The sequence below is a fragment of the Paracoccus sp. Ld10 genome, from assembly GCF_045064235.1.
Lineage (GTDB): Bacteria > Pseudomonadota > Alphaproteobacteria > Rhodobacterales > Rhodobacteraceae > Paracoccus.
Genome location: NZ_JBISHD010000031.1, coordinates 169,647 through 278,798 on the forward strand (window position 1 = coordinate 169,647; position 109,152 = coordinate 278,798).

General features: G+C 65.6%; 113 protein-coding genes, 1 tRNA gene and 1 other RNA gene (2 of these 115 running past the window's edge). 85 read left to right on the forward strand and 30 right to left on the reverse strand.

Annotated features, from left to right (window positions below):
- The 10 genes from ACJJVR_RS12910 to ACJJVR_RS12955 all read left to right on the forward strand — a co-directional run.
- Positions 1–452, forward strand: the 3' portion of a protein-coding gene (locus ACJJVR_RS12910) for an NnrU family protein (protein ID WP_405405127.1). It extends 100 nt beyond the left edge of the window; only the last 452 of its 552 coding nucleotides appear in the window; its start codon lies off the left edge, out of view; its stop codon occupies positions 450–452.
- Between the two features lies 1 nt (position 453).
- Positions 454–660, forward strand: a complete 207-nt coding sequence (locus tag ACJJVR_RS12915; RefSeq protein WP_405405129.1) for a DUF1737 domain-containing protein — start codon at positions 454–456, stop codon at positions 658–660.
- Positions 657–1,691, forward strand: a complete 1,035-nt coding sequence (locus ACJJVR_RS12920; RefSeq protein WP_405405131.1) for a MaoC family dehydratase — start codon at positions 657–659, stop codon at positions 1,689–1,691. Before ACJJVR_RS12915 ends, ACJJVR_RS12920 begins: the two co-directional genes overlap by 4 nt.
- A 246-nt stretch (positions 1,692–1,937) precedes the next feature.
- A complete protein-coding gene (gene sdhC / locus ACJJVR_RS12925) occupies positions 1,938–2,330 on the forward strand; it encodes a succinate dehydrogenase, cytochrome b556 subunit (RefSeq protein ID WP_405405133.1) in 393 nt (130 codons plus the stop codon).
- Between the two features lie 7 nt (positions 2,331–2,337).
- Positions 2,338–2,727, forward strand: a complete 390-nt coding sequence (locus tag ACJJVR_RS12930; RefSeq protein WP_405405134.1) for a succinate dehydrogenase, hydrophobic membrane anchor protein — start codon at positions 2,338–2,340, stop codon at positions 2,725–2,727.
- 7 nt (positions 2,728–2,734) lie between these two features.
- Complete coding sequence (sdhA, locus tag ACJJVR_RS12935; protein WP_405405137.1) at positions 2,735–4,537, forward strand: succinate dehydrogenase flavoprotein subunit; 1,803 nt, start codon at positions 2,735–2,737, stop codon at positions 4,535–4,537.
- Positions 4,537–4,905: a hypothetical protein gene (locus ACJJVR_RS12940; RefSeq protein ID WP_405405138.1), complete on the forward strand. Its 369-nt coding sequence runs from the start codon at positions 4,537–4,539 to the stop codon at positions 4,903–4,905. Before sdhA ends, ACJJVR_RS12940 begins: the two co-directional genes overlap by 1 nt.
- A 4-nt stretch (positions 4,906–4,909) precedes the next feature.
- Entirely contained in the window at positions 4,910–5,224 is a 315-nt protein-coding gene (locus tag ACJJVR_RS12945; RefSeq protein ID WP_405405139.1) for a hypothetical protein, read from the forward strand.
- Entirely contained in the window at positions 5,221–6,045 is an 825-nt protein-coding gene (locus tag ACJJVR_RS12950) for a hypothetical protein (RefSeq protein WP_405405141.1), read from the forward strand. The genes ACJJVR_RS12945 and ACJJVR_RS12950 overlap by 4 nt, the downstream gene beginning before the upstream one ends.
- 12 nt (positions 6,046–6,057) lie before the next feature.
- On the forward strand, positions 6,058–6,837 hold the full coding sequence (locus ACJJVR_RS12955; RefSeq protein WP_405405143.1) for a succinate dehydrogenase iron-sulfur subunit: 780 nt from the start codon (positions 6,058–6,060) through the stop codon (positions 6,835–6,837).
- 151 nt (positions 6,838–6,988) lie between these two features.
- On the opposite strand, the gene glyS is transcribed toward ACJJVR_RS12955, so the two are convergent.
- Genes glyS through ACJJVR_RS12970 form a run of 3 tightly spaced genes read right to left on the reverse strand, consistent with a single transcriptional unit; the run spans position 6,989 to position 10,616 of the window.
- Positions 6,989–9,220 carry a glycine--tRNA ligase subunit beta gene (glyS, locus tag ACJJVR_RS12960; protein WP_405405145.1) on the reverse strand — a complete coding sequence of 744 codons (2,232 nt, stop codon included), beginning with the start codon at positions 9,218–9,220 and terminating at the stop codon, positions 6,989–6,991.
- The gene (locus tag ACJJVR_RS12965; protein WP_405405147.1) at positions 9,220–9,696 is read right to left on the reverse strand and encodes a DUF6446 family protein; all 477 of its coding nucleotides are present in this window, start codon (positions 9,694–9,696) and stop codon (positions 9,220–9,222) included. The genes glyS and ACJJVR_RS12965 overlap by 1 nt, the downstream gene beginning before the upstream one ends.
- Positions 9,693–10,616, reverse strand: coding sequence for a glycine--tRNA ligase subunit alpha (locus ACJJVR_RS12970; protein ID WP_405405148.1), 924 nt, complete (start codon positions 10,614–10,616; stop codon positions 9,693–9,695). The genes ACJJVR_RS12965 and ACJJVR_RS12970 overlap by 4 nt, the downstream gene beginning before the upstream one ends.
- Before the next feature lie 107 nt (positions 10,617–10,723).
- On the opposite strand from ACJJVR_RS12970, the gene ACJJVR_RS12975 reads away from it, so the two are divergent.
- Positions 10,724–12,007 (forward strand): peptidoglycan-binding protein, encoded by a 1,284-nt coding sequence (locus ACJJVR_RS12975; protein ID WP_405405150.1) that lies wholly within the window; start codon positions 10,724–10,726, stop codon positions 12,005–12,007.
- Here the strand turns inward: ACJJVR_RS12975 and ACJJVR_RS12980 are convergent.
- Positions 12,004–13,455 carry a TrkH family potassium uptake protein gene (locus tag ACJJVR_RS12980; protein ID WP_405405152.1) on the reverse strand — a complete coding sequence of 484 codons (1,452 nt, stop codon included), beginning with the start codon at positions 13,453–13,455 and terminating at the stop codon, positions 12,004–12,006. The genes ACJJVR_RS12975 and ACJJVR_RS12980 overlap by 4 nt on opposite strands.
- A 118-nt stretch (positions 13,456–13,573) precedes the next feature.
- Here ACJJVR_RS12980 and ACJJVR_RS12985 point away from each other — a divergent pair, with 118 nt between their 5' ends.
- Together ACJJVR_RS12985 and ACJJVR_RS12990 are read left to right on the forward strand one after the other, a co-directional pair.
- Positions 13,574–14,695: a Ppx/GppA phosphatase family protein gene (locus tag ACJJVR_RS12985; RefSeq protein ID WP_405405153.1), complete on the forward strand. Its 1,122-nt coding sequence runs from the start codon at positions 13,574–13,576 to the stop codon at positions 14,693–14,695.
- A gap of 1 nt (position 14,696) precedes the next feature.
- Complete coding sequence (locus tag ACJJVR_RS12990; RefSeq protein ID WP_405405154.1) at positions 14,697–15,440, forward strand: RlmE family RNA methyltransferase; 744 nt, start codon at positions 14,697–14,699, stop codon at positions 15,438–15,440.
- 71 nt (positions 15,441–15,511) lie between these two features.
- Here the strand turns inward: ACJJVR_RS12990 and ACJJVR_RS12995 are convergent, their stop codons facing one another.
- The gene (locus tag ACJJVR_RS12995; protein ID WP_405405156.1) at positions 15,512–16,561 is read right to left on the reverse strand and encodes a helix-turn-helix domain-containing protein; all 1,050 of its coding nucleotides are present in this window, start codon (positions 16,559–16,561) and stop codon (positions 15,512–15,514) included.
- A gap of 67 nt (positions 16,562–16,628) precedes the next feature.
- Positions 16,629–17,522, reverse strand: coding sequence for a tRNA (adenosine(37)-N6)-dimethylallyltransferase MiaA (gene miaA, locus ACJJVR_RS13000; RefSeq protein WP_405405158.1), 894 nt, complete (start codon positions 17,520–17,522; stop codon positions 16,629–16,631).
- An 81-nt stretch (positions 17,523–17,603) separates the two neighbouring features.
- Between miaA and pyrH the strand changes: the two genes are divergently transcribed.
- The 9 genes from pyrH to ACJJVR_RS13045 all read left to right on the forward strand — a co-directional run bounded on the left by pyrH (position 17,604) and on the right by ACJJVR_RS13045 (position 26,894).
- Complete coding sequence (gene pyrH, locus ACJJVR_RS13005) at positions 17,604–18,329, forward strand: UMP kinase (RefSeq protein ID WP_405405159.1); 726 nt, start codon at positions 17,604–17,606, stop codon at positions 18,327–18,329.
- Position 18,330: 1 nt separating this feature from the next.
- Positions 18,331–19,128, forward strand: coding sequence for an ion transporter (locus ACJJVR_RS13010; RefSeq protein WP_405405160.1), 798 nt, complete (start codon positions 18,331–18,333; stop codon positions 19,126–19,128).
- Positions 19,129–19,215: 87 nt separating this feature from the next.
- Positions 19,216–19,779 (forward strand): ribosome recycling factor, encoded by a 564-nt coding sequence (frr, locus tag ACJJVR_RS13015; RefSeq protein WP_405405161.1) that lies wholly within the window; start codon positions 19,216–19,218, stop codon positions 19,777–19,779.
- A gap of 76 nt (positions 19,780–19,855) precedes the next feature.
- Positions 19,856–20,518 carry a polyprenyl diphosphate synthase gene (gene uppS, locus ACJJVR_RS13020; protein WP_405405421.1) on the forward strand — a complete coding sequence of 221 codons (663 nt, stop codon included), beginning with the start codon at positions 19,856–19,858 and terminating at the stop codon, positions 20,516–20,518.
- A complete protein-coding gene (locus tag ACJJVR_RS13025) occupies positions 20,515–21,348 on the forward strand; it encodes a phosphatidate cytidylyltransferase (protein WP_405405163.1) in 834 nt (277 codons plus the stop codon). Before uppS ends, ACJJVR_RS13025 begins: the two co-directional genes overlap by 4 nt.
- A gap of 4 nt (positions 21,349–21,352) precedes the next feature.
- The gene (dxr, locus tag ACJJVR_RS13030; RefSeq protein WP_405405164.1) at positions 21,353–22,504 is read left to right on the forward strand and encodes a 1-deoxy-D-xylulose-5-phosphate reductoisomerase; all 1,152 of its coding nucleotides are present in this window, start codon (positions 21,353–21,355) and stop codon (positions 22,502–22,504) included.
- Positions 22,501–23,823, forward strand: a complete 1,323-nt coding sequence (gene rseP / locus ACJJVR_RS13035) for an RIP metalloprotease RseP (RefSeq protein ID WP_405405166.1) — start codon at positions 22,501–22,503, stop codon at positions 23,821–23,823. Before dxr ends, rseP begins: the two co-directional genes overlap by 4 nt.
- 102 nt (positions 23,824–23,925) lie before the next feature.
- Positions 23,926–26,226 carry an outer membrane protein assembly factor BamA gene (gene bamA / locus ACJJVR_RS13040; protein ID WP_405405167.1) on the forward strand — a complete coding sequence of 767 codons (2,301 nt, stop codon included), beginning with the start codon at positions 23,926–23,928 and terminating at the stop codon, positions 26,224–26,226.
- A complete protein-coding gene (locus tag ACJJVR_RS13045) occupies positions 26,226–26,894 on the forward strand; it encodes an OmpH family outer membrane protein (protein ID WP_405405169.1) in 669 nt (222 codons plus the stop codon). The genes bamA and ACJJVR_RS13045 overlap by 1 nt, the downstream gene beginning before the upstream one ends.
- Here the strand turns inward: ACJJVR_RS13045 and ACJJVR_RS13050 are convergent.
- Both ACJJVR_RS13050 and ACJJVR_RS13055 read right to left on the reverse strand, forming a co-directional pair.
- The gene (locus tag ACJJVR_RS13050; protein ID WP_405405170.1) at positions 26,891–27,829 is read right to left on the reverse strand and encodes a nucleoside hydrolase; all 939 of its coding nucleotides are present in this window, start codon (positions 27,827–27,829) and stop codon (positions 26,891–26,893) included. The two genes, ACJJVR_RS13045 and ACJJVR_RS13050, sit on opposite strands and share 4 nt — an antisense overlap.
- A gap of 134 nt (positions 27,830–27,963) precedes the next feature.
- Positions 27,964–28,962: a Fe(3+) ABC transporter substrate-binding protein gene (locus tag ACJJVR_RS13055; RefSeq protein ID WP_405405172.1), complete on the reverse strand. Its 999-nt coding sequence runs from the start codon at positions 28,960–28,962 to the stop codon at positions 27,964–27,966.
- 106 nt (positions 28,963–29,068) lie between these two features.
- Between ACJJVR_RS13055 and ACJJVR_RS13060 the strand changes: the two genes are divergently transcribed.
- The gene (locus tag ACJJVR_RS13060; protein WP_405405174.1) at positions 29,069–30,874 is read left to right on the forward strand and encodes an ABC-F family ATP-binding cassette domain-containing protein; all 1,806 of its coding nucleotides are present in this window, start codon (positions 29,069–29,071) and stop codon (positions 30,872–30,874) included.
- On the opposite strand, the gene ACJJVR_RS13065 is transcribed toward ACJJVR_RS13060, so the two are convergent.
- Positions 30,871–31,854: a putative zinc-binding metallopeptidase gene (locus ACJJVR_RS13065; protein ID WP_405405176.1), complete on the reverse strand. Its 984-nt coding sequence runs from the start codon at positions 31,852–31,854 to the stop codon at positions 30,871–30,873. The two genes, ACJJVR_RS13060 and ACJJVR_RS13065, sit on opposite strands and share 4 nt — an antisense overlap.
- A gap of 248 nt (positions 31,855–32,102) precedes the next feature.
- Here ACJJVR_RS13065 and rplU point away from each other — a divergent pair, with 248 nt between their 5' ends.
- The 4 genes from rplU (at position 32,103) to ACJJVR_RS13085 (ending at position 34,524) form a co-directional block, all read left to right on the forward strand.
- Complete coding sequence (rplU, locus tag ACJJVR_RS13070; protein ID WP_405405178.1) at positions 32,103–32,474, forward strand: 50S ribosomal protein L21; 372 nt, start codon at positions 32,103–32,105, stop codon at positions 32,472–32,474.
- Positions 32,475–32,486: 12 nt separating this feature from the next.
- Positions 32,487–32,759, forward strand: coding sequence for a 50S ribosomal protein L27 (gene rpmA, locus ACJJVR_RS13075; RefSeq protein WP_045999405.1), 273 nt, complete (start codon positions 32,487–32,489; stop codon positions 32,757–32,759).
- Positions 32,760–32,877: 118 nt separating this feature from the next.
- The gene (locus tag ACJJVR_RS13080; protein ID WP_405405422.1) at positions 32,878–33,450 is read left to right on the forward strand and encodes a GNAT family N-acetyltransferase; all 573 of its coding nucleotides are present in this window, start codon (positions 32,878–32,880) and stop codon (positions 33,448–33,450) included.
- 63 nt (positions 33,451–33,513) lie between these two features.
- Positions 33,514–34,524 (forward strand): LLM class flavin-dependent oxidoreductase, encoded by a 1,011-nt coding sequence (locus ACJJVR_RS13085; RefSeq protein ID WP_405405180.1) that lies wholly within the window; start codon positions 33,514–33,516, stop codon positions 34,522–34,524.
- A gap of 66 nt (positions 34,525–34,590) precedes the next feature.
- On the opposite strand, the gene ACJJVR_RS13090 is transcribed toward ACJJVR_RS13085, so the two are convergent.
- Both ACJJVR_RS13090 and ACJJVR_RS13095 read right to left on the reverse strand, forming a co-directional pair.
- Positions 34,591–35,325, reverse strand: coding sequence for a Bax inhibitor-1/YccA family protein (locus ACJJVR_RS13090; protein ID WP_405405182.1), 735 nt, complete (start codon positions 35,323–35,325; stop codon positions 34,591–34,593).
- A gap of 103 nt (positions 35,326–35,428) precedes the next feature.
- The gene (locus ACJJVR_RS13095) at positions 35,429–36,367 is read right to left on the reverse strand and encodes an NADPH:quinone oxidoreductase family protein (RefSeq protein WP_405405183.1); all 939 of its coding nucleotides are present in this window, start codon (positions 36,365–36,367) and stop codon (positions 35,429–35,431) included.
- Between the two features lie 220 nt (positions 36,368–36,587).
- On the opposite strand from ACJJVR_RS13095, the gene ACJJVR_RS13100 reads away from it, so the two are divergent.
- The 6 genes from ACJJVR_RS13100 (at position 36,588) to ACJJVR_RS13125 (ending at position 45,468) form a co-directional block, all read left to right on the forward strand.
- The gene (locus ACJJVR_RS13100; RefSeq protein ID WP_405405185.1) at positions 36,588–36,947 is read left to right on the forward strand and encodes a helix-turn-helix domain-containing protein; all 360 of its coding nucleotides are present in this window, start codon (positions 36,588–36,590) and stop codon (positions 36,945–36,947) included.
- A gap of 136 nt (positions 36,948–37,083) precedes the next feature.
- Positions 37,084–37,869, forward strand: a complete 786-nt coding sequence (locus ACJJVR_RS13105; RefSeq protein WP_405405187.1) for an inositol monophosphatase family protein — start codon at positions 37,084–37,086, stop codon at positions 37,867–37,869.
- Between the two features lie 23 nt (positions 37,870–37,892).
- Complete coding sequence (gene mgtE / locus ACJJVR_RS13110) at positions 37,893–39,251, forward strand: magnesium transporter (RefSeq protein ID WP_405405190.1); 1,359 nt, start codon at positions 37,893–37,895, stop codon at positions 39,249–39,251.
- Positions 39,248–39,790, forward strand: a complete 543-nt coding sequence (locus ACJJVR_RS13115) for a 5-formyltetrahydrofolate cyclo-ligase (protein WP_405405192.1) — start codon at positions 39,248–39,250, stop codon at positions 39,788–39,790. Before mgtE ends, ACJJVR_RS13115 begins: the two co-directional genes overlap by 4 nt.
- Before the next feature lie 419 nt (positions 39,791–40,209).
- Positions 40,210–43,770 (forward strand): vitamin B12-dependent ribonucleotide reductase, encoded by a 3,561-nt coding sequence (locus ACJJVR_RS13120; protein WP_405405194.1) that lies wholly within the window; start codon positions 40,210–40,212, stop codon positions 43,768–43,770.
- Positions 43,771–44,040: 270 nt separating this feature from the next.
- Positions 44,041–45,468 (forward strand): mannose-1-phosphate guanylyltransferase/mannose-6-phosphate isomerase, encoded by a 1,428-nt coding sequence (locus tag ACJJVR_RS13125; protein WP_405405423.1) that lies wholly within the window; start codon positions 44,041–44,043, stop codon positions 45,466–45,468.
- On the opposite strand, the gene ACJJVR_RS13130 is transcribed toward ACJJVR_RS13125, so the two are convergent.
- A complete protein-coding gene (locus tag ACJJVR_RS13130) occupies positions 45,469–46,221 on the reverse strand; it encodes a DsbA family protein (protein ID WP_405405196.1) in 753 nt (250 codons plus the stop codon).
- Between the two features lie 158 nt (positions 46,222–46,379).
- On the opposite strand from ACJJVR_RS13130, the gene ACJJVR_RS13135 reads away from it, so the two are divergent.
- From ACJJVR_RS13135 to ACJJVR_RS13160, 6 genes are all read left to right on the forward strand, one after another.
- Complete coding sequence (locus ACJJVR_RS13135; protein WP_405405198.1) at positions 46,380–47,516, forward strand: pyridoxal phosphate-dependent aminotransferase; 1,137 nt, start codon at positions 46,380–46,382, stop codon at positions 47,514–47,516.
- On the forward strand, positions 47,513–48,721 hold the full coding sequence (locus ACJJVR_RS13140) for an N-acetylmuramoyl-L-alanine amidase (RefSeq protein WP_405405199.1): 1,209 nt from the start codon (positions 47,513–47,515) through the stop codon (positions 48,719–48,721). The genes ACJJVR_RS13135 and ACJJVR_RS13140 overlap by 4 nt, the downstream gene beginning before the upstream one ends.
- Before the next feature lie 75 nt (positions 48,722–48,796).
- Positions 48,797–51,340, forward strand: coding sequence for a penicillin-binding protein 1A (locus ACJJVR_RS13145; RefSeq protein ID WP_405405201.1), 2,544 nt, complete (start codon positions 48,797–48,799; stop codon positions 51,338–51,340).
- Positions 51,341–51,563: 223 nt separating this feature from the next.
- Positions 51,564–52,688, forward strand: a complete 1,125-nt coding sequence (gene prfB / locus ACJJVR_RS13150) for a peptide chain release factor 2 (protein ID WP_405405203.1) — start codon at positions 51,564–51,566, stop codon at positions 52,686–52,688.
- Positions 52,685–53,671: an aldo/keto reductase gene (locus ACJJVR_RS13155; RefSeq protein WP_405405205.1), complete on the forward strand. Its 987-nt coding sequence runs from the start codon at positions 52,685–52,687 to the stop codon at positions 53,669–53,671. The genes prfB and ACJJVR_RS13155 overlap by 4 nt, the downstream gene beginning before the upstream one ends.
- Before the next feature lie 71 nt (positions 53,672–53,742).
- The gene (locus ACJJVR_RS13160) at positions 53,743–54,807 is read left to right on the forward strand and encodes a patatin-like phospholipase family protein (RefSeq protein WP_405405206.1); all 1,065 of its coding nucleotides are present in this window, start codon (positions 53,743–53,745) and stop codon (positions 54,805–54,807) included.
- Here ACJJVR_RS13160 and ACJJVR_RS13165 read toward each other — a convergent pair.
- From ACJJVR_RS13165 to ACJJVR_RS13175, 3 genes are read right to left on the reverse strand one after another with little or no spacing between them, the layout of a single operon-like run.
- The gene (locus ACJJVR_RS13165; RefSeq protein WP_405405208.1) at positions 54,804–55,721 is read right to left on the reverse strand and encodes a pseudouridine-5'-phosphate glycosidase; all 918 of its coding nucleotides are present in this window, start codon (positions 55,719–55,721) and stop codon (positions 54,804–54,806) included. The genes ACJJVR_RS13160 and ACJJVR_RS13165 overlap by 4 nt on opposite strands.
- Positions 55,718–56,596: a PfkB family carbohydrate kinase gene (locus tag ACJJVR_RS13170; RefSeq protein WP_405405209.1), complete on the reverse strand. Its 879-nt coding sequence runs from the start codon at positions 56,594–56,596 to the stop codon at positions 55,718–55,720. The genes ACJJVR_RS13165 and ACJJVR_RS13170 overlap by 4 nt, the downstream gene beginning before the upstream one ends.
- Positions 56,580–56,936 (reverse strand): ArsR/SmtB family transcription factor, encoded by a 357-nt coding sequence (locus ACJJVR_RS13175; protein ID WP_405405210.1) that lies wholly within the window; start codon positions 56,934–56,936, stop codon positions 56,580–56,582. Before ACJJVR_RS13175 ends, ACJJVR_RS13170 begins: the two co-directional genes overlap by 17 nt.
- 186 nt (positions 56,937–57,122) lie before the next feature.
- On the opposite strand from ACJJVR_RS13175, the gene ACJJVR_RS13180 reads away from it, so the two are divergent.
- The 5 genes from ACJJVR_RS13180 to ACJJVR_RS13200 all read left to right on the forward strand — a co-directional run bounded on the left by ACJJVR_RS13180 (position 57,123) and on the right by ACJJVR_RS13200 (position 59,859).
- Positions 57,123–57,497, forward strand: coding sequence for an AtpZ/AtpI family protein (locus tag ACJJVR_RS13180; protein ID WP_405405211.1), 375 nt, complete (start codon positions 57,123–57,125; stop codon positions 57,495–57,497).
- A 2-nt stretch (positions 57,498–57,499) separates the two neighbouring features.
- Positions 57,500–58,249 (forward strand): F0F1 ATP synthase subunit A, encoded by a 750-nt coding sequence (locus ACJJVR_RS13185; protein ID WP_405405213.1) that lies wholly within the window; start codon positions 57,500–57,502, stop codon positions 58,247–58,249.
- 88 nt (positions 58,250–58,337) lie between these two features.
- Positions 58,338–58,574 carry a F0F1 ATP synthase subunit C gene (locus ACJJVR_RS13190; protein WP_042244507.1) on the forward strand — a complete coding sequence of 79 codons (237 nt, stop codon included), beginning with the start codon at positions 58,338–58,340 and terminating at the stop codon, positions 58,572–58,574.
- An 89-nt stretch (positions 58,575–58,663) separates the two neighbouring features.
- Positions 58,664–59,299, forward strand: a complete 636-nt coding sequence (locus tag ACJJVR_RS13195; RefSeq protein ID WP_405405215.1) for a F0F1 ATP synthase subunit B' — start codon at positions 58,664–58,666, stop codon at positions 59,297–59,299.
- Complete coding sequence (locus ACJJVR_RS13200; RefSeq protein WP_405405216.1) at positions 59,296–59,859, forward strand: F0F1 ATP synthase subunit B; 564 nt, start codon at positions 59,296–59,298, stop codon at positions 59,857–59,859. The genes ACJJVR_RS13195 and ACJJVR_RS13200 overlap by 4 nt, the downstream gene beginning before the upstream one ends.
- Positions 59,860–59,908: 49 nt before the next feature.
- Here ACJJVR_RS13200 and ACJJVR_RS13205 read toward each other — a convergent pair whose 3' ends face one another.
- Both ACJJVR_RS13205 and ACJJVR_RS13210 read right to left on the reverse strand, forming a co-directional pair.
- Positions 59,909–60,691, reverse strand: a complete 783-nt coding sequence (locus ACJJVR_RS13205) for a FadR/GntR family transcriptional regulator (RefSeq protein WP_405405217.1) — start codon at positions 60,689–60,691, stop codon at positions 59,909–59,911.
- A gap of 99 nt (positions 60,692–60,790) precedes the next feature.
- The gene (locus tag ACJJVR_RS13210) at positions 60,791–61,462 is read right to left on the reverse strand and encodes an OmpA family protein (protein WP_405405219.1); all 672 of its coding nucleotides are present in this window, start codon (positions 61,460–61,462) and stop codon (positions 60,791–60,793) included.
- Between the two features lie 245 nt (positions 61,463–61,707).
- On the opposite strand from ACJJVR_RS13210, the gene nth reads away from it, so the two are divergent.
- The 5 genes from nth to ACJJVR_RS13235 all read left to right on the forward strand — a co-directional run bounded on the left by nth (position 61,708) and on the right by ACJJVR_RS13235 (position 66,530).
- Complete coding sequence (gene nth / locus ACJJVR_RS13215; protein WP_405405221.1) at positions 61,708–62,370, forward strand: endonuclease III; 663 nt, start codon at positions 61,708–61,710, stop codon at positions 62,368–62,370.
- Positions 62,367–63,395, forward strand: coding sequence for an adenosine kinase (locus ACJJVR_RS13220; RefSeq protein ID WP_405405222.1), 1,029 nt, complete (start codon positions 62,367–62,369; stop codon positions 63,393–63,395). The genes nth and ACJJVR_RS13220 overlap by 4 nt, the downstream gene beginning before the upstream one ends.
- Before the next feature lie 149 nt (positions 63,396–63,544).
- On the forward strand, positions 63,545–64,807 hold the full coding sequence (fabF, locus tag ACJJVR_RS13225; protein WP_405405224.1) for a beta-ketoacyl-ACP synthase II: 1,263 nt from the start codon (positions 63,545–63,547) through the stop codon (positions 64,805–64,807).
- Positions 64,807–65,988: an endolytic transglycosylase MltG gene (mltG, locus tag ACJJVR_RS13230; RefSeq protein ID WP_405405424.1), complete on the forward strand. Its 1,182-nt coding sequence runs from the start codon at positions 64,807–64,809 to the stop codon at positions 65,986–65,988. The genes fabF and mltG overlap by 1 nt, the downstream gene beginning before the upstream one ends.
- Positions 65,989–66,077: 89 nt before the next feature.
- Positions 66,078–66,530 carry a hypothetical protein gene (locus ACJJVR_RS13235; RefSeq protein WP_405405226.1) on the forward strand — a complete coding sequence of 151 codons (453 nt, stop codon included), beginning with the start codon at positions 66,078–66,080 and terminating at the stop codon, positions 66,528–66,530.
- Between the two features lies 1 nt (position 66,531).
- On the opposite strand, the gene rnpB is transcribed toward ACJJVR_RS13235, so the two are convergent.
- The 5 genes from rnpB to gatC form a co-directional block, all read right to left on the reverse strand.
- Positions 66,532–66,906, reverse strand: an RNA gene (gene rnpB, locus ACJJVR_RS13240) — RNase P RNA component class A.
- Between the two features lie 33 nt (positions 66,907–66,939).
- The gene (locus tag ACJJVR_RS13245; protein ID WP_405405227.1) at positions 66,940–67,629 is read right to left on the reverse strand and encodes an N-acetylmuramoyl-L-alanine amidase; all 690 of its coding nucleotides are present in this window, start codon (positions 67,627–67,629) and stop codon (positions 66,940–66,942) included.
- Positions 67,630–67,636: 7 nt separating this feature from the next.
- Positions 67,637–67,903 (reverse strand): hypothetical protein, encoded by a 267-nt coding sequence (locus ACJJVR_RS13250; RefSeq protein WP_405405228.1) that lies wholly within the window; start codon positions 67,901–67,903, stop codon positions 67,637–67,639.
- 29 nt (positions 67,904–67,932) lie between these two features.
- The gene (gene gatA, locus ACJJVR_RS13255; protein ID WP_405405229.1) at positions 67,933–69,417 is read right to left on the reverse strand and encodes an Asp-tRNA(Asn)/Glu-tRNA(Gln) amidotransferase subunit GatA; all 1,485 of its coding nucleotides are present in this window, start codon (positions 69,415–69,417) and stop codon (positions 67,933–67,935) included.
- On the reverse strand, positions 69,414–69,701 hold the full coding sequence (gene gatC / locus ACJJVR_RS13260; protein WP_405405231.1) for an Asp-tRNA(Asn)/Glu-tRNA(Gln) amidotransferase subunit GatC: 288 nt from the start codon (positions 69,699–69,701) through the stop codon (positions 69,414–69,416). Before gatC ends, gatA begins: the two co-directional genes overlap by 4 nt.
- Before the next feature lie 75 nt (positions 69,702–69,776).
- On the opposite strand from gatC, the gene ACJJVR_RS13265 reads away from it, so the two are divergent.
- Both ACJJVR_RS13265 and ACJJVR_RS13270 read left to right on the forward strand, forming a co-directional pair.
- Complete coding sequence (locus tag ACJJVR_RS13265; protein WP_405405233.1) at positions 69,777–70,706, forward strand: AEC family transporter; 930 nt, start codon at positions 69,777–69,779, stop codon at positions 70,704–70,706.
- Between the two features lie 111 nt (positions 70,707–70,817).
- A tRNA-Glu gene (locus ACJJVR_RS13270) sits at positions 70,818–70,892 on the forward strand.
- Between the two features lie 17 nt (positions 70,893–70,909).
- On the opposite strand, the gene ACJJVR_RS13275 is transcribed toward ACJJVR_RS13270, so the two are convergent.
- The 3 genes from ACJJVR_RS13275 to ACJJVR_RS13285 are packed head-to-tail and all read right to left on the reverse strand — an operon-like array spanning position 70,910 to position 72,365.
- Positions 70,910–72,016: a tyrosine-type recombinase/integrase gene (locus ACJJVR_RS13275; protein ID WP_405405235.1), complete on the reverse strand. Its 1,107-nt coding sequence runs from the start codon at positions 72,014–72,016 to the stop codon at positions 70,910–70,912.
- Complete coding sequence (locus tag ACJJVR_RS13280) at positions 72,013–72,168, reverse strand: hypothetical protein (RefSeq protein WP_405405237.1); 156 nt, start codon at positions 72,166–72,168, stop codon at positions 72,013–72,015. Before ACJJVR_RS13280 ends, ACJJVR_RS13275 begins: the two co-directional genes overlap by 4 nt.
- Positions 72,165–72,365: a helix-turn-helix domain-containing protein gene (locus ACJJVR_RS13285; RefSeq protein WP_405405238.1), complete on the reverse strand. Its 201-nt coding sequence runs from the start codon at positions 72,363–72,365 to the stop codon at positions 72,165–72,167. The genes ACJJVR_RS13280 and ACJJVR_RS13285 overlap by 4 nt, the downstream gene beginning before the upstream one ends.
- A 109-nt stretch (positions 72,366–72,474) precedes the next feature.
- On the opposite strand from ACJJVR_RS13285, the gene ACJJVR_RS13290 reads away from it, so the two are divergent.
- The 3 genes from ACJJVR_RS13290 to ACJJVR_RS13300 are packed head-to-tail and all read left to right on the forward strand — an operon-like array spanning position 72,475 to position 73,604.
- A complete protein-coding gene (locus ACJJVR_RS13290) occupies positions 72,475–72,867 on the forward strand; it encodes a helix-turn-helix domain-containing protein (protein ID WP_405405239.1) in 393 nt (130 codons plus the stop codon).
- 9 nt (positions 72,868–72,876) lie between these two features.
- Positions 72,877–73,230 (forward strand): hypothetical protein, encoded by a 354-nt coding sequence (locus tag ACJJVR_RS13295; RefSeq protein ID WP_405405241.1) that lies wholly within the window; start codon positions 72,877–72,879, stop codon positions 73,228–73,230.
- The gene (locus tag ACJJVR_RS13300) at positions 73,227–73,604 is read left to right on the forward strand and encodes a hypothetical protein (RefSeq protein ID WP_405405243.1); all 378 of its coding nucleotides are present in this window, start codon (positions 73,227–73,229) and stop codon (positions 73,602–73,604) included. Before ACJJVR_RS13295 ends, ACJJVR_RS13300 begins: the two co-directional genes overlap by 4 nt.
- Positions 73,605–74,008: 404 nt before the next feature.
- Here ACJJVR_RS13300 and ACJJVR_RS13305 read toward each other — a convergent pair whose 3' ends face one another.
- Entirely contained in the window at positions 74,009–74,617 is a 609-nt protein-coding gene (locus ACJJVR_RS13305; RefSeq protein ID WP_405405244.1) for a TetR/AcrR family transcriptional regulator, read from the reverse strand.
- A 91-nt stretch (positions 74,618–74,708) separates the two neighbouring features.
- Here ACJJVR_RS13305 and ACJJVR_RS13310 point away from each other — a divergent pair, with 91 nt between their 5' ends.
- From ACJJVR_RS13310 to ACJJVR_RS13320, 3 genes are all read left to right on the forward strand, one after another.
- Entirely contained in the window at positions 74,709–74,993 is a 285-nt protein-coding gene (locus ACJJVR_RS13310) for a DUF3817 domain-containing protein (protein ID WP_405405247.1), read from the forward strand.
- Positions 74,993–75,388, forward strand: coding sequence for a CopD family protein (locus ACJJVR_RS13315; protein WP_405405249.1), 396 nt, complete (start codon positions 74,993–74,995; stop codon positions 75,386–75,388). The genes ACJJVR_RS13310 and ACJJVR_RS13315 overlap by 1 nt, the downstream gene beginning before the upstream one ends.
- A gap of 196 nt (positions 75,389–75,584) precedes the next feature.
- A complete protein-coding gene (locus ACJJVR_RS13320; protein ID WP_405405251.1) occupies positions 75,585–76,796 on the forward strand; it encodes an alpha/beta hydrolase family protein in 1,212 nt (403 codons plus the stop codon).
- An 851-nt stretch (positions 76,797–77,647) separates the two neighbouring features.
- Here ACJJVR_RS13320 and ACJJVR_RS13325 read toward each other — a convergent pair.
- On the reverse strand, positions 77,648–78,520 hold the full coding sequence (locus ACJJVR_RS13325) for a hypothetical protein (protein WP_405405253.1): 873 nt from the start codon (positions 78,518–78,520) through the stop codon (positions 77,648–77,650).
- 375 nt (positions 78,521–78,895) lie between these two features.
- Between ACJJVR_RS13325 and rpmG the strand changes: the two genes are divergently transcribed.
- The 6 genes from rpmG (at position 78,896) to ACJJVR_RS13355 (ending at position 83,967) form a co-directional block, all read left to right on the forward strand.
- Positions 78,896–79,063 (forward strand): 50S ribosomal protein L33, encoded by a 168-nt coding sequence (rpmG, locus tag ACJJVR_RS13330; RefSeq protein WP_042244479.1) that lies wholly within the window; start codon positions 78,896–78,898, stop codon positions 79,061–79,063.
- Between the two features lie 112 nt (positions 79,064–79,175).
- On the forward strand, positions 79,176–79,634 hold the full coding sequence (locus ACJJVR_RS13335; RefSeq protein ID WP_405405255.1) for a (2Fe-2S)-binding protein: 459 nt from the start codon (positions 79,176–79,178) through the stop codon (positions 79,632–79,634).
- A gap of 35 nt (positions 79,635–79,669) precedes the next feature.
- A complete protein-coding gene (locus tag ACJJVR_RS13340) occupies positions 79,670–81,859 on the forward strand; it encodes a xanthine dehydrogenase family protein molybdopterin-binding subunit (RefSeq protein ID WP_405405257.1) in 2,190 nt (729 codons plus the stop codon).
- Positions 81,856–82,470, forward strand: coding sequence for a hypothetical protein (locus ACJJVR_RS13345; RefSeq protein WP_405405259.1), 615 nt, complete (start codon positions 81,856–81,858; stop codon positions 82,468–82,470). Before ACJJVR_RS13340 ends, ACJJVR_RS13345 begins: the two co-directional genes overlap by 4 nt.
- 79 nt (positions 82,471–82,549) lie before the next feature.
- Positions 82,550–83,383, forward strand: a complete 834-nt coding sequence (locus ACJJVR_RS13350) for an XdhC family protein (RefSeq protein WP_405405261.1) — start codon at positions 82,550–82,552, stop codon at positions 83,381–83,383.
- A complete protein-coding gene (locus ACJJVR_RS13355) occupies positions 83,380–83,967 on the forward strand; it encodes a nucleotidyltransferase family protein (RefSeq protein ID WP_405405262.1) in 588 nt (195 codons plus the stop codon). The genes ACJJVR_RS13350 and ACJJVR_RS13355 overlap by 4 nt, the downstream gene beginning before the upstream one ends.
- A 27-nt stretch (positions 83,968–83,994) precedes the next feature.
- On the opposite strand, the gene ACJJVR_RS13360 is transcribed toward ACJJVR_RS13355, so the two are convergent.
- Complete coding sequence (locus ACJJVR_RS13360; RefSeq protein WP_405405426.1) at positions 83,995–85,365, reverse strand: aspartate aminotransferase family protein; 1,371 nt, start codon at positions 85,363–85,365, stop codon at positions 83,995–83,997.
- Positions 85,366–85,457: 92 nt separating this feature from the next.
- Entirely contained in the window at positions 85,458–85,961 is a 504-nt protein-coding gene (locus ACJJVR_RS13365; protein ID WP_405405264.1) for an Lrp/AsnC family transcriptional regulator, read from the reverse strand.
- On the opposite strand from ACJJVR_RS13365, the gene ACJJVR_RS13370 reads away from it, so the two are divergent.
- The 7 genes from ACJJVR_RS13370 (at position 85,960) to doeB (ending at position 93,543) form a co-directional block, all read left to right on the forward strand.
- A complete protein-coding gene (locus ACJJVR_RS13370) occupies positions 85,960–87,387 on the forward strand; it encodes a PLP-dependent aminotransferase family protein (RefSeq protein ID WP_405405265.1) in 1,428 nt (475 codons plus the stop codon). The two genes, ACJJVR_RS13365 and ACJJVR_RS13370, sit on opposite strands and share 2 nt — an antisense overlap.
- Positions 87,388–87,574: 187 nt before the next feature.
- Positions 87,575–88,600, forward strand: a complete 1,026-nt coding sequence (gene dctP, locus ACJJVR_RS13375; RefSeq protein WP_405405267.1) for a TRAP transporter substrate-binding protein DctP — start codon at positions 87,575–87,577, stop codon at positions 88,598–88,600.
- 69 nt (positions 88,601–88,669) lie between these two features.
- Positions 88,670–89,335, forward strand: a complete 666-nt coding sequence (locus ACJJVR_RS13380; protein ID WP_405405270.1) for a TRAP transporter small permease — start codon at positions 88,670–88,672, stop codon at positions 89,333–89,335.
- Positions 89,332–90,618, forward strand: a complete 1,287-nt coding sequence (locus ACJJVR_RS13385) for a TRAP transporter large permease (RefSeq protein WP_405405273.1) — start codon at positions 89,332–89,334, stop codon at positions 90,616–90,618. Before ACJJVR_RS13380 ends, ACJJVR_RS13385 begins: the two co-directional genes overlap by 4 nt.
- Positions 90,619–90,630: 12 nt before the next feature.
- Positions 90,631–91,332, forward strand: coding sequence for an ectoine utilization protein EutA (locus ACJJVR_RS13390; protein WP_405405274.1), 702 nt, complete (start codon positions 90,631–90,633; stop codon positions 91,330–91,332).
- Between the two features lie 28 nt (positions 91,333–91,360).
- Positions 91,361–92,557 carry an ectoine hydrolase DoeA gene (doeA, locus tag ACJJVR_RS13395; protein ID WP_405405275.1) on the forward strand — a complete coding sequence of 399 codons (1,197 nt, stop codon included), beginning with the start codon at positions 91,361–91,363 and terminating at the stop codon, positions 92,555–92,557.
- Complete coding sequence (gene doeB / locus ACJJVR_RS13400) at positions 92,554–93,543, forward strand: N(2)-acetyl-L-2,4-diaminobutanoate deacetylase DoeB (RefSeq protein WP_405405276.1); 990 nt, start codon at positions 92,554–92,556, stop codon at positions 93,541–93,543. Before doeA ends, doeB begins: the two co-directional genes overlap by 4 nt.
- Here doeB and ACJJVR_RS13405 read toward each other — a convergent pair.
- On the reverse strand, positions 93,540–94,166 hold the full coding sequence (locus tag ACJJVR_RS13405) for an alpha/beta hydrolase (RefSeq protein ID WP_405405277.1): 627 nt from the start codon (positions 94,164–94,166) through the stop codon (positions 93,540–93,542). The two genes, doeB and ACJJVR_RS13405, sit on opposite strands and share 4 nt — an antisense overlap.
- 89 nt (positions 94,167–94,255) lie before the next feature.
- Between ACJJVR_RS13405 and ACJJVR_RS13410 the strand changes: the two genes are divergently transcribed.
- The 15 genes from ACJJVR_RS13410 to ACJJVR_RS13480 form a co-directional block, all read left to right on the forward strand.
- A complete protein-coding gene (locus ACJJVR_RS13410) occupies positions 94,256–95,134 on the forward strand; it encodes a LysR family transcriptional regulator (RefSeq protein WP_405405278.1) in 879 nt (292 codons plus the stop codon).
- Positions 95,135–95,224: 90 nt separating this feature from the next.
- Positions 95,225–95,698 (forward strand): formate dehydrogenase subunit gamma, encoded by a 474-nt coding sequence (locus ACJJVR_RS13415; protein WP_405405280.1) that lies wholly within the window; start codon positions 95,225–95,227, stop codon positions 95,696–95,698.
- Complete coding sequence (locus tag ACJJVR_RS13420; RefSeq protein WP_405405281.1) at positions 95,695–97,212, forward strand: formate dehydrogenase beta subunit; 1,518 nt, start codon at positions 95,695–95,697, stop codon at positions 97,210–97,212. The genes ACJJVR_RS13415 and ACJJVR_RS13420 overlap by 4 nt, the downstream gene beginning before the upstream one ends.
- Complete coding sequence (gene fdhF / locus ACJJVR_RS13425) at positions 97,209–100,136, forward strand: formate dehydrogenase subunit alpha (RefSeq protein WP_405405282.1); 2,928 nt, start codon at positions 97,209–97,211, stop codon at positions 100,134–100,136. Before ACJJVR_RS13420 ends, fdhF begins: the two co-directional genes overlap by 4 nt.
- A gap of 3 nt (positions 100,137–100,139) precedes the next feature.
- Positions 100,140–100,964: a formate dehydrogenase accessory sulfurtransferase FdhD gene (fdhD, locus tag ACJJVR_RS13430; RefSeq protein ID WP_405405284.1), complete on the forward strand. Its 825-nt coding sequence runs from the start codon at positions 100,140–100,142 to the stop codon at positions 100,962–100,964.
- A 4-nt stretch (positions 100,965–100,968) separates the two neighbouring features.
- The gene (locus tag ACJJVR_RS13435) at positions 100,969–101,154 is read left to right on the forward strand and encodes a formate dehydrogenase subunit delta (protein ID WP_405405285.1); all 186 of its coding nucleotides are present in this window, start codon (positions 100,969–100,971) and stop codon (positions 101,152–101,154) included.
- Positions 101,155–101,225: 71 nt separating this feature from the next.
- Positions 101,226–102,182, forward strand: coding sequence for a diacylglycerol/lipid kinase family protein (locus ACJJVR_RS13440; protein WP_405405287.1), 957 nt, complete (start codon positions 101,226–101,228; stop codon positions 102,180–102,182).
- A 6-nt stretch (positions 102,183–102,188) separates the two neighbouring features.
- Complete coding sequence (locus ACJJVR_RS13445) at positions 102,189–102,980, forward strand: metallophosphoesterase family protein (protein WP_405405288.1); 792 nt, start codon at positions 102,189–102,191, stop codon at positions 102,978–102,980.
- A gap of 188 nt (positions 102,981–103,168) precedes the next feature.
- Positions 103,169–104,848: a 30S ribosomal protein S1 gene (rpsA, locus tag ACJJVR_RS13450; protein ID WP_405405290.1), complete on the forward strand. Its 1,680-nt coding sequence runs from the start codon at positions 103,169–103,171 to the stop codon at positions 104,846–104,848.
- A 238-nt stretch (positions 104,849–105,086) separates the two neighbouring features.
- Positions 105,087–105,371 carry an integration host factor subunit beta gene (gene ihfB, locus ACJJVR_RS13455; RefSeq protein WP_045999360.1) on the forward strand — a complete coding sequence of 95 codons (285 nt, stop codon included), beginning with the start codon at positions 105,087–105,089 and terminating at the stop codon, positions 105,369–105,371.
- Between the two features lie 49 nt (positions 105,372–105,420).
- A complete protein-coding gene (locus ACJJVR_RS13460; protein WP_405405291.1) occupies positions 105,421–105,804 on the forward strand; it encodes a lipopolysaccharide assembly LapA domain-containing protein in 384 nt (127 codons plus the stop codon).
- Between the two features lie 3 nt (positions 105,805–105,807).
- Complete coding sequence (locus tag ACJJVR_RS13465; protein WP_405405292.1) at positions 105,808–106,443, forward strand: phosphoribosylanthranilate isomerase; 636 nt, start codon at positions 105,808–105,810, stop codon at positions 106,441–106,443.
- A gap of 234 nt (positions 106,444–106,677) precedes the next feature.
- Positions 106,678–107,085: a permease gene (locus ACJJVR_RS13470; protein ID WP_405405293.1), complete on the forward strand. Its 408-nt coding sequence runs from the start codon at positions 106,678–106,680 to the stop codon at positions 107,083–107,085.
- A 34-nt stretch (positions 107,086–107,119) separates the two neighbouring features.
- The gene (locus ACJJVR_RS13475) at positions 107,120–108,379 is read left to right on the forward strand and encodes a DNA-packaging protein (protein ID WP_405405428.1); all 1,260 of its coding nucleotides are present in this window, start codon (positions 107,120–107,122) and stop codon (positions 108,377–108,379) included.
- 79 nt (positions 108,380–108,458) lie between these two features.
- Positions 108,459–109,152 carry the 5' portion of a phage portal protein gene (locus tag ACJJVR_RS13480; RefSeq protein ID WP_405405295.1) on the forward strand. 491 nt of this gene lie beyond the right edge of the window, so only the first 694 of its 1,185 coding nucleotides appear in the window; the start codon lies at positions 108,459–108,461; its stop codon lies off the right edge, out of view.

Genomic DNA, 109,152 nt, shown 5'->3' on the forward strand with positions numbered 1-109,152 from the left:
GCATTGTCACGGGCCTGCTGGCCCTGTCGATCATCCTGATGGTCATCGGCTATCGCGGGGCCGACGGCGCGTTCTTTTGGGGCCCGCACCCGGCGCTGGTCGGGATCAACAACCTGTTGGTGCTGGTGGCGATCTATCTGTTCGCGGCTAGCGGCATGAAGACACGCGTCACGGCCATGACCCGTCACCCGATGCTGTGGGGCTTTGCCCTGTGGGCGGCGGCGCATCTGTTGGTGAACGGCGATGTGCCGTCCTTTGTCCTGTTCGGCGGCCTGCTGGCATGGTCCTTTGTCGAGATGGCGATCATCAATCGCGCGTCGCCATGGGTCCGTCCGACCGGGCCGTTTCCCGCCCGCAAGGAGGCGATGGCTGTCGTTGGCGCCGTTATCGTCATGGTCGTGATCGGCCTGATCCACGGCCTGATCGGCCCCTGGCCCTTTGGAGGCGCATGACATGCCGCTGATCTATCGCTGCATCACCGACGATGACACATCGCAGTTCTGCCACCGCGTCAGCGAGGCCCTGTCCAAGGGCTGGTCGCTGCACGGCAGCCCCACCATGGCGCATGATCCCGTCAAGGGCGTGATGCGCATGGCGCAGGCCGTCACCAAGCAGATCGAGGCGGAATACCACCCCGACATGAAGCTTGGACAGCAATGACCAAAACCAATCCCGGCCGGTTCTTTGAGGATTATACGGTCGGGCAGACGATCCGTCATGCGGTTCCCCGCACCGTCGCCGAAGGAGAACGGGCGCTGTACCACGCGCTGTATCCCGCGCGGCATGCGCTGTATTCGTCGGACGAATTCGCGATTTCCAGCGGGCTGGACGGCAGCCCGCTGGACGATCTGCTGGCCTTTCACACAGTCTTTGGCAAGACGGTCCCGGATGTCAGCCTGAACGCGGTGGCAAATCTGGGTTACGCTCAGGGCCGCTGGCTGCGGCCGGTCTGGCCGGGTGACACGCTGCGCGCCGAAAGCCAGGTGATCGGTCTGCGCCAGAATTCGAACGGTCAGTCGGGCGTGGTCTGGGTGCGCACGCAGGGCCTGAACCAGGTGGACGAGGTCGTTCTGGACTATGTCCGGTGGGTCATGGTCCGCAAGCGTGACGCGGGATCGCCCGCGCCCGATCCGGTGGTGCCGGATCTGGCGCCCGCCGTCGATCCAGCCGACCTGATCGTGCCGGAAGGGTTGAGCTTTGCCGAATACGACTTTGATCTGGCAGGAGAACCGCATCGGGCGGGCGATTACGCCGTGGGCGAGATCATCGACCACATCGACGCCGTCACCATCGAAGAGGCCGAGCATATGCTGGCCACCCGGCTGTGGCAGAACACTGCCAAGGTGCATTTCGACGCCACCCACCGGCCCGACGGGCGGCGGCTGATCTATGGGGGCCACGTCATCAGCCTGGCCCGTGCGCTGTCCTTCAACGGGCTGGCGAATGCACAGATGATCGTGGCGCTGAACGCGGGCGCGCATGCCAACCCGTGCTTTGCGGGCGACACGGTGCGGGCCTGGTCCCAGGTCCTTGACCACGCGCCCACAAACGCGCCGGGGGTCGGTGCGGTCCGGCTGCGGCTGGTGGCGACGCGGAACGACGCGCCTGCGGGCACCCTGCGCGACCATCAGGGCAGGTATCTGCCCGATGTCCTGCTGGATCTGGACTATTGGGCGCTGATGCCGCTGTAATGGCGCATCGAGTCGCATGAATTCGATGTTCGCCGCTGACGGCGCGTTGCCTGTGATCACAGCCGTTGCGCCTGTGATCACAAAGCTCCATTTCCGCGTCATTTGCGCGCGCGGGGTGGTATCTGCGGGTGACAGATGGCATCTGTAGCGTCAAGAACGACACCAATCGCCAGCCCGCGCGGGCCAGCCCAGTCCTCTTCGGGCCCCCGCGACGGGACAAGCTGAACCGACAAAGGAGGGCCGCCGATGGCCGACGTGAACCGGGGCAACCGGCCCCTTTCCCCCCATCTTCAGGTCTATCGCCTGCCGATCCCTGCGGTCACATCCATCCTGACGCGCATCACCGGACACGCGATGTCGGCCGGCATCCTGTTGTTGGTGTGGTGGCTGGTCGCCGCCGTCAGCAGCCCCGATGCATTCGCCGCGGCCGATTGGGTGCTGCGGTCATGGCTTGGGTTCCTGATCATGACCGCGTCGGCATGGGCGCTGTGGTTTCACGCGCTGTCGGGCGTGCGTCACCTGTTCTATGACAACGGCATGGGCCTTGAGATCGAGGACGCCAAGCGCGGATCATGGGCCATCATCATCGGTTCGGTCGCGCTGACCGTGCTGAGCCTGATCATCTTTTTCATCGGCTGAGGGCATCATGCGTTACATCACCCCCCGCAAGGCCGCCCAAGGCCTGGGTTCGGCCCGCGCCGGCACCGCCCATCACTGGAACATCACGATGAGCAGCTATGCGCTGATCGTGCTGACGCCACTGTTCCTGATCGCCGTCGGCGGCGCCATCGGCCTGCCCCAGGATCAGGTCGTGGCCCATTTCGGCAGGCCCTTTCCCGGCATCATCACCGCGCTGTTCATCGTCGTGGGCATGATCCATTTCATCAAGGGCTCTCAGGGCGGGGCGATCGCGGACTATGTCCACGGCACCGCCCAGCAACTGACGATGGTCGCCATCGCGATCTTTGGCTGGGGCGTGATCGCCGCCGCCATCTTTGCGCTGGCCAAGATGGCCTTCACCCTTCCCGCGATCTGAGGACGACATGGCAGCTTACGAAACAACCGTTCATGACTATGACGTGGTCGTCGTCGGTGCCGGTGGCGCGGGACTGCGCGCGACGCTTGGCATGGCCGAACAGGGGTTGCGCACGGCCTGCGTGACCAAGGTCTTTCCGACACGGTCGCATACCGTCGCCGCACAGGGCGGCATCGCCGCGTCGCTGTCCAACATGGGCCCCGACAGCTGGCAATGGCACATGTACGACACCGTCAAGGGGTCGGACTGGCTGGGCGACACCGACGCCATGGAATACCTGGCGCGTGAGGCCCCCAAGGCCGTCTACGAGCTGGAACATTACGGCGTGCCGTTTTCGCGGACCGAAGATGGCCGCATCTATCAGCGTCCCTTTGGCGGTCACACCACCGAATACGGCGAAGGCCCCCCGGTTCAGCGCACCTGTGCTGCGGCCGACCGCACGGGCCACGCCATCCTGCACACGCTGTACGGACAGTCGCTGAAGAACAACGCTGAATTCTTCATCGAATATTTCGCGCTGGACCTGATCATCACCGATGGCCGCTGCACCGGCGTCGTCTGCTGGAAGCTGGACGACGGCACCATGCACATCTTCAACGCCAAGATGGTGGTCCTAGCGACGGGCGGTTACGGCCGCGCCTATTTCAGCGCAACCAGCGCCCATACCTGCACCGGCGACGGTGGTGGCATGGTCGCCCGCGCGGGCCTGCCGCTGCAGGACATGGAATTCGTGCAGTTCCACCCGACCGGCATCTATGGTTCGGGCTGTCTGATCACCGAAGGCGCGCGGGGCGAGGGTGGTTACCTGACCAACAGCGAGGGCGAGCGTTTCATGGAACGCTATGCCCCGACCTACAAGGATCTGGCCAGCCGCGACGTCGTCAGCCGCTGCATGACCATGGAGATCCGCGAGGGTCGTGGCGTGGGTCCGGACAAGGACCACATCTTCCTGAATCTGATGCACCTGCCGCCGGAAACGCTGGACCTGCGCCTGCCCGGCATCAGCGAAAGTGCCAAGATCTTTGCCGGTGTCGACCTGACCCGCGCCCCGATCCCGGTGCTGCCGACGGTGCATTACAACATGGGTGGAATTCCCACGAACTATTGGGGCGAAGTGCTTGCTCCGACAGAGGAAAACCCTGATGCGGTCTTCCCCGGCCTGATGGCTGTGGGCGAGGCGGGCTGTGCATCCGTGCACGGTGCGAACCGTCTTGGGTCGAACAGTCTGATCGACCTTGTGGTCTTTGGCCGCGCCGCTGCGATCCGCGCCGGTGAGGTGGTCGACCGTGCCGGTGCCGTCCCCGCGACCAACCAGCCCGAGGTCGACCGTGCGCTGGACCGTTTCGACGGTCTGCGTCATGCCAAGGGCACGATGTCCACGGCTGAATTGCGCGACCAGATGCAGCGCACGATGCAGTTGGATGCGGCGGTGTTCCGTACCGACAAGACCCTCGCCGAAGGCGTGGTCAAGATGGAGGATATCGCCGGCAAGATGGATGACATCAAGGTCACCGATCGCGGTCTGATCTGGAACACCGACCTGATGGAAACATTGGAACTGACCAATCTGATGCCCAATGCCCTGACGACGATCGTCGCGGCCGAGGCCCGCAAGGAAAGCCGCGGCGCCCATGCGCACGAGGACTACCCTGAGCGGGATGACGCCAACTGGCGCAAGCATTCGCTTGCCTGGGTCGACGGGAACAAGGTTAAACTGGCCTATCGCCCCGTCCATCTGGAACCGTTGACGACGGCCCAGGAAGGCGGGATCGACCTGCAAAAGATCGCTCCGAAGAAAAGGGTTTATTGATGCGTTTCAACCTTATCGCCGCTTTTGGCATCGCCGCCGCCACATTGGCGGGCTGCGTCGCGCCGGTCCCCATGACCGGACCTGCCGTCCCGGCCGCCCCCGGCGTGGCAACCGCGCCCACTGTTCTGGACGCGGCGTCGCGCCAGGTCGCCCGCAACGTCGTCGACAGCGAGATGCAGCGCCGCCTGCCTGGCGTGAACGTCTCGCCCTATACCGACTGCGTGGTGAACAACGCATCGACCGCCGAACTGATCGACATCGCGCAGATGTCACGGTCGGGCGTGGCCGGTACCGCCGACAGCGTGGCCACGATCGTGTCGCGTCCGGCGACCACGCAGTGCATTGCCGCTGCTGCACGGACGGCGTGATCACATGATCGCGCGGGCAGTTTTCGCAGGTCTGTTGCCTCTGGTGGCAGCCTGCGGCCCGGTCCCTGTGGACCAGGCCGAACAAAGCTGCCTGCGCGATGCTGAAATGGCCGAACGCCCACGCGGAAGCATCGCGATGGGCGTCGGTTCAGGATCGGGCGGCACCCGCAGTTATGGCAGTGTGCAACTGGAGATCAGTGGCGACTATATCCGCGGGCGCGATCCGTCCGACGTGTTCAATCGCTGCGTCCAGCGCAGATCGGGCCAGTTACCCGACCGCATGCTGGCCGATCAGCCAGGCTGGCGGGGCTCACGATGAGCCGCGCATTGATCCTTCATGTCGGTGTCCAAAAGACGGGCACCACCAGCCTGCAACGGTTCCTGCGCCGGTCCGCGCCCGTGGTGGCGGACAGCGTGACGATCCGCACGCCAGAGGAAGGGACGCCTATGCGGCCCTTGGGTCGCGCGGCCATCGCCTGCAGTCTGACGCATGACGATGATCACCGGGCAAGGTTGGTTTCAGCCTTTGAGGCTGTGCTGGATGACCTGCCGGGCGATGACCGTCCCGTGATCCTGTCCCATGAGAATCTGGCTGGCGCGATGCCCGGCAATGGTGGCGAGACCCGCCTGTTTCCGGTGCTGCCCGCAATCCTGACGCTGCTGGTGCAGGTTGCGAAAGCGCGCGGTTTTGCCCCGCATGTGGTGGTTTATACCCGGCGCATGACGGCGTGGCTGCCGTCGGTTTGGGCGCAGGCCGTGCGCACCGATGGTTATGCCATGACCCTGCCCGAGTTTCAGGCGCAAACGGCCGAACTGCCCGGGTGGGGCGATCTGCTGCGCCGGTTGAACGCCGCGCTGTCGCCGGTGTCCGTCACGCGGCTGCGGCTGGAGGATGAGGCCGATGCGGGGCGTCCCGGGCTGCGGTTGCTGTCGCTGGCCGGTGTGCCTGATGCGCGCCTGGAGGCGCTACCACCGTTGGAGTCCCGCGCGATGGAGCGTCTGACGCCCGGCGCCACAGAATTCCTGCGCCGCCTGAACGGGTTGGCGCTGAACCCTCATGCCCGCGACCGGGTGGCCGATCTGGTGGCCCGTTCGCAACCCTTGTTTGCGGCCAATGTGCCGTCCGAAGGCACTCTCTGAAAGGAGCTACCCATGGTCCAGTTCACCCTGCCCAAGAACAGTCAGATCCGCGTCGGCAAGACCTGGCCCAAACCGGAGGGCGCGACCAACGTCAAGAAATTCAAGATCTATCGGTGGGATCCCGAGACCGGGGAGAACCCGCGTTTGGACACCTATTTCGTCGATCTGGACCGCTGCGGGCCGATGATGTTGGACGCCCTGATCAAGATCAAGGCCGAGATCGACCCGACCCTGTCGTTCCGCCGGTCCTGCCGCGAGGGGATCTGTGGTTCCTGCGCGATGGTGATTGATGGCGGCAACAAGCTGGCCTGCATCTTTGGCATCGACGAGGTCAAGGGCGACGTCTCTGTCTATCCGCTGCCGCACATGGCGGTGGTCAAGGATCTGGTGCCCGACCTGACGCATTTTTATGCGCAGCACGCGTCGGTGAACCCCTATCTGCAGACCAAGACGCCGACCCCCGGCAAGGAATGGAAGCAGTCGATCGAGGATCGCAAGAAGCTGGACGGCCTGTACGAGTGCATCCTGTGCGCGTCCTGTTCGACGGCTTGCCCGTCCTATTGGTGGAACGGCGACCGTTACCTGGGGCCGGCCGCGCTGTTGCACGCGTATCGCTGGATCATCGACAGCCGCGACGAGGCCACGGGCGAGCGTCTGGACGAGCTGGAGGATCCCTTCAAGCTGTACCGCTGCCACACGATCATGAACTGCACCAACACCTGCCCCAAGGGGCTGAACCCCGCAAAGGCCATCGCGTCGATCAAGCACATGATGGTCGAACGCGCGGTCTGATTTGCGTCCCGCGGTGGCGGGCGGGGGGCCAGCCCCCCGCCCGCCACCGCCAAGGGGTCCTTATGTCCCCTCGGGCTCCCCTCAGAGGCGGCGGTCATGAGAAAGGGCCCGGAGATCGTTCTCCGGGCCCTTTCTGTTTGCGGGTCGGGGGCTAGCCCTCGATGCGGGTGAAGTCGGCGATCTGGCGACCGGCCTCGCGGATGCGGGACAGCAGGTTCAGGCGGTTGCGCCGGACGATCTGGCTGTCAGTGTTGACCTGCACGGCCTCGAAGAAGGCGTCGATGGGGGTCCGCAGCGCGGCTATGGCCGTCATGGCGGCGGGGAAGTTCTGCGCAGCCATGGCGTGTTTGATTGCCGGTTCGGCGGTGTCCAGTGCAGTGAAAAGGGCGCGTTCCTCGTCGGTTTCCGCGAACTTCGGGTCGGCGCCAAAGCTGTATTCGACGCCGTCCTTGTCCTCGGCCTGGGCCAGGATGTTGCCGGCGCGTTTGAGGCCCTGGGTCAGGTTCTTGCCGTCTTCGGTCGCCAGCATGGCGTCCAGCGCGGTGGCACGGTTGACGACCTGCATCAGGTCGTCGCTGCCCTCCTGCGCCAGCACGGCGTCGATGATGTCGTGGCGGATGCCCTGATCGCGCAGGTAGACCTTGAGGCGGTCGTGGAGGAAAGAGAGCAGGTCAATACCGCCCATAAACGAGACGCGCCCTAGTTCCTCTAGGTTATCCTCGTCCGCGAAGCCCTTGAGGGCTGATACTTCGAATTTACTTAAAACATCAGCAACTTCAACCTGTCCGGCACCGATGAAGGCGTCTTGAGCTCGGGCTATAGGAGTGGCGAAATCGTCGATCGCGATGCGTGAGATATGCGCGCCAATTCGAACGGACAGAAGTGCCAGCAGAGGCGCCTCAGCTTCGTTTTGAAGAAGAAGCCGGATAGTCCCAAGAGCAGCGCGTCGCAATGCGAACGGATCCTTCGACCCCGTCGGCTTCTCGCCAATCGCCCAGAACCCCGTCACCGTGTCGATCTTGTCGGCCAGCGCCACGGCGGCCGAAACGGGCGCGGTGGGCACCGCATCGGAGGGGCCGAGAGGGGAATAGTGGTCACGAGCGGCGTCGGCGACGTTGTCCGGCTCTCCGGCCTCCAGCGCATAGTAGCGGCCCATCGTGCCCTGCAGTTCGGGGAACTCTCCGACCATGGCCGAGCGCAGGTCCAGTTTCGCCAGACGCGCGGCGCGTTCGGCCTGATCGGGGTCGGCACCCACCAGCGGGGCGATCTCGCGCGCAAGGGCAGCGATGCGTTCGATCCGGTCGGCCTGAGAGCCGAGCTTGTTGTGGAAAGTCACCGAGGCAAGCCCATCGCGCCACGCCGCCATTCCCGACTTCGCCTCGCGCAGGTCGTTTTCCCAGAAAAACGCGGCATCTGACAGGCGGGCGGCCAGCACGCGCTGGTTTCCGGCCAGGATCGTCGCGCCGTCATCAGGCGTTTCGATGTTGGCGACGGTCACGAATCCCTCGATCCGGCCCGTGGACGGGTTGCGGGCCGAAAAGAACTTCTGGTGTTCCTTCATCGAGGTCTGCAGGACCTCGGGGGGCAGGGCCAGAAAGCGGTCCTCGATCACGCCCATCAGGGGGACGGGCCACTCGACCAGACCAGCGACCTCGGTCAGCAGGGCGTCGTCGGGAACGATCTGCCAGCCGCGGGCAAAGGCCAGGTTGTCGGCCTGCGACCGGATTTCGGATGCGCGTTCCTCTGCGTCCAGCATCACGCGGGCGCGGCGCAGTTTGGCGGCATAGTCGTCGAACCCGGTGACGGCAAAGGCGTCGGGGGCCATGAAGCGGTGGCCACGGGTGGCGTTGCCTGCCGTGATGCCGTCCACGGTCAGCGGCACGACCGATGCGCCGGCCTCGTCGGACAGGATGCACAGGATGGAATGGAGCGGACGCACCCACCGCAGGCTGCCCGACCCCCACCGCATCGATTTCGGCCAAGGGAAATTGCGGATCGTCGTTTCCAGCACTTCGGCCACGATGTCGGCGGCGGGGCGGCCGGGATGGGTCATGGTGGCGTACCAGACCTGACCCTTTTTATCGTCGCGTGCCTGCAGCTGGTCGCGGGTAAGCCCGGTCGAGCGCAGAAAGCCCTCCAGCGCCTTTTCGGGCGCGTCGGTGCGGGGGCCCTTGCGGTCCTCGTGGGTGGTGGGGCTGGCGGCGGTCAGGCCCTCGACCGTCAGGGCCAGACGGCGCGGCGTGCTGAACGCGCCCGCGCTGGCATAGGTCAGGCCGGCCTGAACCAGGCCTTCGGTCACCAGGCGTTTCAGATCCTCGCGCGCGCGGGCCTGCATGCGGGCGGGAATTTCCTCGGAGAACAGTTCGATCAGCAGGTCGGGCATCAGTCCATCACTCCGCGTTCCGGGGTCTTGTCATTGTATTGGTGCCAGCCATAGACGCGGCCGTCGGGATAGACGGCCAGCACGCGGTCGACGTCGGGGCGGATGTCGCTGACCGACAGCACGGCGCGGGCGGTGCCGCCCTCCAGATCGGCGCCGATCCGGGCCGCGTCGAAACATGCGAACCAACCCGGCGCGTTCAGGGGCGTCGCGCCGTCAAATGGCAGGGCGTCGGCGGGGACCGCGTCCACCGTGGCGCAGGCGCGCCAGCGCAGCGGGCTGCTGTCGGCGTCGATCCCCTCGAACCCGGTCAGGGGCAGGGGCTGTTCGCCTGCGGCGGTGGTGATCGCGATGGTGGCGTCGGGGCCGTTCGGGTCGATCGGGTCATAATACAGGTATTCCTGCGTGTACCACATGCCCGCGCCTGCGGCTATGGTGCTGCCCAGCAGGGCCAGCGCGGCGACCTTGCCCCAGTTCACGCCGGCGACCCCGCCGCATCGGTGGTCAGGAACAGATCGGCGCATCCCTTGGACAGCGCGCGCACCCGGCCGATATAGGCCTGACGTTCCGTGACAGAGATCACGCCGCGCGCGTCCAGCAGGTTGAAGATGTGGCTGGCCTTGATCGCCTGATCATAGGCGGGATGGGCCATCGGGATGGTGCGGCCCGCGCCGTCGGTGCGGTCTGCGGACAGGATGCGGGCGCATTCGGCCTCGGCGTCCTTGAAATGCTGGAACAGCATGTCGGTGTCGGCCTGATCGAAATTCCAGCGCGAATATTCCTGTTCGGTCTGGCGAAAGATGTCGCCATAGGTCAGCGCGATCGGGCTGTCGGGGTCGTTGAAGGGCATGTCCATCACATGTTCCGCGCCCAGCACATACATGGCCAGCCGTTCCAGACCATAGGTCAGCTCCCCGGACACGGGGCGGCAATCGTGGCCGCCGACCTGCTGGAAATAGGTGAACTGGCTGACCTCCATCCCGTCGCACCAGACCTCCCAGCCCAGGCCCCATGCGCCCAGAGTCGGAGATTCCCAGTCATCTTCGACAAAGCGGACGTCATGGACCAGCGGGTCCAGGCCGATGGCGCGCAGGCTGCCCAGATACAGGTCCTGCAGGTCCGGGGGCGAGGGTTTGATGATGACCTGAAACTGATAGTAGTGCTGCAGGCGGTTCGGGTTCTCTCCATAGCGGCCATCGGTGGGGCGGCGCGACGGCTGGACATAGGCCGCAGCCCAGGCCCGCGATCCAAGCGATCGCAGCGTGGTGGCCGGGTGGAACGTGCCCGCGCCGACCTCCATGTCATAAGGCTGCAGGACGGCGCAGCCCTTGCCTGCCCAATAGGTCTGCAGCGCCAAGATGATCTCCTGGAAACTGCGGGGTCGGTTGGGGCTGGTCATCGGGCCATCCTTTTGCATAGATCGGGCAAGGCGTCTTCTAGGCGCGCGATGCAACAGGGTCAATGAAGGCCCGACGGCGATAGGGCCCCCGCGACAGGATGGACAGCATGACGACGGCTTTGCGCTATGTGGTGGGACTGGTTCTGGCGGGGGCGCTGCCCGGCATGGCGCTGGCCCAGGGCGCGGTGATCCGGCTGGAGGCCAAGCGCGATCCGCAGGCGGCGGCGCAGGCGGCACAGGGCTGGGCCGATCGGTTCGATGGGGTCGTGACGCTGCCGCTGGCCGGGGGCTGGACGGGCATCGCCATCGGGCCGCTGCCCGCCGACCGGGCGGGGCCGCTGCTGGAACAGCTGAAGGCGGCCGGCAAGGTGCCGCAGGACGCGTTCATCAGCACGACTGAAGCGGGCACGGCGCTGACGTCGGTGGGCGAACCCGCCGATGCGTCGGGGCCGCAGCCAGTGGCCCCGACGCCCGGCACCTACCTGCGGCTGGAATCGTTTCAGGCCGAACCCGATGCCCGCGGCGCGCTGGCGCGTATCCGCGACGCGTTCCCCGGTGCCGGGCTGTGGCGGTTGCCCGACGGGTGGTTCGCGGTGGCGCTTGGCCCCGTGGCCGACGATGCGGCGGCGGCCTGGCTGCCGATGCTGGCCGATGCGGACGTGATCCCTGATGACGCGATGCTGGTGCGGGCCGCCGATCTGGGCGAGGCGCTGGACGCGGGGACCGCGCCTGACCTGCCCGCGCCGGGTGCGCCCGAACCCCTGCCGCCGCTGGAGGAGGTCCAGCGTGCCTTGCGGTGGGCGGGGCATTACGATGGCCAGATCGACGGCAAGGACGGTCCCCGGACCCGCGCCGCGATTCAGGCGGAGATCACCCAAGCCCGCGCATCGACCGATCCGGGGACGGCGCTGCGGCTGCTGGCCGAACGCCGCGCGGCCTGGGCCGACGAACAGGGGCTGGCGCCACTGGTCGATGAGGCGACCGGGCTGACGGTCAGCGCGCCGATGCGGGCGCTGATGTTCGATCGGGCCGAACGCGCGCTGTCGATCTATGGCCCGCGGGACGGGTCGGGGGCGGCGCTGATCCTGTTCAGCCAGCCGGGAGACCAGCAGGCGTTGCTGGATCTGGCCGGGCTGGTCACGGCGCTTGGCTGGGTGCCGCAGCCCGAGCGCGTGGTCCAGCCGGGCCATGTCACCCTGCACGGCGCCAACGACGCCCATATCGGTGCCGCCGAAGGTTGGGTCCGCGATGGCCGGGCCGAGGGCTATGTGCTGATCTGGCCCGCAGCGGATGCCGACACCCACACGCGCCTGCAGGCCGAGATCAGCGACAGCCTGATGCGCCATGGTCCCGGCGCGAATGCCGGCACCGCGCCCACGGCACTGCCCTAGTCGCGCCAGAACCGCGGCAGCAGCAGGACCAGCACGGACACCAGTTCCAGCCGGCCGAGGAACATACCCAAGGTCATCAGCCACTTGGCCGAGGTCGGGAAATCGGCGATCGATCCGTTGCGCGTCACCTCGGGGCCCCAGACCGGGCCGATATTGGCGATCGCCGTCCACGCGGCGGTCAACGCGGTGCGCGGATGCAGCCCGGTCAGCGACAGGCCCACGATCAGCAGGCCAAAGGTCAGAAAGAACAGCGTAAAGAACGCCATGACCGAATCGACCACGTCCTGTTCCAGCGGCTGCCCATCATAGCGCAGCGGATAGACCCGGTGGGGTGAATGCATGCGGCGGATCTGGGCACGGACGGCCTCGAACAGGACCAGATAGCGGAAGATCTTGACCGAACAGCCTGTCGAGCCTGTGCAGCCCCCAATCAGCCCGCAGATCACCAGAATCGTCAGCGGCAGGTGACCCCATCGGCTGACATCCGTGGACGCAAATCCGGTCCCCGAAAAGGTCGAGATGACGTTGAACACGGTTTCGCGCAGCATCTCTTCGGGGTGGCCGGCCTGACCCAGCCACAGGATACGGTACAACAGGATGATGATGCAGGCATAGCTGATCCAGCGCAGATAGGCGCGCACCTGGGTGTCGCGCCACAGGGGTTTCGCCTGGCCGCGCATCAGCTGGATCATGCGGATGAACGGGATCGAGGCCAGTACCATGAACACCGACGACGCCCATTCCGCAGGCCCCAGGAACGCCCCGAAGCTGGCATCGTAATTCGAGAACCCCCCGGTCGAGATGGTGCTGAACGCATGCACCACGGCCTCGAACCCGGTCAGGCCCAGGATCAGGTAGGTGACGATGCAGGCGCCCGTCAGGATCAGGTACAGCTGCGTCATCTCTGTGGCGATCTGGCCCGCGCGGGGCAGGACCTTGCCAAGCGTATCGAACCCCTCTGACCGAAAGAACTGCATCCCGCCGACCTTCATGACGGGCAGAAAGACCATGGCAACCACGACAATTCCAAGCCCGCCGGACCAGTGCAGGATCGCCCGCCACAGGTGGATGCCGCGCGCCAGGTCGTCCAGCTGCGGAAAGACGGTGGTGCCGGTGGTGGTAAAACCCGACATCGATTCGAACATCGCGTCGGTGAACGTGGCATCCGGGGCACCCAGCATGAACGGCAGCGTGCCGAAAAGCGGCAGGATCAGCCAGATCCCCGATGTCAGCAGGAACGCCTGATGCAGCGACAGGTTGTCGTGACGCCCCGATGTGGCCACAGCGACCAGCACGCCGGCTGACATGGTAATTACCGCAGATTGCAGGAACACCATCCAATGCGGGTCGCCATGCCACCAGTCGACCACCATCGGCGCCAGCATCAGGCAACCGATCGCGGTCAGGATCTTGCCGATCGGGTGGGCAACGGGGCGGATGTCGATCATCGCCTCTGGTTGCCGCGCCCCTGCGCGCCCGTCAAGTGGCCGTGGCGGCCGCCGCCCCTTGAATGGTCGCCGATGGCAGGTTACCTTTTGTTCAACTTGTCATCGGAGGGCGTGTGTTATGACGCCCAAGCGTCCTGCGGGTGCGGACGCGTTCCCGAGAAATACGGTCGAGCCGTCGGGCACCCGACAACCTGAGGAAGGGGCGCTGTATGCTGCCCTGGATCTGGGAACGAATTCTTGCCGGATGCTGATTGCCCGACCAACGGGCAGTCAGTTTCAGGTTGTTGACAGCTTCTCCAAGCCGGTTCAGCTTGGTCAGGGGCTGGAAGCTTCGGGACGCCTGTCCCGCAGCTCGATGGCGCGTACCGTGCACGCGCTGCAGGTGTGCAAGCGCAAGCTTGATCAGCACAAGGTGCGCAACATGCGCCTTGTGGCTACAGAGGCATGCCGGCGGGCGCGCAACAGCCGCGATTTCCTGCGCACCATCCGGCGCGAGACCGGCCTGCCCATCGAAATCATCGGCGCGGAGGAAGAGGCCCGTTTGGCCGTCATCAGCTGTGCGCCGCTGGTCAGCCACAAGACAGAAACGCTGATGGTTGTCGATATCGGCGGCGGATCGACGGAACTGGTCTGGATCGACCTGGAGGATGTGGAGCCCAAGGAGCGGCCCCGCGCGATTATGCGTCTGTCCGACGGTTTCGGGAACCCGCAGCCGGGCGGCGCGCGCGTCGTCGATTGGATCAGCGTGCCGTTGGGGGTCGCCACGCTGCGCGACCAGTTCGCGGATGTCGAGGACGATCAGGGGCGGTTTGCGTTGATGTCGTGGTTCTTTGAGGAAGCACTGGCGAATTTCACGCCCTATGCGGACGGATCGCCGGACGAAGGGTTCCAGATCATCGGCACGTCGGGCACGGTCACGACCGTTGCGGCCAGTTTTCTTGGCCTGCGTCGGTACGACCGGACCAAGGTGGACGGGTTGGAGATGACGTCGGACCAGATCGACCGGGTGATCCATTCCTATCTGCAGCTGGGCCCGGAGGGACGGCGCACCGACCCCCGCATCGGTCGCGAACGTCATGCGCTGATCATGTCGGGGGCGGCGATCCTGCAGACGCTGATGCGGGTCTGGCCCACGAACAAGCTGTCGGTCGCGGATCGCGGCCTACGCGAGGGGTTGCTTTATGCCCAGATGGTGCGCGATGGGGTGCTGGCGCCGGAAGGTTTGAACGGAGTGGCATGAAATGACGAAGACACCGACCAGCCGGGACGGCAAGACCAGCGGCCGCGGTGCGCGCGATCTGCGCGTGCGCGTGAAATCGGCCAAGGGCCGAAAGCTGTCGTCGACGCTGTGGCTGGAACGGCAGCTGAACGACCCTTATGTGGTGCGCGCCAAGCGCGAGGGTTACCGCGGGCGGGCGGCCTACAAGATCATCGAGCTGGATGACAAGTACCGCTTTCTGGTGCCCGGCGCGCGCGTCGTGGACCTTGGTTGCGCGCCCGGTGGCTGGTGCCAGGTTGCCGTGGCCCGCGTGAACGCCCTTGGCGAGAAATCCGGCAAGAAGGTCGGTCGCGTCCTGGGTCTGGACCTGCAGGAGGTCGACCCGATCGCGGGGGCCGAGATCCACGTTTTGGATTTCCTGGAGGATGGCGCCGACGATCAGGTCAAGGCCTGGTTGGGCGGGCCTGCGGATGTGGTGATGTCGGACATGGCGGCGTCGTCGTCGGGTCACAAGAACACCGACCACAACCGCATCGTGGCATTGGTCGAGGCGGCCGCTCAGCTGGCCTTTGACGTGCTGGAGCCGGGCGGCACGTTCGTGGCCAAGGTTCTGGCGGGTGGTGCCGAGACCGACATGCAGACCATGCTGAAAAAGAATTTCACCAAGGTCGTGAACGTGAAGCCCCCCGCCAGCCGAAGCGATTCGTCCGAAAAGTTCGTGGTCGCCACAGGGTTCAGGGGCCGCGACATCACCGCCGACGACTGAGGCGTGTTGCGTCCCGCGACGGCGGGGGACTGGCCGTCCCCCGCACCCCCTGCGGCGCGCGCTGTCATGATCTAGGGTTGCATCTGGTTGCGATACGCCTCGGGGGTGCGGCCGGTGGCGGCGACAAAGGCGCGGGTGAAATGCGCGTGGCTGGCATAGCCGAGATCCTGCGCCAGGCGCGGCGTTGGGCGGTCTGTGTGCCGCAACAGCTCCGCCGAGCGTTCCAGGCGCAGTTCGTTCAGCAGGTCGATCGCACGGTGACCCCTGGCCTCGACGCAGGCGCGATCAAGCACTGTCAGCGTGGTGCCCAGGTCCTGGGCAAGATCAGCCACCGTCCGGCAGGATCCCATCTCTATCGCCGCAAGTGCCAAGAAATGATCGACAAGAGGTCGGTCGGGCTGGCGGGTTTCAGGGTCACGGCGGCGATCCTGTTCCGGCTCCAGCCGTGACAACCGCAGCGACAGCAGGTTCAGATAGCAGGCAAGCGCCTTTTTGTCCGCGCCCCGTTCGGCCTCCTGGATCAGTTCATGTAGGGTTGTGGACAGACCCTCTGCACCATCGCCGACACATCCGGCGGTCACGGAGCGGGGCAGGGGCGTGTCCAGATGCGTAGTCAGGTCCGGTGCGATCAGCAGGACACGACCTTGCGCCCCGTCCAGCGGGCGGGCGGCAAAGGCTGTCCCTGCGGGAATAAAGCGAACGTCGCCATCGGACAGGACACCGCCCATGCGGGGAAAATCGATGCGCATGCGCCCCTTGGTGATCCAGATCAGAATGTGCTCTGGCCGGGTGCGCGGCTGGATGGGCAGGGTGCGCGCGCCCCATGTGAACGCCCCCGCAGGCAGCAGCCGCAGGGTGGCGTGTCGTGCGGAAAACTGGCGTGAAACCGGCGCCACGCGAATGGTCAGAGCATCCGTGGCGACGATACGCCCTAACGTCCGGGACAGCGCCACGGTGGCATCGGTGTTTCCTTCGGGCTGAATGCGCGCAGCGTTGACGTCGATCTGGCCGCCCTGGCCACGCACCCCACGACCAAGCGGCGACAGCCGTGTCGGAGAGAACGGAAATCCCCCCGTCCAGTCAGTGCGTTCCCATACCGACATGACACCTGCCCAAATCACGATTCAATGCGCGGATTATCGCCTGTCGGGATGAAAACTCAATGAATGTCAGACAGGTTTCACCGAATTACGCCAACGTCAGCCCGGAGTGGCTTGCCTGCCACATCTGCCAGTCACGCATCCGACCGCGAAACCAGACACGCTGCGATTTCGCATATTGCCGGGACGCGATGATTGCCCGTTCGGTGGCATCCGTCAGCGTCATCCGCCCCTGCAGATGCGCGATCAGGTCGGGCGCGCCGATGGCCTTGGCCCATTGCGCCGCAGGGTCCCACAGGGGCAGCATCGCGCGGACCTCGTCCAAGGCACCCTGGTCCAGCATCGCGTGGAACCGGGCCGCGATGCGGTCGGCCAGCCAGTCGCGGTCGCTGGTGATCAGCACGCGCTGACAGTCGTCGGGGGACAGCAGCGGCGGGGGGGTGTCGTCCTGCCAATCGGCGATACCGCGACCGGTGGCCGTCAGAACCTCCCACGCGCGCTGGACGCGGACGGGGTTGGCCAGATCGATCTGCGCGCGGCTGCGCGGGTCCAGGTCGGCCACCATCGCGGCCAGCCCGCCCGCGGCGATGCGCGCGTCGGCGGTGGTGCGGATGTCGGCCGGCGTGGGCGGGATCTGCGCCAACCCCCGGGTCAGTGCGGTCAGGTACAGCCCCGTGCCGCCCACCACGATCAGCCGCCCCCGCAGCGTGGCCACCTGGCGCAGCCAGTCGCCCACCGACCACGGCGTGCCCGGCGCGACGTGACCATAGAGCGCGTGCGGCGCCTGTGCCAGATCGGCCGCAGGGGGGCGGGCGGTCAGCACCTGCCAGCAGGACCAGACCTGCAACGCATCCGCGTTGACCACCGTGCCGCCCTGCGCCCGCGCGACCGCCAATGCCAGCGCGGATTTGCCACTGGCGGTGGGTCCTGCGATCAGCAGGTGGCGGGCGGCGTCGATCTGTGTCAGGTCAATGTCACGCATGGCCAATCCGGGCAGTTGATCCGGCAGCCCTTTTGCGACATTTAACGGCGCGATGAAAGCAGCCGGCGACAGGAGCCCCCGATGACCACCGAAGTCCCCAAGCAATATGGCCGCGTGATGCTGAAAATCTCGGGCGAGGCGCTGATGGGCGACCAGGGATACGGCCTGCACCCGCCCACCGTCGCCCGCATCGCCAGCGAGGTCGAGGCAGTTCAGGCGATGGGCGTCGAGGTCTGCATGGTCATCGGCGGCGGCAACATCTTTCGCGGGCTGCAGGGCAGCGCGCAGGGCATGGAACGCACCACCGCCGATTACATGGGCATGCTGGCCACGGTCATGAACGCGCTTGCCATGCAATCGTCGCTGGAGAGCCGTGGCCTGCATTGCCGCGTGATCAGCGCGATCCGCATGGATGAGGTCTGCGAGCCCTACATCCGCCGCCGCGCCATCCGCCATCTGGAAAAGAAGCGGATCGTCATCTTTGCCGCCGGTACCGGCAACCCGTATTTCACCACCGACACCGCGGCCACACTGCGCGCATCCGAGATGAACTGCGAGGTGATCTTCAAGGGCACCAAGGTCGATGGCGTCTATGACAAGGACCCGGTCAAGCATGCCGACGCCAAGCGTTACGGCAATGTCAGCTATGACGAGGTGCTGCAAAAGCATCTGGGCGTGATGGACGCATCGGCCATCGCGCTGGCCCGCGACAACAAGCTGCCGATCATCGTGTTCTCTCTGGACGCGCCGGGCGGGTTCCGGTCGATCCTGGAAGGGCGCGGGACGTACACGCGCGTCCACAACTGAGATGACGGCCAGCCTGCGGAGCCGCGCAGACGGCTTTGTCCACGGGCCGCGCGCCCAGGGCGTGATCACCGCCGTGATCCTGTTCAACGCACTGATTCTGGGGCTGGAGACCTGGCCCCGCGTCATGGCAACGGCCGGGCCGGTGCTGATCATGCTGGACCGGATCTGTCTGGCGATCTTTGTGATCGAGATCGGGCTGAAGCTGTATGGACGCGGGCTGCGGTTCTTTCGCGACGGATGGAACGTGTTCGATTTCGTCGTGGTGGGAATCGCCCTGCTGCCGGCGACGCAGGGGCTGTCTGTGCTGCGCGCGATGCGCATCCTGCGACTGCTGCGCATCGTGTCGGTCACACCCCGCCTGCGGCGCGTGGTCGAGGGGTTTTTGTCCGCGCTGCCCGGCATGGCGTCGGTATTTCTGCTGATGGGTATCATTTTCTACATTTTCTCGGTCATGGCGACCAAGCTGTTCGGGGCGACCTTTCCGGACTGGTTCGGGGATATGGGCAATTCAGCCTATTCGCTGTTCCAGATCATGACGCTGGAGAGCTGGTCGATGGGCATCGTGCGCCCGGTGATGGAGGTTCATCCGAATGCGTGGCTGTTCTTTTTGCCGTTCATTCTGGTGACAACCTTTGCGGTGATGAACCTGGTGGTCGGCCTGATCGTCAATTCGATGCAGGAGGCGCATCAGGAGGAAGGCACCGCCGCGACCGAGGCCTATCGCGATGCGGTCCTGGCGCGACTGACCCAGATAGAGGCGCGCCTTTCGGCAGGCGCACCCCCGCACAACGATCCCTGACCCGACCCAAAAGGCGGGCAAAGGCTTTGCCAAGCTGCGGCATTGCCGTTACAAGCGAAAAAAATTCAAAGCAGAGGCAGTCCGACAATGGCTGAGGACATCGAGATCGATACTGACGACCTGGAACGCCGCATGAAGGGCGCCATGGAAAGCCTTCGCGGCGAATTCGCCAGCCTGCGGACGGGCCGAGCATCGGCATCGATGATCGAGCCGGTTCAGGTCGAGGCCTATGGTCAGATGACCCCGGTCAACCAGTTGGGCACCGTGAACGTGCCCGAACCCCGGATGGTGACGATCAACATCTGGGACAAGGGTATGGTCAACAAGGTCGAAAAGGCGCTGCGTGAAAGCGGCCTGGGGATCAATCCGCAGACCAACGGCACGATCATCATGCTGCCCATCCCGGAGCTGAACGAGGAACGCCGCCGCGAGCTGACGAAGGTCGCCGCCCAATATGCCGAAAGCGCCCGCGTCTCCATCCGCAACGTGCGCCGCGACGGCATGGATCAGGTCAAGAAGGGCAAGGCCAACGGCATGCCCGAGGATGACCAGAAGCTGTACGAGACCGAAATCCAGTCCCTGACCGACCGCATGATCGCATCGGTCGACGAGGCGCTGACGGCCAAGCAGGCCGAAATCATGCAGGTCTGATCCAACGATGGCGTGGGGCTTGTCGAGCGCTGTCGAGACTGGGGGGCCGACCCGTCCCCGCCATGTCGCGGTCATCATGGATGGCAATGGCCGGTGGGCCACCGATCGCGGCTGGCCGCGTCTGGTCGGCCACCGCCGCGGGGCGGAGCGGGTCAAGCAGATTGTCCGAGCCTGCCCCGATCTGGGGGTGGACTGGCTGACCATCTATGCCTTCTCGACCGAGAACTGGAAGCGCTCGACCGAAGAGGTCCTGGGCCTGATGAAGATTTTCCGCCGCTATATCCAGCGCGAGGCCGAGGACATGTCGGCCGAGGGCGTGCGTATGCGGTTCATCGGCGAACGCAGTCGCCTTGACCGCAAGCTGCAGGATCTGATGGCGTCGATCGAGGCGCGCACGGCCGGCAACACGCGGCTGAACCTGACCGTCGCCATCAACTATGGCGGCCGGGACGAACTGGTCCGCGCCAGCACGCGGTTGGCCGAACGCATCGCGCAGGGCGACATCTCCAAGCCGTCAGAGGCTGATCTGGCCGACTGCATGGACACCGCCGGACACCCCGATCCCGACCTGGTGATCCGGACGTCGGGCGAAACGCGGACATCGAATTTCCTGCCGTGGCAGGCGGCCTATTCGGAATACGAATTCACGCCGACATTGTGGCCCGATTTCACGCCGGACCATCTGGCGACGATTCTGGATCGCTTTGGCCTGCGCGACAGGCGCTTTGGGGGCGCATGACGCCCGGACGCAATCCAGCCGGGCCCGGAAAATGGGGTGACCTGTCGCGCCGCGTGGCATCCACGCTGGTCCTGCTGGGCATCGGCGTGATGCTGGCGGTGGCACAGGGGCCATGGCTGCGGCTGGGCATGGCCGTCATTTCCGCGATCACCTTCTGGGAGCTGGCGGCGATGACCGGCTGGCGCAACCCGGCGCGGCACGTGACGCTGTTCGGGCGGTCGCGCCCCATCGCGCTGGCCGCGATCGCGGGCGTGTCGCAGGCCTTTGCGCTGACTGGCATGCCGTGGGCGTGGCTGGCGCTGGCGGTTCCGATCCTGATGGGCCTGCCCGGAGCGGCGCGCCGGGACCGGGGGACCTATACTCTGTTCGGGATCGCCATACTGGTTGTGGCGTTTGGACTGGTGGGCTTTCGCGAGAACTATGGTCTGAATTTCGTGCTGTGGCTGATGGGGGTCATCATCATCTCGGACACGGCGGGGTATTTCTTCGGGCGCATCTTGGGCGGGCCCAAGTTCTGGCCCGCGCTCAGCCCGAAAAAGACCTGGTCCGGCACTGTCGCGGGCTGGATCGGCACCTGCCTGTTCGGCGCCGTCCTGTGGATGGCGGGACAGGGCGACGCGACGCTGATCTGGGTGTCGCCTGTCGTCTGTCTTGCGGGGCAGATGGGCGATCTGGCCGAAAGCTGGCTCAAGCGGCGTGCCGGGGTCAAGGACAGTTCGAACCTGATTCCGGGGCATGGCGGGTTCATGGATCGTTTTGACGCAGTGACCGGGGCGGTCCTGGCCACCATGCTGATCGGGTTCCTGACCAATCTGCCCGTGGTGAACTGACCTGATGCGACGCGTCTCCATCTTTGGTGCGACCGGTTCGGTCGGCGCGAACGGCGTCGATCTGATCCGCCGCGATCCGCAATCCTATCAGGTCGTGGCCCTGACCGGCGGGCGCAACATCGCCCGACTGGCGCAGATGGCGCGCGACCTGCGCGCGCAGATCGCGGTGACGGCGCATCCCGAACTGCTGGACGACCTGCGGGCCGCGCTGTCCGGGACCGACGTCCATGCCGCCGCCGGAGAGGCTGCGCTGATCGAGGCTGCGCACCGCCCCGCGGACTGGATCCTGTCGGCCATCGTCGGCGCGGCGGGACTGGCGCCGGGGCTGGCGGCACTGTCGCAGGGCAGTGTGTTGGCATTGGCCAACAAGGAATCACTGGTCTGCGCGGGCGCTTTGCTGCGCGATACGGCCGCCCGGTCGGGTGCCACGATCCTGCCTGTCGATAGCGAACATTCCGCATTGTTTCAGGCGCTTGGATCGGACAAACTGGAATCCGTCAAGGATGTCACCATCACCGCATCGGGCGGCGCCTTTCGCGACTGGCCGTTGGAACGACTGGCGGCGGCGACCGTGGCGCAGGCCTCGACCCATCCCAACTGGGCCATGGGCCAGCGCATCACCATCGACAGCGCATCGATGTTCAACAAGGCGATGGAAGTCATCGAGGCCAAGGAGTTCTTTGGCCTGACCGCCGACCGAATCAAGGTGCTGGTCCACCCGGAATCGATCATCCATGCCATGGTCACCCATCATGACGGCGGCACGATCGCGCATTTGGGCGCCCCTGACATGCGCCATGCCATCGGATACGCGCTGCACTGGCCCGAACGTCGGCCCCTGCCGGTCGCGGCGCTGGATCTGGCGGCGCTTGGCACCCTGACCTTCCGCGCCCCCGACGAGGCGCGCTGGCCCGCCCTGCGCCTTGCGCGCGAGGTGATGGCCGCGGGCGGGGCCGCCGGGGCGGTCTTCAATGCCGCCAAGGAACAGGCGCTGGACGATTTCATCGCCGGGCGCATCCGCTTTACCGACATGGCCCCCCGGGTCGAGGCCACCTTGGCGGCGCTGTCCGCCCAGCCGGGCTTTGCCCACGATCCCCAAGACCTGCCCGCCGTCCTGCACTGGGACGGGCTGGCCCGACAAAAGGCCGCACAATGATCGACGCTTTCGCCCAGACCGCCGGCACCCTGCTGGCCTTTGTCACCGCATTGGCCGTGATCGTGACCGTGCACGAATACGGCCACTACATCGTCGGCCGCTGGTCGGGCATCCGGGCCGAGGTGTTCAGCATCGGTTTCGGCCCGCGCCTGCTGTCGCGGCGCGACCAGCGCGGCACGGTTTGGCAGGTCGCGGCGTTGCCGCTTGGCGGTTACGTCCGGTTTCTGGGCGACGACAATGCCGCCAGTGCCGGGCCGGGGCGCGCGGTCGATCCCGCGCTGCGCCGCCAGACGTTGCAGGGGGCGCCGCTGTGGGCGCGCTTCGCCACGCTGCTTGCAGGGCCGGTGTTCAATTTCATTCTGTCGATTCTGGTCTTTGCGGGCTTTGCCATCGTTCAGGGCCTGCCCGTCGAAGAGGTGCGCGTGGGTGCCATCAGCGACGCCCCCCCTGCGATCGTGAACGAGCTGCAGCCCGGCGACCGCATTCTGGCCCTAGGCGGCCAGCCGGTAGCCACCTGGCGCGATATCGGCGCGTTGACCGAAATGCTGCCGGTGGCGGCACAGCAGGACTGGCAGGTCGATCGCGACGGCCAGACCCTGACAGTGACCGGTCCCGACCCGATGCCCGCCCGCATCGGTGGCGTGGCGCCGCGCAGTGCCGCGGCCGACGCGGGGATGCGCGCGGGCGACGTGGTGCTGGCCATCGATGATCGGCCCGTGACCCGTTTCACCCAGATGCGCGACGCGGTCGAGGCAGCCGAGGGACAGCCCCTGGACCTGCGCCTGTGGCGTCCCGGCATGGGCGAGCTGGACGTGACCCTGTCGCCCAAGTTGTCCGACCTGCCCGCCGATGGCGGCGGGTTCGAACAGCGGTGGCTGATCGGGGTGACGGGGGGCGAAAGCTTCTTTTCGCCGCAGACCCGCAGCGCCGGGCCGCTGGAGGCGCTTGGCCTTGGTGCAACGCAGACCTGGGGGATCATCACGTCGTCGCTCACCGGCATGTGGGCGATGATTTCGGGGCAGATCGGCACCTGCAACCTGGGCGGCGCCATCAGCATCGCGGAAAGCACGGGCCAGGCGGCCAGCGCAGGGGGCGCGAATTTTCTGTGGTGGATCGCGGTTTTGTCTGCGGCCATCGGGTTTCTGAACCTGCTGCCGATCCCGGTTCTGGATGGCGGACACCTGATGTTTTATGCCTATGAAGCCGTGCGAGGGCGGCCGCCGTCGGACAAGGCGCTGAACCTGCTGACCGCGATCGGCATGGCGGCGGTCCTGTCATTGATGATTTTCGGGCTCACGAACGATCTTTTCTGCCCGTGATGCGCTTGCGGTTTTGACAGTCAGGCCCTGTTGGCGCTAAGGACCATAGGCAAAACGACAGCCCGAACCGGGCGCGTGCAGGCGGACACAAGAGGGGCCATCATGGAACGGAAACTGGGCAAGGGCGCGCTGGCGCTTGTGACGTCCCTGGCAATCGCGGTGCCTGTGGGCATGATCGCGCAGCCTGCCGCCGCGGTGGTCGTCGGCAGCATTCAGGTTCAGGGCAACCAGCAGATAGAGACGGGCGCCGTCCTGTCCACGCTGGCCCTGCCGCAGGGTCAGGACCTCAGCCCCGGCCAGATCAACGACGGCCTGCAGCGTTTGCAGAATTCAGGCCTGTTCGAGACGGTCGAACTGATCGTGCAGGGCAGCACCCTGGTCGTGCAAGTCAGCGAATACCCGATCGTCAATCAGATTTCGTTCGAGGGCAACCGCCGCATCAACGACGAACGACTGGCAGAGATCGTGCGCAGCCAGTCGCGCCGCGTCTATCAGCCCAGCCAGGCGATTCAGGACGCGCAGACCATCGCCCAGATCTATGCCGCCGAGGGCCGACTGGCCGCCCGTGTCGATCCGCGCATCATCCGCCGCAGCGGCAACCGCGTCGATCTGGTGTTCGAGATCCGCGAAGGCAACGTCACCGAGATCGAGCGCGTCAGCTTTGTCGGCAACCGGGCATATTCGGACCGGCGTCTGCGCAACGTGCTGCAGACCAAGCAGGCGGGCCTGCTGCGCACCTTCATCCGCCGCGACACGTTCGCGCCCGAACGCATCCCGCTGGACGAGCAGTTGCTGACCGATTTCTATCGCTCGCAGGGCTATGCCGATTTCCGGGTGCAGGGCGTCGCGCCCGAAATCGCACGCGAACGCGACGCGTTCTTCATCACCTTCAACATCTCCGAGGGGCCGCGCTATCGGTTCGGCCGGGTCGAGACCGTGTCCGAGATCCCCGGCGTCGACGCATCGCTGTTCGCCGAACAGAGCCGGGTCGAGCGTGGGGCGGTCTATAACCCATCGGTCATCGACACCTCGATCCGCCGGATGGAGACGATCGCCATCCAGCAGGGCCTGAACTTTGTCAACATCGAGCCGCGTGTCACCCGCAACCCCCAGACCCAGACGCTGGACCTGACATTCGCACTGACCCGTGGTCAGCGCGTCTTTGTCGAGCGCATCGACATCGAGGGCAACACCACCACCCTGGACGAGGTGATCCGCCGCCAGTTCAGCACCGTCGAGGGCGACCCCTTCAACCCGCGCGAGATCCGCAATTCGGCCGAACGGGTGCGCGCGCTTGGCTATTTCGCCGATGCACAGGTGCAGACCCGCGAAGGCAGCGGTCCCGACCAGGTCATCGTCGGCGTCAACGTCGAGGAACAGCCTACCGGATCGCTGTCGCTTGGCGCCAGCTATGGCGTCAGCTCCGGCGTGGGCTTCAACATCGGCCTGACCGAACAGAATTTCCTGGGCCGCGGCCAGACGGTGGGCCTGCAGCTGCAGACCGCCACCGACGACCGTGCCGCCGGGATCACCTTTGTCGAGCCATTCTTTCTAGGCCGTGATCTGCGCTTTGGGTTTTCGGCCAACTATACCGAGACCGAGGGCCTGAATTCGGATTACGACACCCGTCAGATCCGCATCCAACCGTCGCTGGAATTCCCGATCTCGGACAATGCGCGGGTCGAGCTGCGCTACCGCATTTCGGAAGACAAGCTGACCAACGTGACCGAGGACAGCTCCCAGTTGCTGATCGACGAAGAGGGCACGCGCCTGTCCTCATCCCTTGGCTATACCTACAACTGGGATTCGCGCCGTACCGGGCTGGACCCCCTGACCGCGTATCGGTTCCGCTTCTCGCAGGATTTCGCGGGCGTCGGGGGTGACACCAAGACGATCACCTCGACCGCGCTGGCCGGCGTTGAAAGCACTGCCTGGCGCGAGAGCGTGACCCTGCGCGCAGAGCTGGAGGCCGGGGCGATCTATACCTATGGCGACTATTCGACCTGGATCCTGGACCGCTTCCGCACCAGCAACCGCATCCGCGGGTTCGAATCGAACGGCATCGGCCCACGCGATCTGGCGGCCACGAACGAGGACGGCTTGGGCGGCAATTTCTATTGGGCGGCGCGCGCCGAGGCGCAGTTCCCCATCGGCCTGCCCGAGGAATACGGGATTCAGGGCGGCCTCTTCATGGATGTCGGATCGCTCTGGGGTCTGGACAATACCATCGGCACGGGCGGTGTCGCGGTCGATGACGACATGTACACGCGTGCCGCGGTCGGCGCGTCGATCTTCTGGACCACGCCGATCGGTCCGCTGCGCTTCAACTTCACACAGGCGCTGAAAAAGGAAGACTATGACCTGGAACAGAATTTCGACCTGACGATTCAGACGAACTTCTGATGCGGGCGGGGCGGGCAGGCCTTGGTCTGGTGGCGGCGGTGCTGATGGCACTGCCGGCCACGGCACAGGATGCGACGGGTACCGATATTCCGGCGCCCGATATTCCGGCCATCGCCACGCCGCCCATCCTGCCCAACAGCACCATCGCCAGTCCCGGAGAGGCCATCGACAGCGCGCCGATCCTGACCCTGGACCAGGAGGTACTGTATCTGACCTCTGTCTGGGGTCTTCGCGCGCAGGCCAGGCTGGAGGCAGAGGGAGAGGAGGTCGCGGCAGAAAACGACCGCCTGACCCAACTGCTGTCCTCCGAAGAGGCCCGCCTGACCGAACAGCGCAGCACGTTGCCCGCTGCCGAATTCCGCGATCTGGCTGAAAACTTCGACATCCGCGCAACGCGCATCCGCCGCGAACGCGCGCAGGCCGTCCAGGCCCTGAATGCCTGGGCCGAGGCGGACCGCGCGGCGTTCTTTCGCGCCGCCCGGCCGATGATGGGCCAGCTGATGCAGGACCGGGGCGCGGTGGCCGTTCTGGATGGACGCACCATCCTGGTGTCGCTGGATGCGATCGACGTCACCGAACAACTGGTCGCGGTCCTGAACGAGCGCATCGGTGACGGAGAGGGCGTCGTGCCGTTGCCCGAACCGCCCCCGTCGAACGACGCCCCCTAGGGCAGCCGCGCGATGCGGTCGTGGATCAGGGCGAACAGCGCGTCGCGGTCCACGTCCTTGAGGAACAGGGCGTTGGGCGCGCGGTCGCTGACGCGCCACCAGTCGGCGACGGTCATGCCGGTGGTCCAGCGGCCTTCGGTCTCGATCTCGACGTTGATCCGACGCCCGTCGAACATGTCCGGCTGCAACAGCCAGGCGATGGTGCAGGGGTCATGCAGCGGCGCGCCAAGGCTGCCGTATTTCGTCGTGTCAAAGCGTTCAAAGAAATCCGTCCAGCCCGCGACGGCGGGCCCGCAGCGACCGGGCAGGGCGCGCATCGCCTCGATCCACACACGGTCTGTCAGCGCCTTGTGCGTCACGTCCAGCGGCATCACCACCAGCGGCACGCCCGACGCGAACACCTCGGCCGCGGCTTCGGGGTCGACATAGATGTTGAATTCGGCCGCGGGGGTGATGTTGCCCACCTCGAAATAGGCCCCGCCCATCAGCACGATCTGCTGCACCCGTCCGACGATGTCGGGGGCGCGGCGGAACGCCTCGGCGATGTTGGTCAGAGGCCCGATGGGGACCAGCGTCACGGTACCCGCATCATGGGCGCGCAGGGTCTCGACGATGAAATCGACACCGTGCTGTTCCTGAAGGGGCAGGGTGGGTGCGGGCAATTCGATGCCGTCCAGCCCGGTCTTGCCATGCACATGTTCCGCCGTGACCAGATCGCGCGACAGGGGGCGATCGCATCCCGAAAAAATTGGAACATCCGTACGGCCCGACAGTTCGACCACCTTGCGGGTGTTCAACTCTGTCAGTGCCAGTGGCACGTTGCCTGCGACCGCGACGATGCCCAGCACCTGAAGTTCAGGCGATGCCAGTGCCAGCAGGATGGCCACCGCGTCGTCCTGACCGGGGTCGGTGTCGATGATGATCTTTTGTACCAAACCACGTCTCCTTGGTCCCCGATGCCGGGATGATTGCGCTGGCATCAAAAAAGGCGCAACCCCGGGGTCGCGCCTTTTGCCTGTTGTTCGACGTTTTGCTGCGTCAGGGGGTGGCCCCCGACGCAGCCGTTGCGTCAGCCGTCGAAATTCACCCGCTCGATCAGGTCCAGCGCCTGCGGGCGCAGGTCCGACATCTCGGTCAGGGTCAGGTCGTCGGGGGTGAAATCGCCCCAGCTGGCGACCAGCTCGGACCGCTCGACACCCTCGGTCACGGGGAATTCGTTGTTGGTTTCGGCATAGATGTGCTGTGCCTCTTCGCCTGCCAGGAACTGCATCAGCTGCAGGGCGGCGTCGCGGTTCGGGGCTGCCTTGGTCATCGCCACACCGGACACGTTCACATGGGTGCCGCCATCCTCGAATGTCGGGAACACGATGCGGACCGATTCGGCCCATTCCTTTTGTTCGTCATCCTTCAGCATCGCACCCATGTAATAGGTGTTGCCCAGGCTGATGTCGCATTCGCCGGCCCAGATCGCCTTGACCTGATCACGGTCGCCGCCCTCGGGACGCTTGGCCAGGTTGCCCTTGACGCCTTCCAGCCATGCGACGGTCTCTTCCTCGCCGTGGTGGGCCAGATAGGCCGCGGTCAGTGCGACGTTGTAATCGTTGGTAAAGCTGCGCGTACAGATGCGGCCCTGCCATTTCGGATCGGCCAGATCCTCATAGGTGGTAACCTCACCGTCGGCGACGCGGTCCTTGTCTGCATAGATGATGCGGGCGCGGGTGGTCAGGGCGAACCACTGGTTCTCGTCGTCGCGCAGAGCGGCGGGGATCGCCTCCAGCGCCGGGTCCTCGACCGATTGCAGGACGCCTGCATCCTTGACCTCGCCCAAACGGGCCACGTCGACCGTCAGAACCAGGTCGGCGGGCGAACGGTCGCCTTCGGCCTGCAGACGTTCGACCATGCCCTTGTCGACAAAGGCGACATTGACCGCGATGCCGGTTTCGGCGGTGAAGGCATCGACCAGCGGCTGGATCAGTTCGGGCTGGCGGTGGGAATAGACGTTCACTTCCTGGGCCAGGGCGGGCATGGCGGTTGCACCCAGCAGCGTGGCGATGATCAGGGGACGCATATTGACTCCTTTGGTCAGAATTCCGGTGTCATGTTGCAATTCCGACTTAAGTTGTCAAGCAATGCGGTGGATTGACCCCGGCGCGGCGTCGGGCTAGGGCGCGGTCATGGCACGCGCACCCCTTTTGCAACTCTCCGAGATCTCGCTGACCTATGGCGGCGATCCCATTTTCGAGGGCCTTTCCCTGAACGTCCAGCCCGGCGACCGCGTCGCCCTGGTCGGTCGTAACGGGTCAGGCAAGTCCACCCTGATGAAGGTGATGGCCGGTTTCGTCGAACCCGACCGGGGCGATGTGGTCCTGGCTGCCGGTGTTTCGACCGGTTACATGGAACAGGACCCCGATCTGTCGGGCTTTGTCACGCTTGGCGATTTTGCCCGTGACGGGCTGGAACCGGGCGAGGATTATCTGGTCGACATGGCCGCCGAGGGCCTGAAGTTCGACCCGGACCGCCCCGTCGACACCGCATCGGGTGGCGAACGCCGCCGCGCGGCGCTGGCCCGTCTGCTGGCGCGCGCGCCGGAACTGATGCTGCTGGACGAGCCGACGAACCATCTGGACATCGAGGCTATCGGCTGGCTGGAGGACCATCTGTCGCAGACGCGTGCGGGGTTCGTGCTGATCAGTCACGACCGGGCATTTTTGCGCCGCCTGACCAAGGCGACCCTGTGGATCGACCGCGGTGCCGTGCGCCGTCAGGAACGCGGATTCGAGGGATTCGAGGATTGGCGCGAAGCCACCTGGGCCGCCGAAGACGACGCCCGGCACAAGTTGGACCGCAAGATCAAGGCCGAGGCCAAATGGGCCGTCGAAGGCATCAGCGCCCGCCGCAAGCGCAACCAGGGCCGCGTCCGCGCGCTGGCCGATCTGCGCAGCGAACGCAGCAGCCAGATCCGCCGCCAAGGCACCGCCGCGATGGCGTTCGACAGTGGCAACACCAGCGGCAAGCGGGTGGTCGAGGCCACCGGCATTTCCAAGGCGTTCGGTGACAAGATCATCCTGCGGCCGTTCGACCTGCGCATCCAGCGCGGCGACCGCATCGCGTTCGTCGGCCCCAACGGGGCGGGCAAGACCACGCTGATCAAGATGCTGACCGGAGAGCTGGCCCCCGATGCCGGCACGGTCAAACTAGGCACCAACCTGGACATCGCGGTATTCGATCAGGCGCGCGCCGCGCTGAACCCCGACCAGACGCTGTGGGAATCGCTGACCGGCGATCCGGACATGCGCGTGTCGGGCCGCGCCGATCAGGTGATGGTGCGTGGCCAGCCCAAGCATGTCGTCGCGTATCTAAAGGATTTCCTGTTCGACGACGGTCAGGCCCGCGCCCCCGTGCGCAGCCTGTCGGGTGGCGAAAAGGCGCGTCTGCTGTTGGCGCGGCTGATGGCGCGACCGTCGAACCTGTTGGTCATGGACGAACCGACCAACGATCTGGACGTCGAGACGCTGGACCTGCTGCAGGATCTGTTGGGCGAATATGACGGGACCGTGCTGCTGGTCAGCCACGACCGCGATTTCATCGACCGCGTGGCCGACACCACCGTCGCGATGGAGGGCGATGGCCGCGCGACCGTCTATGCCGGTGGCTGGACCGACTATCAGGCCCAACGCGGCGACGTACCGCCCGAGGAATCGGTCGCCGTTGCCAAGGCCGCGCCGGTCGCCGAAAAGACCAAGGCCGCCCGCGACGGTCTCAGCTTTACCGAGCGCCACCGTCTTGAGGCGCTGCCTGGCGTGATTGCCCAGCTGGAAGCGGAGATTGCCAAGCTGTCGGAATTCATGTCCGACCCGACGCTGTTCCAGACCGCGCCCGCCAAGTTCGAAAAGGCCAGTCTGGCCTTGTCCGAACGCCAAGCCGCACTGGCGGACGCGGAGGAGGAGTGGATGACGCTGGAGGGAAAGGCCGCCGTCTAGGCGGCCTTTCCCCCGCTGCGGGCCAGATGGTTCTGCAGCCAGCCATGCGCGAATGCGATCTTGCGGCGAACCGGCACGGTCAGCACAAAAGGATAAAGGTCGGAATTGTCCAGCGCGCGGTTGATGTCGTTGACCGCGATGGTGATTTCGGCCGCGATGTTCAGCAGGCGATAGGGTTCGGTTTCCGCGTATGGGTGATAGTCCGGCGGCACCCCCGGCATGTCCAGATGCGTGCTGCAAAAGCTGTCGGCAACGTCCGTCAGGTGCAGCAGATGGGCCACCGTCTCAGCCCAATCCTCGTGCGGGTGGGACGTGGCATAGCTGGTGATGAAATCCCCGGCCGGGTCGCGGGGATCGGCATAGTGGTTCCTCAGCGCCTGCCCGTAATCGGCACGCTCGTCACCAAAGATGGCGCGGAAGGCGGGCAGGAAATCGGGCAGGACCTTCAGGCGGTCGAACAGGAAATGCGCGATCTCGTGGCGGAAATGGCCCACCATCGACCGGTACTGTTCGCCCAGCTTCAACTGGCGCTTCAGGCGGATCAGCTCGTCCGCCTCGGTCACGTTGATGGTAATCTCGCCGTTGGCGTGGCCCATGGTGATCTGCTGGTCGCGCCCGCCGATCTGTTCCGACAGCATCAGGAACCGTGGCCGCCGGCCCGGATCGGCGGACGTGAACCAGTCCCATTCCGCAAGATTGGCCAGCACCCACCGTTTGGCGCGTTCTGCACTGGCCAGCAGGCGCTGGTTTTCACCAATATGCATCACCGGTACCACATGCGACATCGCGCAGGACGGACAGAACCCGCCCGGCACCGCCGCGGCCCAGTTGCAGCCGATGCGGTCGCGGTTGGCGCAGGGCACCGCGTCCGCCACCATGCACCGCGGCTCGGTGGCATAGATCAGCGGCGCGCCGCACAGACAGATCATGTTGTGGAAATAGGCGCGCGTGCCGCAATGCGGGCATGAAAAGCGTTGCATCAGGTGGGGTCCGGTCCTGTCAGTGGCAGGGTACAAGCCCTGCGATGCGGCAGGGTTCCCCGGCATCGGCCGGCCCTTGACAGACAGGCGCGAATGGGGCAAATGCAGCGCACCGGCAGGGCATCCGCCTTTGGCCGGTCTATTGATTTTAACGACACCCGCAAAAGGGTGCGCTGTCCGAAGGCGGGGTTCGCCCCCAACGCCGACACAGTCGGGGCCGCAGGACGCGGTGATGAAGGAAGAAAGCGATGTTCGCGGTTCTGAAAACTGGCGGCAAGCAGTACAAGGTGCAGGCGGGTGACGTCCTGCGCGTTGAAAAACTGAATGCCGCAGCTGGCGATACGGTCCAGTTCAACGATGTGCTGATGGTCGGCTCGACCCTGGGCGCGCCCCTGGTCGCCGGTGCCTGCGTGCAGGCCACCGTGATCGAGCAGATCAAGGCTGACAAGGTCATCACCTATGTCAAGCGTCGCCGCAAGCACAGCTCGCAGCGGACCCGCGGTCACCGTCAGCAGCTGACGCTGCTGCGCGTCACCGACGTGCTGGACGCAGGTTCGGACAAGACCGGTGTCAAAGCCGCCGTCGGTGCCCGCACCAAGACCGACGCCCCCGCAGCCTAAGGAGAACGACCCATGGCACATAAAAAAGCAGGCGGTTCTTCCCGCAACGGCCGCGACAGCGCAGGACGCCGTCTTGGCGTCAAGCTGTTCGGCGGTCAGGCCGCTATCGCAGGCAACATCATCGCACGTCAGCGCGGCACCACCTGGTGGCCGGGCGTGAACGTCGGCATGGGCAAGGATCACACCCTGTTCGCGCTGACCGACGGTCATGTGAGCTTCAAGAAGGGTCTGAAGGGCCGGACGTTCATTTCGATCGTCCCCGCAGAGCTGGAAGCAGCCGAGTAACCTCAGCGTAATAATTTAATGCTAAGGGGGGATCGGTGAGAACCGGTCCCCCGAACCGTTTCATCGGCATATTTGTTTATCGGTTTCTTGGGGAGGAAACATGGTGATGTCTGCACCCATGCGCGAGGGAAGTCGTCTGGACGACCTTAAGCCCGCCTTGGCCGAAGGTCCGGCCCAATCCGTCATCGCAACAGAGCGGTTCACGCTGCGACCACTGCGCGCCTCGGATGCCGGTCTGATCGAACATTACACCGCCGATCGACGCGTGGCCGAAGGGACGCGCGCCATTCCCCATCCCTTGCCCCGTGGCGCTGCCGACAGTTTCGTCGCGCGTGCGCTTGCGGCGGACCGGTCCGAGGATGTCTGGGCCATCGACGGGTCGGACCACAAGCTGACCGAACTGCTGGGCGTCGTGTCGCTGACCCGCATGGAGGGGTCGCAGTCCGAACTGGGCTTCTGGATCGGCGCGGGCTTCTGGAATACCGGTTTCGCGACCGAGGCCGTGGCAGCGCTGGTCGCAGCCAACCCCCACGACGCGCGCACCCTGTTCGCCGAGGCGTTCCAGGACAATCCCGGTTCGGCGCGGGTTCTGACCAATTGCGGCTTTGTCTATCTGGGGGATGCCGAAAGCTGGTCAGTCGCGCGCGGTGGCCGCGTCCCCACCTGGACCTATCTGCGCAAGATGGCCTGACCCGCGGGCCGATATGTCCCGTCCCGTCATTGCAAAGTAGGGCGGGCGGCCTAGATCTGTGGGATGACACAGCATCTTCCCTATTCCGTCCTCGATCTTTCGCCGGTCCCCGAGGGGTCCACGGCACAGGACGCGATCCGCAACACCATCGACCTGGCCCGGCATGCCGAGGGCTGGGGCTATCACCGGTTCTGGCTGGCCGAACATCACAACATGCCCGGCATCGCCAGTGCCGCCACCGCGGTTCTGATCGGGCTGGTGGCGCAGGCGACCCGGACGATCCGCGTGGGGGCGGGCGGCATCATGCTGCCCAACCACGCGCCGCTGACTGTGGCCGAGGCGTTCGGTACCCTGGCCACGGCGTTCCCTGACCGCATCGACCTGGGACTGGGCCGTGCGCCCGGCGGCGATGGCGCGGTGATCCGCGCCCTGCGCCGCGATCCGATGGCCGACAGCTTTCCCCAGGATGTGGTCGAGCTGCTGGACTATCTGGGGCCTGAACGGGCGGACGCGACGGTGCGCGCGCTGCCGGGTGAGGGGACGAATGTCCCCGTCTGGATCCTCGGCAGCAGCCTGTTCGGTGCGCAGCTGGCGGCGCATCTGGGCCTGCCCTATGCCTTTGCCAGCCATTTCGCCCCCGAACAGCTGGAACAGGCGCTGAGCATCTATCGCGAACGGTTCCGTCCGTCGCCCTGGGGGCAGAAGCCCTATGCGGTGCTGGCCGCCAACGTCTTTGCCGCCGACGACGCCGGTGAGGCCGCCTATCTGCGCACGACGATGCAGCTGGCCTTTGCCCGCCTGCGGACGGGACAGCCCGGCAAGCTGCCGCGCCCGGTCCGTGATATCGACGCCGAGATCGGCGCGCAGATGCGTCAAGCCGTGGACGGCGCGCTGCGCATCAGCGCAGTGGGTGATCGCAACATGGTCCGCGATCAGCTGGAGCGTCTGGTCGAGACCTATCGCCCGGACGAGGTGATCCTGACCGGCCAGATCCATGACCATACCGCCCGTCTGCGCAGCTTTGAAATCGCGGCAGAGGCGGCATCAACCCTGTCGGTCCGCCAAGCGGCCTGACCCCGACACCGCACATGCAAAAGGCCCCCGAAAGGGGGCCTTTTTCAATGTCTGAACGGCGTTCGCTTATTCGCGGTTGCCCATGAAGGACAGCAGGAACATGAACAGGTTCAGGAAGTCCAGGTACAGTTTCAGCGCACCCATGATGGCCGATTTGCCCAGGAAATCAGAACCCGAACCCTGCATCTGCAGATAGGTGTTCTTGATGTTCTGGGTGTCATAGGCGGTTAGGCCCGCAAAGATCAGCACGCCGATGACGGAAATCGCGAACTGCATGGCGGACGACGCCAGAAAGATGTTCACGATCGACGCGACGATCAGGCCGATCAGGCCCATCAGCAGGAAGGTCCCCCAGCCCGACAGGTCTTTCTTGGTGGTATAGCCCCACAGCGACAGGCCCGCAAAGGCGATGGCCGTCACCAGGAAGGTCTGCACGATCGACACACCGGTATAGACCAGAAAGATCGAGCTGATCGACACGCCCATCAGCGCGGCAAAGGCATAGAACACCCCCGTCGCCGCCGAGACGGACAGACGGTTCAGCGCGGCGCCAAAGCCAAAGACGACCAGCAGCGGCGCGAACATGATCACCCAACGCAGCGGGCTGGCATACAGCGTCTGCGCCACGGCCGGGTTGGTCATGGCGGCGGTCGCGGTGCCATAGGCGGTTATGGCGGTTACACCCATGCCGACCGCCATCAGCCCATAAACCTTGTTCATGTAGGCCCGCAGGCCCTGGTCCACCGCCGCCTGGCGTTGGCCTACGCCCTGCGCGGTCCGGTACGTGTTGTAATCTGCCATCGATGTCTCCCTTGGAAGGCATGCCGGCGCGATACCGGCTTGGTTCCAATATCGGTGGAAACGCGGGATTTTTCAATCCCGGCTTGCCTCAAATGTGCCATGATCACATGGTGATGACCACTTTGCCGATGCTGCGCCGCTCTTGCAGCATCGCATAGCCTTGCGCCAGATCCTCCAGGGGCAGGGTGGTGCCCGCGACGGGGTTAAGACGGCCGGCGCGGAAAAGGTCGAACAGCGCAGTGTTGCTGTCGCGCAGGGCGTGCGGGTCCAGGGTGCGATAGCCGCCCCAGTAAAACCCGTGCACGGCGATATTCTTGACCAGCGCGTGGTTCAGGGGCAGCAACGGGGGGCGCCCGCCCGCAAAGCCGATGACCAGAAATCGACCGCCCGGCCGCAGGGCGCGGAACGCCGCCTCTCCGGGTTCGGCACCGACGGGGTCATAGACCACATCGGCACCGCCAAGCGCGCGCAGGGCGGCACGCAGGTCAGGGCATTCGGTGGTGTCGATGACCTCTGCTGCGCCTGCCCGACGGATGGCATCCATCTTGGCAGCGCCACGGGCAATGCCGATCACCCGGGCCCCCATCGCGGCACCGATCTGGACCGCGGTCAGGCCCACGCCACCGGCAGCCCCCAGTACCGCCAGAGTCTCTCCCGGCCGTAGTTTCCCGCGTCCGGCGAGGGCCAGGTGACTTGTCCCATAAGCCACCTGAAAGCCGGCGGCTTGATCCAGTGACATCGTGTCGGGAATGGCGTGGACTGCCACCGGATCGACGGCGATCATCTGGGCCATCGTGCCGGGCGCGGACACCATCACCCGCATGCCGCCAATCAGTCCCGACCTTGCGGGCGCCGACACCACCGTTCCCGCCCCCTCCAGCCCCGGCACGAATGGCGGATCGGCCGGTTCCTGGTACTGTCCGTTGGCTTGAAGCAGATCCGCAAAGTTCAGAGCCGCCGCGCCCATGCGGACAAGCACCTGGTCCGGGCCTGCCACAGGAGCGGGAACATCCCGGATCACCGGACCTTGATTCAGGGCCATTATGTAGGCTGCACGAATCAATTGTGACATGTATCCTGGTCCTTCTATGCTGCCAGCAGGGTCGCATCCCGACCGGCCAAGTCAACGTGTCGCAGATATGCCCACTAGGACACCACCAGACCTGTCTTTATGGTCAAGAATGCCCGTATTAACCAAGTTGACACTCGAAAATTGTGCCTTTCCGGTCTAGAGCATCCTGAGATTGCAAAAGGTTGGGGCAATGAAGCATAGTGTAGATGTTCACGTTGGTAAGCGTATCCGCCATCGTCGTTGGATGATTGGCATGACTCAACAGCAACTTGCCGACAAGGTCGGCATCAAGTTCCAGCAGATCCAGAAGTACGAGACCGGCATGAACCGCGTGTCGGCATCGCGTCTGTGGGACATTGCGCGCTCGGTCGATGTTCCGGTCAGCTTCTTCTTCGAAGGGCTGTCCGAGGGCGAGATTCCCGGCGTGGTCGAGGGCGACATCTTTGCCGACAAGGAGGCGCTGCAACTGGTGCGCGCCTATTACGCCATGCCCGAGGCGCAGCGTCGCCAGATCTTCGAGCTGGCGCGCGTCCTGTCCGACGCGGCCTGACAGGTCCGACCGCCAGAAGGCGGATGACCCTGCCGCCGTCCCGCGCCGTATGACCGCCGGACGACGGCCCCCTTTGACCGCTGGTCCCCCGGCGCATGACAGGTTACACCCGGCGTGACGACACGCAGAGGGCCGCATGCAGGACGCAGACCAGATCATCCGCACCGCGCATCTGATGGCCGACGCGGCCCGAACGGCGATCCTGCCGTGGTTCCGCCATGCCGATCTGGCCGCCGACAACAAGCGACCGGCCGATTTCGACCCGGTGACCCAGGCCGACCGCGATGCCGAACGCGCCATGCGCGCCGTGCTGGCCCGCGAACGGCCTGATGACGCCATCCTGGGCGAGGAATACGGCGCGACCCCCGGCACCAGCGGGCTGACATGGATCCTGGACCCGATCGACGGCACGCGGGCGTTTCTGTGCGGCGCGGCCAGCTGGGGCGTCCTGATCGGCCTGTCCGACGGGCGGGACGTGATCTATGGCCTGATCGACCAGCCCTATATCGGCGAGCGGTTCGAGGGTGGCTTGGGCCTTGCGCGGCTGACCGCGGCTGCCGGGGAACGCGCCCTGCGGGTGCGGGGCGACGTGCCGCTGGATCGCGCGACGCTGATGACCACATTCCCCGAAGTCGGCACCCCGGTCGAGGCGGCGGCATTCCGGCGCGTGGCCGACCGGGTGCGGCTGACGCGATACGGGCTGGACTGCTATGCCTATGGTCTGCTGGCCTTGGGTCAGGTCGATCTGGTGATCGAGGCCGGGCTGCAATCCTATGACATCGCGGGTCCGCTGGCGGTGGTGCAGGCCGCGGGCGGCATCGTGACCGACTGGCACGGCGGGCCTGCGGCTGAGGGCGGACAGGTGATCGCCGCCGCATCCGAGGCGCTGCACCGCGCGGCGCTGGACCTGTTGAACGGCTGATACGACAGAACGCAGGGGACAGCATGGCCGACGAAAACCGCGCGAACGACATCGACGAGCTGCTGGACCGTGCCGACAGTGCCGTCAAGGCAGGCGATCGCGCCGCGCTGGACGCCGCGCTGGAGCCGATGCACGCGGCCGACATCGCCGACCTGATCGAACGGCTGACGCCCGCCGACCGGCGCGCCTTTCTGACGCTCTATGCCGATGGCATCGACGGCGAGATCCTGTCCGAGATCGACGAATCGATCCGCGAAGAGGTCATCGACCAGCTGCCCCGCGCCGTTCTGGACGACGCCGTGCGCGAGATGGACAGCGACGATGTCGTCGATCTGGTCGAGGACATGGACGACGCCGATCGCGTCCTGATCCTGGCCGCGCTGGATGCGGGCGACCGGGCGGCGGTCCAGCAGTCGCTGGCCTATCCTGAATATTCCGCTGGCCGCCTGATGCAGTCCGAGGTGGTCACCGCGCCCGAATACTGGACCGTGGCCCGCGCCATCCAGTTCCTGCGCGCCGAGGAATGGCTGCCCGAACAGTTCTATCACATCATCCTGGTCGATCCGCGCCGCCATCCGGTGGGCTACGTCACGCTTGGCCGGCTGCTGGCATCGCGCAGTAATGCCACGCTGCGCGAGCTGGCCGAGGACAGTTTCCGCACCATCAGCGCCTTCGCCGAAGAGGCCGAGGTCGCCTATGTCTTCAACCAGTATCACCTGATCTCTGCCCCGGTGGTGGACCGGGACGAACGGTTGGTGGGGGTCATCACCATTGATGACGCGATGTCGATCCTGGATGAGGAACACGAAGAGGACATCCTGCGCCTGGCCGGTGTCGGCGATGAATCGTCCATCACCGACAGTGTCTGGCAGACGGTGGGACAGCGGGTTCCCTGGCTGGGCGCTAACATCGTCACAGCCCTGGCCGCTGCCGGGGTCATCGCGTTCTTCGAGGCGGCCATCGCCCAGCTGGTGGCGCTGGCGGTGCTGATGCCCATCGTCGCATCGATGGGGGGCAATGCGGGGACGCAGACGCTGACCGTGGCGGTGCGCGGTCTGGCGACACGCGACCTCAGCCGCGCCAACGCGCTGCGCGTGGTGCGCCGCGAGGTGATCGTGGGCCTGACCAACGGGGTGCTGTTCGGGGTCGTCATGGCGGCGATCACCTATGTCTGGTTCCGCGATGCAGGGCTGGCGGGGGTGATCGGGTCCGCGATGGTCATCAACCTGCTGGTCGCGGCGCTGGCGGGCATCCTGGTGCCCCTAGGACTGAACAAGCTGGGTGCCGACCCGGCGCTGGCCTCGGGGACGTTCGTGACGATGATGACCGACGTGATCGGCTTTATGGCGTTTCTGGGGCTGGCGACGGTGGTTCTGCTGTGACCACGGGCAAGGCTGCCCTGCGCGCGCAGGCGCTGGCGGCCCGCGCGGCGGGGGGCGATGCCCAAGCGCTGTCGCGTCACCTGATCGCGGCGCTGGCCCCCCATGCGGGCGCGGCGCTGGCCGGGTACTGGCCCATGCGCGACGAGGCCGACCCACGTGCCGCGATGGCCGCGCATGATGGGCCTGTCGTGCTGCCGGTGGTGACGGGCAGGGCCTGTCCGCTGGTCTTTCGCCGCTGGCGGAACGAAGCGTTGCAGCCCGGACCCTTTGGCACGGCGCATCCGGCCGAATCAGCCGAGGTCCTGGCACCGCGCGTGCTGATCGTCCCACTGGCGGGGTTCGACATGCGGGGAAACCGGTTGGGCTATGGTGGCGGTTATTACGACAGGACGTTGGAGTTGCTGCGAAACATCGGCCCGGTGACCGCCATCGGATTGGCCTTCGCGTGCCAGCGACTGGATGTGATCCCGATCGAGCCGACCGATCAGCCGCTGGACCTGATCGTTACAGACCACGGTGCCCTGACCCCCATGCGCTGATTTTCGCCGCCCGTTGCAGATCGGCATCGGCTGTGCGCAACCGGGGGATGAACCACGGACAAGCCTGTGGACAGATTGTGCACAATGTTCGCCAACGCTTTGGCATATCACATCATTTTCGTTGAATGACAACATTTGCAGCACGATAGGCTGTCTGTCTGTGCGCGAATCCGGGGGTGGTTCGTGACCCTGCCTGTCAACGGGTTTTCGCAGTCTGACCGCCTAAAATTCCGGTTGAAAGACCGTCTAACCGACGGCAATTTCATCGGCAATCGCCATAACGGCACAGGATATGGTGGTCCGAAAACGGCCCACCACGAGCAGGTTGCAACAGTCACGATCCGACGGACGCCCCCGGGCGAACGCGCCCTGCAGGGGCGGATCGCGGTTGCGCGCAGGGGACCGGAAGGACGGCAGGGATGAAGATCGAACGGCGCTTTACCACGGAAACCGGCGGGGCCTATGGCGGCATCGCGTTCACCACCACCCTCAGCGAGATCCGCAACCCGGACGGCACGGTGGTCTTTCGCAACGACGCGGTCGAGGTGCCCCGGGGCTTCAGCCAGGTCGCAAGCGACGTCATCGCCCAGAAATACTTTCGCCGTGCGGGCGTTCCGGCCCGCCTGAAACCCGTCCGCGAAAAGGGCGTTCCCACGTTCCTGTGGCGTCACGTTCCCGACCACGCCGCGATGGCCGACCTGCCAATGGATGCGCGTTTCGGCGGAGAGACCAGCGCCCGGCAGGTGTTCGACCGCCTGGCCGGGGCCTGGACCTATTGGGGCTGGAAGGGGGGGCATTTCACGACCGAGGCCGACGCCCGCGCCTATCTGGACGAGATGCGGCACATGCTGGCCCGCCAGATGGGCGCCCCGAACAGCCCGCAATGGTTCAACACGGGCCTGCATTGGGCATACGGCATCGACGGGCCGGGGCAGGGGCATTTCCATGTCGACCACCGGACGGGCACGCTGACCGCATCGACCAGCGCCTATGAACACCCGCAGCCGCATGCCTGCTTCATCCAGTCGGTCAGTGATGATCTGGTGAACGAGGGCGGCATCATGGACCTGTGGGTCCGCGAGGCGCGCCTGTTCAAGTACGGCAGCGGCACCGGCACCAATTTCAGCAGTCTGCGCGGCGAGGGGGAAACCCTGTCCGGGGGTGGCAAGTCATCGGGCCTGATGGGGTTCCTGAAGATCGGCGACCGGGCGGCGGGCGCGATCAAGTCGGGCGGCACCACGCGTCGCGCGGCCAAGATGGTCATCTGCGACATGGACCACCCCGACATCGAGGCCTTCGTGAACTGGAAGGTCATCGAAGAGCAGAAAGTCGCGTCCCTGGTGGCGGGGTCCAAGCTGCACGAACGTGAGCTGAACGGGATTTTTGCCGCGATCCGCACGGGCGGGGGCGAGACCGATCCGGCGCAGAACGCCGGTCTGAAGGCTGCGATCCGGTCCGCGAAACGCGCGATGATCCCCGAGACCTATGTGAACCGCGTGCTGCAATATGCGCAGCAGGGCTTCGACAGCATCAAATTTCCGACCTATGACACCGACTGGGACTCCGAGGCCTATGTGTCGGTGTCGGGCCAGAACTCGAACAACTCGGTCCGGGTGACGGACGCGTTCCTGCGCGCGGTGCGCGAGGATGCCCCGTGGGAGTTGATCCGCCGCACCGACGGCCGCGTTGCAAAGACCGTGTCAGCCCGCGATCTGTGGGACCAGATCGGCCACGCGGCCTGGGCCTGCGCCGATCCGGGCATCCAGTTCCACGACACCGTCAACGCCTGGCACACTTGCCCCGAAGACGGGCCGATCCGCGGGTCGAACCCGTGCAGCGAATACATGTTCCTGGACGACACCGCCTGCAATCTGGCGTCGATGAACCTGCTGAGCTTCTGGACGGACGGTCGGTTCGACGCAGACGCCTATGTCCATGCCAGCCGATTGTGGACCGTCACGCTGGAGATCAGCGTGCTGATGGCCCAGTTCCCGTCGCGTGAGATTGCGCAGCGCAGCCATGATTTCCGCACGCTCGGGCTGGGCTATGCCAATATCGGCGGGCTGCTGATGAACATGGGTCTGGGCTATGACAGCGATCAGGGCCGGGCGATGTGTGGGGCGCTGACGGCGATCATGACCGGCACGGCCTATGCCACCAGCGCGCGGATGGCCGCCGAACTGGGGGCGTTCCCGGGATACGCCCGCAACGCCGATTCCATGCTGCGGGTGATCCGCAACCACCGCGCCGCGGCGCATGGCCAGCCGTGCGAGGGCGTGAATGTCGCCCCTGTGGCGCTGGACGCGGCGAACTGTCCCGACGCATCGCTGGTCGATCTGGCCCGTGCGGCGTGGGACGAGGCGCTGGTGCTGGGCCAGGCGCACGGGTTCCGCAACGCCCAGACCACCGTCATCGCGCCAACCGGCACGATCGGGCTGGTCATGGATTGCGACACGACCGGGATCGAGCCGGATTTCGCGCTGGTCAAGTTCAAGAAGCTGGCCGGCGGCGGCTATTTCAAGATCATCAACCAGTCGGTCCCCGCGGCGCTGAAAAAGCTGGGTTATCGCTCTGCGCAGATCGAGGAGATCGTGGGCCACGCGGTGGGTCATGCCACCTTGGGCAACTGCCCCGGCATCAACCACGCGTCGCTGGCCGGTCACGGCTTTGGCGCCACCGAGATCGCGCTGGTCGAGGGCGCGCTGGCATCGGCCTTTGACATCCGGTTTGTGTTCAACCAGTGGACGTTGGGAGAGGATTTCTGTCGCGGCACCCTGGGCATTCCGGCGGACAGGCTGTCGGACCCGACCTTTGATCTGCTGCGCCATCTGGGCTTCACCCGGGCACAGATCGATGCGGCGAACGATCATGTCTGCGGGACGATGACGCTGGAAGGCGCGCCGCATCTGAAGGCCGAACACCTGCCCGTATTCGATTGCGCCAATGCCTGCGGCAAGACCGGGACGCGCTATCTGTCGGTGGACAGCCACATCCACATGATGGCCGCGGCGCAAAGTTTCATTTCGGGGGCGATCAGCAAGACGATCAACATGCCCTCCAGTGCGACGATCGCGGACACGCTGGCCGCGTACGAGCTGTCCCACAGCCTGGGGATCAAGGCCAATGCGCTGTATCGCGACGGATCCAAGCTGAGCCAGCCTCTGGCCAGCGCGCTGATTGATGATGACGATGAGGCCGAGGAGATCCTGGCCCACGGTTCGACCCACGACAAGGCCCGCGTTTTGGCCGAAAAGATCGTCGAGCGTGTCATCGTCAAGGAGATCGTGCGGTCCAACCGCGAAAAGCTGCCGCAGCGCCGCAAGGGGTACACCCAAAAGGCCATCGTTGGCGGGCACAAGGTCTATCTGCGCACCGGCGAATACGACGACGGCAAGCTGGGCGAGATCTTCATCGACATGCACAAGGAAGGCGCGGGTTTTCGCGCGATGATGAACAATTTCGCCATCGCCGTGTCGGTCGGCCTGCAATACGGCGTGCCGCTGGAGGAGTTCGTGGACGCATTCACCTTTACCCGGTTCGAACCGGCGGGGATGGTGCAGGGCAACGACAGCATCAAGAACGCGACCTCGATTCTGGACTATGTGTTCCGCGAACTGGCCGTCAGCTATCTGGACCGCACCGACCTGGCGCATGTCGCCCCCGAAGGCGCGCGTTTCGACGAGATGGGCGGTGGCGAGGACGAAGGGCGCCCCCGCCAGCCGTCCGAGCTGAAATCGCTGACCATGCTGAAACAGATCAGCAGCGCGGGCTATCTGCGCAAGCGGATGCCGCAGGATCTGATGGCCCTGCAGGCGGGCGTGTCGGTGGCCGCGGTCACGACGGGGATGGACCTGCGCGCCAAGGCTCGGATGCAGGGATACGAGGGCGATCCCTGTGGCGAATGCGGCAACTATACGCTGGTGCGCAACGGCACCTGCATGAAATGCAACACCTGCGGCGGCACCAGCGGCTGCAGTTGAGCATGGGTGGGGAATAAGGCGACATCATGCGCCGTTTTCCCATCGACAGGCCCGGCCCTCAGCGGTCGGAAAGCCCCGTCGCAGCAACAGGCGCGCGCAGACGCGCAACGACTGACCCCCCGTGCGTCGTGCACGGGGGGTCTTTTTGCGGCGATGTCGGGGGTGCGTCTTGACGATCGCGTCGGCTTGGCTCTTGACTGCGGGAACAGTCGGCCGCAACCGGCAGGAATGATGACAGGGCAGGGTTCGCCCAAGGGGTTTGTAATGACGATGATCACACCGGTGCTGATGGCGGGCGGTTCGGGCACGCGGCTGTGGCCCGTGTCCCGCAAAAGCTTTCCCAAGCAGTTCGCGGCCCTGACCGGGGACGAGACGCTGTTTCAGGCCTCGGCCCGGCGGCTGTCGGGCAAGGGGTTCGCGGCGCCTGTGGTCATGACGAATTCCGATTTCCGTTTCATCGTGGCCGAACAGCTGGAACAGGCGGGCATCGCGGCGGGTCGCATCGTGATCGAACCAGCGGGCCGCAACACCGCGCCCGCAATTCTGGCGGCGGCGCTGATGGTTGCGGCGGACGATCCCGACGGGCTGGTTCTGGTGGCCCCGTCAGACCACGTGATCCCCGACGCGGATGCCTTTGCCGCGACCGTGGCCGAGGGCGCGCAGGCGGCTGCGCAGGGGCGCATCGTGACCTTTGGCATCACCCCAGACCGACCGGAAACCGGGTACGGCTACCTGGAGCTGGCGGGCACCGGCGCGGGGCCGCAACCCTTGGCGCGCTTCGTGGAAAAGCCCGATGCCGACAGCGCGGCCCAGATGCTGGCCGCCGGCAACTACCTGTGGAACGCGGGCATCTTTCTGTTCAGCGCCCGCACCATGATCGAGGCGTTCCGTGCCCACGCGCCCACCTATCTGGACCCGGTCCAACAGGCGCTGGATCAGTCGCATCTGGACCTGGGCTTTTTGCGGCTGGCCAAGGCGCCCTGGGCCGGGGTCGAGGATCAGTCGATCGACTATGCAGTGATGGAAAAGGCCGACAACCTGACGGTGGTGCGGTTTTCCGGCCGCTGGTCGGACCTTGGCGGCTGGGACGCCGTCTGGCGCGAGGCGCTGGACCACACGCCCTGCGACCACGGGGTGGTCACCGACGCCAATTCGACCGCGATCGATTGCCACGACGTGCTGTTGCGGTCCGACAGCGACGACCTCAAGGTGGTGGGCATCGGGCTGCGCGACGTGATGGTGGTGGCGACGTCGGACGCGGTGCTGGTCGCTGACCGGGGCCGCGCGCAGGACGTGCGGCTGGCCGTGTCCGCGCTCAAGGCCAAGCGCGCCAAGCAGGCCGAGGCCTTCCCCCGCGACCACCGCCCCTGGGGCTGGTTCGAGACGCTGGCCTTGGCTGACCGCTTTCAGGTCAAGCGCATCGTGGTGAAACCCGGCGCGGCCCTGTCGCTGCAAAGCCATGTCCACCGGTCGGAACATTGGATCGTGGTGTCGGGCACCGCGCGTGTCACCGTCGATGACAGCGTGACGCTGGTGACGGAAAACCAGTCGATCTATGTGCCCCTGGGTGCCGTTCACCGGATGGAGAACCCCGGCAAGGTGCCGATGGTTCTGATCGAGGTGCAGACCGGCAGCTATCTGGGAGAGGACGACATCATCCGCTATGAGGATGTCTATTCCCGCAGCAGCGCCGACTGATCACATTGTCTCGCGGATCTGGGCGATGGTTTCGGCCACGCCCACCCGCGGGACACCGCGCAGCATCTGGTCGCCGATCACGAATGTCGGCGTCCCCTGAATCGCCATCGTCTGGCCCAGTTCGTGGTTCTTTTGCAGGACCATGTTCACGGCGTCCGTATCCATATGCGCCATGACCGCATCCGCATCGACGCCGATCTCCTCTGCGACTGTGCGCAGCGAGGCGTCAGAGGCGGGCGCGCGCAGGGCGATCAGCGCGTCATGCGCCTTTTCATAGGCCGCGTCGCCGGCGATCTGATGGACAGCAATGGCAAAGCGGCTGGACAGGACGCTTTCATCGCCGAGGATAGGGAATTCCTTCAGGATCAAACGGATATTACCGTCCTCCTCGACAGCGTCATGGACTTCGGCGTTGAACTGCCGGCAGACGCCGCAGCGATAGTCTATGAATTCGACCATGGTCAGGTCGCCGTCGGGGTTGCCGCCGATCCAGCTGTGACCGTCGTCGAACAGCGCGTCGCTGTTGGCCTGTACCAGCTGCAGATCGGTCTGGGCCGCGTCCTCGGCCTGGCGGCTTTCCAGTACGTTGATCGATTCGATCAGCACCTGCGGATTTTCCATCAGATAGTCGCGCACCGCCGCGCCAAAGGCAGCCTTTTCGTCGTCGGTCATGGCCGACATGTCAAAGGCCGTCGCAGGCGCGGACAGGGCAAGGCTGGTCCCCAGAAACAGGGCGGCGGTCAGGCGGGTCATGGGTACGTCCTTGGTCTGGTGTAGGCGACAGCTTGGACCGCCGCGCCCGCGATGGCAAGAATGCCCACCGACACGGCTGCGTGACGGATCACCCGCGCCTAAAGGCTGGAGCGTGACGCCGCCCCGCGCTATCACGGATCAAAAATGAGGCTGTGCCAATGCGACAATCCCTGCGCGGACAGGTTGACCCGTTCATCGTGATGGACGTGATGGAGGCGGCCGCCCGGGCCGAGGCGGCGGGTCGCCACATCATCCACATGGAGGTCGGCCAGCCCGGCACCCCCGCGCCGTCGGGTGCGCGACAGGCGCTGGCGCAGGCGCTGGAACAGCCGCTTGGCTATACGGTGGCCTTGGGCCTGCCCGCGCTGCGGCAGGGCATCGCGGATCTGTACCGCCGCTGGTACGGGGTCGATCTGGACCCCGCGCGGGTCGTGGTGACACCGGGCAGCAGCGGCGCGTTCATTCTGGCGTTTTCGGCACTGTTCGACGCGGGGGACCGGGTGGCGATGGGCTATCCGGGCTATCCCAGCTATCGCCAGATCCTGCGCGCGATGTCGCTGACCCCGGTGGGCATCCCGACGCGCCCCGAGGACCGCTATCAGCCCCGGCCGCAGGATTTTCCCGATGATGTTCAGGGCCTGATCCTGGCGTCGCCCGGCAATCCGTCGGGGACCGTGCTGACCGTGCCGGAATTGTCCGATCTGACGCAGGCGGCGCGGTCGCGGGACGTGGCCGTCATCTCGGACGAGATCTATCACGGGCTGTCCTATGCCGACCGCTGTCATTCGGCACTGGAGGTGACGGATGAGGTTCTGGTCGTAAACTCTTTCAGCAAATACTTTTCCATGACCGGGTGGCGGGTTGGGTGGATGGTCGTGCCGCCCGACATGGTCCGCACCGTTGAACGGCTGGCGCAGAACCTGTTCATCTGCCCGCCCCATGCCAGTCAGGTTGCCGCGCTGGCCGCGCTGGACTGTATCCCCGAGGCCGAGGCCAACCGCGCCGTCTATGCCGAGAACCGCCGCCTGATGCTGGAAGGGCTGCCGCGTGCGGGCTTTGACCGCATCGCCCCGCCCGAGGGGGCGTTCTACATCTATGCCGACGTGTCGCACCTGACCGACGATTCCGTGGCCTTTGCCGCTGAAATCCTGGACAAGGCGGGCGTTGCGGTTACGCCGGGGCTGGATTTCGACCCCGATCGCGGGGCGCGCACGCTGCGGTTCTCCTATGCCCGCGCGACTGCCGACATCGCCGAGGGTCTGTCCCGCCTGACGGCGTTCATGGCGGCCAGATGAGGTTTCTGCTGCTGATCCTGCTGTTGTTGGCTGGCCCGGTGCAGGCCCAGGACCCGGCACGGCTGATCCTGGGCGGGTCCGCCCTGACGCAGGCGCCGCAGGGCTGGTGGCACCATGCCTTCGGCCCGCAGCCGCTGGAGCTGTCGCTGGCGCTGGACCGCCCGGTGCCGTGGCGGGCGTTTCTGGTCGGCGACCCTGCGCGTCTGGTGGTCGATCTGGAGGGCGTCGATCTGTCAGGCCGCAACCCCGGCGACCTGTTCGGCCACGATCTTGCGCCCGCGATCCGGTGGGGCAGCTTTCGGCGCGGCTGGTCGCGGCTGGTGATCGAACTGCCCGGCCCGTTCAGGGTCGCACAGGCGGGCATGGCGACCCAAGGCGCCGAGGCGCGGCTGCGCGTCGCCCTGAACCCTGTCGCCGCTGAGGATTTCGCGCCCCGCCCATCGGCTGCGGCCGCGTTGCGCAACCTGCCCGACCCCGCCGACCTGCCGCCCCCCGTGACCGCGCAGGGGCTGGTTGTAACGCTGGACCCCGGCCACGGCGGGTTCGATCCCGGCGCACAGGCCGGACCGGATACCGAGGCCGAGCTGGTCCTGACCTTTGCGCAAGAGTTGCGCGCGGCGCTGCAGGCGCGGGGCGTGACGGTCACGATGACCCGCGACAGCGACGTCTATGTCAAGCTGGAGGACCGGATGACCGCCGCACGGCAGTCGGGGGCGCATCTGCTGCTGTCGCTGCATGCCGATGCGCTGCCGCAGGGGCAGGCGGCGGGGGCCACCGTCTATGTCTGGAACAGCACGTCGGACGCGCGGGCGGCGCAGCAGCTGGCCATGCGGCACCAGCGCGACGACCTGCTGGCGGGGGTCGATCTGCGCGGCCAGGACGATGCGCTGGCCACCGTGCTGATGGATTTCGCCCGCACCGACACCCGGCCCCGGTCCGATGCGTTCGCACGGCTGCTGACCTCGCGCATGGCGTTGCGGGGGATCGGTCTGCACGGGCGCCCCGTGCAGGGAGCGGCGTTTTCGGTGCTGAAATCGCCCGATATCGCGTCCGCCCTGCTGGAACTGGGGTTCATTTCGGACCAGACCGACCTTGCGAACCTGACGGATCCGGACTGGCGCGCGCGCATGGTCGAGGCGGTCGCCGAGGCCACGACGGGTTGGTGGCGTGACGAACAGGCGCGTGCCGGGCTGCTTCGTCACTGACACACCCAGTGTTGCTTTGACCGGGGGGCCTGTCGTCGCTATAGACGCGGCAAAACCCCGACAAAGGCTGACCCCGTGCTGCGACCCATTTTGTCTTTCTTTGGTGCGATCTTTTCCTGGGTGGTCACAGGGGTGTTCTTTGCGGCCCTGACCATCGGCGGCATCTTCTGGATCTATTCGCGCGATCTGCCCAGCCACGAGACGCTGGCCCAGTATTCACCCAAGACGATCAGCCGCATCTATTCCGCCGAAGGTCAGCTGATCGACGAATTCGCTGAGGAACGCCGTATCTTTGTCCCCATCGACGAGGTGCCCGACCTGGTCAAGCAGGCCTTTGTCAGTGCCGAGGACAAGAATTTCTACAGCCATCCGGGCTATGACATCCGGGGCATCCTGTCCGCCGCCTTCGAGGCCGCGGCCACCGGCGGGTCCAGCGTGCGCGGCGCGTCCACGATCACCCAACAGGTGATGAAAAATTTCCTGCTGTCCAGCGATCGCAGCGTCGAGCGCAAGGTCAAGGAACTGATCCTGGCGGCGCGCCTGGAGGGCAGCCTGTCCAAGGCCCAAATTCTGGAGCTGTACCTGAACGAGATCTTTCTGGGTCAGAACAGCTTTGGCGTGGCCGCCGCGTCCCAGACCTATTTCAACAAGTCGCTGACCGAACTGGCCCCGCACGAGGCCGCCATGCTGGCCGCCATGCCGCAGGCGCCCGGCCGCTATCACCCCGTGACCGCCAAGGAACGCGTGACCGAGCGGCGCAACTATGTCCTGCGCGAGATGTGGCAGAACGGATATATCGACGAGGCCACCTATGAGGCCGAGGCCAGCCTGCCGTTGCGGTCGGTGCAGAACGGCGACTATCCGTCGTTCCGCCGGGCGCTGCCGCCACGCGATTATTTCACCGACGAAATCCGCCGCCAGCTGTCGCTGGAATTCGGCCAGGAAGAGTTCTTTGGCGGTGGCCTGACGATCCGCGCCACCGTCGATCCCGACCTGCAGTCGGAGGCGGCCAGCGCGTTGCAGGTCGCGCTGGAGGATTACGACCGCAACCGCGGCGTCTGGCGCGGCACCGGCGAGGTGATCGAGGCCGGACTGCTGACCGATGAGGCCAGCTGGCGCGGCGCGCTGTGGGACCTGCGCCTGCCGCGCGACATTCCGGGCTGGCACCCGGCGGTGGTGATGGAGGTTGGCGCGTCCGACGCCCGCATCGGCATCGAGGGCATCGAAGAGGATGGCGACGGCCACTGGATCCCCGCGTCCGACGTGCAATGGGCGCGCCCGCTGGACCGCGAGAGCGGCCAACTGGGCGCGCGCGCTCAGGTGGCGGGCGATCTGGTGCAGGTGGGCGACGTGGTGCTGGTCCGCGCGATGATGGACGGCGCCGAGTTCACGCGCTGGAGCCTGCGGCAGGTGCCCGAGGTTCAGGGCGGATTCATGGCGATGGACGTGAACACCGGTCGCGTGCTGGCGATGCAGGGCGGGTTCTCGTACGAAAGCAGCGTGTTCAACCGCGCGACGCAGGCGCAGCGACAGCCGGGATCGTCGTTCAAGCCCTTTGTCTATGCCGCGGCGCTGGATAACAACTATACCCCCGCGACCATCGTCGTGGACGAGCCGATCCGCATCAACACGCCCCAGGGCCTGTGGGAGCCCAAGAACTCGTCCGGGCGCCACTATGGGCCGACGCCGCTGCGCACCGGGATCGAACAGTCGCGCAACCTGATGACCATCCGCATCGCCGACGATATCGGCATGCAGCAGGTCGCCCGCTATGCCGAGGATTTCGGGGTCTATGACACGCTGGCGCCGTTTCTGGCCAACGCGCTTGGCGCGCAGGAGACGACGCTGTTCAAGATGGTCGCGGCCTATGCGATGTTCGCCAATGGCGGAGAGCGGGTGGAACCCACGCTGGTCGACCGCGTTCAGGATCGCCGGGGGCGGACCGTCTATCGCCACGATCAGCGTGTCTGCGAGACCTGTGCGATGCAGGCGATGCCCGCAGGGCAGGCGCCGGTGATCGACAACAACCGCGAACGCGTGATGGACGCGGTAACGGCCTATCAGCTGACCTCGATGCTGGAAGGTGCGGTGGAACGGGGGTCCGGGTCGGGCGTGGATCTGCCTGTGCCGATCGCGGGCAAGACGGGCACGACGAACGATGCCAAGGATGTCTGGTTCATCGGCTATTCCAGCAATATCGTGGCGGGGTGCTATCTGGGATACGACCAGCCGCGGTCCCTGGGTGAGCGGGCATTTGGCGGCACGTTGTGCGTTCCAGTCTTCAACGCGTTCATGCGCGAGGCGGTGGCGGAATATGGCGGGACAGAGTTCACCGTCCCGCCCGGCGGCTATTGGGTCAAGATCGACCGCATCACCGGCCAGCGCCTGCCCGACGATGCCAGCGGTCCGAATGTCATCGCCGAGTATTTCCGCGATGGCACCGACCCCGATTGGCTGACGCCTTATGTCGTGTCGGGGTTCGGCGACGAGGTGGTGATCCTGCCGTGGGAGGCCGGGGCAGGCGGTGGGGGACAGTCGATCACGACCTCTACCGGGGAACGGCGGGTCATTCCGGGTCGGACCGATTTCGGCACCATGTCGTCGGGCGGGCTGTACTGAGATCAGGGCGGTTGTTGCGTCCCGCGACGGCGGGGGGCCTGCTGCCCCCCGCACCCCCCGCCCATCGCCGTGACGATAGGGAAATTCTGGTCGGACCGGTCCGGCGCATGTGGCGTGCCGGTATCCGTTTACGCGGTCAGAGCCCGAAGTTGCGCTGGTCTTGCCCAAGGTCTGGCTTCGCGGTATCACCCCGGACCTGACGCCTGACCGAAGGAATCCGCCCATGCGCGCCGAGACGCAGTCCACAATCGAGGCCATCCGCCGTTCCCTGACCCTTCTGGGCCAGCGCCTGGACTGGACCACCGCGCCGCATCGCCTGGAAGAGATGAACGCCATGATCGAGGATGGCGACCTGTGGTCGGACCCCGCCCGCGCGCAAAAACTGATGCGCGAGCGGCAGTCCCTGTCGGACGCGATCGAGACCTATCGCCGGATCGAGGACGACCTGACCGCCAATGCCGAGATGGTCGAGCTGGCCGAGGAGGAGGGCGACGCCGAACTGGTCTCCGAGGCCGAGGGCAACCTCAAGACGCTGGCCAAGCTGGCCGCCCAGAAGGAACTGGAGGCCCTGCTGAACGGCGAGGCCGACGGCAACGACACGTTCCTGGAGATCAACGCGGGCGCGGGCGGCACCGAAAGCTGTGATTGGGCGTCGATGCTGGCGCGCATGTACGTGCGTTGGGCCGAGAAGAAGGGATACGAGGTCGAGCTGCTGTCCGAGACGCAGGGCGAAGAGACCGGCCTCCGCAGCGCGGGCTACAAGATCAGCGGGCACAACGCCTATGGCTGGCTGAAATCGGAATCGGGCGTGCACCGGCTGGTCCGCATCAGCCCCTATGACAGCGCGGCGCGGCGGCACACGTCGTTCAGTTCGGTCTGGGTCTATCCGGTGGTCGACGACAACATCGAGATCGACATTCCCGACCGCGACATCCGCATCGACACCTATCGGTCGTCGGGCGCGGGCGGGCAGCACGTCAACACCACAGATTCGGCCGTGCGGATCACCCACCTGCCGACCAACATCGTCGTCACGTCGTCGGAAAAGTCCCAGCACCAGAACCGCGCCAATGCCATGGCCGCGCTGAAGGCGCGCCTGTACCAGATGGAACTGGACCGCCGCAACGCGGAGGTGAACGCCCAGCACGCCGCCAAGGGCGATGCGGGCTGGGGCAACCAGATCCGCAGCTATGTCCTGCACCCCTATCAGATGGTCAAAGATCTGCGCACCAGCGAGGAGACCAGCGATACCCAGGGCGTGCTGGACGGCGATCTGGACCGCTTCATGGCCGCCACGCTGGCGCTGGACGTGGCCGGCAAGAGCCGCGCCGAGGCCAACGCCGAGTGATCCCGCGCCGTCAGTTGGGACAGGGCGGTCCCTTGGTTGGGGCCGTGGCCTTGGGGACGATGAACTTTCAGGGCACCTATGGCGCGGCGGACGCGGCCGACAGCCAGCGCGTGATCGACGCCTGCGTCGATATGGGGATCGACCATATCGACACGTCCGACGTTTATGGTGCCGGCGGGGCCGAGGAGATGCTGGCCCCGGTCCTGGCGCGCCACAAGGGCCGCGTGACCATTGCCAGCAAGGTTGGCATCACCCGCAATCCGGACCATCCGTTTGACAATTCCCCCGCCTATCTGCGCGATGCGCTGGACCAGTCGCTGCGGCGCATGGGGGTCGAGCGGATCGACCTGTACTATCTGCACCGCCGAGAGGCCGCCCGCCCGGTCGAGGAGGCGATGGACACGCTGATGCGCCTGCGGGCCGAGGGCAAGATCGGCGCCATCGGCCTGTCCGAGGTCGCCCCCGCCACACTGGACCGCGCCTGTGCCATCGGTCCGGTCGCCGCGGTGCAATCGGAATATTCGCTATGGTCGCGCCAAGTCGAGCTGGGCATGGTCGATGCCTGCGCGCAACACGGGGCGGCGCTGGTGGCGTTCTCTCCGGTCGGGCGGGGGGTGTTTGCCGATGTACCGCCCGACCGGGCAGGGTTTGCGCCGGGCGATCTGCGCGCGGGGATGCCGCGGTTTCAGGCCGACAACTGGGCGCGCAATCTGCCGCGGCTGCGGGCGTTCGCGGATTGGGCGCGCGATCAGGGCGAAAGCCCCGCGGCCATGGCGATTGCCTGGGTGCTGGCACGTGCCCCGCATGTGATCGCGCTGCCTGGGTCGCGCAGCATGGATCACTGGCACCAGATCGCGCGCGGGGCGGGCCTGTCGCTGACCGCCGATCAGATGGCCCGCATCGATGCGCTGCTGCCTGCGGGATGGGCGCATGGCGCGCGCTATCCGGCGGCCATGGCGCAGGGGCCCGAAACCTGGGCCTGACGGCGCGGCCCTTGCTATGGGTTCTGACCCCGGTATGATGCTGCGACTGCATCATCAAGGGGGCGCGGGCCGTGCAGACCAAACGCATCAACCTGGCCCTGCAGGGGGGTGGGGCGCATGGCGCCTTTACCTGGGGCGTCCTTGACCGGCTGCTGGACGAGGAATGGCTGGAATTCGCGGCGATCAGCGGCACATCGGCGGGGGCGCTGAACGGCGCCGCGCTCAAGGCGGGGCTGGCGGCGGGCAAGGGTCTGGCAGGGCGGCGCGCCGCGCGCGAGAACCTGGACGCGCTATGGGCGCAGGTCGGATCGAAAAGCGACAACCGCGTGGTGCGGTGGATGCAATCGGTGATGCCGATGTCCCGGGGCATGCAGCGCTGGACAGAGATGGTGTCGCCTGCCGCATGGATGGACAATCTGACGCGGCTGTTCAGCCCCTATGATTATGGGCCGTTCTACGTCAACCCGCTGGAATCGCTGTTGCGCGATCTGCCATGGGCCGATTTCACCTGTGATCGTGGGCCGGACCTGTATGTCGCGGCGACGAATGTGCGCACGGGCCGCATCAGGGTGTTCACCGGGGGGCAGGCGACGGTCGATGCGGTCATGGCGTCCGCCTGCCTGCCGACACTGTTCCGCGCAGTCGAGATTCACGACAGCGACACGGGCCGGATCGAGGCCTATTGGGACGGCGGCTATGCCGGCAACCCGGCGCTGTTCCCGCTGTACCGGCCCAGCCTGCCGCGCGACATCCTGATCGTGGCGATCAACCCGCTGATGCGCGAGGTGCTGCCCCGCACCCCGGTGGAAATCTCGGACCGCGTGAACGAGGTCAGCTTCAACAGCAGCCTGATGAACCAGCTGCGCGCGATCAATTTCGTGAAACGCCTGTTCGCGCAGGGCAAGATGGACCCCGACGCGATGAAAAACGTGCTGATCCATTTGATCGACGACGACAAGCTGATGACGGACCTGTCGGCGCGGTCCAAGATGATGCCGCGCCCCGACCTGCTGGCCGCGATGAAGGCCGCGGGCCAGCAGGCCGCCGACAGTTTCCTGACCGATCATGCCGACAAGCTGAACAAGGCCGACAGTTTCGATCTGTCCGCCCTGTTTCCGTCGCAGCGCGTCCCCTAGGCCATCGCGGCGGCGATGCGCGCGGCCAACCGCGCGTTGTTCAGCACCAGTTCGATGTTGCTGTCCAGCGAACGACCCTGGGTCAGCTCAAAGATGCGGCCCAGCAGGAACGGCGTCACGGCCTTGGCGGCGATGCCTTGGGCCGCGGCCTCGGACAGGGCCTGTTCGATCACGGGCATGATCTGGTCCTGGGGGATCTCGGCGTCCGCCGGGATCGGGTTCGCGATCAGCTGACCGCCCTTGAGTCCCAGGGCCGCGCGCATGGCGGCGGCGGCGGCGATTTCCTGGGGGCTGTCCATACGCAACGGCGCCTTGATGCCCGACGCCCGCGACCAAAAGGCCGGCAGCTCGTCCTGGCCAAAGGCGATGACCGGCACGCCCAACGTCTCCAGCACCTCCCACGTCTTGGGCAGGTCCAGGATCGCCTTGGCGCCCGCGGCCACGACCGTCACGGCGGTCTGCGCCAGCTCCTGCAGGTCGGCGGAGATGTCGAAACTGTCCTCGGCCCCGCGATGGACGCCGCCGATGCCGCCGGTGGCAAAGACCTTGATGCCCGCCAGCTGGGCGCAGATCATCGTGGCCGCGACCGTGGTGGCCCCGGTACGACCGTTGGCGATGCAGACGGCCAGATCGGCGCGGCTCAGCTTCATCGCGTCTGCGGACGGGGTCTGGGCCAGGGCGCGCAGGGCTTCGGGCGTCAGGCCGATATGGATCTGGCCGCCCATGACGGCGATTGTCGCGGGGACCGCGCCGCCTTCGCGGATGGTGGCCTCGACCTTTTCGGCCATCTCCAGGTTCTGGGGCCAGGGCATGCCGTGGGTGATGATCGTCGATTCCAGCGCCACCACCGGCAGGCCGCGATCCAGCGCGTCGCGAACCTCGGGGGCAAAGGTGAGGGGGGCAGTATGGGTCACGGGACGTCCTTTCCGGAGACATGCGCGGCCGAGGCCCTGACGGCCTGCCGCAGCGCCGCATCGCGCGGCATTTCCTTGAGTTCGGCGGCCAGATGGGCCGCCAGAAAGCAGTCGCCCGCCCCCGTCACGCGTTCCACGGTGACGGTGGGGGGCTGATGGGTCAGCGTCGGGCCGCCGGCGATGGCCTCGGCGGCAGGGTTCGGGCCGTCTGTGACCAAAACGCGCGCCGCGCCGCGCGCAACGACCGCCTCGGCGGCCAAGGCTGCTGTGGCACAGGCACGCCCTGCCAGAATTTCCGCTTCCAGCCGGTTCAGATAGAAACAGCCGCGTCGTGCGGCGATCAGAGGTTCCAGCCGTTCAGCCTTGCCCGGGCTGGCGGGCACCACGCGCAGATCGGCCTGCAGCAGGCGCGGGTCACGGGCGATGGCGGCCAACAGCTCCTCGGTCAGGTTGCCGTCCAGCACCACGGGACCGGTCCAGGCGGGCAGGGCGTCCAGCGGCGCCAGGATCGCATCCCCCGCAAGCTCCAGGCTGAGGGCGTCGGCCACGGCGGCGATCAGTCCCTCGCTGTCCTCGATCGCCATATAACAGTCGGTGGGCAGGCCCGCGTCGCGCGTCAGGTGATCGGTCATCACGCCAAGCCGATGGGCCTCGGCGATCAGACCCTCGCCCTCGGAATCGCGGCCCACGGCGGACAGGACGGACGGCGTCATGCCCCACCGCGCCAGCGCGACCGCCACGTTCAGCGCGACGCCGCCGGGCAGGTGCCGGATACGGCCCGGCACGTCGGCGCCCGGGGCCATGCGGCGCGGCGCGCGGCCGATCACGTCCCACAGCATCGCACCGATGCACAGCACGTCAGGCGTCTTGGTCATCGTCATCCCCCAGCTGGGCGTCCAGAAAGCGTTCGAAATCATCCAGGTCGACCGGGTCGAACTGCCCGAAACCCTGCATCCAGACCGAGGCCAGGCGCATCCCGTCCGGGTCCAGCTTGCACCAAGTGATCCTGCCCCGCCTTTCCTGCCGGATCAGTCCGGCGGCTGCAAGCACCGCCAGATGTTTGGAGATCGCCGCCAGGCTGACCTGGAACGGGTGGGCCACGTCGCTGACGGCCATGTCATCCTCCAGCAGCATCGCCAGAACGCGCCGCCGCGTCGGGTCCGACAGGGCCGCAAAGATCAGGTCCAGCCGGTCCGGCAGGGTGGGCGGGGTCATGGCAGGGCTTTCTGCAGGGCCAACGGTCAACCGGGCGGTTGAATGATGGCGCGACAGCGCGGGGATTGCAAGATCGCCGATATATAAGAATATTGATCCATATCAATGATTTGCAACCGGGGTGCAGTTGCTTGACTTGGGGGGCGTCTGCCCCTAGACAGCGGCCAACGACGTGGGGCGTGACAGATGGCCGAAAAACCACGGGGCGATGCAGACAGAGCGGCGGATGCCGACCGGCTGCGCGCACTCGAGGCCAAGCTGGCGGCCCTGACGCCAAAGCCCAAGGGCCCCGGCCCGATGGGAAAGTACGAACAGGCAAACCTTGCCTGGCGGATGGTGATCGAACTGGTGGCCGGCCTTGGGCTGGGGTTTCTGGTCGGTTACGGACTGGATCATCTGATGGGCACCACGCCTTTTCTGATGGTCCTGTTCATCTTCCTCGGCCTTGCGGCTGGCGTCAAATCCATGATGCGCACCGCGTCCGAGCTTGACAGGAAACCCGGCCCCGCGCCGGACGGCGAAAAATCCGGCGAACGGCCGGACCGTGACGAAAGGGACTGATCGTGGCGACGGAAGCGACTGGCGGCGGCCTTGAATTCCACCCGATGGACCAGTTCGTGGTCTCGCCGCTGTTCGGTGACGGGCCCGTGGCGTGGTACACGCCCACCAACGTGACGCTGTGGCTGGCGCTGACCGCGCTGGCATCCATCGCACTGCTGGTGCTGGGAACCCGCGGCCGTGCCATCGTGCCGAACCGTGCCCAGTCCATCGCCGAAATGGCCTATGGCCTGGTCCACAAGATGATCGAGGACATCGCCGGCAAGGATGGCCTGCGGTATTTCCCTTATATCCTGACTCTGTTCATGTTCGTGGTCTTTGCGAACCTGCTGGGCCTGCTGCCGCTGGCCTTCACCACGACCTCGCATATCGCCGTCACGGGCGTTCTGGCGCTGGCCGTGTTCTTTGGTGTGACCATCATCGGCTTTGCCAAGAACGGCATGCACTTTCTTGACCTGTTCTGGGTCCGCTCGGCACCGCTGGCCGTGCGTCCCGTGCTGGCCGTGATCGAGGTCATCAGCTATTTCGTGCGTCCGCTGTCGCTGTCCATTCGTCTTGCGGGCAACATGATCGCCGGTCACGCCGTCATCAAGGTTTTCGCGGGCTTTGCGGCCATCGCCGCCGTTGCCCCCATCGCCATTATCGCAGTCATCGGGATGTATGCCTTTGAGGTGCTTGTCGCCATCGTCCAGGCCTATGTGTTCACCATCCTGACCTGCGTTTACCTCAAGGACGCGCTGCACCCGTCGCACTGACGCGACGGTCCTCGCAGCCCCTGCGCGGTTCCCTTCCGGGTCCGCATCCACCACGATCGACCAACTTCCAACCGCAAGGAGAAATACCATGGAAGGCAATATCGGAGAACTGGGCCAGTACATCGGCGTCGGCCTGACCGCATTCGGCATGGGCATGGCTGCTCTGGGCGTGGGCAACGTCGCTGGCAACTTCCTTGCTGGCGCCCTGCGCAACCCTTCGGCCGCTGCCGGCCAGACCGCCACGCTGTTCATCGGCATGGCATTCGCCGAAGCACTGGGGATCTTCTCGTTCCTCGTCGCGCTTCTGCTGATGTTCGCGGTCTGATCCACGGCCATCCTTGCGGCGGGGTGGGGGCCTGTCCCCCGCCCCTTCGTTCGTTTCAGGGTCTTCGGGCCCAGGCCATGGGGTAGGATATGTTCAGCCTGTTGCAAGAGGCCGCCACCACCGCGGTCGAACACTCTGAGGGCGCGATCGTCATCGACGATGCGGCGACCCACGGCACCGATGCCGCGACCCATGGGGTCGATGCAGCCGGTCACGCCGCCGAATCTGCGGGCCTGCCGCAGCTGGATATCGCCTCGTTCGGCAACCAGATCTTCTGGCTGGTCGTCACGCTGGTGGTCCTCTATCTGGTTCTGTCGCGCGTGGCCCTGCCGCGGATCGCGGCCGTTCTGTCCGACCGTCAGGGTGCCGTCACCGGCGATCTGATGGCCGCCGAAGAATTCAAGCTGAAGGCCCGCGAGGCCGAAGCTGCCTATGACAAGGCGCTGGCCGATGCCCGCACCGAGGCGCAGGCCATCGTCGCCAAGAACCGCGCCGAGATCCAGGCACAGCTGGATCAGGCGATCGCCAAGGCCGACGCCGAAATCGCTGCCCGCACCGCCGAGTCCGAGGTGCGCATCCGCGACGTTCGCGCATCCGCCGATGTCAGCGCGCGTGAGGTGGCACAGGATGTCACCGCCGAACTGGTCCGCACCTTTGGTGGCCAGGCAGACGACGCCGCCGTGGGCGCAGCCCTGGACGGACGCATGAAGGGGGCCGTGCAATGAACCGCATGATCGCAACGCTGATCCTGCTCAGCACCGGGCCCGCCATGGCCGCGACGGGGGATTACGGGTTCTTCTCGCTGCGCAACACCGATTTCATCGTGCTGCTGTCGTTCCTGGGCTTTGTCGGGGTGCTGGTCTATTTCAAGGTGCCTGCGCTGCTGGGTGGCCTGCTGGACAAGCGGGCGCATGGCATCCGCAACGACCTGGACGAGGCCCGTCGCCTGCGCGAAGAGGCGCAGGAGATCTATGCCAGCTACGAACGTCGCTCGCGCGAGGTCAAGACGCAGGCCGACCAGATCGTCGCCAACGCCAAGCGCGAGGCCGAGGCCCAAGCCGCCAAGGCGCGTGAAGATCTGGCCCGGTCCATCGACCGTCGCCTGCAGGCTGCTCAGGACCAGATCGCCAGCGCCGAAAGCGACGCCGTGCGTGCTGTCCGTGACCGCGCCGTTGCCGCATCCATTGCCGCCGCCGGAGAAATCCTGGCAGGACAGGTGCGCGCCGGTCAGCGTTCGGCCGGGATCGATGATGCGATCGAAGACGTCGCCCGTCGCCTGAACTGAGCCACAACAGACTTTGATAAAAAGGGCCCCCGCTTGTCGGGGGCCTTTTTCATGGGGCGTGACGGTTCTGCAGGCGCAGACGTGCGATCGCCGCGTGATCGTCCGCCCGCCGCTGCGCGGTCAGGGTGCGCGCCACAAGATCCAGATGATCCTCCAGCACGGCACGGGCGCGGGGGCCATCGCGCGCTTGCAGAGCGTCATTTATTGCGATGTGCTGGTCCAGCAGGCGGTCGCGCAGTTCCGGGCTGGCAAAGATCCGGGGGCGGTTGAACAGCATCCCTTGGCGCAACAGATCCTGCATCGCGCGCATCAGGTGCAGCGCGATCAGGTTGTGGCTGGATTCGACAATGGCCATGTGAAAGTCGGCGTCCAACGCGGCCTCGGCCTGCGGATCGGGGCTGGCATGGGCGTGGCACATGGCCTGAACGATACGGTCCAGAACCGCCAGATCGGTATCCCCGGCGGCGATGGCGGCACGTTCGGCGGCCAACCCCTCCAGGTCCTTGCGGAAGCTCAGATAGTCGTCGGCGGCCTGTGGATGGCGCGCGATCAGCCGCACCAGCGCCGGGGAAAACGCGCTGCCCAGCACGTCGGCCACAAAGACGCCCGCGCCCGGGCGGGTGACCAGCAGCCCGTCGGCCTGCATCGCGGCCAATGCCTCGCGCAGCGATGGGCGGCTGACCCCCATGCGTTCGGCCAGGTCGCGTTCGCCCGGCAGGCGTTCGCCGGGGCGCAGCACGCCCTGCAGGATCAACGCCTCTATCTGGGCCGTCACGGCGTCGGACAGGCGGGCGGCGTCGATGGGCTGAAAAGGGCTGTCGGCGTCAGGCATGGCAGGATTCCGGGGTTTGGCGGATCATCCTATGGCCGGACCCCGCCAATGCAAAGAGGCCGGGCGATGGCCCGGCCTCTTGATTGTCATGCGACGCGATTACTGCGTCGGACGGATCAGGATCTCGACCCTGCGGTTCTGGGCACGGCCTGCGGCGGTGTCGTTCGACGCGATCGGCTGGTTGAAGCTGGCGCCAAGCGCCGACAGGCGGCCCTGTGCCACACCGGCGGCGGACAGGATGCCCGCGACCGACTGTGCACGGCGCTGCGACAGGTCCTGGTTCAGGGCGGCGCTGCCGGTGTTGTCGGTATGGCCCACGACCTCGACCCGGCTGTTGGGGTACTGGTTCAGGTTGCGCGCCACGGCGTACAGGTCGGTCTGTGCCGGGCCGGACACGGCGGCCGATCCGGTGGCGAACAGGATCCCCTCGGGCAGGATGACCTGCAGATAGCTGCCGCGGTTGATGATCTGGACGTTGGGGTTGCTGATCGATTGTTCCAGCGCGGCCTTCTGGCGGTCCAGAATGTTGCCGGCCACCGCACCCGCGGCAGCGCCCAGAATCGCACCGCGTGCGGCGTCGCGGCCCTGATTATTGCTGTCGCTGTCGCGCGTGCCGCCATACAGCGCGCCAACGGCGGCGCCGGCCAGCGCGCCCTGTTGGGTGCGGCTGAGACCGGTGGTGCCGGTGCCTGTATCGGTCATCGCGGGCGCGCACGCGCCCAGCAGGGTCAGGCCACAAACGGCCAGGATCGAAGTTTTGCGGAGGTTCATCGGGCTCCCTTTCCTTGGGTCGCGGGCGGGCCTTGGTGCCGTGCCCGGTGCGTTCGTGGCTGCCCGGAGGGTCCAATCGGACTGATTCCGGAATATGCCGTCAACGCGTGGCACGCTGTCGCAGTTCCACGTCAAAGGAAAGTCACTGTTTCGTGGAGGTCACTGGAAACGCGGCAAAAACCCGCCTGTGGCCCGATGGGGCGGGGCATGCTTGCAAACGCGCGCTGTGGCGGTCAAAAGCGGGCATGGCCATTCAGCGTCGCATGCCGCCCCCATTGCCCTTTGCCGATCAGGTTGCGATCTTTTCGCGGCTGGCCGAGGACAACCCGGCCCCCGAAACCGAGCTGCTGTTCGTGAACCCGTTCACGCTGGTCGTGGCGGTGGCGCTGTCGGCGCAAGCCACGGATGTGGGCGTGAACCGCGCGACGCGCGGGCTGTTCGCGGTGGCCGACACGCCTGAAAAGATGCTGGATCTGGGTGTCGAGGGCGTGACCGAGCACATCAGGACCATCGGCCTGTTCCGGCAAAAGGCCAAGAACGTCATCGCCCTGTCGCGGATCCTGGTCAACGATTACGGGGGTCAGGTGCCCGACAGCCGCGCCGCCCTGACCAGCCTGCCGGGCGTGGGACGCAAGACGGCGAATGTCGTGCTGTCCTGTGCGTTCGGCCATCCGGCACAGGCGGTCGACACGCATATCTTTCGGGTGGGCAACCGTACGCGCATCGCGCCCGGCCGCGACGTCGACGAGGTCGAGCGCGCGATCGAGGACAACGTTCCCGCCCGGTTCCAGACCCACGCGCATCACTGGCTGATCCTGCACGGGCGCTATGTCTGTCAGGCGCGCAAACCCCGCTGCGGCATCTGCCCGATCCGCAACCTGTGCCCCTATGAGGAGAAGACAGCATGACCACCCCGGACAAGACTGGGCCTTATATCGTCGGCATCGGCAATGCCGTGATGGACATCATCGCGCCGACCGAGGAGGCACGCCTGGAGGCCTTGGGGATCACCAAGGGTATCATGCAGCTGGTCGACCGCGAGCGGTCGGAATACCTGATGGCAACCCAGGCCGACGACCATTCCGCGCGCCGTGATCAGGCGCGCATGGTCGCGGGCGGCAGCGTGGCGAACACCTTGGCGGGCATCGGCGGGATGGGGCTGCGCACGGCGTTCATCGGCAGCGTGGCGGATGACGAAATCGGGCGTCTGTATGCCCGGCAGACCGAAACCGCAGGCACGCGGTTCGTGAACCCGCCCGTGGCGGGGGGCGCGCTGCCCAGCTCTCGCACGATCATCTTTGTCACGCCGGATGGCGAGCGGTCGATGAACACCTATCTGGGAATTTCGGCCGAGCTGGGACCAACCGACGTCGCGCCCGAGGTGTTCGACGGTGCGGGCTGGCTGTTCCTGGAGGGTTATCTGTTCGATAAGGACAAGGGCAAGGCCGCGTTCCTGAAGGCCGCTGAATGCTGTCATGCGGCGGGCGGGCAGGCGGGGATCGCCCTGTCGGACCCGTTCTGCGTGGACCGCCACCGCGACGATTTCCGCCGCCTGGTCGCGGGTCCGATGGATTACGTGATCGGCAACGTCCACGAATGGCAGTCGCTGTACCAGGTCGAGGACCTGGAGGAGGCGCTGCGCCTGGCGGTCGCCGATTGCGGGACGGTGATCTGCACCCGGTCGGGTGACGATGCGATCCTGATCCGCGACGGGGAACGGGTGTCGGTGCCGGTGCAGCGCGTCGTGCCGGTTGATGCGACCGGGGCGGGCGATCAGTTTGCGGCGGGCCTGATCTATGGGTTGGCAACGGGGCATCCGTTGTCGGTCGCGGGCCGCATGGGGATCATCGCGGCGTCCGAGGTGATCGGCCATGTGGGCCCGCGACCGCAATCGGACATTCTGGCGCGGTTCCGGGCCGCAGGTCTGGCCTGATCTGCGTCCCGCGACGCGCCGGGGGGCCAGCCCCCCGGACCCCCCGGCGTTGCCCGGCCCATGCCCGCCCATCGCGGTTTCGTGGCGTTGCGCGGCAGGGGGGGCGCGTGTATCAGGGCTGAAATAACGAGCAGATGAGGGAAATGCCGATGCGCAGGGTTGTTGTCACCGGGCTTGGGATGGTCACGCCACTGGCGTCCGGCGTCGAGGCGACGTGGGAACGTCTGCTGGCCGGGAAATCCGGCGCGGGGCCGATCACCCGGTTCGACGCATCCGACGTGGTGACGAAATACGCCTGCGAGATTCCGTTGGGCGATGGCAGTGACGGCACGTTCAACGCCAGCGACTGGATGGAACCCAAGGACCGCCGCAAGGTGGACGATTTCATCCTGTACGGCGTGGCGGCGGCGCATCAGGCGGTGCTGGACGCGGGCTGGATGCCCGAGGACGAGGAAAGCCGGTTGCGCACGGGCGTGATGATCGGGTCCGGCATCGGCGGGCTGACCTCGATCGCGGAAACCGCGGTGCTGATCAAGGAACGCGGGCCCAAGCGGGTGTCGCCGTTCTTTATTCCCGGCGCGCTGATCAACCTGATCTCGGGCCAGGTGTCGATCCGGTACGGGTTCAAGGGGCCGAACCATGCAGTCGTGACCGCATGTTCGACGGGCGCGCATGCGATTGGCGACGCGTCGCGGATGATCCGGTACGGCGATGCGGACGTGATGATCGCGGGCGGCGCGGAAAGCCCGATCAGCGAGATCGGCATCGCGGGCTTTAACGCCTGCAAAGCACTGTCGACCAAGCGCGCGGACGATCCGCAGGCGGCCAGCCGCCCCTATGACGCCGACCGCGACGGGTTCGTGATGGGCGAGGGTGCGGGCGTCGTCGTGCTGGAGGAATACGAACACGCCAAGGCGCGGGGCGCCAGGATCTATGCCGAGGTGCTGGGTTATGGGATGTCGGGCGACGCCTATCACATCACCGCCCCAAGCGAGGATGGCGATGGCGGGTACCGCGCGATGGAGGCCGCGTTGCGCAATGCGGACCTGACGCCGGACCGGATCGATTACATCAATGCGCATGGCACCAGCACCATGGCCGACACGATCGAGCTGGGCGCGGTGGAACGCCTGATGGGTGATGCCGCGTCGGGCGCGGTCATGTCGTCGACGAAGTCCAGCATCGGCCACCTGCTGGGTGCCGCCGGCGCGGTCGAGGCGATTTTCTGCGTGCTGGCGATCCGGGATCAGATCTGCCCGCCGACGATCAACCTGGACAACCCGGCCGTGACGCCGAAACTGGATCTGGCCGCCAACGCTGCGGTGCGCCGCAAGGTCGACATCGCCCTGTCCAACAGCTTTGGCTTTGGCGGTACCAATGCCAGCCTGGTGCTGGGAAAGGTCGCCGGATGATCTGGCGCAACATCGCCTCGAACTGTCTGACGCTGGCGATCGTGCTGCTGGTCGCAGCCGCCGCCGCCGTGGCCTGGGCCAAGCGCGAGTTCAGCGGGCCGGGACCAAGCGCCATCGCGCAATGCGTCCAGATCTCTCCGGGGGCCAGCCTGAATGCGGTTAGCAACCAGCTGGCGGCGCAGGGGGCGATTTCCAACGCCTACATCTTTCGCGCCGGTGCCGATTACATGGACAAGGCGCGCGACCTGAAATTCGGCAGCTTTCTGATGCCGCCGCAGGCCAGCATGGAACAGATCGTCCAGACGGTGACAGCGGGCGGCCCCTCGACCTGCGGGACCGAGGTGATCGTGCGCGTCGGCGTGCGCGAGAACACCGTCCTGCTGCGCGACACCAACCAACAGACCGGCGCGTATGAGGAAATGGCCCGCTGGAACCCCGGTCAGGGCGAACGCCCCGCGCCCATCGTTCAGGCACAGGACCGCGCCGATGTGCGCCTGTCGCTGGTCATGGCCGAGGGCGTGACCAGCTGGCAGGTGGTCGAGGCGTTGCGCGCCGCCAATTTCATGACCGGCGACGTGGCCGAGATCCCGGCCGAGGGCAGCCTGGCCCCCGACACCTATCTGCTGGACAAGGGCGGCGACCGGAACGCGGTCCTGGCCCAGATGGCCAGCCGTCAGGCCGCCATTCTTGCCGCGGAATGGGAGGCGCGCCCGTTCGGCATGCCCTATGACACGCCCGAAGAGGCGCTGATCATGGCATCCATCGTGGAGAAGGAAACGGGGCAGGCGGACGAACGCCCGCAGGTCGCCAGCGTCTTCGTGAACCGTCTGCGTCAGGGGATGCGGCTGCAGACCGACCCGACGGTGATCTATGGCGTGACGAACGGGCAGGCGGTGCTGGATCGCGGCCTGCGCCGGTCGGAACTGGACACGGCCACGCCCTTCAACACCTATCGGATCGACGGATTGCCGCCGACGCCCATCGCCAATCCGGGCCGGGCCGCTATCCGCGCAGCGCTGAACCCCGATGAGACCGACTATCTGTATTTCGTGGCCGACGGCACCGGCGGGCACGCGTTCAGCCGTACGCTGGACGAACACAACGCCGCTGTCGCTAGCTGGCGCGAGATCGAACGGCAGCAGGGGTTGCCCGCGGACAGCCCGGTCCAGACCGCAGACTGACGCCCGCGCGTTTGACAAACACGGCCCCCGGACGCAGGCTTGCATCCGGGGGCCTGTTTCATGGCCCCATAGCCTTGGGAGGAGCCGTGATGATACTGCCCGACATGCTGAAGACGCTGACCGACAATGCCCGCCAGTTCCAGGAACGCCTGACCGAATGGCAGGCCGCGATGGCCAAGGGCCAGGACGAGGCGATGGAACAGGCCCGTCAGTGGCAGGCCCAGGCCATGCAGCAGCAGCAGGAGGTCAACGCCCGCATCAAGGCTCAGATGGAGGGTGCCAGCGAGGCCATGCAGAGCCAGTGGCAGCAGATGCAGAAGACCTGGGAGGACCAGTTCGCCACGATGCAGAAGCAGGGAGAGGAGATGCGCACCAAGGCCATGTCCGCCGTGGGCGGATCGGGCGGCGGCACCGCGTTCGCCGATTGGGCCGAGACCTATGCCGCGCAGATGGTCGCGTTCACCCAGAAAATGCAGAGCGAATCCGCCGAGGCCATCGCCACGGCGACCGAGGCGCGGAACAAGGGCGGCAAGAAAGTTTGAAGTGCGCGGAGGGCCTGTAAGCCGGATTTTGTCCACCGCTTGCGCGGCTGGATGACCATTCCTCTGGTCCGTCCGTTACCGGACGGATCTAGCTGCCTACCCGGATCTGCTGGGGCAAGGCGGCCCTGCGGGCGAACCCGCGCGCGATCCCTATTCGGCATTGCTCCTGGTGGGGCTTGCCATGCGGGCGCTGTTGCCAGCCCCCCGGTGGGCTCTTACCCCACCGTTTCACCCTTACCCATGCGGACATGGGCGGTCTGTTCTCTGTGGCGCTGTCCCTGGGGTTGCCCCCGCCGGGCGTTACCCGGCACCATTGCCTCATGGAGTCCGGACTTTCCTCGACGCGTTGCCGCGCCGCGGTCATCCAGCCCTCCGCGCGTGGCCCGTATGGTGCGCAAGGCCGGGGGCGTCAAGAGGGCGCGCCGCCCCCATCGTTCCGGGGCGATACCCCGGGGGTATTTTTGCCTAGCAGAACAAGCCGGGCGGCGGTGCGCCGGTCGGCGTCGGTTTCCGGCCCCGTGGCCCAGGGCCGATGGCGCAGGCGGAACGCGTCGAGGCGCGCCGGGTGGTCGGGATAGCCCAGAGCGGTCAGGCTGTCCGACAGCGGCGTGGCGGGGTCATTTGGCGCGGGGCGGACAAAGGTCGCCAGACCGTCGCGTGCCAGTCCCTCCCAGTCAAGGCGGGGGCCGGGGTCGATCTTGCGTCCGGGCGCCATGTCGGAATGGCCGATGACGGCCGTGGGGGGGATGGACCAGCGGTCCATGATGGCACGCAGCAGCACGCGCAGGGCGGCCATCTGGGGTGCCGGATAGGGGCGGTCGCCGGGATTGGCGAGTTCGATCCCGATCGACCGGCTGTTCAGGTCGTCCAGGCCCCGCCATCCCCCGGCACCGGCATGCCACGCGCGGCGGGTTTCGCAGACCAGCTGTTCGGTCGTGCCATCCGCATCGATCAGCCAATGGGCGCTGACCTGGGCATCGGCATCGCACAGGCGGGCGCGCGCCGCCGGGGCGTCTGCCATACCGGTATAGTGGATCACGATCACCGACGGCACCTGCCCACGGCGGTCGCCGTGATTCGGGCTGGGAAAGGTGGTCACCTGCGCCCTATGGCGCGGGGCGGCGGATGCGCAGGCCCATCGTCGCCGGGATCGGCACCGGGTCGGACCCGGCGATCTGTTCACCGGTGGGGGAATAAACGGGCAGGGCGATGGGGATCGTCGACGCCGGTGTGGTGTCCGTGACCAACGCCGCCTCGCGTGCGGTGCGGTATTGGCCATAGGGGGTGGCCCCGAACTGATAGTTCGGGTTCCAGCCCCGGTGTTCCCCGCATCCGGCCAGCGCCAGCACTCCGATCATACACCAGCCGCGCATCACGCCTCCATCGGTCCGTTTCGCGGACGTTACCACCAGCGGTCCGGCTTGGCCACAAATCCCGCAGCGCGTTCCAGAACCTGTGCCTGGTTCAGCAGATCCCCCTCTTCGAAGGGGCGGCCGATCAGCTGCAGGCCCAGGGGCAGGCCCTGTGCATCCTGTCCCACCGGCACCGCGATGCCGGGCAGGCCTGCCAGGTTCAGCGTCACCGTAAACACGTCGTTCAGATACATCTGCACCGGATCGCCCTTGTCGACGGACCCCAGGGGGAACGCCGCCGACGGCGTCGCGGGCGCCAGGATCGAATCGACCCCCGCCGCAAAGGCCTGGTCAAAGTCGCGCTTGATCAGCGCGCGGACCTTGCGGGCGCGGTTGTAATAGGCGTCATAGAACCCCGCCGACAGCACATAGGTGCCGATCATGATCCGGCGCTGAACCTCGGGGCCGAACCCCTGGGCGCGAGTGTTTTCGTACAGCTGGGTGATGCCGTCGCCCTTGCCCAGTTTCGCGCGATGCCCGTAACGCACACCGTCATAGCGGGCCAAGTTCGACGACGCCTCGGCAGGGGCGATGACGTAATAGGCGGGCAGGGCGTATTTCGTATGCGGCAGGCTGATGTCGACGATTTCCGCGCCCGCATCGCGCAGCATTTCGGCCCCCTGGCGCCACAGGGCGTCGATGGCGTCGGGCATGCCGTCCACGCGGTATTCGCGCGGAATGCCGATCCGCTTGCCGCGGATGTCGCCGGTCAGCGCGGCCTCGAAATCGGGCACGGCCATGTCGACGCAGGTGCTGTCCTGCGGGTCGGCGGATGCCATCGCGCCCAGCATGATCGCCGCGTCGCGCACGGTGCGCGTCATCGGCCCCGCCTGATCCAGGCTGGAGGCATAGGCGATCACGCCCCACCGGCTGACCCGGCCATATGTGGGCTTCAGCCCGACCGTGCCGGTCAGTGCCGCGGGCTGGCGGATCGATCCGCCCGTGTCGGTGCCGGTCGCGCCCAGGCACAGATCGGCGGCCACGGCGGCGGCGGACCCGCCCGAACTGCCGCCCGGCGTCAGCTGGACCCCGTCGGCCCCGCGCCAGGGGTTCACGGCCGCGCCGTAACAGCTGGATTCGTTCGTCGAACCCATCGCGAATTCGTCCTGGTTCAGCTTGCCCAGCATCACCGCGCCCGCGTTCCACAGGTTCTGCGTCACGGTCGATTCGTATTCGGGGGTGAACCCCTGCAGGATGCGGCTGCCCGCCTGCGACGGGACGCCCCGCACGCAGAACACGTCCTTGATGCCCACCGGAATGCCGGTCATCGCGGCCGCATCGCCCGCCTTGATGCGGGTATCGGCGGCCCGCGCCATGTCACGCGCCATGTCGGGCGTGTGATGCACGAACGCGTTCAGCGCGCCTGCGGCGTCAATGGCGCTCAGACACGCATCGGTCAGTTCGACCGAGGTCAGATCGCCCCGCGCCAGCGCGTCGCGCGCATCGGCGATGGTCAGTTGGTTCGCGTTCGTCATTCCACCACCTTCGGCACGGCAAAGAACCCCTCGCGGGCGTCGGGGGCGTTGGACAGGATCTTGCCGGCCATGCCGCCCGAGGTCACGACATCCTCGCGCCGTTTCAGGCGCATGGGCGTGACACCGGTCATGGGTTCGACGCCCTCGACATCGACCTCGTTCAGCTGGTCCATGAAATGCAGGATGCCGGACAGATCGCGCGCCAGGGCGGGCAGGGCGGCATCATCGACCGCGATGCGCGCCAGATGGGCGACCTTGCGGGCCTGATCCTCGGTGATCGACATGACGTTTCCTTTCGTTGGCCGCGGGTCTACAACCCCGCGCGAAAGGCCGCAAGACGCACGGCCGAAAGGGACCCAATGCAAGCAGCCCTGGCCGTCATCCCCGTCATCGCGCTGGTCCTGCTGGGTCATCTGGCCCGGCGGGGCGGACTGATCCACGCCACCAGTTGGCCGGGGATCGAACAGCTGGGATACCGCGTGCTGTTTCCCGCGATCCTGCTGACGTCGATCTATCGGTCCGAACTGTCGATCGGGCGCCTTGGTCCCTATCTGGGTGCGCTGGCGCTGGCCTTTGCGGCTACGGGGGCGCTGGCGCTGATCTGGGCGCTGCGCCGGGGTCAGACGGGGCCGCGCGCGGGGTCGCTGTTTCAGGGCGCGTTGCGGTTCAATTCGCTGCTGATCCTGGCGGTCGCGGCGCAGGCCTATGGTGCACCGGCCCTGGGCGATCTGGCGGTGGCGCTGGCGTTTCTGATCCCGGGGTCGAACATCCTGTCCATCGTGGCACTGACGATGCTGTCGGACGGGCCGCGCCCGTCAGGGGCCGCCGCCCGCATCGGTGCCGAGATCGGGCGCAACCCGATGGTGCTTTCCTGCGTGGCGGGGCTGATGCTGAACCTGTCGGGGGTCGCGCTGCCCGCGTGGCTGCTGTTGCCGCTGGACTGGCTGGGGCAGGGGGCGCTGGCGGTCGGTCTGCTGGCGGTGGGCGCGGGGATCGATCCGTCGCGCCTGTGGCAGCGGGACCCGGCACTGTGGCTGGGGGTCTGGATGCGGCTGGCGCTGTGCCCGGTGATCTTTCTGGCGGTCGCGCTGATCATCGGATTGCCCGCGGGACAGGTTGCGTCGGGCGTGCTGGCCACTGCCGCGCCCGGGGCGCCCGTCGGCTATATCCTGGCACGCCAGATGGGCGGGGACGCGGATTTCTATGCCGCGATCTTTACGTGGCAGACCGTCCTTGCGGCGCTGACCTTGCCCTTGTGGCTTATTTTTGCAGGGTTTCTTGGCGTCTGAGCGCGCCTTGCGATTTTTTTCCCGCAGGCCTGTTTTTTGGCTTGCAGCCTCTCGCGGGTTTGCCTAAACACCGCCTCACGCCGCCAGGGAAGACTGGCAGCGACAGAAAGTGGCCCGTTCGTCTATCGGTTAGGACGTCAGGTTTTCAACCTGAAAAGAGGGGTTCGACTCCCCTACGGGCTGCCACTTTTACCTGTAAGTTATTATTCTTCATTGGAATTTCTCCTTTCATTGTCCAACGTCTTTGAAGAGTTGGACATTCTGCGCAGCTTTTCGAAGCCGCTGTCCGCCAGCTTCGAACGATTTGCCTTGCGTGTGTAGGTACGGGCTTGGGTCGTATCCGTGTGCGCGAGATAGGAAGCGATCTCCCACTCCGAAGCACCCGCGTCGGCAAGTCGAGTGGCCCCTGCCTTTCGGAGCCCGTGGATTGAGCCGGGAACACCAGCTTCGTTGCAGCGATCACGGAACCAGTTGCCGAACGATGTGACCATGTAGGGCTGCTTCGACCGCTGCTGCGTGATGAACGTCTCTTGATCTTGCGGTAGCCGAGCAATCTCTTTGGCCAATTCGGGAAGCACAGGCATATCAGCCGCGACTGAGGTCTTCCCCCGAGCATACGCGATGCGAAGCTGGCCATCCTTTACCGAGAGCATGTGAAGCCTTGCTTTGCAGAGGTCTTGTCGCGCCATGCCAGTGTTCAAGGCAATCAGGATCGCAAGGCGGGCCTTGGACCCCGGACCATGCCGATCAAGGAAGCGGTCAACCTCGTAGTCGGTCCAAGTATGGTAGCCGTCAGAGTTCTCTTTCAGCCGGTCAGCGGATTTGGCGGGATTCGCACCCGCGTACTTCAGCTTTTTGCTGGCGAAGTTGAAGAGCATCGACAGGTTCTTCTTTACGGCGTTCGCGGCACTTGGACCGTCCTTCTTCGCCATCAGAGCTTCTACGTGACTGACCTCTAGCCGCGCGAATGGTGGATCGCCTGCCTCTTTCTTAAGCCAGTCGAGTTGGTAGCGCAGGGTTTCCTTGCGGATCGCCGATGAGTTCTTGTAGCGCAGACTTCCGAGAAACTGTTCAATTAGCCAGCCGAGCGTGTCAGCCTTAGCCTTACTGCGGGGTAGCTTGACCCTTTCGAGCGCAGCCTCGTAAGCAGCATCGAACTCCGGTGATCCGTAATGGCCAGGGAGGTTCGTGCGGAAATCGCCCTTCTCAAACTTCCAGTAGATACGACCCTTCACGATGTTCTTCCTCACGTGTGGGTAAGGGTTCTTACGACGCTTCATCGCAAGAGGCGGTCGCATGGGTTCACTCATGCGCTGTCATCCATACCCACCGGGAAGATCACGACCTTGCCTTCCCGGTGGTCGACTTCGATCCGTCCGATCTTAAGGCCCGCCGAGATCGCCGCTGCGATGCTACGCGCAACCTCGGTCTTCGTGACGACAGCGGGTCGGTTAGCCATCATCCCTGCCCCTGTTGCGATTGGTCTGGTTCGACCATGTGCGCCTTCAGAAACTCATCGAATGCTCCGGTTGGTACGAAGTACATCCCGCCGACCTTCACGTGCCGTAGCTGCTTGCTGGTAATTAAGGACCGGACGCGCCGTTCGGGCCAACCGAGGCGGTTTGCGAGTTCCTTGGGGGTCTCCAGTTCGTTTTGCATGGCGAATCCCTGAAAAATCGTGGACTATCTGTACGAAAGCGTATGAACCGCGCCGCGAGGGTATATATTTGAACCGAAGATACACGATTCGATACATTCCGCAAGCATCATGACCATCGCGAAGAGACTCGTCCATTTCCGGAAAAGTCTGGGCAAGAACCAGATCCCCTTCGCCGAAGAGCTTGGCGTCTCTCAAAGCGCCTACAAGAACTATGAGCGCGAGGCGACGGACCTGCCGATCAGCCTCGCGGTCAAGCTTTGCCGCGACTACGATTTGTCCGCCGAATGGTTGTTGCTAGGCCGCTCCGGGATGACCTCGAAGCTGTCCGACGACATCATCGAGCGGGCGGTTACGGTCACGCGGGAGTTCATCACCGAGAACGGCTTCGACATCCCGCCGGAGAAGGAAGCAAAAATCGTGCGATATCTTATCCGTAAAATGTCTGAGACGGGCGAGATCAGCCAAGACGAATACGAAGAGATCATCAGGTTGGCGATCTAAGGGTGGACCATGACTGACGAAGACGAGATCAAGGATATTATGCGCGCAGCGCTGGACCGATTGAGAGATGACTCCCGGAAATTCATGTCGGCGAAGGATCAGCGCATAATCAGCATTGCGGAACGTCCGACGATTGAAGATGTCCGTATTCAACATAAAGCGATGCGCAATGCAGCACTTGTCTGGCCGTTTGCGCAGGCGATTCTAGCCTGCGCACTGCTTTTTGCAATTTTCTTGATTGGCATTGCCGTTAGCTTGTCCGGTCAACCGATCAGTTCCGGTCTGAGCTTTCTCGCGATCATTGCGGCAATTCTAATACTACCTGCCGTTGCGCAAATGCACTTCTATGCCCGCCGCCTATGACGATCCGTCGCTCCGCTTATGCCTGGAGTACCGACAGCGGCTTCATCCCCGACCTTGACGCCCAGCCCAAACGGCAGGTGGTCGAAGAGGACTGGAAAGGCACCACCCAGACGCGGTCGTTCCGCACTTGCGACACCACGCAGATGCACGACAACCACGTGACCTACCGCTTCCACGATCCGCGGGAGAAAGAGCTGAAGTCCGGCTGCCTCGCCACCTTCACGGTCAGCTACCGGGGCGAGCCGGGGACCACCTCCATCATCTTCGCGCTGGTCGACTTCGAACTCGGACGTATCCACCGCGACGCCCTCGACCGGCAGATCATCGACGCCCTGACCGGCGGCGAGGTCACGCCCTCCGACATGGACCTGTGACCCCCGCCGGACGGATCTGACTGACCCGACCGGGCGACCGCCAGCCGCCGTTGATCGGTCGCTGCGAGCCGTCGCCAGGCATGGCCGGACAATACGCACACCCCGGCGCCGGACAGCCAGCCGACACCCTCCCCGAACAACCCACGCACCCGCCGGAACCTATGTGGAGGGGGCTTCGATCCGGTACGGATCGGCGCGCAGCGCGGGGACGGTCATGCGAGACACGACTCCCGTTAAACACGCTTGCTCGGTGTACGACGCGTCTGCGATTTCAATCGGTAGGAAAGGGGCGGGAAGGAGACCTTCGCTGCAAGTGCACGATTATTGGTTCTCATAGTGCAAAGCCGACATTTCCCCCCTGCCTGCGCGGTAGTTCTTGCCGCGACATGCGCCAAATGCGCCCTTTAATGCCGAACCGGAAACCCCTGCGCCAACACCGCAGCGAACCCATGGAAGAGCGCATCAATTTCTGTGTCTGGACGCTTTGCAACTATCGCGCTGAAGAAATTCACCGAAAAAGACACATGCATAACGCCTGCGAACAACAAGTCGATATTTATATCTGGTGAAACTTTGCCGTTATCCTGTAACCGTTCGACACGGATGCGAAAATTTTCATCCGCGAGACCATCTGAATGCACGCGCCCCTTTTCTCGAAACTCGGCATCGATGGCGGCGCGACTGACGATCAGTCGCACGATGTCCTCGTCCTTCAGATCGTCGCGTAGCTTTTCGTGCAGGTAACTGTATATCTCGTCTTCCAAAGTATCCTGCGGCGGATAGGATAACTTCCCCTCTCGGCGGCTCGCAACAAACTGATCTGTCAACGCAGTCAGCAACCCCTCCTTGCCGCCGAAATACCGGCTGATCAGCGATAGGTTCGCTTGGGCCGCTTCCGCAATCTCGCGCAATCCAGCTGCATCGTATCCGCGTCGGGCAAACACGGCCCGGGCCGCGTTGAGAATGCGGGCCTCGGTCGCTGCGCGGTCTTTTACGATGCTGGCTTTTTTCATTGATACCGCCTCCGTGTGAACAACTGTTTACACAGGTCAAGTCGCGCCGTAAAGTAAACGAACGTTTACACATAGACTCGGAGGATCCTTCATGATTGGCCTTATGCGTGCCGCTATTTTCGAGGCTCTGACACTCCTCGCTCTGTTTTGTTTGGCGATGCCACTGAAATACTTTGCAGGTGTGCCGCAACTCGTTTCTGTCATGGGGCCGCTCCACGGATTGGCATTCATGATTTTCCTCTGGTTCGTGATCCGATCCTGGGCAGAAGGTCTGATTGGCTGGACAGGGGCCGCGCGCCTTTTTGTCGGTGCGATGATCCCCTTCGGTGGCTTTGTCAATGAGCGCTGGTTGCGCCGAAAAATGGAAGAAAAATAATGCTTTACGACCTCACCAAAGCCGCGCATCTGATTGCTCTTTTCGTTTGGCTCGGCGGGTTGGCCGCTGTTACTCTTGCCTTGCGATATCCAGCCTTGATCCATATGGAACCGTTGCGGGCCTATGACAGAGCCGTGTCCTCTCCTGCGATGATCCTCGCCTTGCTTTTCGGCATATCGCTTGGGGTTCAGGGGGGCTGGTTTACATCAGCATGGTTGGGGATGAAGATTGTGCTCGTGCTCGGCCTCTCGGGATTGCACGGTGCTCTGGTCGGAAAACTGCGCCGCGCGGTTCAGGACAACAGCGGGGATGTAAAGCCCACGGGCGGCCTGTTCCTGTTTGTCGGGCTGGCCCTATTGTCGCTGATCGTCCTTCTTGTGACGATCAAACCATGATTGCATCGCGTTGCCAGGTTGGGCCTAAGCCCTGTTTTTCGGAAGAGAAAAAGAGCAGACATTCAAATGAGGAAACGCAACGACAGCAAAGTCCGCACAGCCGGCGCTCGCCTTCCAGTTTGGCGTCGATTTGGTATGCAAATGCCGAGAATTTCGGAAAGGAGCCCACTTTTGCCGATATACTGCACCGCCGCGAATGTCTGCTGTCGTTGGCTTTTCAAAGATGTTCCAGAACTGCCTTGGTTTTGAAAGGGGTTTTCGACGGCTCAAAATGAGGTGGTTTTTCATGTTCCAAAAACGAGTGTTTTTTGGTGCATTCCAAATATCTTGTATGGAGAGCATTGCCCCCACTTCTAGGCGCTATCATACTTCAAAAGTGAATCACTTCTTCCAGTTTGGGACTATGAAAAACCTAAAAGCACGGCCCATGAAATCCGCCATTTTCTTCTCCTTTTTTATCGCCTGTGCAACGCCGTCTTTTGCAGAACAATCACTTGGTGTGACATCAATTGCTGTGACAGATGAAGCTCAAACTCGTCCATTGAATTTGTCACTCTGGTATCCGGGGAGCGGCGGCACGCAAGAGGACGCGGGTGCTAATGCTGTTTTCACGGGCGTTATTGCAGGCCGCGATGCGATGGTGACTGAAGATCGCCTTCCTGTGGTGTTTGTTTCGCACGGCGGATTGCGATCCGCCGAAGACTCAGGTGCGTGGCTGACTGCCGGACTTGCACGTGCGGGATATCTTGCCGTTGAGGTCAACTCACCGCGGCCAACTAATGCTGCTACTGCCGTTGATGAAATATGGCACCGCCCCAATGATGTCAGTCGCTCAGTTGATGCAATTCTGAGAGACCCTGTTTGGTCAGAACACATTAATAAAGATCGCATTTTCGTAGTGGGATTTGCACTTGGTGGCACGGCAGCACTGGAACTTGCCGGAGGCAACCTCGATTTACAATCCTATAATCTGTCTTGCGACGAGCCTGCCCAAGGACCGGACTGTGCTTGGTATCAATCCCAGGATGTTGCTTTGAGTGCCGTTGATCAGATTGAGTTGGCTAAACCCCGGCGAGACACCCGCATTTCCTCGGTCGTAGCGATTTCTCCTGAATACTATGATGTGTTTTCTGGCCGGCAATCCTCGGTAGAAGCGCCGACGCTGGTGGTTGATCTTGGCCACGATAATGCGCTGCCATCCGTTACACCGACAGATCTTTTCACCCAAGCGCCGTTCCGTGATGCGAGTGTATTTGACGGATTTCAGACTTGCACTCCGGCTGGTCCAGAAATTCTTGCTGATGATGGTGGCGACCCTGCACTTTGCGGAGCGTCTACCGAAGCAAGACAGCAAGCACATGATGCAATATTGAACAAAATTAAGGGCTTCTTTGAAGGGGTTCAATAAGTGCTCATGTGGCACGTGCCGTGGCCCGCAAAGTACGCGTTGCTGTCATTCGGTTAACCCAAAATGCTGCGGTGCGCATGAAGGTCCGCTCTGGGGAATTGCGGCGAGGCGTCGAGAGCCTTCACCAACGGCGGCTTCGGGCCGTGAGTGACTGGCTGTCTTTTATGCACGTGCAAAATACTGCGGCATGGCATTTGCTAAGATAGGCGCAAAGCGCACCTTCGCATCGCTTAGCGCGGCGGGGCGCTTTCGGACACTTCAGAGATATCGCGAACTCACTAGTCCGAAAGTCTGTACATGCGCCCATTCAAATGCGCGACCTCCGACAGTCCAGCGGCCCGCCAACGCGTCAGGCGCGCGCCTGCTGGCTGGCACCACAACCACGGTCCGACCGCGAAAATCTACAAGCTCGATACCGACGCGCTCCCTCAATGCGGCAAAACGCTCCAGCTCGTGCCGCGCGGCATCCCGATCCTCAGACACTGCGGCAAGCTCGGCCCCAATTTCCATGAGGTGTTCTGCGGCCTCCTCCCTCCGGCGGCCCAGGTCAGCTTGTAATTCCGATAATTCTGCCTCCCCCTCTTGCCGCGCCGCTGCGATTTTCGTCGAATGAAGCCCGCCAAAAGAAACGCAATACTGACCGACTATTATGTTGCAAGCAACATGTCGGCGAAGGCGCTGCGCCCCTGCACCCAACCAAGCGGCTGCGCCGCCGATCCGCATCGGATCGAAGCCGCCCTTGGCGACTGCAAATCTCGCCTTTCGCCCGCATATTGATTGGCGCTTCAGACGAGTTTTGCCTTGCTGACCTACACAGGAAGGGAAGCGCATCGGATGCCAGAGTGCACAGGTCATTGCAGGAACCCTGCTAAGCGAGCTTCGCGTTCGGTGATAACTCCATGCGCCACCGCCGCCGAGACATGGTCATCTTTTAGGTGCTGACACATCGAATGTTTTGACTTGATCCACGACGCGACCCGTTCTGACTGGCGATGAGCCTCCGCATCGGCTTCCTCGCGCCGTCTTCGAACATCGTCCAAGTTTCGTCGCCAGCGACCCGCTCGCAGCCAGTTGTCCAAGAAGGACACGAGCGAGCGGCTAAACTCTGCGCTCTCTGCAGTGTAAGCGCTTGCAGCGGCTACGAGGTCGCAGAGCGCCACTTCTTCCAAAGCCTTCGAAACCAGATGCTGGCACCTTTCACGATTACGCCGACGATCAGCTGGATAAGCATCCCACACAGCTTGAATTTCAGTATCGGCAACATCGCGAGGATATGGTTTTGAATCTGGTTTATATCTGTTCTTTATACATTTGCCCTCAGGGGCAGATGTCTCGCCCTCAAGGGCAGATGTTTCATTGGACCGCTGAGGCACTTCCGTTTGCCCTTTTGGGCAAATCGTCTCGCCCAAGGCATACCAGTTCGCGTGTTTGAACCTATCCTCGGCGAAATTTCCCTTCACGATCAGTCCCGCATCAACCAGCTTATCGAGCGCGGTTCTGATCTGTTTGGCTGTCAGATAGGGGAACTGCTCGTCGAATGCAGCGAGCGAATTGTAGGTCCAGTAGCGTCCCTCGTGAAAGTTCCTGCGGTTCGCTTCGTTATGGCGCACCCAGAAGACGAGGTTGCGGTAGATGACGGCCGCGTTGACACTGCGAACCTGCGCGGCGACCTCGGCATCGAAGCTATGATACGCGGCGTCCCCCTTGATCTGGCAGCCACTCATCCGAGCGACCCGAAGAGGTTGGACAAACCGTCTATTTCTGAAACGAATTCAACGTGGGCTTCAGTGCCCGTTGGACATTTTAAGGCGTTGGATGCGCAGGATAGTGAGCGCACCCTACGGGCTGCCACTTCTCCCTTTCAGATCAACATCGTGTATAACGCTTTGGCATTCAGCCACTGGCGTTTCGAATGGTGCGTCGTGTCGCAGGTTCCGTTTGCCGGACTGTGACCCATGTTTCTGCGGTTCCCACGCGGTTTTCGTGCGCAAACGCGGCTTTGGCGGTTGACTCCACCACCCGCGGGGCTAAAAGGCGGCTTCGATAAGAATTCCACGGGGTTTGCGGCGCGCGATTGCCCCGAAGCAGGAGCAAGAACCATGGCGAAGCCGACCACCATCAAGATCCGGCTGAACTCGACCGCCGGCACTGGCCACTTCTATGTGACCAAGAAGAATGCCCGCACGATGACCGAAAAGATGTCCGTCCGGAAATACGATCCGGTCGTGCGTCAGCACGTCGAATACAAGGAAGGCAAGATCAAGTAAGATCTGCCTGTCCGACTGCGCAAGGGCCGCCATCCGCAAGGATTGGCGGTCTTTTGCAATGGTGCGTTGCCTGTGGCTTGCGTGAGGCGAACGGCTGCGGCAGATTGCGGCCATGCAACTGATCGTCAACGGAAACAGCCATGACCTGGACGCCGACGCGCAGATGCCGCTGTTGTGGGCGCTGCGCGATCTTCTGGGGCTGACGGGCACGAAATACGGATGCGGGATCGCGCAATGCGGCGCCTGCACCGTGCATATCGACGGCATGGCGGTACGCGCCTGCCAGATCCGCCTGGCCGATGTCGCCGGAGAGATCACCACGATCGAGGGGCTGGGCACGCCCAACGACCCGCACCCCGTTCAGGCCGCCTGGATCGAGGAGCAGGTCGCCCAGTGCGGGTACTGCCAGTCCGGGCAGATCATGCAGGCGGCGTCGCTGCTGGCGCTGAACGCCGATCCGTCGGACGCGGACATCGACCGGGCGATGTCGGCCAACCTGTGCCGCTGCGCCACCTATCCCCGTATCCGCGCGGCAATCCGGTCCGCCTCTGTTCGCCTTGGCGCTGCGTGATGTCGCGGGCGGGCCGCATTGCGCGGCGGGGGTTCTTGATCGGGTCCGTCGCGGTTGCGGGGGGCGTCGCCTTTGGGGCCTGGCGTTACGGTCGTCCCCTGCCGGACCCGTTTGCCGGGACGGACGCAGGGGCGCTGAACCCCTATGTGCTGATCGACCAGGGTGGCGTCACGCTGGTCGCGCCGCGCGCCGACAAGGGGCAGGGCGCCCGCTGGCTGCAGGCGGCCCTGATCGCCGAGGAACTGGACATCGACCCCGCCACGGCGCGGATCGTGCCCGGCCCGGTCAGTCCGACCTATTACAACCGCGCGCTGATTGCGGATTTCCTGCCCTTTGCACCGACCGATACCGGATGGCTGGCGGAAACCGCGCGTGATGCGGCGGACATTCCGGCGCGGCTGCTGGGCTGGCAGATGACCGGCGGGTCCAGTTCGACCGCCGACGGTTTCGACAAGCTGCGACAGGCCGGCGCGGTCGCGCGCGAGACGCTGAAACAGGCCGCCGCCAATCGGCACGGTCTGGACCGGGCCGATCTTGATACCGCGGACGGCGCGGTGATTCTTCCGGACGGCTCACGCATCCCGTATCCCGATCTGGCGCACGAAGCCGCGGCGACACAGCCGGTGACGGACATCGTGCTGCGCGACCGGTCCCAATGGCGGTGGCTGGGCAGGCCCATGGCGCGGGCCGACGTGATCGCGAAATCGACCGGTACGCAGGTTTACGGCATCGACCTGACCCTGCCCGACATGCTGCACGCGACGGTGCATATGGCGCCGTGGGGCGGGTCGGTCGCGCGGCTGGACCCGGTCGCTGCCGAAGGTTTGCCCGGCGTTCTGCGGGTTCTGCCGATCACGGGCGGCGTCGCGGTGCTGGCGCGCGACACCTGGTCGGCGATGCGCGCCGCGCAGGCGCTGGACGTAGAGTTTGCGGCCCCCGATACGGTCGGCGATCAGGACGCGATCTGGTCCGCGCTGCAGGCGACCCACGACACCGGCGATATCGACAGCCGCAAGCGTGATGACGGCGACGTGGATGCAGTGATCAGCGACGGTGATTTCACCGCGGAATATCGCGTGCCGTTTCTGGCCCATGCGCCGTTGGAGCCGATGAACGCCACCGTATTGGTGACCAGCGACGCCTGTACCATCTGGGCCGGCACGCAGGTGCCGGATTTCGCGGTGGCCCGCGCCGCTGCCCTGACCGGTCTGCCCGACACCGCGATCCGGCTGGAGAACCAGATGATTGGCGGCAGCTTTGGCCGGCGTCTGGAGATCGATTTCATCGGGCAGGCCGTCCAGATCGCGATGGCCGTCCCCGGTCGCCCGGTCAAGCTGACCTGGTCGCGCGAGGAGGATTTTGCCCATGACCAGCCACGCCCGGCCCAGATCGCGCGGGTGCGCGGGCGCGCGGACGCCGGCGGGGTGCAGGCGCTGGACATGACCGTGGCCAGTCCGTCGGTCATCGCGTCGTGGTTCGGACGCGTGGCCACCGCGCCACCCGGTCCCGATGTCAGCATCACCACCGGGGCCTGGGACCAGCCCTTTGCGATACCGAATTTCCGTGTGACGGGCCTGCGCGCGCCTGAATCGGTACCTGTCAGCAGCTGGCGTTCGGTCGGCGCGTCGTCGAACGGGTTCTTTTTCGGCACCGCGATGGACGAGATGTTCGCCACCGCAGGCATTGACCCGATGGAGGGGTTGTTGCGCCTGTGCGACCACGCCCCCTCGCGCGCGGTGCTGGAGGCATTGCGCGACCTGTCGGGCTGGACCGGCCGCGATGCGGGGCAGGGGCGGGGGCGGGGCGTGGCGTTCTGCCTGTCGTTTGGCGTGCCATGCGCTCAGGTGGTCGAGGTCGCCCAGACCCCCCAGGGCATCCGCCTGACCCAGGCCTTTGCCGTGGCTGATGTGGGCATCGTGCTGGACCCGGTGAATGCGCAGGCACAGCTGTCAGGCGGCATGCTGTTCGGGCTGGGCCACGCGATGAACTGCGAACTGACCTATCGCGGTCATCGTCCCGATCAGACGAATTTCCACGCCTATGAGGGGCTGCGCATGCATCAGACGCCGCCCATTGCGGTACGGTTGCTGGAGAACGGCCCGTTGCGGGGGTTGGGCGAACCCGGCGTGCCGCCTGCCGCCGCGGCGTTGGGCAATGCGATATTTGCGGCCACGGGCCAGCGCCTGCGGACGCTGCCCTTTTCACAGGGGGTCGGGTTCGCATGATCCGCGTGCTGGCCCTGCTGCTGATAACGGGCCCCGCGTGGGCCGATGACGTGATGCCGTCGATTGTCGCGCCGCCGGCGGAGGGGTCTGTCGGCACCGCAGACGGTCTGGCGGCCTGGAACCGGGTCCGACAGGTCGTGTCGCATCCGCGCTGTGCGAACTGTCATGTCGGCCCCGATCATCTGCCCATGTGGTCCGGCCCGGAATATCCCGAACCGCGCCCGCACGGCATGCATATCAGCGGCGGGGACAGCCGAATGGGGGTCGAGACGCTGCCTTGTGCCACCTGCCACGTCACCGCATCGACGCTGACATCCGGGCCCCGCCAGGCCCCGAACGCGATGATCCCGTGGCAGCTGCCCCCGGTCGAGATGGCGTGGTTCGGATTGGACGGACCCGCCCTGTGCCGCCAGCTGCGCGATCCGGAACGGAACGGGGGCCGCGATTGGGTGGAACTGGCCGAACATCTGCGCGACGACGCCCGTCATGGCGGTTTTGTCGCATGGGGTTTTGCGCCGGGCGGCGGGCGCGAACCCGCGCCGTTCGGCCTGCAGGCGCATATCGACGATGTGCTGAAATGGGGCGCCGCCGGACAGCCCTGTCCGGAATGACCATCATGGGTGCTTTTTCGGCATCCAAATCGGGCCGGCTGCGTTAGGCTGGCAGCACCGATCTCTGAAAGCCCACGCCATGTCGATTTCCGCCCCCATCGCCGCCACTGCCGACTGTCCCGTCAAGGCGCTGCTGCGCCGTTCGGGCGGATCTCTGGCCATGTTGATCGACGCCAAAGGCGGCTTTCCCCGCCGCCCGGGTGCCATGATGGCGCTGTGGCCCGATGGCGGACGCGTTGGGCGGCTGGGCGCGGGCTGTATCGATGCCGACATCGCCGCGCATCTGGACGCGCCCGGTCCGGTGACGCGACTGACCTATGGCGTGGGCGGTCCTTTGGACCTGCCGCTGCCCTGTGGCGGCACGGTCCAGATCGCCCTGATCCACAAGCCTGATCCGGACTGGCTGGGGGCGATCTGGGACGACCGGATCCGTCGGCGGACGGGTACGTGGTGCCTGAACCTGCGCACCGGTGCGCCCTGCCGTGCTGGCGATCCGGACCCCGATGATTTTACCCTGACCCTGCCGCCACCACCTGCCTTTCAGATCCACGGAGAGGGGGACGAGGCACAGGCTCTGACCGCTCTGGTTGCGGCGATGGACATGCCTGTGATGGGTCAGCAGGCCCAGCCCGATGCGCATACCGCAGTGGTGACGCTGTTCCACGACCATGACCGCGAATTGCCCGCGCTGGCCCGCGCGCTGCGGTCGGACGCGTTCTATATCGGGGCCCTCGGGTCGTGCCGGGCACAGGCGGCCAGGCTGGCGGCGCTGACCGAACAGGGTTTTGACGCGGCCACGCTGGACCGCATTACCGGACCCATCGGGGTTGTCAGTCCTGCCCGCGATCCGCGCCTGATCGCGGCATCGGCCCTGACCCAGATATTGGCGGCATACGAGGCGCTGACAGCGTGACCTGTTGCGGGCTGCTGCTGGCGGCAGGGGCGTCGCGCAGGTTCGGCCCGTCGGACAAGCTGTTGGCGCAGGTGGCCGGGATGCCGCTTGTCGCCCACGCTGCGCAGGCCATGCGTGACACCACGCTGAACGACCGCATCGCTGTCATAACGAACGCTGCGTTGACGCCTTGGCTGGACGGTTTCCACATCGTGCTGATTGAACAGGGACAGCAATCCGACAGCCTGCGCGCAGGTCTTGCGGTGGCGGGCAGTCCCGACCGTCTGCTGATCGCTCTTGGCGACATGCCCGATGTTACGGCGTCCCATCTGACACAGGTCATCGACAGGTCCGCCGATGGTCTGCCCACATGCAGCCATGATGGGACCGCGCCGCTGCCACCGGCGTGCTTTCCGCGCGACTGGCTGGCCCGACTGGCGCAGTTGACCGGCGATCAGGGCGCGGGTCGGCTGCTGCGCGAACTGGCGCCCGATCGATACGTCCCCGCGCCGGGAATGCTGCGCGACATTGATAGGCCGGACCAGATCAGCGCATCCCGGCCGGGGCGAACGCGCAACGCCACAGGGGGGTGCGGGGGGATGTGAAATTCCCCCGCTGTCGCGGGACGCAATTCAGCCCAACACCTCGGCCACCGCTTCGGTTGTGACATCCACGATCCGGTCGGCCTCCTCGCGCGTCAGGCACAGCGGCGGGGCAAAGCCCAGGATGTCGCCCTGCGGCATGGCGCGCGCGATCACGCCGCGCTTCAGCATCGCCGCCACGACCTTGGCGCCCTTGCCCTCGGACGCGTCAAAGAACCGGCGTGCATCGCGATCCGCGACCAATTCCACCGCGCACAGCATGCCCTCTCCGCGGACCTCCCCGACATGGGGGTGGTCGCCCAGGGCGGCTCGCATCCGGTCGTTCAGATAACCGCCTATGGTCCCGGCATTCTCGACCAGCCCCAGGCTGTCGATCAGCTTCAGGTTCGCCACCCCGGCGGCCGCCCCGATGGGGTGCGCCGAATAGGTCCAGCCGTGGCCCAACACGCCGTTCTCGTCCGTGCCGCGCATCAGCACGTCCCAGACCCGCTGGCCCACGATGCTGGCCGACAGGGGCGCATAGGCGCTGGTCAGGCCCTTTGCGCTGGTGATCAGGTCGGGGCGCATGCCGTAATGGTTGGACCCGAACATGGTCCCCAGACGCCCGAACCCCGTCACGACCTCATCCGCGATCAGCAGGATGTCGTGGCGGTCCAGAACCTCCTGGATGGCGGGCCAGTAGCCTGCGGGTGGCGGCACGATGCCGCCCGTGCCCAGAACCGGTTCCCCGATGAACGCGCCGATGGTGTCGGCGCCATGTTCGGCGATCAGCGCCTCCAGCTGCGCCACGCAATGGCCCACGAAATCGGATTCCGACATGGCCGCGTCGGGGCGGCGGAAATAATAGGGCGCCTCGGTGTGGATCACCTGATCCAGCGGCAGGTCGAACTTGGCATGGAACAGCTGCAGCCCGGTCAGCGACCCGGTCATCAGGCCCGACCCGTGGTAACCCCGCCAGCGGCTGATGATCTTTTTCTTTTTCGGGCGGCCCAGGATGTTGTTGTAATACCAGACCAGCTTGATGTTCGTCTCGTTCGCGTCCGATCCTGACAGGCCGAAATAGACGCGCGCCATGCCCTTGGGGGCGCGGTCCATCACCATCTGCGCCAGGGTGATCGCGGCCTCGGACCCGTGGCCGGCATAGGCGTGGTAGTACGCCAGTTGATGCGCCTGATCGGCGATGGCCTGCGCGATCTCAGGGCGGCCATAGCCCACGTTCACGCAATACAGGCCCGCGAACCCGTCCAGCAGGCGGTTTCCGTCGCGGTCGGTGATGTGACAGCCCTCGCCGCCGGTGATGATGCGCTGCGGCGCCTCGCCCCGCGCGAATTGCCCCAGATGGGTCGAGGGGTGGAAAAAGCTCTCGCGGTCCCAACGGGCCAGTTCGTCATTCGTCAGCATCATCGCTCCTGTTCCTATTCATCCAGAATAGAGGCGCGGCACCCGAGGATTCCTCTGATCCGGCGGGCGCTGCCCGAGGAAACCCCTGAACTTCAGCCCGCAGGGCGATGATTTTCCAGCATTGCGCCCGCGATCGGCTGATCCTTGACCGGCTTGGTCACGATATAGCTGAAATAGCGCCGCACCCCCGCGCCGCTGTCCAACAGCCCATCCATCACGCCCTGGAACGCGGCCACGTCCGGGGCGATCACCGACATCAGGTAATCGAACCCCCCGCCGATGGCCCAGCATCCGGTGACTGCATCCGTGCGCGCGATCACCGCCTCGAACCGCTGGAAACTCTCGCTGCGATGCTGGTCCAGTTCGACGGTCACGAACACCTGCACATGCGGCCCAAGGGCCGCCAGATCGATCTGCGCGCGGTACCCGCGGATCAGCCCCGCCTGTTCCAGCCGCCGCATCCGGTCCCAGCAGGGGGTGGGCGACAGGTTCACGCGGGCGGCAAGGTCGGTCTTGGTGATGCGCCCCTCGCGCGACAGCACCGCCAGAATGGCGATGTCGCGGTCGTCCAGGCGCAGGCTGCGGGGCGGGATCATGGACCGCATGTTCCCCCCCGCGCGCGGGTTGTCAATCCGGGCGCGGCGGGCGATCCTGTCGCCCATGTCCCATTGGCCCCTGAGACGAGACGACATCACCCGCCCTGCCTATCGCAGCCTGGCCCAGGGCATCGCCGCGGCGATCGACGCGGGCAGCCTGGCACCCGGTGCGCGCCTGCCGCCGCATCGTGACCTGGCGTGGCAGTTGGGTGTCAGCGTCCAGACCGTCAGCCGCGCATACGAGGAACTGATCCGCGCCGACCTGATTTCCGGAGAGGTCGGGCGCGGCAGCTTTGTCCGTTCCGGCCCGCGCGAGACGATCGAGGTGCCGTGGTTCCGTGCCCCCACCGACCGCCCCCCGATCGATCTGTCGATGATGACCCCCGTGGCGCTGCCCCAGATCCGCACTGCGTGGAGCGAGACGTTGCTGCGCCTGTCGGACCGGTTGCCCGATCCGGCGATGCTATCGTTCCGTCCGCGTCAGACGATGTCGCTGTATGGCGGGATGGCGGCGGCGTGGCTGGCGCGGTGCGGCATGGTGGTGCCGGCACAGCGCATCTTGATCACCAACGGGACCACGCCCGCGATGTTCGTGGCGCTGCAATGCGTGGGGCAACCGGGCGACATCATCGCGACCGAATCGGCGACCTGCCACACGCTGCGGCCCGCCGCCCAGCACCTGCATCTGCGCCTGCAGGGCATTCCCGACGACGAATACGGCATGGACCCCGACGCGCTGATCCGGGCGGCGCGTGCCGCAGGGGGGCGGATGAAGGCGGTGTTCCTGCTGCCGTCGGGCGGGGGCCCGCGGGCGCGGGTGATGGACCGCGACCGCCGCGAGGCGCTGGCCCGCGCCGCGACCCAGGCCGACCTGATGATCCTGGAAAGCGACCCGACCGGGCCGATGCCGCCACGCCGCCCGCCCGCGCTGTCGGGGTTTGCCCCCGACCGCAGTTTCTATTTCACCGGCCTGTCGAAATGCCTGTCGCCGGGCCTGCGGCTGGGTTTTCTGGCGATGCCTGAAAAATTGGCAGAGGCCGCGCTGAACCGGCATCTGTCGATGGCGTGGATGGCCACGCCCTTGATGGCAGAGATCGCGCATGACTGGATCACCGGCGGCACGGCCGACGCGCTGTTGGCGGCGCAGCGGACCGAACTGGCGGTGCGGAACCGGCTGGCGGTGCGCGTTCTGGGCCAGCGTGCGCAGGGGTTTCTGCACGGTCTGCACCGCTGGATGCCGCTGGCGCCGGACACGGACGAGGGCGCGGCGCTAGCCACGGCACTGTCCCATCAGGTCGCGCTGGCCCCCGGCGCGGGCTTTGCGATCCTGCCCCACGGGCCCGCGCTGCGGGTGTCGCTGGGCGGACCCACGACACGCGATCTGGAACAGGCGCTGCGCATCATATCGGCAGTTCTTCCGGGATAAGGGCAGGACAATTTGGCGACCTGTTTGACTCTGGGGGCCATAATTGTCATGATTTAATGCATCAATTGACTTGGAATCCGCTTGTCCCGAACCATCGGGATCAACCGGAACGGTCCGAAAGGTCCGAATCCTGCCACAGAAGGGCCCGTGCGATCCGCGCGCAGGGCCCGCCCCAACAGGAGGTATCATGACGAACACCACCCGCACCGCAACGCGCCTGACCGCAGCCAGCCTGACCGCCCTGATCATCGGATCGGGGGCCGCCACGGCCGAGACTTGGCGCTATGCCTTCGAGGAGGCGCTGGACGAGGTTCAGGGCGTCTATGCCCAGAAGTTCAAGGAAGAGGTCGAGGCCAATTCCGACCACGAGATCCAGTTGTTCCCGTTCGGTACGCTGGGCGAATCCGACAACATCATGGAACAGACCCAGTCGGGGATCCTGCAGTTCGTGAACCAGTCGCCCGGTTTCACCGGATCGCTGATCCCCGAGGCGCAGGTGTTCTTTGTGCCTTATCTGCTGCCCGAAGAGGACGAACAGCTGTTCAGCTTCTTCCGCAATTCCGAGACGATCAACACGATCTTTCCCGAACTGTATGCCGAACAGGGGTTGGAGCTGCTGAGCATGTACCCCGAGGGCGAGGTGATGGTCACGTCGAACAAGCCCATCGCGGCGCCCGCCGATTTCGACGACGTCAAGGTGCGGGTGATGACCAACCCGCTGCTGGTCAGCAGCTATCAGGCGTTCGGAGCCACACCGACTCCGCTGCCGTGGGGTCAGGTCTATGGCGGTCTGCAGACCGGCATCGTGGATGCGCAGGAGAACCCCGCGTTCTTTATCGAATCGACCCGCATGTACGAGGTTCAGGACCACATCACCCGGTTGGGCCACAACAACTTCACCACCGCGCTGATGGCCAACCAGGAGTTCTTTGACGGGCTGTCCCCCGAGGATCAGCAGGTGGTGCGCGACGCGTCACAGGCCGCGTTCGACCACATCATCGAATATCAGCAGGGCCAGACCGAGGCGTCGCTGGAGAAGATCACCGCCGACCGCCCCGAGGTCACCGTGACCACCCTGACCGAGGAGCAGCGCGCGCCGTTCCGTGAAACCACTGCCCAGGTCGAGGAGACGTTCCTGGAGATCGGCGGCCCCCGCGCCCAAGAGGTGCTGGACCAGATGAAGGCGGACCTTGCCGCCGCGGCCGAGGGCTGATCCCCGGCACGCCCCGTCCTGTGTCGCGGGTCGGGGCCATTGACCGAACGATGATGGACACAGGTGGCCATGACGCCAAAGACCCACGGTGACCGGCCCGCAGGCCTGTCCGACGACCCCGACATCCTGGCCGCCGCCGAGGCGACGCAGGCACAGGACGACATCGACGACGCGCTGTACGAATCCGGTCTGCCCGGGGTGCTGGGCGTCGTGGACCGCATCATCGCGCGGCTGGAGGCGGCGGCCCTGGCCATCGGCGTGCTGGCGATGGCGGTCAATACCGTCGCCAATGTCGTCGGTCGGTTCGTGTTCGGCCGGTCGCTGTATTTCTCCGAAGAAGTGAACCAGGCGCTGATCGTGCTGGTGACGTTTGCGGGCATGTCCTATGCCGCGCGCCACGGGCGCCACATCCGCATGTCGGCCATCACCGACGCGCTGCCGCCACGGGCGCGCAAGGCGATGCTGGTGGTGATATCGGTGATGACGTCGGCGCTGTTGATGGTGTTGGCGTGGTTCGCCCTGTCCTATGTGATCAGCCAGGCGGGCCGGGGGCGGGTGCTGCCCGCGCTGAGCATTCCGCAATGGTGGATCATCGTCTGGGTTCCGGCCGGGTTCTTTCTGACCGGCCTGCAATATGCGCTGACCACGCTGAAGAACCTCCGGGACCCTGACATCTGGCTGTCGACCGCCGTGCGCGACGGGTACGACCTGCCGCGAAAGGACGCCGACGCATGACCACCGCCATCCTGGGCACGATGATCGTGCTGCTGCTGCTGGGCTTTCCGATGATGGTCCCGCTGATCGTCGCGTCGGTCGTGGGATTCATCGCGATCTTTGGCGGCATCGGCCATCTGGAGACATTGGTTCAGCAGGTCATTGCGGGCATCCAGCCCGCCAGCCTGATCGCCGTCCCGATGTTCATCTTTGCCGCCGAGATCATGACCCGCGGCCAGTCCGCAGGTCGGCTGATCGACGTTGTCATGGCGTTTCTGGGCCACATCAAGGGCGGGCTGGCCATCTCGACCGCGGGGGCCTGCACGATGTTCGGCGCGGTGTCGGGGTCCACGCAGGCCACCGTCGTCGCCGTGGGTGGCCCGATGCGGCCACGCCTGCTCAAGGCGGGCTACAGCGACCGGTTCACGCTGGCGCTGATCATCAACGCGTCCGACATCGCCTTTCTGATCCCGCCGTCGATCGGCATGATCATCTATGGCGTGGTGTCGGGCACCTCGATCGCGGAGCTGTTCATTGCGGGCATCGGACCGGGGCTGCTGATCCTGATGCTGTTTTCGATCTATGCCTATATCTATGCGGTGCGCCACAACGTGCCGACCGAACCGCGCACGTCTTGGCCCGACCGGCTGCGCGCGGTGCGCCGGGCGATCTGGCCGATGGGCTTTCCGGTGCTGATCATCGGCGGCATCTATGGCGGCATCTTTTCCCCGACCGAGGCCGCCGCCGCCTGCGTTCTCTACGCCCTGATCCTGGAGATGCTGGTCTTCCGCGAGGTCTCTCCGCGCCAGCTGTTCGCGACCGCCAAATCGACCGGGCTGATCACCGCGGTGGTGTTCATCCTGGTGGGTGCGGGCGCGGCGTTCAGCTATGTCATCAGCTTTGCCCAGATCCCGCAGGAAATTCTGGCCGGCATCGGCATCGACGGGATGGGCCCATACGGGGTGCTGTTCACGATCTCCATCGCGTTCTTCATTGGCTGCATGTTCGTCGACCCGATCGTGGTGATCCTGGTTCTGGTGCCGATCTTCGCCCCGGTGGTGCAGGCGACGGGTCTGGACCCGGTTCTGGTCGGCACGATCATCACCCTGCAGGTCGCCATCGGCAGCGCGACACCGCCATTCGGCTGTGACATCTTTACGGCGATCGCGGTGTTCCGCAGGCCCTATTGGGAGGTCGTCCGGGGCACGCCGCCGTTTGTGATCATGCTGCTCAGCGTGTCGGTCCTGCTGATCTTCTTTCCGCAGATCGCGTTGTTCCTGCGTGACTTGTCGCTGGACGGATAAGGGCGCGGCACCATGCATGACAATCTGAAACGGTTCGGACTGGTGGCGCTGGCCACCGACATGACCATCGAAGGCGACGCCGCCACCCTGATGCCGCCCGGCACGCGGCTGCATGTCACGCGCATTGCCTTTGACAACCCCACGACCGAGGACAACCTGCGCGCCACCGGCCCGCGCCTGCGTGACGCGGTGAACTTGCTGGTGCCGGGAGTTCCGCTGTCGGGCATCGGGTTTGGCTGCACCTCCGCCGCGGCGGTGCTGGGGGACGGGATGGACGCGCTGGCCGGGGGCCGCGCGCCCGTGACCACGCCCGCTGGCGCCGCGTTGCAGGCGTTTTCCGCGCTGGGCGTGACGCAGGTGGCGCTGATGACGCCCTATCTGGCGGCGACGACCGACCTGGTCGGCGATCATTTCGAGGCCAACGGGGTTCGCGTCGTCCGCCGGTCGTCGATGGGCCATGCCGACGACCGCGACATGGCCCTGCTGCCCGCGGCCGAAATCACCGAGATGGCTCTGGCCAGCGATCACCCCGACGCGCAGGCGCTGTTCATGTCCTGCACCGCGCTGCCCGCGCTGGGCCTGATCGACACGCTGGAGGGATTGCTGGGCAAGCCGGTCGTCACCTCGAACCAAGCGTTGTTCTGGGCGATGCTGGACCGTGCGCGCATTCCGGGCCGCGGGCCGGGCGCGCTGTTCCGTACCCGCAGCTGGTAATTCACCCCTCCGACGCAAGGTCCGTCCCATGCCCGAACTGCAACGCACGCCTGAACGTTTCGCGACCGAGGAATATCAGGCCCGCCTGTCCGGCACCCGCGCCCGGATGGCGCGGCAGGGGTTGGACCTGCTGATCGTCAGCGACCCGTCGAACATGGCGTGGCTGACCGGCTATGACGGCTGGTCTTTTTATGTGCATCAATGCGTCATCGTGGGGCCGACCGGCCCGCCGATCTGGTTCGGGCGCGGGCAGGACGCGCAGGGCGCACTGCGCACCGTCTGGATGCCCGAGGACGCGATCATCGGATACCCCGACCATTACGTGCAGTCCCGCGACCAGCACCCGATGGAGTATCTGTCCGCGCGGCTGACCGACCGGGGCTGGAACATCGGCACCATCGGGGTCGAGATGGACAACTATTACTATTCGGCGCGGGCGCATGCCTGTCTGACCCGTGGCATGCCCGACGCCACGTTGAAGGATGCCGAGGGGCTGGTGAACTGGCAGCGCGCCGTCAAGACGGACAAAGAACTGGAATACATGCGCAAGGCCGCGCGCATCGTCGAACGCATGCACCGCCGCATCGCCGACAAGGTCGAGGTCGGCATGCGCAAATGCGACCTGGTGGCCGAGATCTATGACGCGGGCCTGCGCTATGACGAATGGTCGGGGCATGGCGGCGACTATCCGGCCATCGTGCCGCTGTTGCCATCGGGGCCGGATGCGGGTGCGCCGCACCTGACCTGGGACGACCAGCCGATGAAGCCGGACGAGGGCACGTTCTTTGAGATCGCCGGCTGTTACCAGCGATACCACGTGCCGCTGTCGCGCACGATTTTCCTGGGCACCCCCCCTGACGAGATGCTGGAGGCCGAAAAGGCCGTCCTGGAGGGCATGGACGAGGGGCTGGAGGCCGCCCGCGCCGGCAACACCTGCGAGGACGTGGCCAATGCGTTTTTCCGGGTGCTGGACCGCCACGGCATCGTCAAGGACAATCGTACCGGGTACCCGATCGGCCTGTCCTATCCGCCCGACTGGGGCGAGCGCACCATGTCGTTGCGCCGGGGCGACCAGACGGTGCTGCAACCGGGCATGACGTTCCATTTCATGACCGGGTTGTGGATGGACGACTGGGGATACGAGACGACGGAATCGATCATCATCACCGATGGAGCACCCGACCTGTTCTGTACCCTGCCGCGCCGGATGCTGGTGAAATCGTGACCGCGATCGTTCCCACCATCTCGCTGGACGCGCCCGGCAAGCATCACGGTTTCCTGCGGCTGCCCTACAGCCGCAATGACAGCGCGTGGGGCAGCGTGATGATCCCCATGACGGTCATTCGGGGTGGCGAAGGCCCCACCGCGTTGCTGACCGGGGGCAATCACGGCGACGAATACGAAGGCCCCTTGGCGCTGCAGCAGCTGGCATGGGAGCTGGAGCCCGCGCAGGTGATGGGCCGCGTCATCATCCTGCCCGCGATGAACGCGCCCGCGGTGGCGGCGGGCACGCGGGTCAGCCCCATCGACGGGGTGAACATGAACCGCGCCTTTCCGGGCCGCCCCGACGGCACGGTGACGCAAAAGATCGCCGATTACCTGGCCACCGTGCTGGTGCCCATGGCGGACGTCGTGCTGGATTACCATTCGGGCGGCAAGACGCTGGACTTTCTGCCCTATGCCGCGGCGCATTATCTGGACGATGCCGACCAGCAGGCGGCCTGCGTGGCCGCGATGCGGGCGTTCGGCGCGCCATGGTCGATGATGATGCGCGAGATCGACGCCGTCGGCATGTTCGACACCACGGTGGAACAGCAGGGCAAGGTGTTCGTCACCACCGAACTGGGCGGCGGTGGCACCGCCACGGCGGCCTCTGCGGCCATCGCGCTGCGGGGCGCGCGCAACGTGTTGCGCCATGCGGGCATCCTGTCCGGCCCGGTCGAGGGCGCCGGGACCAGCCGCATGCTGGACATGCCCGACGACGCCTGTTTCCATTTCGCGCCGCAGGGCGGGTTGCTGCACCCGCTGGTCGATCTGGGACAGGACGTGGCCGAGGGTCAGCCGCTGGCCTGTATCTGGCCGGTCGACCGCACCGGCATGGCGCCCGTGACGGTCTGCGCGAACCGCCCCGGCCTGTTGGCCGCGCGGCATTTCCCGGGGCTGGTGCAGACCGGGGACTGTCTGGCGGTGCTGGCGGTCCCCGAGACCTAGCGCAAGATCCCGTCAATCAGGTTGGCCAAGCCCTGCGGATCGGACTGAAAGGGCGAATGTCCCCAGGGCCGGTGGTGCAGGTGGTCGACCGGTGCGCGGTCCAGCATCGCGCGCTGCGCCGCAGGCGTGATCGCGCGGTCCTGATCGCACAGGACATAGTGGCGGGTCGTTCGTTTGCGCGGTCCGGGCAGCGGGTCGCGTAACGGGCCGACCGGCTGGGGCCGCAGACGGGACAGGTCGGCATCGGGACAGTCGTGATACAGCATCGCCCGGGCCGCGTCGGGCGGCAGGACCAACCGCCCCAGATTGTCGCGGGGCCAGCGTCGGGGCGGTGCGGGCACCAGCCGGTCCAGCGATGCGACGCTGTCGCCCGGCAATGGCAGATAGGAACACAGGTGGATCAGCACCCGCGGGGCCGGGTCCATCGCCTCGGCCAGCATGCCGCCCATAGAATGGCCAACCACGACGGGTGCCCAAGGCACAGCCGCGGCGCAATCGGCAAGGGTGTCGCCGGTACTGTCGGGACAGGAAACCCGCCAGCCCTGCGCGCGCAGCAGGGCCGCGGTCCGGTCCCAGCACCAGCCGCCGTGCCACGCCCCGTGGATCATCACGATATCGTTCATCCCCCGACCCTGACCCGCGCGGGCCTGCACGGCAAGTCCTTGACCGCGGGCGCCCGGGCGCGCCTGATGGCCGCAAAGGGGGACGGCAGATGATCGACAAGCTGGAGATGTTCCTGGCCGTGGCCAAGGAGGGTCATTTCGGACGTGCCGCAGCGACCATTGGCGTGACCCAGCCGACGCTATCCGCCGGGATCAAGCAGCTGGAGGAGAGCCTGGGCGTCTTGCTGATCTTTCGCGGGTCACGCTATGGCGGTCTGACGCCCGAGGGACAGCAGGCGCTGATCTGGGCGCGGCGCATCGTGGGCGACACCCGCCAGTTGCGCGACGAGATGCGGGCCGTCCGCCACGGCCTGTCGGGGCGGCTGCGCATTGCGGTCATTCCCACCGCGCTGACCTGGGCCGCCCGGATCAGCGCCCGGTTCGGGGCCGCGCATTCGAACGTGGGTTTCACCATCCTGTCGCGGACCTCGGCCGAGATCCTGCAGATGATCGACGATCTGGAGGTGGATGCGGGCATCTCGTATCTGGACAACGAACCGCTGGGCCGGGTCAGCAGCGTGCCGCTGTATGACGAACGCTATCTGCTGGTCGCGCATCAGGATCACCCGCTGGCGGCGCAGGCGCAGGTTGCATGGTCGGATCTGGACGGGCAGCGGCTGTGCCTGTTGTCCCAGGACATGCAGAACCGCCGCATCATCAATCGCACCCTGTCCGCCGCCGGGGTGGTGCCGCAGGCGACAGTGGAATCCAACTCGACCGTCGTGCTGGTGTCGCATGTGATGGCGGGGGGCTGGTTGACCATTCTGCCCGAAGACATCGCCGGTTTTCTGGCGCAGGGCAAACCGTTGCGGCTGATCGCGCTGGAGGGGGCGGCCCCGGGCCATGCCGTCGGCCTGATCGCCCCGTGGAGAGAGCCGCACACCCCTGTTCTGGATGCGCTGTTGACCGAGGCGCGGCGGATGGTTTGATAGAAATCTTCTATCGTTCAACGGAACTGCGATATTGATTTCAGATGATTGCGGCTGTCTGCTGAAGAGTGGATATCTGAAAGGCCAGCCATGCTGAACCAAGCGCCAGCCCCGACCGCGGATGAGATCACGCAGGTCATCGCCCCCCTGACCACGCTGGAGGGGCCATTGCTGCCCATGCTGCACGCGATTCAGGCGGAATGGGGGCATGTTCCGCAGGCTGCCGTGCCGGTTCTGGCCGACGTGCTGAACCTGGGGCGGGCCGAGGTTCATGGCGTCATCAGTTTCTACCACGATTTCCGCGATCACCCTGCCGGGAAACATGTCCTGAAAATCTGTCGGGCCGAGGCCTGTCAATCGGTCGGCGGCGCGGCCATGGCAGCGGGCGTGTTGGACCGGCTGGGCGTCGATTGGCATGGGACCACCCCCGACGGCGCGGTGACGGTGGAGCCGGTGTACTGTCTGGGCCTGTGCGCCTGCGGTCCGGCCGCCATGCTGGACGGACAACTGATGGGGCGGGTCGACGGCGATCGGTTGGTCAGCGCGCTGGAGGCGGCACGATGAGGATATTCGTTCCGCTGGACAGTGCCGCCAAGGCGCTGGGCGCCGATGCCGTCGACGATGCCCTGACGCAACAGATCGCCGCGCGCGGGCTGGACGCGCAGGTGGTGCGCAACGGATCGCGCGGCATGGTCTGGCTGGAACCGCTGGTCGAGATCGAGGCCGATGGCCAGCGTCTGGCATACGGTCCGGTGACGCCCGCCGATGTGGGCGCGCTGTTGGACGGCACGTTGCCGGGGCTGGGGCGGGTCGAGGACATTCCGTTCTTTGCCCGCCAGACGCGGCTGACCTTCGCGCGCTGCGGGCTGATCGACCCGCTGGATCTGGACGAATACGAACGCCATGGCGGTCTGGTTGGCTTGCGTCGTGCCATCGGCATGGACGGTGCCGCCATCGTGGCCGAGGTCACGGCCAGCGGGCTGCGCGGTCGCGGCGGGGCGGGCTTTCCGACCGGCATCAAATGGAAGACCGTGGCCGATGCCGTGGCAAATCAGAAATACATCGTCTGCAACGCCGATGAGGGCGACAGCGGCACATTCGCCGACCGGATGATCATGGAGGGCGATCCCTTTACCCTGATCGAGGGGATGGTGATCGCCGCGCTGGGGGTCGGGGCGACGCGCGGCTATGTCTATATGCGGTCGGAATATCCGGTGGCGATCGACGTGCTGGAACGCGCTGTCGTCATTGCGCGCCAGCGGGGCGTCCTGGGCGCGAATGTTCTGGGTTCGGGGCGGGCCTTTGAGTTGCAGGTTCGTGTGGGAGCAGGCGCCTATGTCTGCGGAGAGGAGACCAGCCTGCTGAACAGCCTGGAGGGCAAGCGCGGCACGGTGCGGGCGAAACCGCCGCTGCCCGCGCTGGAGGGGTTTCTGGGCAAGCCCACGGTGGTGAATAACGTGATCAGCCTAGCCACCGTGCCGGTGATCCTGGAACGCGGGGCCGCGTATTACGCCGATTTCGGGCTGGGCCGGTCGCGGGGGACGGTGACGTTGCAGATTGCCGGGAACGTCGCGCGTGGCGGGCTGTTCGAGACCGCGTTCGGGATGTCGCTGGGCGAGGTCGTGAACGACATCGGCGGCGGCACCGCGTCGGGGCGTCCGGTCAAGGCGGTGCAGGTGGGCGGACCGCTGGGTGCCTATATGCCCGTGTCGAAATTCGACACGCCGATGGGGTACGAGGATTTCGACGCCGCCGGGGGGCTGATCGGCCATGCCGGGTTGGTCGTGTTCGACGACAGCGCCGACATGATGCAGATGGCGCGGTTCGCGATGGAGTTCTGTGCGGTCGAAAGCTGTGGCAAATGCACGCCTTGTCGGATCGGCGCCGTGCGGGGGGTCGAGACCATCGACCGCATTGCCGCGGGCGACCCCGGTGCCACCGCCCTGCTGACCGATCTGTGCGAGACGATGAAGGATGGGTCGCTGTGTGCCCTGGGCGGGTTCACGCCCTATCCGGTCATGTCCGCACTGACGCAATTCCCCGACGATTTCGCCACCCACAAGGAGGCTGCGGAATGAAAGACTTCATCATCCCGGAATTCGCACCCGGCGACGACCGCGACATGGGTACGCCTGCGCGGAACGGCATGCCGGTGGCCCTGACCATCGACGGGTTCGCGGTGACGGTGCCCGAGGGGACGTCGGTCATGCGCGCCGCGATGATCGCGGGCATCGCCGTGCCCAAGCTGTGCGCCAGCGACAACCTGGAGGCCTTTGGGTCGTGTCGGTTGTGCGTCGTCGAGATCGAGGGGCGGCGCGGTACGCCCGCATCTTGTACGACCCCGGTGATCGAGGGGATGGTGGTTCACACCCAGTCGGCCAAAATCCGCAAGCTGCGCAAAGGGGTGATGGAGCTGTATATCAGCGATCACCCGCTGGACTGTCTGACCTGTTCGGCCAATGGCGATTGCGAACTGCAGGACACGGCGGGGCAGGTGGGTCTGCGCGACGTGCGCTATACGCCGGGCGACAACCATTTCGATCCGTCGGGGACGGGTGCGCGGTCGCAGGCCGAGGCAAAGCTGCGCGCGGGGCATGACAACCCGCAGTTCATCCCAAAGGACAACAGCAACCCCTATTTCACCTATGACCCCAGCAAGTGCATCGTCTGTTCGCGCTGTGTGCGTGCCTGTGACGAGGTGCAGGGGACATTTGCCCTGACCATCGAGGGGCGGGGTTTCGACAGCCGCGTCAGTGCCGGAACCAGCGCCGATGATTTCTTTTCCAGCGATTGCGTCAGCTGTGGTGCCTGCGTGCAGGCCTGCCCGACCGCGACCCTGCAGGAGAAGTCGGTGGCAGAGCTGGGCACGCCCACGCGGTCGGTCATCACCACCTGCGCCTATTGCGGCGTCGGCTGTAGTTTCAAGGCCGAGATGAACGGCGATCAGCTGGTGCGCATGGTCCCCTATAAGCATGGCAAGGCGAACCGCGGGCATAGCTGCGTCAAGGGGCGGTTCGCCTATGGCTATGCCGCGCATCAGGACCGCATCCTGAAGCCGATGATCCGCGAGCGGATCGAGGACCCGTGGCAGGAGGTCGAATGGGACGAGGCGCTGGCCTTTGCCGCCGACCGGATGCGCGGCATCCAGGAACGGCACGGGCGGCGGTCGGTGGGGGTCATCACGTCGTCGCGCTGCACCAATGAGGAAACCTATCTGGTCCAGAAGCTGACCCGTGCGGTGTTTTTGAACAACAACACCGACACCTGTGCACGGGTGTGCCATTCGCCCACGGGTTACGGGTTGGGCAAGACATTCGGCACGTCCGCAGGCACGCAGGATTTCGACAGCGTGGAACAGACCGACGTGGTGCTGATCATCGGGGCCAACCCGACGGACGGGCACCCCGTCTTTGCCAGCCGCCTGAAAAAGCGCCTGCGTCAGGGGGCCAAGCTGATCGTCGTCGACCCGCGCCGCACCGACATCGTGCGGTCCGCGCATGTCGAGGCGGCCCATCACCTGCCGCTGCGTCCGGGCACCAATGTCGCGGTGATCAGTGCCATGGCGCATGTGATCGTGACCGAGGGGCTGATGGACGAGGCCTATATCCGCGACCGCTGTGACTGGGACGAGTTCCAGCACTATGCCGAGTTCATCGCCGATCCCCGCCACGCCCCCGAGGCGACCGAGGCGCTGACTGGCGTTCCCGCCGCTGACCTGCGTGCCGCCGCAAGGTTGTTTGCGACGGGGGGCAATGGCGCGATCTACTACGGGCTGGGCGTGACGGAGCACAGTCAGGGGTCGACCACGGTCATGGCGATTGCCAACCTGGCGATGCTGACCGGCAATATCGGACGGCCCGGCGTGGGCGTGAACCCGCTGCGCGGTCAGAACAACGTGCAGGGCGCGTGTGACATGGGGTCGTTCCCGCACGAATTGCCCGGATACCGGCACGTCAAGATGCCCGACGTGCGCGCAGTCTTTGAGAACGCATGGGGGGTGCAGATCGACCCCGAGCCGGGCCTGCGCATTCCAAACATGCTGGATGCCGCGGTCGAGGGGACGTTCAAGGGCCTGTACTGTCAGGGAGAGGACATCCTGCAGTCGGACCCGGACACGCATCACGTGGCGGCGGGACTGGCGGCGATGGAATGTGTGATCGTCCATGACCTGTTCCTGAACGAGACGGCGAATTACGCGCATGTGTTCCTGCCGGGATCGTCGTTTCTGGAAAAGGACGGGACGTTCACCAACGCCGAACGCCGCATCAACCGCGTGCGCCGCGTCATGGCACCCCGCAACGGGTACGAGGACTGGGAGGTTACCCAGCTGTTGGCCAATGCGATGGGCGCAGGCTGGCATTACACCCACCCGTCCCAGATCATGGACGAGATCGCCGCGACCACGCCCAGTTTCGCCGGTGTCAGCTATGAACGGCTGGAGGAGTTGGGGTCCGTGCAATGGCCCTGCAACGAGGCCGCGCCGCTGGGCACGCCGCTGATGCATGTCGACGGGTTCCAATCGGGGCGCGGGCATTTCGTGATCACCGAATACATCCCGACCGACGAACGCACCGGGCCCCGGTTCCCGCTGTTGCTGACCACCGGGCGCATCCTGTCGCAATACAATGTGGGCGCGCAGACCCGGCGGACCGAGAACACCGCCTGGCACGGTCAGGACGTGCTGGAGGTCCATCCGCATGACGCCGAGACGCGCGGCATCAGTGACGGCGACTGGGTGCGGCTGGCCAGCCGGGCGGGGGAGACCACGCTGATGGTGACGCTGACCGAGCGTGTTGCACCAGGGGTGGTCTATACGACCTTCCACCATCCGGCGACGCAGGCTAACGTGGTGACGACCGATTTTTCGGACTGGGCGACGAATTGCCCGGAATACAAGGTCACCGCGGTGCAGGTCAGCCCCTCGAACGGTCCGTCGGACTGGCAGGAATGCTATCAGGCACAGGCCGAAAGGTCGCGGCGGATCCTGTCAGCCGCGGAGTGAACGATGAGCCTGCCCGACCCCACGACCCAGACCCCCGCCACCCATGTCCGCGCGACCAGTCGCGCGGAGGTGACCCGGACCCTGCCCGAGGAGGCGGCGGTGGCGATGGTCTATGGCGGATCGACGCAGGCCGTGATGATGGCAACGCCCGCGGATCTGGAGGATTTCGCCGTGGGCTTTTCCCTGACCGAGGGGATCGTGACCGATCCCGCCCAGATCGAGCGGCTGGAGGTTCTGGCCCACCCCAAGGGCGTCGAGGCGCAGATGTGGATCGCGGATGACCGCAGCGACGCCATGGCCGCGCGGCGTCGCTTTATGGCGGGACCCGTGGGTTGCGGGCTGTGCGGTATCGACAGCCTGGACGAGGCCGTGCGCGCGTTGCCGGACCTGTCGGGCGCTGGGCCGGTGCTGGACGCAGGCCAGATCGCGCGGGCGACCGACGATCTGCGCCGCTGGCAGCCGTTGCATGACCAGACGCGGGCGGTTCACGCGGCGGGCTTTCTGATCCCCGGTCAGGGGATCGTGCTGGCGCGCGAGGATGTGGGCCGCCACAACGCGCTGGACAAGCTGATCGGCGCGATGGCGCGGCAGGGTGTGGGTGCGGGGCAGGGGGCGTTCGTTCTGACCAGCCGCGTGTCGGTCGAGATGGTCCAGAAATGCGCGATTGCCGGGGGGGCGGTGCTGATCGCCGTATCCGCGCCCACCGCCCATGCGCTGCGTCTGGCGCAGGGGGCTGGCATCACGCTGGCGGCCTTTGCGCGCGGCGAGGGTTTCGATCTGTTTTCCCACCCCGAACGGCTGCGCGCCGAGGTGTCCGATGTCGCCTGACAAGATGGTTCTGATGGTCAACCAGATCGCCGGTTTCTTTGACACGCAGCCCGGTGGCGCGCCCGAGAAGATCGCCGCCCACCTGCGCGATTTCTGGGAGCCGCGGATGCGCGAACAGCTGATCGTGTTCGTGGGCAGCGGCGGGCAGGGGCTGAAACCGTCGGCCGAGGCAGCCGCCCGGTTGCTGTAGATGCAACCCTGTGGCGGGGTTGCGTGTTCGGTGGCCGACGCATGACGATCACGGCCGGGGGCAGTCCAGCGATGCAGCACAAGACCGACGGGTTCGACCTGGCCAGCGCCAAGGTCTGTGTGGTGATGAACCGCGGGTCGGGAAAAAAGAAGCACGCGGCCCTGCGCGAGGTTCTGAACCGGCGTCTGGCCCCGGCCTGCGGCAGCTTTGCGTTGCGCGAAAGCCGCAAGGGCAGCGACCTGCCCGCGATGGCGCGGGCGGTTGCGGCCGAGGGGTTCGATCTGGTCATCGCGGCCGGCGGCGACGGCACGCAATCGGCGGTCGCCGGGGCGCTGGCGGGCAGCGATGTGGCGATGGGCGTTTTGCCGGGCGGCACGTTCAACTATTTCGCGCGCGATCTGGGCGTGGGCGAAACCATCGATGATGCGCTGGATACGATCTTGGAGGCGCGGGTCGAGACGGTCGATGTGGGCGACGTGAATGATCTGATTTTCCTGAACAATGTCAGCCTTGGTGCCTATCCGCAGATCCTGAAGACGCGCGAAGGAATCTACCGGCGGTGGGGCCGGTCGCGGATGGCGGCCTATTGGTCGGTGATGGTCGCGCTGCGCCGCCTGCGCAGCCCGATGCAACTGGTCGCGCGGGTCGACGGACGCGAAAGCCGCTATACCAGCGCATTGGTGTTCGTGGCGCACAGCGCCTATCAGCTGAAGAGTTTCGGTCTGGAGGGCGCGGATGAGATCGAACGTGGCATGTTCGCGGTGCTGATCGCCAAGGCCAGGCGCCCCCTGCCGCTGATGCGGTCGGCCCTGCGCATGGCGATGGGCAAGAGCGCCAAGAACGATGATTTCGATCTGATCCTGACGGACGCGCTGACCATCGAGACGCCCGACCGTCGCCAGCTGGTCGCCCATGACGGTGAAAAGTCCACCCTGCAAAGCCCGTTCAGGTTCAAGGTCCGCCATGACGGCCTGCGCGTGCTGCTGCCCCGCGACGGGATCAGCAAGACCGAGCCGCTGAAGGCCTGACCCCCCGTGACGCGCATTCTGCACCTGACCGACCTGCATTTCGGATTTCACCGCGCCGCGCTGGAGGCGCCATTGTTGGCGCGGATCAGCGCGTTGCGGCCCGATCTGGTGGTGATCGGTGGCGACATCACGCATCGCGCGATGCCCACGCAGATGCGGCAGGCGCGCGCGTTTCTGGACCGGATCGAGGCGCCGCTGATCTGCATGCCGGGCAATCACGACGTTCCGGCGTGGAACTTGGTCGCGCGCATGTTTTGGCCGTTCGCAGGGTTCCGTGCGCATTTCGGGCCCGACCTGGCCCCGGTGGGCCGGGCGGGCGATGTCCGCGTCATGGCGCTGAACAGCACCGACCCCTATGCCTGGCAGCGCGGCAGGATCCGCGAGGGCGAAATTGGTCGCCTGATCGGCAATATCGACCCGATGGGGACGAACATCGTGGCGTTGCACCATCCGCTGCAACAGCTGCCGCGCGTGGACAAGGCCCCGGCCCGGCGCGCGTCCGAGGCGTTGTACCGGCTGGAGGCATCGGGCGTACAGGTGGTCCTGTCGGGGCACCTGCACCGGTGGGCGGTGGATGCGCTGTTGGAGACCGGGCGCCATCCGCGCGTGTTGCAGGTCCAGACCGGCACGGCGCTGTGCGCGCGCGTCACCGACGGGCAGAACGAGTTCGTGATGCTGGAGATAGACGGCGCCGACCTGCGGCTGGAACGGCATGTTGCGCCGATGGATCAGGACGGGTTCGGGCCACCCGAAATCGCGGGCTATAGCCGCGCGTCGGGCGTGTGGAGACGCGTTTAGGCGTTGAAATTGACGTTAAACACGCGTATTGGGACCGCAGTCACACGGGCGACATGGTCAGAACAGGCCGCATTCCAACGGGTCGGGCGTCACGCCGCGACCCTTTGGCGTTGCCCAAAGCGGCATCATAAAGACCGGCGGAGCCAACCGTCAGGCCGGAAAACAGACACAAAGGATAACTTACACGTATGTGCGCTAAAGCGACCATGGAGGAGTTCGAGGCCCTTCTGAATGAAAGCCTCGAGATTGACACCCCCGATGAGGGAAGCGTTGTCAAAGGCCGCGTCATTGCCATCGAGGCAGGACAGGCCATCATCGACGTCGGCTACAAGATGGAAGGCCGTGTCGATCTGAAAGAATTTGCCAATCCCGGCGAAGAGCCCAACATCAGCGTCGGTGACGAAGTCGAGGTCTATCTGGACCGCGTCGAGAACGCCCGCGGTGAAGCGTCGATCAGCCGCGAGAAGGCCCGCCGCGAGGAAGCCTGGGACCGTCTGGAGAAGGCCTACGAGAGCGAAGAGCGCGTCGAAGGCGCCATCTTTGGTCGCGTCAAGGGCGGCTTTACGGTCGATCTGGGTGGTGCTGTCGCCTTCCTGCCCGGTTCGCAGGTCGATGTGCGCCCCGTGCGCGATGCCGGGCCGCTGATGGGTCTGAAGCAGCCGTTCCAGATTCTGAAGATGGACCGTCGCCGCGGCAATATCGTCGTGTCGCGTCGCGCCATTCTGGAAGAGAGCCGCGCCGAACAGCGCGCCGAAGTCATTGCGAACCTGACCGAAGGTCAGTCGATCGATGGCGTGGTCAAGAACATCACCGAATACGGTGCGTTCGTTGATCTGGGCGGCGTCGACGGTCTGCTGCACGTCACCGACATGGCATGGCGCCGCGTCAACCACCCGTCCGAGATCCTGGCGATCGGTGAGACCGTCAAGGTCCAGGTCATCAAGATCAACAAGGACAGCCACCGCATCAGCCTGGGCATGAAGCAGCTGCAGGCCGATCCGTGGGATACCGTTGCGGACAAGTTCCCGATCGAGTCGGTCCATCAGGGTCGCGTCACCAACATCACCGACTATGGCGCATTCGTCGAGTTGGAGGCTGGTGTCGAAGGTCTGGTCCACGTCTCGGAGATGAGCTGGACCAAGAAGAACGTCCATCCGGGCAAGATCGTCTCGACCTCTCAGGAAGTCGAAGTGATGGTGCTGGAAATCGACGAAGCCAAGCGTCGCGTCTCGTTGGGTCTGAAGCAGACCATGCGCAACCCGTGGGAAGTGTTCGCCGAAACCCATCCGATGGGCACCGTCATCGAGGGCGAGGTCAAGAACATCACCGAGTTCGGTCTGTTCATCGGTCTGGACGGCGACATCGACGGCATGGTTCACCTGTCGGACATCAGCTGGGATGCCCGTGGTGAAGATGCGATCCAGGATTTCCGCAAGGGCGACGTCGTCAAGGCGGTCGTTCAGGACGTGGACGTCGAGAAAGAGCGCATCAGCCTGTCCATCAAGTCGTTGGAAAACGAGAACATGGCCGAGGCCGTTGATGGCGTGAAGCGTGGCACCATCGTCACCGCCGAAGTCACCGCGATCGAAGAGGGTGGCATCGAGGTCGAGTTCAACGGCGTCAAGTCGTTCATCCGCCGCAGCGATCTGGCCCGTGACCGCGCCGACCAGCGTCCCGAGCGTTTCAACGTCGGTGACAAGGTCGATGCCCGCGTGACCAACGTCGACACCAAGACCCGCCGCCTGGGTCTGTCGATCAAGGCACGCGAAATCGCCGAGGAAAAAGAAGCCATCGACACCTATGGCAGCTCGGATTCGGGCGCGTCGTTGGGCGACATTCTTGGTGCGGCACTGAACCGCAACAGCTGATCGGACCCGTCCGGTCGATCCTTGCCCGCCCCGGTTCGTCCGGGGCGGGCTTTTTCTTGCTCAGACCCCGGGGCTTGGGCGCCATCCCGCTTGCGCGATCGCGGCAAAGCTGGCAACGCTATGAAACCAGTGACTTCTATCGGGCGTTGAGGGAAGCATGAGGGCCGGTATTGCGCCGGTCACGCGTCTTGGCGTGCTGACTTTGACGGCAGGAAGACCCGTCCAATTGGGGAAATACATGATCCGGTCCGAACTGATCCAGAAGATCTCAGATGAGAACCCGCACCTGTTCCGACGCGACGTAGAGCGGATCGTGAACACGATATTCGAGGAGGTCATCGACGCGATGGCACGTGGAGACCGGGTCGAATTACGCGGGTTCGGCGCTTTTTCGGTGAAAAAGCGGGATTCCAGGACCGGACGCAATCCACGCACAGGCGAATCGGTCGAAGTTGACGAGAAACACGTCCCGTTCTTTAAGACCGGCAAGCTGCTGCGCGATCGCCTGAACGGCGACGCCTGAAGCGTCTGTTTCCGGGCATATCGCCCGTTCGCAATATCGAGGACTGTCAATGCGCTTCATCCGTCTGATCTTCATCGCTGCCCTGGCGCTTTTGCTGGTGGGCATTGCCTTGGCGAACCGTGAGATGGTCACGTTGTTCCTGTTCCCGGCCAATTTCGGGCAGTATCTGGGGGGGACATGGTCGTTGACCCTGCCGCTGTTCCTGGTGATTTTTGTGGCATTTGCATTGGGTATGTTGGCCGGCCTGGTCTGGGAGTGGCTGCGCGAGGCGCATATCCGCCGCGAGGCCCGTCAGCGCAATGCAGAGGTCGTGCGCCTGGAGGGTGAGGTTGACCATCTGCGTGATCGCCACGCAGCCCCGCGCGACGATGTTCTAGCGATCCTGGACGAGCCTGCCCGCACCAATCATGCGGGCCTGCCTGCGGGCCGCTGACCGATGGCGGACGTCAAGATTTGCGGCTTGTCCGACCCACGCCACGTCGCCGCGGCGGTGGATGCCGGAGCGCGGTTTTTGGGGTTTGTTTTCTATCCCAAGTCGCCCCGCGCGGTTACGGCCGACGAGGCTGCCCTGCTGTTTGCCGACGTTCCTGTTGGCGTTGCGCGGGTAGGATTGTTCGTAGACCCATCGGACGACCTGTTGAGTGATGTTCTGGCCGTCGCCGGGTTGGATATCATTCAGCTGCATGGTCACGAGACCGTGGAGCGGGTGGCAGAGGTCAAAACCTTGACTGGTCTGCCCGTCATGAAGGCTGTAGGCCTGTCCGGGCCAGCCGACCTGCCGCAGCTGATGGATTATAGTTTGGTGGCGGACATGCTGTTGGTGGACGCGAAACCTCCTGCGAATGCCGATTTGCCGGGAGGAAACGGGTTGGCATTTGACTGGCGTTTGCTGGTCGGGCGGCACTGGTTGCGCCCGTGGATGCTGGCAGGCGGGCTTACTCCGGCAAACGTTGCCGAGGCGGTGCGTCTGACGGGTGCGGCGGTCGTTGACGTCAGTTCGGGCGTGGAAAGTGCCCCGGGCGTCAAGGACGTTGCGCTGATCCGGGCGTTCGTAGAGGCAGCCCGGGAGTGATTCACGGCGGTGTTGCGCAGCGTTCGCCCGTGGTGTTGCGTGGATTAAGGTGTTGATATTAATGCGTATTACGTTAGAATTTGCACGCATAGGTTTAGTCGTTGACTTTACGAACGCTCTAAAGTAGAACTTGTACATGCTGGAAGAGGTGGGCAAGCGGCCGGGGGAAACCCTTGGGCCGCTTTTTTCGTCTCTTGGCTCGTGCGGACAGGAACACGAGGCGGGGCAAAGTGCATGAACGATATGGAATGGGGCGGGGTCGGTAACACCGACGGACCTTTCGTGACCGGAACCCATCCTGAAAAGGTGGGATTCACGATGCCCGAAATCGCCGAGGGTGAGGATGAGATTGACGTCCTGCGCTGGCTGTTCTGGGATTACGTCAAGGATCTGCGGGGGCACCAAGCCGAGCTTGAGGCGCTCAAGTCCGGGGAACTTGACCCGGCCAAGCTGAAAAAGGCCATGGAGACGGCAAAGACGGTCCGCGAGGCCGTCCAGCTGCTGATGGCGGAAAGGATCAAGGTTGACAAACTTCGCAAGGACATCGCGGGCGGCGTCGGAGGGGGAAGCCTTGACCTCGGCGCCGCACGAGACGAGATCGGGCGCCGCCTGGCTTGCCTCCGCCGGGCCGGAGGAGGTTGAGGAATTTCTGGGCGGGCTGTCGCAGAACGCGTTGATGAGCCTGCCCTGGCTGTTCGAGTTCTGGGCTTTGCCGCACCAGTTGCCCCCCGAGGGCGATTGGAAAAGCTGGGTGATCATGGGCGGACGCGGCGCGGGCAAGACCCGCGCCGGGTCGGAATGGGTTCGCGGCCTGGTCGAGGGGCCCACGGCTGCCGCACCCGGAAAGTGCCATCGCGTGGCGCTGGTCGGAGAGACATTCGATCAGGTGCGCGAGGTTATGGTGTTCGGTGAAAGCGGCATTCTGGCCTGTTCGCCGCCCGACCGACGGCCCATCTGGGAGGCCGGGCGCAAACGTCTGGTCTGGGCCAACGGCGCCACGGCCACCGTTTATAGCGCGCATGAGCCGGAGGCTTTGCGCGGTCCGCAGTTCGATGCGGCCTGGGTGGACGAGTTGGCCAAGTGGAAAAAGGCCGAGGATGTCTGGGACATGTTGCAGTTTGCGCTGCGGCTTGGAGAGCATCCCCAGCAGGTCGTTACGACCACGCCGCGCAATGTCGGCGTGCTGAAGCGCATTTTGGGCAACGCCAGCACGGTCGTGACCCATGCGCCGACGGATGCGAACCGGGCCTATCTGGCCGAGAGTTTCCTGGCCGAGGTGCAGACCCGCTATGGCGGCACCCGGTTGGGGCGGCAGGAGCTGGACGGCGTGCTGCTGGACGATGTCGAGGGGGCGTTGTGGACGACCGCGATGCTGGAAGGCGCGCGGGTGGCCGCGGTCCCCAAGCTGGACCGGATCGTCGTTGCGGTCGATCCATCGGTGACCGGTGGGCGGGCCAGCGACGAATGCGGCATCGTGGTCGCAGGTGTCGTCACGCAGGGTGAGCCAAAGGATTGGCGCGCCTATGTGCTGGAGGATGCCAGCGTCCGGGGCGGGCCCACCGATTGGGCGCGCGCCGCGATCGCCGCGATGGATCGCCATGGTGCCGAGAAATTGGTGGCCGAGGTGAACCAGGGCGGCGATCTGGTCGAGAGCGTGGTGCGCCAGATCGATCCGTTGGTGCCGTTCAAGGCGCTGAGGGCGTCGCGCGGCAAGGGTCTGCGGGCCGAGCCCGTCGCCGCGCTGTATGAACAGGGGCGCGTCAAGCATCTGAAGGGTGCGTTGGGCACCCTGGAGGACCAGCTGTGCCAGATGACGGTACGCGGGTTCGAGGGGCGTGGCAGTCCCGACAGGCTGGACGCGCTGGTCTGGGCGATCCACGAGCTGATGATCGAACCCGCAACCGGGTGGCGCAGGCCGCAGATGCGGCGATTGTAACCGGGTCCGAGAGTTCGGACCGACAAAGGGCCGTCCCGATGGGGCGGTCCTTTTGCATGGCTGAGGCATGGAGGCGAGCATGGCGTTTCGATTGTTTTCGCGGGAGGAGAAATCATCCCCCGCGCCAGAGAGGAAGGCCAGTGCCACGGGCCGGGTCGTGGCATTCGCCAGCGGCTCGGGACGCGCCGTCTGGTCGGCCAGAGATACGGGCACGCTGACGCGGAGCGGGTTCATGGGGAACCCGGTCGGTTTCCGCAGCGTGCGTCTGATCGCCGAGGCCGCAGCGGCGGTGCCGATGATCTGCGCGGATCGCGAGCATCGTTATGAGGTGCATCCGGTGCTGGACCTGCTGCGCCGGCCCAATCCGGGTCAGGGCCGGGCGGAGCTGTTCGAGGCGCTGTTCGGGCAGATTCTGTTGTCCGGCAACGGCTATCTGGAGGCGGTGGGTGGTGACGACACCGGCATTCCGGAGGAGTTGCACGTCCTGCGGTCGGATCGCATGAGCGTGGTGCCCGGGGCGGACGGCTGGCCCGTCGCCTATGAGTACGCCGTAGGGGGGCGCAAGCACCGGTTCGACATGACCGGCAGCCCCGATCCGATCTGCCACGTCAAGGCGTTCCACCCCCAGGACGACCATTACGGCCTGTCACCGATGCAGGCCGCCGCCGTCGCGCTGGACGTACACAACAGCGCCAGCGCCTGGTCCAAGGCGCTGCTGGACAACGCGGCGCGGCCCAGTGGTGCGATCATCTACAAGGGTGTCGACGGGCAGG

What these genes read in the sequence shown, in the direction of transcription:
- doeA (WP_405405275.1), top strand. Translation starts at nt 91,361, where the DNA reads ATGCCCGAACTGCAACGCACGCCTGAACGTTTCGCGACCGAGGAATAT.
- ACJJVR_RS13315 (WP_405405249.1), top strand. Translation starts at nt 74,993, where the DNA reads ATGCTTTACGACCTCACCAAAGCCGCGCATCTGATTGCTCTTTTCGTT.
- nth (WP_405405221.1), top strand. Translation starts at nt 61,708, where the DNA reads ATGGCCATTCAGCGTCGCATGCCGCCCCCATTGCCCTTTGCCGATCAG.
- ACJJVR_RS13170 (WP_405405209.1), bottom strand. Translation starts at nt 56,596, where the DNA reads ATGACCAAGACGCCTGACGTGCTGTGCATCGGTGCGATGCTGTGGGAC.
- ACJJVR_RS13370 (WP_405405265.1), top strand. Translation starts at nt 85,960, where the DNA reads ATGGACCGCATGTTCCCCCCCGCGCGCGGGTTGTCAATCCGGGCGCGG.
- ACJJVR_RS13080 (WP_405405422.1), top strand. Translation starts at nt 32,878, where the DNA reads ATGCGCGAGGGAAGTCGTCTGGACGACCTTAAGCCCGCCTTGGCCGAA.
- ACJJVR_RS13390 (WP_405405274.1), top strand. Translation starts at nt 90,631, where the DNA reads ATGCATGACAATCTGAAACGGTTCGGACTGGTGGCGCTGGCCACCGAC.
- ACJJVR_RS13055 (WP_405405172.1), bottom strand. Translation starts at nt 28,962, where the DNA reads ATGCGTCCCCTGATCATCGCCACGCTGCTGGGTGCAACCGCCATGCCC.
- ACJJVR_RS13460 (WP_405405291.1), top strand. Translation starts at nt 105,421, where the DNA reads ATGCGCTTCATCCGTCTGATCTTCATCGCTGCCCTGGCGCTTTTGCTG.
- ACJJVR_RS13305 (WP_405405244.1), bottom strand. Translation starts at nt 74,617, where the DNA reads ATGAAAAAAGCCAGCATCGTAAAAGACCGCGCAGCGACCGAGGCCCGC.
- ACJJVR_RS13175 (WP_405405210.1), bottom strand. Translation starts at nt 56,936, where the DNA reads ATGACCCCGCCCACCCTGCCGGACCGGCTGGACCTGATCTTTGCGGCC.
- ACJJVR_RS12920 (WP_405405131.1), top strand. Translation starts at nt 657, where the DNA reads ATGACCAAAACCAATCCCGGCCGGTTCTTTGAGGATTATACGGTCGGG.
- ACJJVR_RS13345 (WP_405405259.1), top strand. Translation starts at nt 81,856, where the DNA reads ATGATCCGCGTGCTGGCCCTGCTGCTGATAACGGGCCCCGCGTGGGCC.
- ACJJVR_RS13135 (WP_405405198.1), top strand. Translation starts at nt 46,380, where the DNA reads ATGCGACAATCCCTGCGCGGACAGGTTGACCCGTTCATCGTGATGGAC.
- ACJJVR_RS13310 (WP_405405247.1), top strand. Translation starts at nt 74,709, where the DNA reads ATGATTGGCCTTATGCGTGCCGCTATTTTCGAGGCTCTGACACTCCTC.
- ACJJVR_RS13125 (WP_405405423.1), top strand. Translation starts at nt 44,041, where the DNA reads ATGATCACACCGGTGCTGATGGCGGGCGGTTCGGGCACGCGGCTGTGG.
- ACJJVR_RS13210 (WP_405405219.1), bottom strand. Translation starts at nt 61,462, where the DNA reads ATGAACCTCCGCAAAACTTCGATCCTGGCCGTTTGTGGCCTGACCCTG.
- ACJJVR_RS13195 (WP_405405215.1), top strand. Translation starts at nt 58,664, where the DNA reads ATGTTCAGCCTGTTGCAAGAGGCCGCCACCACCGCGGTCGAACACTCT.
- ACJJVR_RS13105 (WP_405405187.1), top strand. Translation starts at nt 37,084, where the DNA reads ATGCAGGACGCAGACCAGATCATCCGCACCGCGCATCTGATGGCCGAC.
- ACJJVR_RS12945 (WP_405405139.1), top strand. Translation starts at nt 4,910, where the DNA reads ATGATCGCGCGGGCAGTTTTCGCAGGTCTGTTGCCTCTGGTGGCAGCC.
- prfB (WP_405405203.1), top strand. Translation starts at nt 51,564, where the DNA reads ATGCGCGCCGAGACGCAGTCCACAATCGAGGCCATCCGCCGTTCCCTG.
- ACJJVR_RS13085 (WP_405405180.1), top strand. Translation starts at nt 33,514, where the DNA reads ATGACACAGCATCTTCCCTATTCCGTCCTCGATCTTTCGCCGGTCCCC.
- ACJJVR_RS13285 (WP_405405238.1), bottom strand. Translation starts at nt 72,365, where the DNA reads ATGCAAAACGAACTGGAGACCCCCAAGGAACTCGCAAACCGCCTCGGT.
- ACJJVR_RS12975 (WP_405405150.1), top strand. Translation starts at nt 10,724, where the DNA reads ATGACGACGGCTTTGCGCTATGTGGTGGGACTGGTTCTGGCGGGGGCG.
- ACJJVR_RS13235 (WP_405405226.1), top strand. Translation starts at nt 66,078, where the DNA reads ATGATACTGCCCGACATGCTGAAGACGCTGACCGACAATGCCCGCCAG.
- ACJJVR_RS13180 (WP_405405211.1), top strand. Translation starts at nt 57,123, where the DNA reads ATGGCCGAAAAACCACGGGGCGATGCAGACAGAGCGGCGGATGCCGAC.
- ACJJVR_RS13220 (WP_405405222.1), top strand. Translation starts at nt 62,367, where the DNA reads ATGACCACCCCGGACAAGACTGGGCCTTATATCGTCGGCATCGGCAAT.
- ACJJVR_RS13465 (WP_405405292.1), top strand. Translation starts at nt 105,808, where the DNA reads ATGGCGGACGTCAAGATTTGCGGCTTGTCCGACCCACGCCACGTCGCC.
- ACJJVR_RS12930 (WP_405405134.1), top strand. Translation starts at nt 2,338, where the DNA reads ATGCGTTACATCACCCCCCGCAAGGCCGCCCAAGGCCTGGGTTCGGCC.
- ACJJVR_RS13335 (WP_405405255.1), top strand. Translation starts at nt 79,176, where the DNA reads ATGCAACTGATCGTCAACGGAAACAGCCATGACCTGGACGCCGACGCG.
- rseP (WP_405405166.1), top strand. Translation starts at nt 22,501, where the DNA reads ATGATCGACGCTTTCGCCCAGACCGCCGGCACCCTGCTGGCCTTTGTC.
- ACJJVR_RS13360 (WP_405405426.1), bottom strand. Translation starts at nt 85,365, where the DNA reads ATGCTGACGAATGACGAACTGGCCCGTTGGGACCGCGAGAGCTTTTTC.
- ACJJVR_RS13365 (WP_405405264.1), bottom strand. Translation starts at nt 85,961, where the DNA reads ATGATCCCGCCCCGCAGCCTGCGCCTGGACGACCGCGACATCGCCATT.
- ACJJVR_RS13120 (WP_405405194.1), top strand. Translation starts at nt 40,210, where the DNA reads ATGAAGATCGAACGGCGCTTTACCACGGAAACCGGCGGGGCCTATGGC.
- ACJJVR_RS13385 (WP_405405273.1), top strand. Translation starts at nt 89,332, where the DNA reads ATGACCACCGCCATCCTGGGCACGATGATCGTGCTGCTGCTGCTGGGC.
- ACJJVR_RS12950 (WP_405405141.1), top strand. Translation starts at nt 5,221, where the DNA reads ATGAGCCGCGCATTGATCCTTCATGTCGGTGTCCAAAAGACGGGCACC.
- ACJJVR_RS13090 (WP_405405182.1), bottom strand. Translation starts at nt 35,325, where the DNA reads ATGGCAGATTACAACACGTACCGGACCGCGCAGGGCGTAGGCCAACGC.
- ACJJVR_RS13280 (WP_405405237.1), bottom strand. Translation starts at nt 72,168, where the DNA reads ATGATGGCTAACCGACCCGCTGTCGTCACGAAGACCGAGGTTGCGCGT.
- miaA (WP_405405158.1), bottom strand. Translation starts at nt 17,522, where the DNA reads ATGCGTGACATTGACCTGACACAGATCGACGCCGCCCGCCACCTGCTG.
- ACJJVR_RS12955 (WP_405405143.1), top strand. Translation starts at nt 6,058, where the DNA reads ATGGTCCAGTTCACCCTGCCCAAGAACAGTCAGATCCGCGTCGGCAAG.
- ACJJVR_RS13350 (WP_405405261.1), top strand. Translation starts at nt 82,550, where the DNA reads ATGTCGATTTCCGCCCCCATCGCCGCCACTGCCGACTGTCCCGTCAAG.
- ACJJVR_RS13060 (WP_405405174.1), top strand. Translation starts at nt 29,069, where the DNA reads ATGGCACGCGCACCCCTTTTGCAACTCTCCGAGATCTCGCTGACCTAT.
- ACJJVR_RS13045 (WP_405405169.1), top strand. Translation starts at nt 26,226, where the DNA reads ATGCGGGCGGGGCGGGCAGGCCTTGGTCTGGTGGCGGCGGTGCTGATG.
- rpsA (WP_405405290.1), top strand. Translation starts at nt 103,169, where the DNA reads ATGTGCGCTAAAGCGACCATGGAGGAGTTCGAGGCCCTTCTGAATGAA.
- dxr (WP_405405164.1), top strand. Translation starts at nt 21,353, where the DNA reads ATGCGACGCGTCTCCATCTTTGGTGCGACCGGTTCGGTCGGCGCGAAC.
- ACJJVR_RS13200 (WP_405405216.1), top strand. Translation starts at nt 59,296, where the DNA reads ATGAACCGCATGATCGCAACGCTGATCCTGCTCAGCACCGGGCCCGCC.
- sdhC (WP_405405133.1), top strand. Translation starts at nt 1,938, where the DNA reads ATGGCCGACGTGAACCGGGGCAACCGGCCCCTTTCCCCCCATCTTCAG.
- fdhD (WP_405405284.1), top strand. Translation starts at nt 100,140, where the DNA reads ATGAGCCTGCCCGACCCCACGACCCAGACCCCCGCCACCCATGTCCGC.
- ACJJVR_RS13325 (WP_405405253.1), bottom strand. Translation starts at nt 78,520, where the DNA reads ATGAGTGGCTGCCAGATCAAGGGGGACGCCGCGTATCATAGCTTCGAT.
- glyS (WP_405405145.1), bottom strand. Translation starts at nt 9,220, where the DNA reads ATGCCCGACCTGCTGATCGAACTGTTCTCCGAGGAAATTCCCGCCCGC.
- pyrH (WP_405405159.1), top strand. Translation starts at nt 17,604, where the DNA reads ATGACCACCGAAGTCCCCAAGCAATATGGCCGCGTGATGCTGAAAATC.
- ACJJVR_RS12915 (WP_405405129.1), top strand. Translation starts at nt 454, where the DNA reads ATGCCGCTGATCTATCGCTGCATCACCGACGATGACACATCGCAGTTC.
- ACJJVR_RS12970 (WP_405405148.1), bottom strand. Translation starts at nt 10,616, where the DNA reads ATGACCAGCCCCAACCGACCCCGCAGTTTCCAGGAGATCATCTTGGCG.
- ACJJVR_RS13405 (WP_405405277.1), bottom strand. Translation starts at nt 94,166, where the DNA reads ATGAACGATATCGTGATGATCCACGGGGCGTGGCACGGCGGCTGGTGC.
- gatA (WP_405405229.1), bottom strand. Translation starts at nt 69,417, where the DNA reads ATGACGAACGCGAACCAACTGACCATCGCCGATGCGCGCGACGCGCTG.
- ACJJVR_RS13205 (WP_405405217.1), bottom strand. Translation starts at nt 60,691, where the DNA reads ATGCCTGACGCCGACAGCCCTTTTCAGCCCATCGACGCCGCCCGCCTG.
- rplU (WP_405405178.1), top strand. Translation starts at nt 32,103, where the DNA reads ATGTTCGCGGTTCTGAAAACTGGCGGCAAGCAGTACAAGGTGCAGGCG.
- dctP (WP_405405267.1), top strand. Translation starts at nt 87,575, where the DNA reads ATGACGAACACCACCCGCACCGCAACGCGCCTGACCGCAGCCAGCCTG.
- fabF (WP_405405224.1), top strand. Translation starts at nt 63,545, where the DNA reads ATGCGCAGGGTTGTTGTCACCGGGCTTGGGATGGTCACGCCACTGGCG.
- ACJJVR_RS13440 (WP_405405287.1), top strand. Translation starts at nt 101,226, where the DNA reads ATGCAGCACAAGACCGACGGGTTCGACCTGGCCAGCGCCAAGGTCTGT.
- ACJJVR_RS13095 (WP_405405183.1), bottom strand. Translation starts at nt 36,367, where the DNA reads ATGGCCCTGAATCAAGGTCCGGTGATCCGGGATGTTCCCGCTCCTGTG.
- fdhF (WP_405405282.1), top strand. Translation starts at nt 97,209, where the DNA reads ATGAAAGACTTCATCATCCCGGAATTCGCACCCGGCGACGACCGCGAC.
- rpmA (WP_045999405.1), top strand. Translation starts at nt 32,487, where the DNA reads ATGGCACATAAAAAAGCAGGCGGTTCTTCCCGCAACGGCCGCGACAGC.
- ihfB (WP_045999360.1), top strand. Translation starts at nt 105,087, where the DNA reads ATGATCCGGTCCGAACTGATCCAGAAGATCTCAGATGAGAACCCGCAC.
- ACJJVR_RS13265 (WP_405405233.1), top strand. Translation starts at nt 69,777, where the DNA reads ATGCAAGCAGCCCTGGCCGTCATCCCCGTCATCGCGCTGGTCCTGCTG.
- frr (WP_405405161.1), top strand. Translation starts at nt 19,216, where the DNA reads ATGGCTGAGGACATCGAGATCGATACTGACGACCTGGAACGCCGCATG.
- ACJJVR_RS13290 (WP_405405239.1), top strand. Translation starts at nt 72,475, where the DNA reads ATGACCATCGCGAAGAGACTCGTCCATTTCCGGAAAAGTCTGGGCAAG.
- ACJJVR_RS12940 (WP_405405138.1), top strand. Translation starts at nt 4,537, where the DNA reads ATGCGTTTCAACCTTATCGCCGCTTTTGGCATCGCCGCCGCCACATTG.
- ACJJVR_RS13100 (WP_405405185.1), top strand. Translation starts at nt 36,588, where the DNA reads ATGAAGCATAGTGTAGATGTTCACGTTGGTAAGCGTATCCGCCATCGT.
- rpmG (WP_042244479.1), top strand. Translation starts at nt 78,896, where the DNA reads ATGGCGAAGCCGACCACCATCAAGATCCGGCTGAACTCGACCGCCGGC.
- ACJJVR_RS13420 (WP_405405281.1), top strand. Translation starts at nt 95,695, where the DNA reads ATGAGGATATTCGTTCCGCTGGACAGTGCCGCCAAGGCGCTGGGCGCC.
- mgtE (WP_405405190.1), top strand. Translation starts at nt 37,893, where the DNA reads ATGGCCGACGAAAACCGCGCGAACGACATCGACGAGCTGCTGGACCGT.
- ACJJVR_RS12980 (WP_405405152.1), bottom strand. Translation starts at nt 13,455, where the DNA reads ATGATCGACATCCGCCCCGTTGCCCACCCGATCGGCAAGATCCTGACC.
- bamA (WP_405405167.1), top strand. Translation starts at nt 23,926, where the DNA reads ATGGAACGGAAACTGGGCAAGGGCGCGCTGGCGCTTGTGACGTCCCTG.
- ACJJVR_RS13380 (WP_405405270.1), top strand. Translation starts at nt 88,670, where the DNA reads ATGACGCCAAAGACCCACGGTGACCGGCCCGCAGGCCTGTCCGACGAC.
- sdhA (WP_405405137.1), top strand. Translation starts at nt 2,735, where the DNA reads ATGGCAGCTTACGAAACAACCGTTCATGACTATGACGTGGTCGTCGTC.
- ACJJVR_RS13010 (WP_405405160.1), top strand. Translation starts at nt 18,331, where the DNA reads ATGACGGCCAGCCTGCGGAGCCGCGCAGACGGCTTTGTCCACGGGCCG.
- ACJJVR_RS13435 (WP_405405285.1), top strand. Translation starts at nt 100,969, where the DNA reads ATGGTTCTGATGGTCAACCAGATCGCCGGTTTCTTTGACACGCAGCCC.
- ACJJVR_RS12990 (WP_405405154.1), top strand. Translation starts at nt 14,697, where the DNA reads ATGACGAAGACACCGACCAGCCGGGACGGCAAGACCAGCGGCCGCGGT.
- gatC (WP_405405231.1), bottom strand. Translation starts at nt 69,701, where the DNA reads ATGTCGATCACCGAGGATCAGGCCCGCAAGGTCGCCCATCTGGCGCGC.
- ACJJVR_RS13320 (WP_405405251.1), top strand. Translation starts at nt 75,585, where the DNA reads ATGTCTGCTGTCGTTGGCTTTTCAAAGATGTTCCAGAACTGCCTTGGT.
- ACJJVR_RS13470 (WP_405405293.1), top strand. Translation starts at nt 106,678, where the DNA reads ATGAACGATATGGAATGGGGCGGGGTCGGTAACACCGACGGACCTTTC.
- uppS (WP_405405421.1), top strand. Translation starts at nt 19,856, where the DNA reads ATGGATGGCAATGGCCGGTGGGCCACCGATCGCGGCTGGCCGCGTCTG.
- ACJJVR_RS13295 (WP_405405241.1), top strand. Translation starts at nt 72,877, where the DNA reads ATGACTGACGAAGACGAGATCAAGGATATTATGCGCGCAGCGCTGGAC.
- ACJJVR_RS13140 (WP_405405199.1), top strand. Translation starts at nt 47,513, where the DNA reads ATGAGGTTTCTGCTGCTGATCCTGCTGTTGTTGGCTGGCCCGGTGCAG.
- ACJJVR_RS13065 (WP_405405176.1), bottom strand. Translation starts at nt 31,854, where the DNA reads ATGCAACGCTTTTCATGCCCGCATTGCGGCACGCGCGCCTATTTCCAC.
- ACJJVR_RS13415 (WP_405405280.1), top strand. Translation starts at nt 95,225, where the DNA reads ATGCTGAACCAAGCGCCAGCCCCGACCGCGGATGAGATCACGCAGGTC.
- ACJJVR_RS13410 (WP_405405278.1), top strand. Translation starts at nt 94,256, where the DNA reads ATGATCGACAAGCTGGAGATGTTCCTGGCCGTGGCCAAGGAGGGTCAT.
- ACJJVR_RS13025 (WP_405405163.1), top strand. Translation starts at nt 20,515, where the DNA reads ATGACGCCCGGACGCAATCCAGCCGGGCCCGGAAAATGGGGTGACCTG.
- ACJJVR_RS13275 (WP_405405235.1), bottom strand. Translation starts at nt 72,016, where the DNA reads ATGAGTGAACCCATGCGACCGCCTCTTGCGATGAAGCGTCGTAAGAAC.
- ACJJVR_RS13250 (WP_405405228.1), bottom strand. Translation starts at nt 67,903, where the DNA reads ATGCGCGGCTGGTGTATGATCGGAGTGCTGGCGCTGGCCGGATGCGGG.
- ACJJVR_RS13475 (WP_405405428.1), top strand. Translation starts at nt 107,120, where the DNA reads ATGAGCCTGCCCTGGCTGTTCGAGTTCTGGGCTTTGCCGCACCAGTTG.
- ACJJVR_RS13190 (WP_042244507.1), top strand. Translation starts at nt 58,338, where the DNA reads ATGGAAGGCAATATCGGAGAACTGGGCCAGTACATCGGCGTCGGCCTG.
- ACJJVR_RS12985 (WP_405405153.1), top strand. Translation starts at nt 13,574, where the DNA reads ATGACGCCCAAGCGTCCTGCGGGTGCGGACGCGTTCCCGAGAAATACG.
- ACJJVR_RS13300 (WP_405405243.1), top strand. Translation starts at nt 73,227, where the DNA reads ATGACGATCCGTCGCTCCGCTTATGCCTGGAGTACCGACAGCGGCTTC.
- ACJJVR_RS13130 (WP_405405196.1), bottom strand. Translation starts at nt 46,221, where the DNA reads ATGACCCGCCTGACCGCCGCCCTGTTTCTGGGGACCAGCCTTGCCCTG.